Source organism: Bradyrhizobium zhengyangense (assembly GCF_022012555.1).
GTDB lineage: Bacteria > Pseudomonadota > Alphaproteobacteria > Rhizobiales > Xanthobacteraceae > Bradyrhizobium > Bradyrhizobium zhengyangense.
On the sequence record NZ_JAKLTZ010000006.1, the window covers coordinates 343,309 to 455,541 of the forward strand.

Sequence of the window (112,233 nt, forward strand, 5' to 3'; positions counted from 1 at the left end):
CTGCCATAGCGGCGCAGCGCGCCCTCCTCGCCGACCGCGTTGGGGCGCTGGAAGATCCAGTTCTGCCAGGCGGTGAGGCGCGCGAAGATCTTTGATTCCATGGTCTCGGGGCCGACGAAGCGCAGGCTCGCTTCCATGCCGGTGAGACTGTCGGGCGAGAAGCTGGCGCGTTCCTCCAGGAACACGCGAACCTCGTCGTCCCAATCGATGTCGTCGAGCGCGAAGGTAACGAGGCCGAGCTCTTCGGCCTGTTCCGCGTCGAGGCTGGTGCCGAGCGTGGCTTCCGCGCGCTCGACATCAGCGGGATCGGCCTGGAAGCGCGATTCAAGCCGCGTCAGGCCGTGGCTCATCGGATAGGGGCCGAAGTTCATCGCCGACAGTTCGATCGAGGGCGGCGGCTGATTGTCGCCCTGGCGGGTGCCGATCAGCATGTAGGAGCGGTCGGCGGCGAAGACGAGCTCGGCCAGCGTGCCGGCAAAGCACGAGCCCGGCTCGACCAGCGTCACCAGCGTGCGCGAGGTGACGTCGATGCGCTTGAGCACGCGCTTCCAGTAATGCCTGATCTCGTTGACCAGCCAGTGTGCCTTGTTGGCTTCGAGGAACGCGTCGGACGCGAGCACATGGGCGCGGTCGCCATGGCTCTTGAAGACGAGCATCGCGATCTCGAGCTCGTTGATGCGCAGATGCAGGATGGCGTCGTCAAGCTCGCGCGCCACCTGCAGCGGCCAGAATGATGCGCCCTGCGCCATCATGCCGTCGATGTCGGCGGGCGGTGCCGCTTCCGGCGCCTTGATCGAGATGGTGGCGATGCGCGCGGCGCGATCGATATCGACGGTGACAAAACCGTAGCGAATGCTGGTCTCGTCGATCACGCGCTTGAGCGGAGAGAGCGCGATGCCCTTGCCGCTGCCGGCGCGCTTTGATTTGCCGGCGAACTCCTTGGCGCGCTCGACGATCCTGGCTTCCAGCTTGGAGTTCGGCGCGATCTCGTCGACGAGGCGCCATTGCACGGCGCGCTTGCCCTTCACGCCTTCCTCGATGGTGCAGAAAAAGTCAGCGTGGTCGCGGCGCACCTTGCGCTTGTCGACGACGCGGGTGAGGCCACCGGTGCCGGGCAGCACTGCGAGCAGCGGCACTTCGGGCAGCGCCACGGCCGAGGCGCCGTCGTCGGCGAGGATGATGTGGTCGGTCGCGAGCGCCAGCTCATAGCCGCCGCCAGCGGCCGAGCCGTTCACCACCGTGATGAAACGCTGGCCGGAATTCTCGGACGAATCTTCCATGCCGTTGCGGGTCTCGTTGGTGAATTTGCAGAAGTTCACCTTGTGCGCATGGGTCGAGCCCGCGAGCATGCGGATGTTGGCGCCGGCGCAGAACACGCGGTTCTTGGCCGAGCGCATCACCACGACCTTCACTTCAGGGTGCTCGAAGCGCAGCCGCTGCACAACGTCCGCAAGCTCGATGTCGACGCCGAGATCGTAGGAATTGAGCTTGAGCAGATAGCCTTCGAACAGGCCGCCATTCTCGTCGACGTCCATGGTCAGCGTCGCAACGTCACCGTCGACCGCAAGCTTCCAGTGCTTGTAGCGGGACGGTTCGGTCTGGAAATCGATGAATGTCGCGCCGCCTGCGAGGCGTCGATCTTCGCCGGCCATGGGCCACCCTTGAGCTCGTCTTGGTTTCTAACGTTAGATGCACAATAGTGCACATTTAGGTGCGCGTCTAGCCCTTATTGGTCAAGATATGCACTTTGCTTCATGAAGGCGCCTAAGATCGCACGACAGCGCCCAGCGCGATCCAGTCGGCCTTGGTGAGCTCGGTGCGGCCGAGCTTGGCCTGGAGCAGCGCCGTCAGCGCCGGCACCGGAAAGCTCTCGACAAAGCCGTCGCCACTAGCCGCCACCTTGCGCGCGCTCAGCGTCCGCAGCTCGGCGAGCGCCTCGCCGAACAGGCGCGCGGCCGAATGCGCCTTTTGCATGCGCAGCCGTAAGTTGGCGTTGGCGACATGGACACAGGCCCGCAGCAGGATGCGCTCGCGGCCGCCTTGCGGAGCCGCCGCCCACAGCGCTTCCAGCACCTCCTGGGATTCCCAGAAATAGCCGCGGTCGTTCAGCGCGAGCCCATAGCGGAGCGCCGGATGGCGTGCCGGCACATAGCCGCGGAAGGCCGAGGGCACCAGCGCCTTGGCCAAATCAAGCGTCTCGTAATCCGCATCGACCGCGCCGGTCTCGCCCGGCACATAGGCCCATCGCGGCCATGGCAGCGGGCTGCCCGCATGTGAAGGCACATTCATGGATGTGCCTTCGCATGGTCATGCAGCGTGTCCCCGAAGTCCCTGATCGTCGCGCAGGGCCGCTCTTGCAAATTGCTCAATCGCGTCAAGCGTCACCCCTGGCGCTTCACGATGCGGGGAATGGCCCGCGTCTGAAATAATTTTCAAATCTACCGGACAGTAGCACTCTTCCTGCGCGATTTCGACCTGACGCAATGTCCCATATTGGTCATCGCTTCCCTGCACGACCAGGACGGGAACGCGGATATAGGCCAGATATTCCGAGATGTCCCAGTCGCGGAATTTCGGGTCGAGCCAGGCGCCGTTCCAGCCGTAGAAGGCGTTGTCGACGTCCTTGTGCCAGCGCGCGAGCTTGGCCTTGAGGTCAGTGGTCTCATAAGTGGACTTGATCGCGGCGATTGACTTCACCGAGATGTCCTCGACGATGAAATGCGGCGCAATCAGCGCGATGCCCTGCAGGCGATGATCCTGATGTGACCCCGCGTAAATCGCCGCGATCGAGCCGCCGTCGGAATGGCCGAGCAGCAGGCCGCGCTTGAAAGGAATGGCGTCGAGCACCTTCGGCAGCACCTCCAGCGCCTCGCGGTGCATGTAATCGAGCGGCCGCGGCAACGCGACCGGACTCGACTGGCCGTAGCCCGCGCGCGAATAGGCGAAGATACCGGCGCCGGTCGCTTGCTGAAGCTTTTCGGGGAAATCGTTCCAGAGGCCAACAGAGCCGAGGCCTTCGTGCAGCATGACGATGGTGGGCACATCGGCGACCTGTGGTGCCAGCCAGATGTATTCGAGGCTGGCGCCGTTGATGCTGAGGAAGCCGGTAGGGGTGAGATTGGTCATGCCCTGTATCCATTCACTCCCGTCATTCCGGACAACTCGCAAAACGAGTTGATCCGGAATCTGGAGATTGCAGTTCATCGCTCGAGATTCTCAGGTGCGCAAGTGCGCACCGTAGTTCGCGCTTCGCGCGCCCCGGAATGACGTAACTGCTCAATTCGTGCCTTCCCGCAGCTTGAACCGCTGGATCTTGCCCGTCGCGGTCTTCGGCAGCGAATCCACCACGTCGATCCAGCGCGGATATTTCCACGGGCCGATCTTCTGCTTGACGTGCTCCTTCAGCATCTCCTGCAAATCCGTCGTCTTTGCGCCCGGGCGCAGCACGACGAACGCTTTCGGCTTCAAAAGGCCTTCCGGATCGGCTTCGGGCACGACGGCGGCTTCCAGCACCGCGGGATGCGTGATCAGCGCGCTCTCGACCTCGAACGGCGAGACCCAGATGCCGGAGACCTTGAACATGTCGTCGGCGCGGCCGCAGAAGGTGTAGCGGCCCTCGGCGTCGCGGACATATTTGTCGCCGGTGCGGGTCCAGGGGCCTTCAAACGTGCGCCGGCTCTTGTGACGCTGATTCCAGTAGCCCTCGCCGGCGGAGGGCGCATCGACCAGGAGCTCGCCGACCTCGCCGTCGGCAACGTCCTGTCCAGACTCGTTGACGAGCCGCACTGCATAGCCCGGCACCGGCTTGCCTGATGAGCCGTATTTGATGTCGCCGGGCGCGTTCGAGAGGAAGATGTGCAACAGCTCAGTCGAGCCGACGCCATCGAGAATGTCGACGCCGAAGCGCGATTTCCAGCTGTTGCCGACGGACTCGGGAAGCGCCTCGCCGGCGGAGGTGCAGATGCGCAGAGCCTTGCTGCCGCGCTCGCTCTTCATCGTCTCGTCGTTGAGCATGGCCGCAAACAAGGTCGGCACACCGTAGAAGATCGACGGGTTGAACCTGTTCATCAGGTCGAACATGCGCGCCGGCGTTGGACGCTCGCTGTTGAGGATCACGCTGGCGCCAACAGACATCGGGAACGTCAGCGCATTGCCGAGGCCATAGGCGAAGAACAGTTTTGCCGCCGACAGGCAAACGTCGCTCTCGCGGATGCCGAGCACCTGCTTGGCGTAGGTGTCTGCGGTCGCCTGCAGGTTCGAATGGATGTGGCGCACGCCCTTTGGCATGCCGGTCGAGCCGGACGAATAGAGCCAGAACGCGGGCTCGTCCGGATGCGTTGCAGCGGTGGCAAACTGATCGCTCTCGCCTGCGATCTCTTCTGCGAGTTGCTTGTGGCCGTTCTGCTTGGCGCCGGAGACCACGACATGCTCGAGATCAGGCATGCGGCCGACGACGTCGTTGATGACGGGATAGAGCGCTTCGGAGACGAACAGCACGCGCGCGCGGCAGTCGGCGAGGATGTAGGCGTATTGATCCGCGGTCAGCAGCGTGTTGAGCGGCACCGGCACGATGCCGGCGCGGATCGCGCCCAGGAACACGATCGGGAAATCGACCGTATCCAACATGATCATCGCGACGCGCTCCTCGCGGCGGACGCCGAGCCGGCGTAGCATGTTGGCAGTGCGACAGGTCTGTTGCTGGAGCTCGCCATAGGTGAGCCGCGAGACGGTGTCGTCGAAGGCGAGCTTGCCTCCCCTGCCTTCCTCGACGTTACGGTCGAGCAGCCAGGTCACCGCGTTGTAGGATCCCTCGCTCACGGTCGTCTCCCCCGAATTTAGAATTATAATTCATAGAAAGACACTGTGACGGCTTGCTGTCAATGGCAGCAGGCACTATGTTTCATTAAAGCGCGCCGCAGGACCTCCTGTAAAGAAGCCCCATGACCGACAGTCCCGACGCCGAATCCCGCTTTCTCGAACAACTCGGCCAGCGCGTGCGCACCATGCGCGCGCTGCGCGGCATGTCGCGAAAAGTGCTCGCCAAGGTATCAGGAATTTCGGAGCGCTACATCGCGCAGCTCGAGAGCGGCAAGGGCAATGTCTCTATCGTGCTCTTGCGACGCGTCTCCGATGCGATGGGCGCCCATCTCGAAGACCTGCTGCCCTCGGCCGATCCGACGCCGGACTGGCAGATGTTTCGCGACCTCCTGCGCAAGGCGACGCCGGCGCAGATTGCGCAAGCAAAAGATCTGCTCACTGGGGGCAGCGCAACTGCGCCGCGACGCGCGCCGTTCTGCGGCATCGCGCTGATTGGCCTGCGCGGGGCCGGCAAATCGACGCTCGGGCGGATGCTGGCGAGGAAAATCGGCTGGAGCTTTGTCGAGCTCAACAAGGAGGTCGAGCAGCAGAACGGCCTCTCGGTCGCCGAGATCATTGCGCTGTACGGCCAGGAAGGCTTTCGCCGCATGGAGCAAGCAGCCTTGCAGCAGCTGCTTGCCCGCAACGAGCTGATGGTGCTGGCGACCGGCGGCGGCATTGTCTCCGAGCCGCTGACCTTCGACCAGATCCTGACGTCGTTCTACACGATCTGGCTGAAGGCCGAGCCGGAAGAGCACATGGCCCGCGTGCGCCGCCAAGGCGATCTGCGCCCGATGGCGGACGACCGCTCCGCGATGGCCGAACTGCGCAACATCCTGCTCAGCCGCGAGCCGCTCTATGCGCGCGCGACGGCGGTGGTGGATACGGCGGGATTGTCGGTCGATGCGGCAGCCGCACGTCTGATCGATGCGGTACGGCCGGTGCTGCAGAACGAAGCGCGCAGCTTTGGGCTGCGCAGCGTGGCGCTGTAGCGATGACTGACAGCGACGTCACCACCTCCATGTTCGAGCGCATCGGTGGCAGTGCCACGATCGACCGGCTGGTCGACCGCTTCTACGACCGCATGGATACGCTGCCGGAGGCGACAATCATCCGCGCGATGCATGCGGACGATCTCGGGCTGATCAGGGACGTGCTGAAGCGCTATCTCACCGAATGGACCGGCGGTCCCAAACTCTATACTCCTGAGAAGGGCCATCCGCGGCTCCGCCAGCGCCACATTGGCTTTGCCATTGGCGACGCCGAGCGCGACGCGTGGCTGCTCTGCATGCGCGGTGCGATGGAGGAGACCGTCACTGACGCCGCTGCGCGGCAGGACCTCGATCGCGCGATATCGGGCCTCGCCGACTGGATGCGCAACCGGACGTGAGGCCGCTCACCGGGCGAAGCCTTACTTCGGACGCGGCTAGATCGACCAGTAGTTCGGATGCTGGTAGGACCGCGAGCGGTCGCCCCAGTCGAACTCCTCGCCATCGAACTCGCAGGGGCCGCTGCTCAATTGCTCCGGCGTCAGCTCGACCTGGAAGGCCTGACGGCCCGGATCGTATTTAAGTGCGCTCCATTGCACCGGGTAATGGTGATGCGTCCCGAGCAGGCCGCCGGTCTTGATCACGGCGTAGGCGACCGTTCCGCTCACCTTGTCGAGCATCAACCGCTCGATCGTGCCGAGCCTGGTGCCGTCGCAGCCGTAGACGGCGACGTGCTGCACGCGATCACTGGGAACCATGGTGTGTTGCATGGCGTGCTCCCTGGTCTTGGATGGGCGCATCATAGCACAGACACCGGACGGTGGGTGGATTGCCGTCAACTAAAGCAATCGCGAGCGCACCGATTCCGCGCCCTCGCGCAGCAGCGGCAGGAAGCGGTCGATCAATTCCTGCGCCGGCACGCGGTCGACATGGGCGCCCATGTTGATGGCCGCAACGATCACACCGTCGTAACGGCGCACGGGCACCGAGATCGAGCGAAAATGCGGCTCGGCCTCGCGGTCGACCAGCGAATAGCCCTGCGCGCGGTCGGCGGCGATGCGCTCGCGCAGCGCCTTGGGATCAGTGACCGTTTGCGGCGTCAGCGCTTCGCGCTTCATCGCCTTGAGGCGCACTAGCAGATCTGCGTCGTCGATCTGGCCCAGCATGGCGCGGCCGACCGAGGTGCAGAACGCCGGCAGGCGGTAGCCGATCTCCAAGCCGCCGGAGAACATCCGCGCTGGGCTGCTGCGAGCAATGAACACGACGTCGTCGCCATCGAGCACTGCGAGCGAGGAGATCTCGTTGGCTGCGGTCGCAACGCGATCGAGCACCGGTTGCAGCACCGCGACCAGCTGATTGGAGCGCAAGTAGGACGCTGCCAGCGTCAGCACATGTGGCGTCAGCGAGAACAGCTTTCCATCGCCGCTGACAAAGCCGCCGCGCTGAAGCGTGAACAGCATGCGCCGCGCGGTGGCGCGCGGCAGCTCGGCAGCCCGGGCGAGATCGCTCAGCGTCATCGGACCGGCATTGGTGCCAAAGCACTGCAAGAGACGCAGGCCGCGATCGAGGGCTTCAACGAAATCCGTCGCGCGCTCGTCGGTGTCGCTCCGTTTCAGCTTGGGCATCGGGTCCGGCTCATCTGCAAAATAGTGCTTGCTGCCGGTTCAAGGCATGTCATAATTCGCCCATTCGTTCAATAGGCGAACAAAACGCCCCTCCCGCAAAAGGACGCGACCGCCATGATGAGCCAGGAGCAGAACGACCTGATCACCCGCACCGGGCCGAAAGACCCTTGCGGCAAGCTGATGCGGAGCTACTGGCAGCCGGCGGCGCTGGTCGATGAGCTCGAAGGCGCGCGGCCGATTCGTCCCGTCAAACTGCTCGGCGAGAACCTGGTGCTGTTTCGCGATGAAACCGGGCGCTACGGCCTGATCGACCGTCACTGCGCGCATCGCGGCGCCGACCTCGCCTTCGGGCGACTCGAGCATGGCGGGCTGCGCTGCGCCTTCCACGGCTGGCTGTTCGACGCATCAGGCCAGTGCATCGAGACGCCGGCCGAGCCGAAGGATTCAAAGCTCTGCCAGAATATCCGCCAACGCTCTTATCCCGTGGTGGAGAAGAGCGGCATCCTCTGGGCCTATCTCGGTGAAGGCGAGCCGCCGGCCTTTCCGGAGATCGATTGCTTCGTCGCGCCCGGCACGCACACCTTTGCTTTCAAAGGTCACATGGCCTGCAACTGGTTGCAGGCGCTCGAGGTCGGCATCGATCCCGCGCACGCCTCCTATCTGCATCGCTTCTTCGAGGACGAGGACACCTCGACGGCCTACGGCAAGCAATTCCGCGGCGCTTCGGCCGGCTCGGACATGCCGATGACGAAAATCCTGCGCGAATACGATCGCCCGATCATCAATGTCGAGCACACCGAATATGGCCTGCGCCTGATCGCCCTGCGTGAGATCGACGAGGAGCGCACGCATGTGCGCGTCACCAACCAGCTGTTCCCGCACGGCTTCGTCATACCTATGAGCACGGAGATGACGATCACGCAGTGGCACGTGCCGGTCGATGACGAGAACTGCTACTGGTACGCGATCTTCACCAGCTATACGAACCCGGTCGACAAACAGAAGATGCGCGACCAGCGGCTCGAGCTCTATGAGCTGCCCGACTACGTCTCGCGCAAGAACCACAGCAACGATTACGGCTTCGACCCGCACGAGCAGCAGACCGCGACCTATACGGGGATGGGCACTGACATCAACGTTCACGACCAGTGGGCGGTGGAATCGATGGGCGCGATCCAGGACCGCACCAAGGAGCATCTCGGCACGAGCGACAAAGCGATCGTGCAATATCGCCGCCTGCTGCGGCAGGAGATCGAAAAGGTTTCAGGCGGCGAGAAGCCGATGCTGTTCCTGGATGAGGCCAATGCGCGCAGCATCCAAGGGCCGGCCACGATGGACGGCATCGGGCCGACCCGCGGGTGGGAGACTTACTGGATGGAAGTCGACGTCAGGCGCCGCCGCGGCGCGCCGTGGACCGCGCCTGTGCCAAAGGACATCGCGGACAATGTGCATCGGCTGACGGCGGCGGAGTGAATTTAGGGCACCGTCGTTCCGGGGCGATGCAATAGCATCGAACCCGGAACCTCGAGATTCCGGGTTCTCGCTTCGCGAGCCCCTGGAATGACAGGGTAGCAAGGAGTAACCAAAGTGACTTTCGTCGCGCGTCATGCGCTGTGGTCGGATGAGCAGAAGGACGCCGCGACGCGCATGCGGCGCATTGTCGAGGACAAGAACCTCGAGGTCATCCGCCTTGCCTTCCCGGACCAGCACGGCATCTTGCGCGGCAAGACCATCATCGCCACTGAGGCGATCGCCTCGCTGGAGAGCGGCTGCTCCATCACGACGACCATGCTCGCCAAGGACACCTCGCACCGCACGGTGTTTCCGGTGTTCACATCAGGCGGCGGTTTCGGCATGAAGGAGATGGAGGGTGCGGCCGACGTGCTGATGGTTGCCGACCCCACCACGTTTCGCATGCTGCCGTGGGCGCCGACGACGGGCTGGGTGTTGTGCGATCTCTATTTTGGGGATGGCCGCCCCGTGCCGTTCGCCACGCGCGGGCTCTACCGCAAGGTCGTCGACGAGCTCGGCAGAAGCGGCCACGATTTCGTCGCGGGACTCGAGGTCGAATTCCACATCTTCAAGCTCGATGATCCACACATGCGTGCGGAAGACGCGGGCCAGCCGGGTACGCCGCCGTCCGTCAGCCTGCTCAGTCATGGCTATCAATACCTCACCGAGCAGCGCTTCGATCAGATGGAGCCCGTGCTGGAGATTTTGCGGCGAGACATCGTCGCCCTCGGGCTGCCGTTGCGCTCTGTCGAGGTCGAGTTCGGACCGAGCCAGTGCGAGTTCACCTTCGCACCGAAGAAGGGCATGGAGCCCGCCGACAACATGGTGCTGTTTCGCTCTGCCGTGAAGCAGATCGCGCGCCGCCATGGCTATCACGCCACCTTCATGTGCCGGCCGAAACTGCCAAACCTGTTCGCCAGCGGCTGGCACCTGCATCAATCGATCGTCTCGCGCGCGAGCGGCGAGAACCTGTTCATGCCCAGGGAGGCCGGTCAGCCGCTCAGCGAGTTCGGCCGTTTCTATCTCGCCGGCCTGCTCGATCACGCCCGGGCGGCCACCGTGTTCACCACGCCGACGATCAACGGCTACAAGCGCTACCGGTCCTATTCGCTGGCGCCTGACCGCGCGATCTGGGGTCGCGACAATCGGGGCGTGATGATCCGCGTGCTCGGCGGCCCGAACAACGACGCCACGCGGCTGGAAAACCGCGTCGGAGAGCCCGCCGCCAATCCCTATCTCTATATGTCAGCGCAGATCCTCGCGGGCCTCGACGGTGTGGACCGCAGGCTCGATCCCGGTCCGTCGGCCGACACGCCCTACGAGACCAAGGCGCCGCTGTTGCCGAAGTCCTTGCGCGATGCGGTCTCGGCGCTGAAGGACGATCCGTTCTTCCGCGAAAAGTTCGGCGCGGAATTCGTCGACTACTACACCCACATCAAAAACGCCGAGATTGACCGCTTCCTGGCCGAAGTGACCGACTGGGAGCATCGCGAATATTTCGAGATGTTTTGAGGGAGAACCGCCTCACGACCCTGTGAGGCGACTTCATCCCGGCTGTTCCGACGACACCACTCGGCGCCCCGACGAAGCCGTTTTCCAGCCCCCGCGAAAATCGCTGGAAAAGTGCGAGGGCTATCCTTGCCCCTCATGATCAACAATGGAGTTCGATCATGTTGAGTCAATTGTTCAGTCTGATCTATCGCCTGTCTTGCCGGACCACCCTGATCGAGATCGGGACGCACCGCCTCGCCCGCTAATAGGCTCGCGAGTCAGGTCAGACGGATTGACCAAATGAAGGGGGTTTCCATGCGCAAGCTAATCCTCATTGCGACACTGTCGCTGTTGGCGAGCCAAGCTTATGCCGGCGGTTCGCGCAGCCTGAGCCTGGCGGCGACCAATGCGAACCAGGCGACTGAGCAGCCGGCAACGACCGCTCCGCCGCAGACCACACAGGCTCCGACGGCGACGCCGCCCGCAAATGTGCAGACGGCGACCACGACACCGGCTCCGCCGCCACCGGCCGCACCAGTGCAAACCGCGACCGCGCCGGCCGCGACGGCTTCGCAGCCGATTGCCGAAACCGCCAAGCCGAAGCACCGCGAGCCATCGACCGAGGCACGTGTGATCCGCGAGCTGCATCGCCACGGGATTTATTGGTAGTTGGTTGCCCCAGCTCTCTCCCCAACGTCGTCCCGGCGAAGGCCGGGACGCACAGCCCTACGGAGAAGTTTGAGGAAGACCAGTCGCCCGGTACCGATACCGACTGCAATCGAGAGATTCCGCCGTATGGGTGCCGGCCTTCGCCGGGACGACAGTGGAGCGTGAGGTGCGAACGTCGCGCCTCAGCGCTCTAACTCAATCGCTACGCGTACCGGCCGTGGCAGTGCTTGAACTTCTTGCCGGAGCCGCAGGGGCAATCCTCGTTGCGGCCGACCTTGCCCCAGCTTGCGGGGTTCTTCGGGTCGCGCAGCGCGGCGTCGGTGGCCTGCGGGGCCAGCGAGACGCTGGCGATGGCCATCTCGTCTTCGCCGGTATCCGGATTGAGCTTGTGCGCTTCCATCTGCGGCAGCGCGGGGGCTTCCTGCTCGGGCGGCACGATCTCCACCCGCATCAGCTGCGCCGTGACTGCCTCACGCAAATGGGCACTCATCTCCTGGAAGAGGTTGAAGGCCTCGGTCTTGTACTCCTGCAGCGGATCGCGCTGGCCGTAGCCGCGCAGGCCGATGACCTGGCGCAGATGGTCGAGCATGATCAGATGCTCGCGCCAGAGATGGTCGAGCGTCTGCAGCAGGATGGTCTTCTCGACGTAACGCATCACGTCGGGACCCCACTGCCCCACCTTGGCCGCCATGTGCTCGTCGGCCTTGGTCTCGATGCGGTTGAGCAACTCCTCGTCGGCGATGCCTTCTTCCTTGGCCCAGTCATCGACGGGCAGGTCGAGATCGAGCACGCGCTTCAATTCTTCCTTCAGGCCGGCGACGTCCCACTGCTCGGCATAGGCGTGCTCGGGCACGTGCTTGGCGACGAGATCTTCGATGAAGGCGTGACGCATGTCGGCGACGGTCTCGGCGACGCTCTCGTCCTTCATCAGGTCGACGCGCTGGTCGAAGATCACCTTGCGCTGGTCGTTCTGGACGTTGTCGAACTTGAGCAGGTTCTTACGGATGTCGAAGTTGCGGGCCTCGACCTTTTGCTGCGCCTTCTCCAGCGCCTTGTTGATCCAGGGATGGATGATCGCCTCGCCCTCTTGCAGGCCGAGACGCTGCAACATGCTGTCGAGGCGGTCCGAGCCGAAGATGCGCATCAGATCGTCTTCCAGCGACAGGAAGAATTTTGAGCGGCCGGGGTCGCCCTGACGGCCGGAACGGCCGCGCAGCTGGTTGTCGATGCGGCGGGATTCGTGACGCTCGGAACCGATGATGTAGAGGCCGCCCGGCTTCTTGACGGTCTTGGCCGGCTTCGAACCCTTGGCCGGTTCGATCTCGACTGTTTCTTCAGCCTTCAGCACGATGTCGCGGAAGTGCTCGATATCGGCCTTGATCTGCTCGATCTTCTTGGCCTTCTCGGCCTCGTCCGCGATATCAGCAGTCTCCTGCTGGATGCGCATTTCGAGCGAGCCGCCGAGCTTGATGTCGGTGCCGCGGCCGGCCATGTTGGTCGCGATCGTGATCGCGCCGGGAACGCCGGCCTCGGCGACGATATAGGCTTCCTGCTCGTGGAAGCGCGCGTTCAGCACCGCGAACAGCTTGGCCGGCTTGTTGGCACGCGCCGCGGCGTACAGCTTCTGCATCGAGTTCTCGTTGCCGAAATCGATCTGCCGGTAGCCGTGCTTCTTGAGATATTCGGCAATCACTTCCGACTTCTCGATCGAAGCCGTGCCGACCAGCACCGGCTGCAACCGCGCATTGGCGCGCTCGATCTCGGCCAGGATCGCGGCGTATTTCTCGTTCTGGGTGCGATAGACCTCGTCGTCCTCATCGAGACGGGCGACCGCCAGATTGGTCGGGATTTCCACGACCTCGAGCTTGTAGATGTCGAACAGCTCGTCGGCTTCGGTGAGCGCCGTGCCGGTCATGCCGGCGAGCTTTTCGTACATGCGGAAGTAGTTCTGGAACGTGATCGAGGCCAGCGTCTGGTTCTCGGGCTGAACCGTAACGTGCTCCTTGGCCTCCAGCGCCTGGTGCAGGCCTTCGGAATAGCGGCGACCCTGCATCATACGGCCGGTGAACTCGTCGATGATCACGACCTCGTCGTCGCGGACGATGTAATCCTTGTCGCGCGTGAACAGCGTGTGGGCGCGCAAGGCCTGGTTGATGTGGTGCACGACCGAGACGTTCTCGACGTCGTAGAGCGACTCGCCCTTGAGCTGGCCGGCATCGCGCAGAAGACCCTCGATCTTCTCCATGCCAGCTTCGGTGAGGGTCACCGTGCGCTGCTTCTCGTCGACCTCGTAATCGGTCTTGTCGAGCCTGGGCAGGAAGCTGTCGATGGTGTTGTAGAAATCGGAACGGTCGTCGAGCGGACCGGAGATGATCAGCGGCGTGCGCGCTTCGTCGATCAGGATGGAGTCGACTTCGTCGACGATGGCATAGAAGTGCGGTCGCTGGACCATGTCCTCGAGCCGGTACTTCATGTTGTCGCGGAGATAGTCGAAGCCGTATTCGTTGTTGGTGCCGTAGGTGATGTCGCAGGCGTAGGCCGCCTTGCGCTCGGCATCGTCGAGGCCATGAACGATGACGCCGGTGGTCAGGCCGAGGAAACCGTAGATCTGGCCCATCCAGCCGGAGTCGCGGCGGGCGAGGTAGTCGTTGACGGTGACGACGTGGACGCCCTTGCCGGCGAGCGCGTTCAGGTACACCGCGAGCGTCGCCACCAGCGTCTTGCCTTCGCCGGTCTTCATCTCGGCGATGTCGCCCTCATGCAGCACGATGCCGCCGATCAGCTGAACGTCGAAATGACGCTGGCCGAGCGTGCGTTTGGCGGCCTCGCGCACGGTGGCGAAGGCGGGCACCAAGAGGTCGTCGAGCGTCTTACCCTCGGCAAGCTGCTTCTTGAACTCGGCGGTGCGAGCCTTGAGCGCCTCGTCGGAGAGTTTCGAGACCTCCGCCTCCAGCGCGTTGATCGCGTTGACGCGGGATTGATATCCCTTCACCCGCCGGTCGTTGGCGGAGCCGAAAAACTTGCGGGCGAGCGCGCCGATCATGCCTAGTTCCTGTGTTCGCGAATTAACCGCGTTGCAGCCAAGAAGTTGTCACCCTCCGGCCTATCAACTCACCGTGACGCCTTATGGCGCCAGAGCCCGGACTGCGGGGGTTCATCCGCCATATGGGTGGGAATTGGGCTAGTCTGGGTTCAACGGCCAAAAACGCAGCAAAATAAACGCCATCGCCATGGTCGCGACCGCGCAGAGATATGGCCCGGTCAGGGCCTTGTCAACGGCGGGCGCATTGCGGCTAATTCATCATTTTGACAGACTTTTCGCGTTGCCAAGCCCCCCTGAATTGGGCGAGTGTCCGCCCCGCTCGAGCAGCCCCCTGCTTCAACAAAAGGATTTTCCATGACCACCTCGTTCCCGGTAACCACCGGCCTGCGTTTCCGCCCTGCGTCCGCCCTGGCTGGCAGCCTCGCCCTGGCGCTGACCCTGGCCTTCGCAGGCCCGCTCCGGGCGGCCGACGATCCGGTCCTGGCCAAGGTCAATGGTGCTGAAATCAAGAAGAGCGACGTCACCATGGCCGAGGAAGAGCTCGGACCGAGCCTTGCCCAGATGGATCCGGCGACCAAGGACGAAAACGTCCTGTCGTTCCTGATCGACATGAAGATCGTGGCCAAGGCCGCCGAGGACAAGAAGGTCGCTGACGGCGACGAGTTCAAGAAGCGCATGGCGTTCGCCCGCAACCGCCTGCTGATGGACAGCCTGCTGGCCCAGGAAGGCAAGGCGGCGACAAACGACGACGCCATGAAGAAGGTCTATGAGGAGGCCTCCAAGCAGATCACCGGCGAGCAGGAAGTGCGCGCCCGCCACATCCTGGTCGAGACCGAGGACGAGGCCAAGGCGGTGAAGGCCGAGCTCGACAAGGGCGCCGATTTCGCCGAACTCGCCAAGAAGAAGTCCAAGGATCCGGGCTCTGCCGACGGCGGCGACCTCGGCTTCTTCACCAAGGAACAGATGGTGCCGGAATTCTCGGCCGTGGCCTTCGCGCTGGAGCCGGGCAAGATCTCCGACCCCGTGAAGTCGCAGTTCGGCTGGCACGTCATCAAGGTCGAGGAAAAGCGCAATCGCAAGGCGCCGGAGTTCGACCAGGTCAAGCCCCAGATCGAGCAGTACGTCACCCGCAAGGCCCAGGCCGACTACGTGGCAAAACTCCGCGCCGAGGCCAAGGTCGAGCGGCTGGACCAGCCGGCGGCGGACGCGTCCAAGGACGCCAAGCCGGCCGATGCGGCCAAGGACGCGAAGCCCTCCGACAGCAAGATGGCCCCTCCGGCCAAGAAGTAAGAATTTGCTGTCACTTCGGTGACGCGAAGAGTATCTAAGCCTTCCTGATGCCCGGCCCCGCAACGAGGGGCCGGGCATCTGCATATCCAGACCTCACCAAGGCCCCCCGCGATGTCCTCCTCCGTCTCTCCCCTTGCCCCCAAGAATGTTCCTGATATGCCCGTGATCGCGGGCGTCCGTCTTGCGACGGCCGAGGCCGGCATCCGCTACAAGAACCGCACCGACGTGCTGCTCGCCATCATGGACAAGGGCACCGCGGTCGCCGGTGTCTTCACCAAGTCGAAGTGCCCGTCTGCGCCGGTTGAATGGTGCCGTACGAAACTGAAGGGCGGCAAGGCGCGCGCGCTGGTCGTCAATTCCGGCAATGCCAATGCCTTCACCGGCAAGACCGGCCGCGCCTCCACCGCGCTGACCGCGAAGATTGCGGCCAAGGCTGTCGGCTGCAGCGAGAGCGAGATTTTCCTGGCCTCGACCGGCGTGATCGGCGAGCCGCTGGACGCGACCAAGTTCGACGGCGTGCTCGGCCGCCTCGCCGAGACCGCCGAGCCAGGTGACTACCTTGCCGCCGCCAAGGCGATCATGACCACCGACACCTTCCCCAAGGTCGCGACCGCGACGGTGAAGCTCGGCAAGGCCAAGGTCACCATCAACGGCATGGCCAAGGGCGCCGGCATGATCGCCCCCGATATGGCGACGATGCTGTCCTTCATCTTCACCGACGCCCCGATCGCACCCGCCGCGCTGCAGGCGCTGCTCAAGGCTGGTGTCGAGGACACCTTCAACGCGGTGACGATCGATGGCGACACCTCGACCTCGGATACGCTGCTCGCGTTCGCGACCGGCGCTGCGGCCGAGCATGGCGCACCCAAGATCAGCCGCGCCAGCGATCCGCGCCTGAAGGCCTTCGTGAAAGCCTTCAATCAGATCCTTGCCAATCTGTCCGAGCAAGTCGCCCGCGACGGCGAAGGCGCCCGCAAGCTGGTCGAGATCACGGTCGAGGGCGCCAAGACCAAGGCCTCCGCCCGCAAGATCGCGATGTCGATCGCCAACTCGCCGCTGGTGAAGACCGCGATCGCCGGCGAGGACGCCAATTGGGGCCGCGTGGTGATGGCGGTCGGCAAGGCCGGCGAGCCGGCCGATCGCGACAAGCTGTCGATCTCCTTCAACGGCATCCGCGTCGCCAAGAGCGGCGCACGCGATCCTGATTACGACGAGACCCAGGTATCGGAAGCAATGAAGGCGCCGGAGATCGCGATCAAGGTCTCGCTTGGCCTCGGCAAGGGCCGCGACCGGGTGCTGACCTGCGACCTCACGAAGGAATATGTCGCGATCAACGGGGATTACCGGTCCTAGGATCATGGCCGAGCTGAAGCTGACACTGGTGGTGGCCTGCGCGCTGGTCGACGCCGACAAGCGTGTTCTGATCGCGCAGCGCCCGGAGGGCAAGACGCTGGCGGGCTTGTGGGAGTTTCCCGGCGGCAAGTGTGAACCCGGCGAACGGCCCGAGCAGAGCCTGATCCGCGAGCTGAACGAGGAGCTCGGCATCACCGTCGCCGAGCCGTGCCTCGCGCCACTGACCTTTGCAAGCCACGGCTACGAGACGTTTCATCTGCTGATGCCGCTCTACATCTGCCGGCGCTGGGAAGGGATTGTCCAAGCTCGCGAAGGCCAGACCCTAGCCTGGGTGCGCGCCAACAAGCTGCGCGACTATCCGATGCCGCCGGCGGATATTCCGCTGATCCCGCATTTGATCGACTTGCTGATGTGACGACGCATCGTCATTCCGGGGCGATGCGGAGCATCGAACCCGGAATGGCAGCGGCGCCGGGATCACGTCTCTCCCGCCTTCTTCACCGCCTCCGCCAAGCTCGCCTTCGCCGAGCCCGGCTTTAGCGGCTGCTGCTGGCTCGCATGTGGCGCCCAGCCGGACAGCCAGATGATGTCGAAGGTCGCACGGATGCGGCCGTCGGCATCGGCAAAACGCTCGGCATAGATTTCGGCCATGCGGAGCAGCGTCGCGCGTCGCGTCGGCGTGCGCCGCCGCTCGATCAGCACATTGGCCGCGCCCATGCGGCGGAGATCCTGCATCAACGTGAACGCGTTGCCATAGCGCACCACGACGCGATCAACGTCGGTAACCGGCAGTGCAAAGCCCGCCCGCTGCAACAACGCACCGATGTCGCGCAGGTCAGCAAAGGGTGCAACGCGCGGAGAGACACCGCCTTCGCATTCGGCTTCCGCCTCTGCAAAAGCCTGCCGCAGCTCGGTCAGGCTATCTCCGCCGATCATCGCGGCGAGCAGCAGCCCGTCCGGCTTCAGCGCACGGCGAACCTGCGCGAACACGCCCGGCAGGTCGTTGACGAATTGCAACGCTAGAGCCGAGACGACGAGATCGAGGCTCTCGGGCACCACGGGCAATTTCTCGGAGCCCGCAGCGTCGAGCGCGATCCCTTGGATCGAAGGTAACCGGCCGCGCAGACCCGCGAGCCCTTCACCAGGCGTCCAGAGATCGGCCGGTACGTGAAACTCGCGCATCACCGCGGCGAGCCGGTCGGACATGTCCTCGGCAACCCGGTCGAGCAGGAAGCTCTCGACACCCAGCGCCATTGCACGCCGCTGCCGCGTGTGCAGCAGGGAGCGATCGAACAAGGCGGGTGGGGTCTGCGGTGTCTGAGCCATGCCGCTGGTTACGCCGATCACGACGGTTCTGGCAATCCGGCGAATGCGGCGCTAGCCTCCTTTCATGGAAGCTGATGCCACCCCATCCCGTTCCATTGCCGCACCTTTGCGTGCTGCGTGGACGGCTGGCCGCTATGTGCTGACACGGACGGCAAAGCTCGCGCTCGACATCGCGCTGCCGACGCTGTGCGTGTCCTGTCGCGAGCCGGTCGATGGCGAGGGCGTATGCGCGGCGTGCTGGTCGCGGCTGTCGTTCATTGAGCGGCCCTATTGCCCGCGGCTCGGCATTCCCTTCGTCTATGACCCCGGCCCCGACATGCTGTCGATGGAGGCGATCGCGAGCCCGCCGGCTTACATGCGGGCACGCGCGGCGGTTCGCTATGACGACGTCGCGCGCACGCTGGTGCATGCGCTGAAATACCAGGATCGCACCGATCTCGCGCCCGCCATGGGCCGCTGGATGGCGCGCGCGGGCGGCGAGTTGCTCAACGGCGCCGACATGCTGGTGCCGGTGCCCCTGCATTGGCGGCGGGCCTGGCGCCGCCGCTACAACCAATCCGGCGCGCTGGCGCAGATCATCGCACGGCAGAGCGGAGTGAAGGTGAGAGCTGAGGTGCTGCGCCGGGTGCGCGCCACGGAGCAGCAGATCGGCCTGTCGCGGGCTCAGCGCGCCACCAATGTGCAGGGCGCGTTCCAGGTATCCCCCGACCGTCAGGCCGAGGTCCAGGGCCGGCGCATCATCCTGGTCGACGATGTCCTGACATCAGGTGCAACATTGGACGCCTGCGCCCGCGCCCTGCTGCGCGCCAAGGCGGCCCAGGTCGATGTGCTGGTGTTCGCCCGGGTTGTCGAGATCAGGTAAACCCCCATATAATTCAATAAATTCATGACATGAGAGCGTTTGATCCCATGACCGCTGCTGTCGAGATCTATACCAGGCCGGGATGCGGCTATTGTTCCGCCGCCAGGTCGCTTCTGACCCGCAAGAAGGCGACCTTCACGGAATTCGATGTCGCCAAGAACCCGTCCTGGCGCGAGGAAATGTACGACCGCGCCGGCGCGGGCTCGACCTTCCCGCAGATCTGGATCGGCGGAACTCATATCGGCGGTTGCGACGACCTCTACGCGCTCGACCGCGAAGGCAAGCTCGACGGCCTGCTCGAAAACGTCAAGGCGGTCTCATGAGCGAGGACAGGACCTTCACCGCCGCCATGGTGCAGATGCGCACCGGCCTGATGCCGGGGCCGAGCCTCGCTCAGGCGACGAAACTCATCCGGGAAGCGGCGGCCAAGGGCGCGGACTACGTGCAGACGCCCGAAGTCAGCAACATGATGCAGCTCAACCGCAAGGCGCTGTTCGAACACCTGCAGAGCGAGGAGGACGATACCTCGCTGAAGGCGTATCGCGCGCTCGCGGCCGAGTTGAAGATTCACATCCATGTCGGCTCGCTGGCGCTGCGGTTCTCGCCCGAAAAGGCGGTCAACCGTTCGTTTCTGATCGGGCCCGAGGGCAATGTGCTCGCGAGCTACGACAAGATCCACATGTTCGACATCGAGCTGCCGGACGGCGAGAGCTATCGCGAATCCGCCAATTACCAGCCCGGCGAAACCGCCGTGATCTCCGACCTGCCCTGGGGCCGCGTCGGCCTCACGATCTGCTACGACGTGCGCTTCCCCGCGCTCTATCGCGCACTGGCTGAAAGCGGCGCTTATTTCATCACCGTTCCCTCCGCCTTCACCCGCAAGACCGGCGAGGCGCACTGGCACATCCTGCTGCGCGCGCGTGCGATCGAGACCGGCTGCTTCATCTTCGCCGCGGCCCAGGCAGGCACCCATGAGAACAAGCGCGAGACCTATGGCCACTCTCTGATCATCGACCCCTGGGGCGAGATCCTCGCCGAGGGCGATGTCGAGCCCGGCATCATCATGGCCAAGATCGACCCGGCCAAGGTCGAGACTGCGCGCCGCGCGATCCCATCGCTCCAGCACGGCCGCCGCTTCGGCGTCTCCGATCCCAAGGCCGGGCCGGATCATCTGCATCTGGTGCGGGGATCGGCATGATTCGCTACGCGCTGCATTGCGACCGCAACCATGAGTTCGAGAGCTGGTTCCAGAGCTCGTCGGCCTATGATTCGCAGGTAAAGCGCAAGCTGGTGACCTGTCCGATCTGCGGCTCGGCCAAGGTCGACAAGGCGATCATGGCACCGCGTATCGTCGCCAAGAAGGGCCGCGGCCCTGCGACGCCGCCGCCGGAGCCTGTTGCAACCACCGCTCCCGAGGCCGCCCCGTCAGGACCGACCTCGCTGATGATGGCGCAGGAGCGCGAGCTGCGCGCCAAACTGAAAGAGCTGCGCGACCACATCGTGAAGAATGCCGACAATGTCGGCGAGCGCTTTGCGAACGAAGCCCGTGCGATGCATTACGGCGACAAGGAGCACCGCCCGATCTATGGCGAGGCCTCGCCTGATGAAGCGAAGTCGCTGATCGATGAGGGCATCGAGGTGTCACCGCTGCCGACCCTGCCGGAAGACCGGAACTGACGCGCAAACCGCGTCAGAAGCCCACCAGCAGCGCCACGCCCACAACGATCAGCACGATGCCAAGAATCTCGCGCGGCGCGATCGGCTGCTTGAACGAGTAATACGCCACGGCCTGCGCGAACAGCACCTCGATCAAAGCGAGCGTGCGGACATTGGCGGCGGCCGTCAGCGCAAACGCCAGGAACCAGAACTGGGAGGCGAAGGCACCCATGAAGCCCGCCAGCAGCGACGGCTTCCATAATCCCAGGATCGACTGAAGCACTTTTGGCGCGCGCCAGAACAGATAGATCGTCAGGATCAGCGTCTGCACGAACAGGCCGAGCACCAGCGTGAACGACGACGCCGTCACGAACGACACGTTCGGTACGGTGATGATGGCACCGCGGAAGCCGACCGCAGACAGCGCGAACGCCGCAGCCGCGACGAGGCCGGTGATGGTCGGCTTCAGCTCCGCAAAACTCTTCTCGCCGCCGGGGCGCAGCGCGGTGATGACGACGCCAACGGTCGCGATCACGATCGCCAGCACCTTCAGCCAGGTCAGGTGATCGCCGAGGAAGACGAAACCGAAGACCGCGGTCTGGATCGCCTCGGTCTTGAGATACGCCGTCGTCACCACGAAGGAGCGGTCGTTCATCGCGAGCAGCATCAGCCCGGTGGCGACGATCTGGCTGAGCGCGCCCAGCAGCAGCCACGGCCAGAACATCGATGGCGGCATGCCGATATGGTCACCGGTTGCGACCAGCACCACGCCGAGAAACAGCAGCGAGAACGGGAAGCCGAACAGGAAGCGGATGTTGGTCGCGCCCCATGTCCCCAGCGGCTTGGTCAGCGACCGCTGCATCGCATTGCGCGCGACCTGGCCGAGCGCAGCGACGACGGTGAAGGGAATCCAGAGGCTGGTGACGGTGAACATGGGGTGGGTGGCTGGGACAGGAGGGTTGTTGCAGCCAACCTGCCGTCAGCTATTCAACGGGTCAACCACACGAACGTCATGGGAGCGATGCTCTCGCAACAAGCACACTGTCGTCCCTGCGAACGCAGGGACCCATAACCCCAGGGAGCAGTTTTGCGGAGGCTGCTAACACGCGCCTCCAACACCGCGCCCTCACCGACAGATTCCGCAGTATGGGTCCCTGCGTGCGCAGGGACGACAGCTTTTGCTTGGTTGCTTAATACCAAATCAAACCAGGAGATCGCTCAGATCGCGCCACTCCAGGTTTTCGCGCTCAATCAGCTCGATCTTCCAGTCGCGCTTCCAGCGCTTCAGCTGCTTTTCGCGAGCAATCGCTTCGTCTGCCCGCTCATAGGCTTCGGTGTAGACGAGCCGATATACCCCGTAGCGTTTGACGAATTTCGAGCCCTTGCCACTTCGGTGCTCTTCCAGCCGCTTCTGGAGCGAGTTGGTGATCCCGATATAGAGCGTTCCGTGATGGCCGCTGGCGAGAATGTAGACGTAGTACATGCTCGAAACGCCCATCTCGGCTAACGACTGGGGCCTGTGGTTATGGGTCCCTGCGTTCGCAGGGACGACACAGTTCGGGTTGTGAGAGCTCGCATCTCTCTCATGCCACCCTCACACCATCCCTTCCGCCACCACCATGTAGTTCACGTCCATGTCGGACGAGAGCGTCCATTTGTCGGCGAAGGGGGAGTAGACGACGCCGGTCTGCTCGGTGATGACGAGGCGGTTGTCGAGGAGATACTTGGTCAGCTCGTCCGGGGTGACGAACTTGTTCCACTCGTGGGTGCCGCGCGGCAGCCAGCGCAACACGTATTCGGCGCCGACGATGGCGAGCGCAAAGCTCTTCCAATTGCGGTTGAGGGTGGAGACCACCATCAGCCCGTTCGGCTTCAGCATCGAGGCGCAGCGCTTGAGGAATACGCCGACGTCGACAACGTGCTCGACCACTTCCATCGCCAGCACGATGTCAAAGCGCTCGCGCGGGTCGATCTCCTCCACAGTGGTGCAGCGGTAGTCGATCGACAGATGGCTCTTGTCGGCATGCAGCTTCGCGGCGGCAATGTTGCTCTGCGATGGATCGACGCCAATCACCTGCGCGCCGAGCCGCGACAGCGGCTCGCACAAGAGGCCGGCGCCGCAGCCGATGTCGAGTACGCGCAGGCCGCCGAGACAGTTGAGGCTGCGCACATTGCGCTCGAACTTGCGGCAGGCGGCGTCGCGGATGTAGCCGAGCCGCAGCGGATTGATCCGGTGCAGCGGCGCCATCTTGCCCTTGGGGTCCCACCACTCGGCCGAGAGTTTTGAGAATTTCGCGATCTCGGCGGCGTCGACGGTCGAGCCCGGCGGTACGGTGGCAGTTGCGGAACTATCTTGCTGCATGCTCATGGTTACGCGCGGTCCTACCGCGTGGTGATCGAACTACGGAAGGCCAGCGGAGAGGCGATGGTCTTGATCGTCTCGCGTCCTTCGCCGACGCCATTGATGGTCACGTCGCCGTAGTTGAGAATACGCCCAAGGATGGTCTGGTTGACGTCGACACTCTCCACCTTGTCCAGCGCCATTTCAAAGGTGCGGCGCTTGATGAAGCCGATCTTGTGCACAACCCTGAGATTGGTGACGTCGGTTTCAGTGGTGAGGCGATGGAACCAGCCCTTCACCGTCCAGTACAGGGCGGCCAAGGCCACCAGGCCGGAGCCGAACAGGCAGAGGATCATGATGCTGTAGACGTCGCTCTGGCGGGAGACCGCGAACAGGATGATTGCCACGATCCAGGCCAGAATGGCCGGGACATAGAAGATCCAGTGCGCATTGGTCGAATACAGCACCCGCTCGCCGGGCTGCAGGATTTCGTCAATATAGCGCGCCATAACCTCTGATAACCCATTGCCAGGATTGGCCGTGCAGGAACCCGCTTGCCCCCGGCCCCGCCCCTCTGTATACGCGCGGTCGGTATCCCCCTGGGCATCCGTCCGGCGCGGGTCACCATACTGATCCTCAAGAGGGAATGCACGCGTCGTCATGAGCCGTCTCGTGATGAAATTCGGCGGCACGTCCGTCGCCAATATCGAACGTATCCGCAACGTCGCACGCCATGTGAAGCGTGAGGTCGATGCCGGCCATGAAGTGGCTGTGGTCGTCTCGGCGATGTCGGGCAAGACCAACGAGCTGGTGGCCTGGTGCACCGAGGCCTCGCCGATGCACGACGCGCGCGAATACGACGCAGTCGTCGCCTCCGGCGAACAGGTCACCTCGGGCCTGCTGGCCATCGTTCTCCAGGGTATGGGCATCCAGGCCCGCTCCTGGCAGGGCTGGCAGATCCCGATCAAAACCAGCGACGCGCATGCCTCGGCCCGGATCGAGGACATCGACGGCAGCGAGATCATCTCCCGTTTCAAGGATCGCAAGGAGGTCGCTGTCATCGCCGGCTTCCAGGGTATCGATCCCAGGACCAACCGCATCACCACACTGGGCCGAGGCGGCTCCGATACCTCGGCCGTGGCCGTCGCCGCCGCCGTCAAGGCCGACCGCTGCGACATCTACACCGATGTCGACGGCGTCTACACCACCGACCCGCGAATCGTGCCGAAGGCCAAGCGGCTCGACAAGATCGCATTCGAAGACATGCTGGAATTGGCCTCCCAGGGCGCCAAGGTGCTCCAGGTGCGCTCGGTGGAACTCGGCATGGTCCACAACATGCCGATCTTCGTCCGCTCGAGCTTCGACAAGCCCGAGGATATCGACCCGCATGCCAACCAGCCGCCCGGCACCCTGATCTGCGGCGAGGAGGAGATCATGGAAAACCACGTCGTCACCGGTATCGCCTTTTCGAAGGACGAGGCGCAGATCTCGGTGCGCCAGATCGAGGACAAGCCTGGCGTTGCCGCATCGATCTTCGGCCCGCTCGCGGATGCCAATATCAACGTCGACATGATCGTTCAGAACGTGTCCGAAGACGGCAAGACCACCGACCTGACCTTCACGGTGCCGGCCGCCGACCACGTCAGGGCAAAGGACACGATTACCGCCGCCAAGGCCAAGATCGGGTATGCACGGCTGGATACCGCAACCGACGTCGCCAAGATCTCGGTGATCGGCAGCGGCATGCGCAGCCATGCCGGCGTCGCGGCCCAGGCGTTTTCGGCCCTCGCAGGACGGAATATCAACATCCGGGCCATTACAACCTCCGAGATCAAATTCTCGGTTTTGATCGACACCGCCTATACCGAGCTTGCGGTGCGCACGCTGCATACGCTTTACGGCCTCGATCAGGCCTGAGGCGCTACCCGTCTTTCCGGAAAACCGCTTCGCACTTTTCCGGACCATGCCAAGGCTAATTTTCTCTTAGCGGTCGCAGCAAACGCGAAGGTGTACACACCTTCGCGTTTGGCAGGCGTTTTGCTTGGCAAAACAAGCCTCAATTCGCTATACGGCGGACAGGGTGGGCTGCCGCAGACTGTGTCCCAGTTCAGGCGGCGCTGATTCGGCGCAAGCGGTTGTTTGCGCCTGCGCCGGACAAACAAATTGATTGTTTTTCTGGAATTTTGGGCCAGCCGCCGGCCAATATCGCCGGGCCAGGCAGACGGAGGAGATTGACGGTTCATGCGGAGCGCGTCGGGAGGTCCCCGCGTCTTGTTGAGACGGCTCCGCGAAACCATGGCGGAGCAGGTCTCGGCCCAGGAGCGGCTGGACAAGATCGTGGTGCTGATCGCCGCCAACATGGTGGCCGAGGTGTGCTCGGTCTATGTGCTGCGCATCGACAACACCCTCGAGCTCTACGCTACAGAAGGCCTCAACCGTGAGGCCGTGCACCATACCGTGCTCAGTGCCCATGAGGGCCTTGTCGGCCTCGTCGCCAGTGAGGCGACGCCGCTCAATTTGAACGACGCCCAGAGCCACCCCGCCTTCTCGTTCCGCCCGGAGACCGGCGAAGAGATCTATCACTCCTTCCTTGGCGTGCCGATCCTGCGCGCCGGCAACACGCTCGGCGTGCTGGTGGTGCAGAACCGCGCCAAGCGCACCTATGTCGAGGAGGAGCTCGAGGCGCTGCAGACCACCGCCATGGTGCTGGCGGAGCTGATCGCGTCAGGCGAATTGTCCGCGCTCGCCCAGCCCGGCCTGGAGCCGGCCGCGCGCCATTCGACGCAGAAGGCCGGCGCGATCCTTTCGGAAGGCATCGCGCTCGGCCACGTCGTGCTGCACGAGCCGCGCGTCGTCATCAAGGACTACATCGCCGAGGACCTGCCGAAGGAAATCAAGCGGCTCGACACCGCGCTGGCCAAGCTGCGTTCGGATCTCGACCGCATGCTGGAGCGCGGCGACGTCGCCGAGGGCGGCGAGCACCGCGACGTGCTCGAAGCCTACCGCATGTTCGCCAACGACCAGGGCTGGTCGCACAAGCTGCACGAGGCGGTGGCGACGGGCCTCACCGCGGAAGCCGCCGTCGAGCGCGTGCAATCCGACACACGCGCCCGCATGCTGCGCGTGACCGATCCCTATTTGCGCGACCGGCTGCACGATCTCGAGGATCTCGGCTACCGCCTGATGCGGCAGCTGGTCGGCCAGGATCATGCGCCCTCGCGCGAGCAGATGCCCGACAACGCCATCGTCATCGCGCGTGCGATGGGACCGGCGGCGCTGCTCGACTACGACCGCAAGCGCTTGCGCGGCATCGTGCTGGAGGAAGGCACCGCCAACTCCCACGTCTCGATCGTGGCCCGCGCGCTCGGCATTCCCGCGGTCGGCGAGGTGCCCAACGCGCCCGGCATTGCCGATCCAGGCGATGCCATCATCGTCGATGGCACCTCGGGCGCGATCTATGTGCGCCCGTCGCAGGAGATCGAAGCAGCCTATGCCGAACGGGTGCGCTTCCGCGCCCGCCGCCAGGCGCAATATCTGGCGCTGCGCGACCGGCCCTGCGTCACCAAGGACGGCGAGAAGGTCGAGCTGTTGATCAATGCGGGCCTCGCCATCGACCTGCCGCATATCGACGACACCGGCAGCGCCGGCATCGGCCTGTTCCGCACCGAGCTGCAGTTCATGGTCGGCCAGAGCCTGCCGCGCACCAGCGACCAGCTCGCGCTCTACCGCGCCGTGCTGGATGCCGCGGGCCCCAAGCCCGTGACCTTCCGCACCCTCGACATCGGCGGCGATAAGGCGCTGCCCTATATGGAGACGGTGATCGAGGAGAATCCCGCGCTCGGCTGGCGTGCGATCCGGCTCGGGCTCGACCGTCCGGGCCTCTTACGCGGCCAGATCCGCGCGTTGCTCCGCGCCGGCGGCGGCCGCGCACTGCGCATCATGTTCCCGATGATCTCGGAGGTTGCCGAGTTCGATGCCGCGAAGGCGCTGGTCGAGCGCGAGCTGACTTATTTGCGCCAGCATGGCCACACCCTGCCGGAGCGCATCGATATCGGCACCATGGTCGAGGTGCCGGCGCTGCTCTACCAGCTCGACGAATTGCTGAAGAAGGTCGACTTTATCTCGGTCGGCTCCAACGATCTGTTCCAGTTCCTGTTCGCGGTCGACCGCGGCAATGCCAAGGTCTCCGAGCGCTTCGACACCATGTCGACGCCGATCCTGCGCGCACTGCGCGACATCGCACGGAAATCGCAGGCCGCGAAGAAATCGCTTTCGCTCTGCGGCGAGATGGCCTCGAAGCCGATCGGCGCGCTGGCGCTGCTGGCGATGGGCTACCGCTCGCTGTCGCTGTCGGCGACCGCGCTCGGCCCGGTCAAGGCGATGGTGATCGATCTCGACGTCAAGAAGGCCGCAGCGATGCTGGGGCCCCTGCTGGATGCGCCGACCGGCAGCGTCTCGATCCGGCAGAAGCTGACGGAATTTGCCGAGGCCGAGGGCCTGGCGTTGTAGCGGGCCTGCCGCTGGCCCTCGCTACCTCGCCTCCCTCCGCCATTTGAGACTGAACCATGTCGTCACTTCCCGAAGCCAAACTGGACGTCCTGCTCGCGCATCACGCCTCGCTCGAAGCCGAATCGCTGGGGCAACTATCGTCTGAGCGCTATGTGCAGGTCACGCGCGAGCTCGCCGAGATCGCCCCGCTGGTCGAAGCGGTGAAGACGTATCGGTCTGCGGTCAAGGAGCTCGCCGACACCGAGGCGCTGATCGCCGATCCCACAACCGACGCCGAGATGCGCAGCATGGCGGAGGCCGAGCGAGACGAGCTCAATCCGAAGATCGAGGATCTGGTCCAGAAGATCCGCATCGCGCTGCTGCCGAAGGACGCCATGGACGACCGCAACGTGGTGCTGGAAATCCGCGCCGGCACCGGCGGCGACGAGGCCTCGCTGTTCGCCGGCGATCTGTTCCGGATGTACGAGCGTTTTGCCAGCTTGCAGGGCTGGAAGGTCGAGGTGATCTCGGCGAGCGAAGGCACTGTCGGCGGCTACAAGGAAATCATCGCGGAGGTGCAGGGCCGCGGTGCGTTCTCCAAGCTGAAGTTCGAATCCGGCGTGCACCGGGTGCAGCGCGTGCCGGACACTGAGACGCAGGGGCGCATCCATACGTCGGCCGCCACGGTCGCCGTATTGCCCGAGGTCGAGGATGTCGACGTCGAGATCAAGAACGACGACCTGCGCATCGAGACCATGCGCGCGCAAGGCGCCGGCGGCCAGCACGTCAACAAGACCGAATCGGCGATCCGCATCACTCACATTCCGACCGGCATCGTCGTGATGATGCAGGACAGCCGCTCGCAGCATAAGAACCGCGCCTCCGCCATGAACATCCTGCGCTCGCGCATCTACGATGCCGAGCGGCAGCGCGTCGACGCTGCACGCTCGGCCGAGCGCAAGGAGAAGGTCGGCTCCGGCGATCGTTCCGAGCGCATTCGCACCTATAATTTCCCGCAAGGCCGCGTCACCGACCACCGCATCAACCTGACGCTCTACAAGCTGCCGCAGGTGATCGCCGGCGAAGCGCTCGGCGAATTGACCGATGCGCTGACCACAGAGCACCAGGCCGCACAGCTCGCGGCACAGGGCGCAGCGGCCTAACAGGCCGCGGGGCGTTCAGGCCTCGCCGGGCTCTCCGAAGGATTTCAACAGACGGCTCAGCGCCGGGCTTGCGGCGCGGCGGAGCTCCTCGAGGTTCTTGCGCGAGAGCGCCTGCAGCTTCTGTTCGCCTTTTTTCGTCAGCTTGAGATGCACGCGCCTGGCATCCTCGGGATCAGCGGCGCGACTGACCAGCCCTTGCTTTTCGAGGCGATTGATCAGCTCGACAGCGGAGTGATGCCGGATCAGCAGAAACTTCGCGACATCGCCGACAGTTGCGGGGCCCGGACGGACAAAGCCCTTGATGCCGAGCAGGGCCTGGTGTTGCGTCGGCGTCAATCCCTGTTCGGCGGCCGCCGCCTCGCTGAAGGCCAGAAAGCTGCGGATCTGGTAGCGAAACTGCGCCAGCGCCGCGTAATCGGAGTCACGCATCGTGCTGCGCCTCGCCGAGATCACCACTTTCGACCGCTGCGCTTTCTTCGCTTGAGCCATGCCTGCCTCGACCATGCCGCCCGCCGTCGCGGAAGACTTAGCCTAAAGTAGCAAACGGCCGCAGCCGGACCAACCGGCCGATGTCACGGATGCACAGCTATCCGATGGCCTATTCGAAGCTGGACAGCAGGATTTTCACCAGGATGACCTGAAATGCGATCGGGATGCGGACGCTCTTGCGCCGGATGGAGCGCTGCAGCGCGCCCGCGATCTCTGCGGCGGTCAGGCCGCCTGCCGACGCATTGGCAATCAAATCCGCCCACATCTGCGACAGCGAGCCGCCTGCTGTGATCACCGGCTTGATGGTGACGCCGCAGCCCTGCGCCCAGTCGACGATCTCCCGCATCGTATGGGGTCCGCAATTGCGCGCAGTCGTGAGGCGCTCGGCTGTCAGCGCAAGCAACAGCTCGCGCGAGGGCGACCAATTGCCCTTCGGCGGCTGCTCGCCGGTCAGCTCGACTGCGAGTTCCTTCAGGACGTTCTGGGCTCGGACGCTGAGCCGCTTCATCGGCGCAGGCGCACGTTTGGCCTGAACGGCGCCCACAGCCGGCCCTCGCTCGCCGCCCGGGCGATTGCGCGACTCGGACGCGCGAGCGGCATCTCCGCCCTCCGAAGGCCACGCGGCCTCCTGCCGCTCCGTTTCCTGCGGCCAGGATTGTTGCTTCCGGCTACCCGCCACTGTCGTCTGCCGCACCATGTCTCTCGCCGAACCCGCCATAGCCGTACTCACAAAGACTAATATATATCGTTATCCGATATGTATTCACGACATAATTTTCGTCGTTCGACCAAAGGCGAAATTGACAGAAGGCCTTCACAAGCAATGCTTGCGTCCAAGAACTACACGCGGATGTGACGTGCCCGGCACGGCAGGCCGATGAGGTCGGTCGCCGCCGGACAGGTCGTGTTTTGCCTGCAAACAAGAACGATGTTCGGAGGAACCACCATGACTGACGATCTCATCCGCCGCGGCCTTTCGCGCCGTGGCCTGCTCCAGACCACCGCAGGCCTCATCGGCGGCTCGATGCTGCCGGCAATGCCGGCATTCGCCGAGGACAAGCCGGCGATCGGCTCCTATCCCGCGGGCGTGTCGGGTTCCACCGCCTTCATCGGCATATCGGTGCCGCGCACCGGAACCTACGCCGTGCAGGGCGAGGACGAGCTCAAGGGCTATCAGCTCGCGATCGATCACATCAACGAAGGCCACGAGCTGATCAAGAAGATTTCACCCAAGACCAGCAAGGGCGTGCTCGGCAAGGAGCTGAAATTCGGCGTCGCGGATTCGGCGGCGAAGCCCAACGAAGCGGTGCAGGCGCAGCAGCGCTTCATCAGCGAGAACAAGGCGATCATGATCACGGGCGGCACCTCGAGCGCCGTTGCGGTCGCGCTGAACAAGCTCGCCCAGCGCGAGCACGTGCTGTTCGTCTGCGGCATCTCCGGCTCGAACGACACCACCGGCAAGGACTGCGTGCGCTACGGCGTCCGCCAGAACTTCTTCGGCCAGACCGCTGCGGCGGCTATCGGCCCGGTGATGGTGCGGGAGTTCGGCAAGGGCAAGAAGGCCGCGTATCTCACGCCTGACTACACCTACGGCCACACCGTCACCAAGTCGATGCAGGACTTCCTCGCGACCGCCGGCTGGACCACCGTCACCAACCAGGTCGCCCCGCTCGGCGCGCCCGACTATTCGTCCTATCTGCTGAACGTCGCGAATTCCGGCGCCGATGTGCTCATCAACGTCAACTGGGGCCACGACGCGGTGCTGTCGACCCAGCAGGCCAAGCAGTTCGGCGTGCTCGACAAGATGAAGCTGGTCGTCCCTTACCAGGTGCCGTTCATCGCGCGCGAGACCGGCGGCCTGATGCAGGGCGTCTACGCCGCGACCGATTATTGGTGGACGATCGAAGACAAGTTCCCGCTCGCCAAGATGTTCAACGAGGCCTTCGAGAAGAAGTACGGCTACAAGCCGGAATGGGGCGCCGAGAACGCCTATGTCAGCTTCGCCCACTGGGCCCGCATGTGTGAGGAAGCCGGCAGCTTCAACCCGCCCGACGTGATCAAGGCCTATGAGAAGGGCGAGACCATCCCCTCGCTGGTCGGCGATGTGCATTACCGCCCGGAGGATCATCAGTGCGTCCGCCCTGTCATCATCGTCAAGGGCAAGCAGCAGAAGGACATGAAGAACAAGGAAGACTGGTACGACGTCGTCGAGATCGTCCCGGGTGAAGGCCTGATGCAGAAGCCGGATGCCTTCGGCTGCCATCTCGGCGACTACACCTGATCCCGAGCCAACCCCTGTGACGCCGTAGGCCGACCTCTGGACCTGCGGCGTCGCCTTTTTTGGCGCAGCGCCGCGTCACGACAGCGATTATTGCATGATCAGTTGGCCCAATCTCGTTTCGCAGCTTTTCAACGGACTGGCGCTCGGCGCCTTGCTCGCGCTGATCAGCTCCGGCCTGACCATCATCTACGGCACGCTCGGCGTGCTCAACCTTGCGCATGGCGCGATGTTCATGATCGGCGGCTATGCCGGCTTCGTCACCTACCAGTACACGGAATCGTTCATCCTCGCCGTCATCGCCGGCTCGCTGTTCGTGATGCTGCTCGGCGTCTTGATGGAGCGCGCCATTATCAGGCACTTCTATCACCGCCCGCATGAAGATCAGTTGCTGGTGACCTTCGGGCTCGGCATCTGTTTCGTCGAGCTCGTGCGCCTGGTCTTTTCGAGCCAGTCGCAGATCGTGCCGCCGCCGGCGTTGTTCCAGGGCATCACCAATCTCGGCTTCATGTTCTATCCGACCTACCGCCTCGCCGTGGTCGGCATCGTCGCGATCGCGCTCGGCGCGCTGTTCATCGTGCTCTACCGCACCCGGCTCGGCATGATCGTGCGCGCCGGCATCGAGGATTCGGTGATGGTCGATTCGCTCGGCATCAACGTCTACCGCGTCTTCATGATCGTGTTCGGCATCGGCGCCATGGCCGCCGGCTTTGCCGGCATCGTCAATGCGCCGGTGGTGTCGCTGACCCCGGGCATCGGTGACGACATCCTGGTCCAGACCTTCGTGGTGGTGGTGATCGGCGGCGTCGGCTCGTTCCCCGGCGCGATTCTCGGCGGCCTGATCGCCGGCGAGATCATCAGCGTCACCTCCATGTTCAACCCCGGCTACGCCTATGTGATGCTGTTTGCGGCGATGACGCTCGTGCTTGTGGTGCGACCGCATGGCCTGCTCGGCGTGCAGGGCCGCGAATAAGTGATCCGCTGATGCTCAAGCAACGCCCGCTCCTGATCGAGACACTGACGGCCGTCGGCCTGATCGTGGCTCCCTTCGTGCTGCCTCATCTCGGCTTCGCGCCGAACACGGTGAACCGGATCCTGGTCTGGGGCCTGTTCGGCCTCGGCTTCGACATCCTGTTCGGCTTCACCGGCCTGTTGTCGTTCGGCCAGTCCGCCTTTTACGGCACCGGTGGCTTCGTCGCCGCCTATCTGCTGACCCGCGCCGGCTTCAGCAATGTGCTGGGCGCGCTGGTCTTTGGCATGATCGCGGCGGCGGCGACCGGCTATCTGATCGGCCTGATCGCGCTGCGCCGCACCGGCATCTACTTCGCCATGATCACGGTGGCGATCGCGGAAGTGTTCTTCTTCGTCGAGTTCAATCCGCTCTCCGACTTCACCGGCGGCGAGAACGGCCTGCCGGGCGTGCCGACGCCGAGCTTCAATCTCGGCTTCACCACCATCCATTTCACCAATGGCTGGTCGCTCTATCAGTTCATCGCGCTGTGCTACTTCATCGGCGTCATCATTGCGCTCAGGATCGTGCGCTCGCCGGTCGGGGCCATCTTCAGCGCCATCAGGGACAATCCGCTGCGCGCCACCGCGGTCGGCCACAACATCCATAGCTACAAGCTGACGGCCTTCGTGATCGCCGCGGCCTATGCGGGCTTTGCCGGCGGCCTGCTCGGCGTGCTCCAGGCCTTCATGCCCCCCGACGCTTTCACCTTTGACACCTCCGGCCAGCTTGTGATGCAGACCGCCATCGGCGGCCGGGGCACGTTGTTCGGCCCGTTGGTCGGCGCCACCGTCTGGCTGTTCCTTCAGGATTTCCTTCAGTCCGCGCTGGGTCTGGGAGCAGCCTGGAAACTGGTGCTCGGCGTCGTGTTCGTGCTGCTGGTTTGCTTCCTGCGTGGCGGGATCGTGGGCGGCCTCATCGATCTCTACGGCCTCGTCTCGGGCAAGCGAGCCCGGAAGGCCTCGGAGACGGAGGAAGCTGAGGTCGAGCCGCCACTGCAAGCTCCGCCCGCGCCGATGCAGGCCAAGGAGGTGGCACACCCCGCCTATTCCGGCCCGATCCTGAAAGCCACCGGTCTCACCAAGCGCTATGGCGGACTCGTTGCCAACAGCGATATCGATTTCAGCGTGAACCAAGGCGAGCTGCGCGGCATCATCGGCCCCAACGGCGCGGGCAAATCAACCTTCTTCAAGATGCTGACCTGCGAGATCGCACCGACGTCGGGGCAGATCGTGTTCGAGGGCCGCGATATCACGGGACTGAAGGTCACGGACGTCTGCCAGCTCGGGCTTACCAAGAGCTACCAGGTCAACCAGCTCTTCACGGGCCTGACCGTGCGGCAGAACCTGACGATCGCAGCCCTCGCCGAGCTGCGCGGAAAATTCCGGCTCGACCTGTTCCGCACGCTCGCCGGCGTCAAGGGTCTCACGGAGCAGGTGGAGCACACCCTCGCGCTGGTCAACCTGACCCGCCGCGCCGACACGCCCGTATCCGCGCTCGCCTATGGCGAGAAGCGCAGGCTGGAGATCGGGCTCGCGCTCGCGACGTCACCGCGCCTCTTGCTGCTCGACGAGCCACTCGCGGGCATGAGCCCGCGCGAGCGAATCGAGACCGTCAGGCTGCTCAAATCGATCGCGCGCGGCCGCACCATGATCATCATCGATCACGACATGGATTCGCTGTTCGAGCTGGTCGAGCGCGTGACCGTGCTGCAGGAGGGCCGCGTGCTGGTCTCCGGCACGCCCGAGGAAATCAAGACCAACGCCGCGGTGCAGGAAGCCTATCTCGGCGGCGTGCACGGAGAGATCGCCGCATGAGCCTGATCGAGGTCGTTGGCCTGAACAGCTATTACGGGGACTCGCACATTCTGTTCGACATCGCCATGCATGTCGAACGTCACGAGGTCGTGGCGCTGCTCGGCCGTAACGGCGCCGGCAAGAGCACAACGCTGAAGAGCCTAATGGGCGTGGTGGCCCCACGCAGCGGCAGCGTGAAGTTCGATGGCATCGATATCGCCGGCCGCCGGAGCCACAAGATCGCGCAAGCCGGCATGCAGCTGGTGCACGAGGAGCGCCGCATCTTCGGCAGCCTGTCGGTGGAGGAGAACATCCTCCTTGCGGGCATCACCGCGCCAAAACGCTGGCCGCTCGGCCGCATCTACGAGATGTTCCCGCGGCTGAAGGAGCGACGCAGCAACCGCGGCACCGAGCTTTCCGGCGGCGAACAGCAGATGCTGGCGATCGCGCGTGCGCTGGTGCGCGATCCCAAGATCGTGCTGCTGGACGAGCCGTTCGAGGGCCTCGCCCCCGTGATCGTCCACGATCTCGTCAAGGCCTGCCGCGAGCTCGCGGCCGCCGGTCAGACCATCGTGCTGGTCGAGCAGAACCTGGCGGCGACGCTGGCACTGGCGAGCAGGATCTACATCATCAACAACGGCCATATCGTGCATGAGGGGCCGGCGCAGGAGCTCAAGGCCCAGCCGGAGCTGCTCCAGCGTTATCTCGGCGTTTAATCGCGAAGATCAGCGACCAAGCGCCGCGATCATCCGCTTGGCGTGACCGGCGAGCACGGCCATGTCTTCCTTGCGCGTCTGCGCCGGCAGCAGCTCGACGCCGGCCCGGACCGGCATGACATGCATATGCAGGTGAAACACCACCTGCCCGCTGGCCGGCTCGCTGAACTGCTGGAGGATAATCCCTTCCGCATCGAACGCCTTCATGGCCGCGACCGCGATCCGCTTGGCGGTCCGGGCGACCGCGGCGAGATCGTCATCGGCAATGTCGAGAATACCTCGCGCCGGCGCCCGTGGAATCACCAGCGTATGCCCTGGCGAGCGCGGCATGACGTCCAGGAAGGCGAAGCTGCGCTCGTCCCTGAACACCTCGAAGCAGGGAATCTCGCCGCGCAGGATCTTTGCGAAGACATTCTGATCGTCATAGGCCGTCATGGATGTCCTCCTTCGCTGCGCGGTGCGATCAAACGCGCTCCTTTCCGTTGACGCAAGCAAGGCAGCCGATCTATCCACGATGCCAGGCAGGATGGTTCCCTTGGCGACAGGCTTTGATCCCGGACAGAGCATCGAGAGCGCGCGACGCACGCTGTCGGCGCTGCTGCAATCGGCCGGCATCGAGGAGCCGTCCCTCGATGCGCGCCTGCTGGTCGGTGCCGCGCTGGGACTCGATTTGACGGGCCTGATCACGCAGGCGACGAGACCGCTCACGCCAGAGGAGGCGACGCGGCTCGAAGGGTACGCGCAGCGGAGGCTCGCACATGAACCGATCGCCCGCATTCTCGGCGCCAGGGAATTCTGGGGCCTGCCGTTTCGCTTATCGGAAGCAACCCTGGTCCCTCGCCCTGATACCGAGACGGTGGTCGAGCGTGCACTCGAGCATTTTCGCGAGTTCGGTCTCTCTCATCCGCCTGTTATCGCCGATATCGGCACCGGATCGGGCGCGATCCTGCTTGCGCTGCTGCACGAGCTTCCCGAGGCTTTTGGTGTCGGCACCGATCTCAGCCTGACCGCGCTTCATACCGCCAGGGGCAATGCCGCCGCCCTTGGCCTTGCCGACCGCGCCGACTTCGTCGCCTGCTCCTACGCGGCGGCCCTTCGCGGCCCGTTCGATCTGATCGTGTCGAACCCGCCCTACATTCCCGCAGGGGAGATTCCGAAATTGAGCATCGAGGTTCGCGAGCACGATCCGCATCTGGCGCTCGATGGCGGCAATGACGGATACGATGCCTACCGGGCCTTGATTCCCCAGGCAGCCGGCCTACTCACCCCCGGCGGGGCGCTGATCGTCGAGGCCGGACAGGGCCAAGCCGGGAATATTGAAACCTTGATGGCAGCCGCCGCGTTATTGATCGACAGGCCCCCTAAGGCTGACCTGGCGGGCATTCCCCGGGCCGTCTCGGCCCGAAAAATGCCCCCATAAAAGCCGGATTGGGCTCGAAAAAACCTCTTGGAATATCCCGTGGGAACGACTACGTTCCGATCAACACATCGGTGCCGGCCCCGTAGACCTACGGGCGAAAGCCGGGCTCTCGGGCGAGAGCTTTACTGATTATAGGTTCCAAGCCGCAGGTCCTGTTGAGCGCGATGGCCATTGGAGCTGCGCTGCTCTCCGACCGCAACGTGAACGAAAGCCTGATATTGCGCTTGAAGACTTACGCAACAAAGCTGGGCTTGTTTCGGCAGGCGATATGAATGGGTTCGCTGGCAATCAATGCTGGCGGGTGGGGAACGCGTCTTTGTTGAGCGCGACGGTCGACGAACATTGGCAGGGTTCAAGCCGCCCTTGCGCGCGGTGCGCGCGAGGCCTGTGAACCGCTGTCATCAGGTCACTCCTAGCAATCAGTAATGCGTGCAACCTTTAGGGCTGGAATTAAAGGCAGGACATGAGAAACGGTCAGAACAAGCAGCGGATGCGCAACCGCAACAACAACAACAACAATAACAACAACCGACGCGGCCAGAACCCGATGACCCGGGTCTACGAATCGAACGGCCCCGACATCAAGATCCGCGGCACCGCCTCCCACATCGCCGAAAAATATCTTCAGCTTGCACGTGACGCGCGCTCCTCGGGCGATCCGGTTGCCGCCGAAAACTACTACCAGCATGCCGAGCACTATTTCCGCCTGATCGCGGCGGCCCAGGAACAGTTCCGCCAGAACCAGCAGCCGCGCGGCGACGAACCCGTCAGCACCAGCAGCGACGACGGCGAGGACGACGGCGAGAATTTTTCGGCCTTCGGCCAGGAGCCGGGTTTCGTTCCGCAGCCGCCGCAGCAGCAGCCATTCACGCGCGACCGCGACGGCCAGCGCGACCACCAGCGTGACTACCAGCAGCGCGACAACCGCGACAACCAGCAGCAGCCCTATCAGCGCGATCAGCAGCAGCCGCGCGAGCATCGCGAACGCGACCATCGTCCGCAGCCGCAATATCATCAGCAGCCGCAACCGCCGAACCAGCCGCAGCCTGTCGTCGGCGATGCTGGCAGCGTCGATCGCCTGCCGTCCTTCATCACCGGCGCGCAGCCGCAGGCGAACGCCGCTCCGGGCGGCTTCGAAGGTGGCAATGGCGGCGGTGGCGAGCGCTATCCGCGGCGACGTCGCCGGCCGCATAACGGCCCGCGTCCTGAGCGCGAGGCAGCTCCTGCCGCGACCAGCGACGATCTCGCCCCGGGCGAGTAGGTCACACTTCCGATCTTGATGGATTGCAATCGTCCCGGCCTCGCCGGGACGATTTGTTTTCAGCCCCGCGTCACCGTGGTCGAGGACGGCACCAGCACCGGCTTTGCAAGGGAGGGAATCAACCGCGCCCGTTCGCGCTTGGCCGGGATCGCGCGATAGACCTGCTTGGTCGCCTCGACGATGTGGACGCCTGCGAAGGGCAGCGACAGTGCTGCGCCGGCACGCTCCCACATCTGCGCCGATTTCAGCACCCAGCGGCCCGCATAGGGCGGCATGAACAGCGCCTCGCCCCAGCCGGTCGGCGTGAACCAGGCCTGCCGCAACAGGTCCGTGATCTGCGAGCGCGAATAGGGACGGCCATGGCCGAACGGCGTGTTGTCGCTGCGCGTCCACACGCCACGCCGGTTCGGAATCACCGCAATGACCCGCCCCGAGGGCGACAGCACGCGCCAGACCTCGCGCAACAGCGCGGCCGGATCGTCCGACATCTCCAACGCATGGACCAGCAGGATGCGGTCCACCGCGGCATCGGGAAGCGGCAGCGAGAACTCGTCGACCAGCGCGGCCAGCGCGGGCCGCCCGGTCGGCCATTTGAGCACGCCCTGGGCTGCCGGCATGAAGGCGATGCAACGCTCCGCGTCCTCGCGGAACAGCCCGAGATAGGGTGTCGGGTAGCCGATGCCGAGCACGCGCTGGCCTCCGGCGCCCGGCCAGCGTTCCCTGATGCCGCGATTGATCATCTGCCGCGCCACGATGCCGAGGCGGCGGGAATAAAATTCGCGAAGGTCGACAACGTCGATGGTCATGACGGCAATGTAACATGCGCCGGGGCGCGGTCGCGCGCCCAATATTGCATTGCCTGCGCAACGTTAACGCCATATTTGTCTGGCGGGGCTGAGCGCGATGGAGATGTCATGGCCGCCGAAATTCGTACTTTCACCTGTTTAAACGACAATTTCGGTTATCTGATCCACGATGTGGAAACCAAGGCAACCGCGTCGATCGACGCCCCCGAAGCTGGCCCCATCATCAGGGCGCTGGAGCGGGAGGGCTGGCAGCTCACCGACATCCTGATCACCCACCATCACGGCGATCACGTCGGCGGCGTTGCCGAGCTCAAGCAGAAATACGATTGCCGCGTCGTCGCGCCGTATGACAAGACGACGAAAATTGCGGACGTCGATTTGCGCGTTGCCAATGGCGACGTGGTCAAGGTCGGCACGCTGCTCGCGCGCGTGCTGGAGACGCCCGGCCATACGCTCGACCACATCTCTTACGTGTTCGACACCGAAAAGACGCTGTTCGCCGCCGACACGCTGTTCTCGATCGGCTGCGGCCGCGTGTTCGAAGGCAACTATCCGATGATGTGGGACTCGCTGTTGAAGCTGCGCGCCCTGCCCGACGACTTCAAGCTCTATTGCGGCCACGAATACACGGCATCCAACGTCAAGTTCGCGCTCACGGTCGAGCCCGACAATGCGGCGCTTCAGGCACGAGCGGCGGAGGTTGCGAGGCTGCGGGCAGAGAACAAGCCGACGATTCCCTCACTGCTTGGTGATGAGAAGCGAGCAAACGTGTTCCTGCGCGCCGATGAACCGGCGGTCGCAGCCAGGCTACACATGAAGGGCGCGGATGCCGCCGCAGTGTTCGGCGAGCTGCGCGAGCGCAAGAACAAGTCCTGAAGAACAAATCCTAAAGCAAAGTCCTGAAGACTAACTCCTGACGGGGATCGATGCCGACCGCAGCCGAGATCATCGCGCGCCTCGAACTCCGCCCGCATCCCGAGGGCGGCCATTACCGCGAGACCTTTCGCGACCAGACCACCGACGTTAATGGCCGCTCGCGCTCGACCCTGATCTACTTCCTGCTTGCGCGCGGCGAGCGCTCGCACTGGCACCGGATCGATGCGGTCGAGACCTGGCACTACTACGCCGGTAGCCCCTTGATACTGCGCATCGCCCATGAGGGCTGCTCCCAACACGAGGTGCGGCTCGGCACCGATCTTGTGGGCGGCGAGCGGCCGCAGGCGATCGTGCCGGCGGACGCCTGGCAAATGGCGAAGACCACCGGTGAGTGGACGCTGGTCGGCTGCACAGTGGCGCCGGCGTTCGAGTTCGCAAAGTTCGAGCTCGCGCCGAAGGGCTGGGAGCCGTAGCGCCGCAATCTGGAATCGGGTGGGTTCGGTCCATCGCGCATCGTAGGACGGCGCTATCAATAAGCAGGAGCGCAAGATGCACGGTACATTCGATCCCCCGACGGTTCAGATCGACCCGGCCATTCTCTATTTCGGAACACCCGTCGTCCTGATCGGGTCGACCAATGAGGACGGCTCACACAATCTCGCACCGATGTCCTCGGCGTGGTGGGTGGGGTGGCGCTGCATGCTCGGACTCGCCCGCAATTCCAAGACCACCGAGAACATGATTCGCACCGGCGAATGCGTGCTCAATCTGCCGTCGGCCGACCTCGTCGCGACGGTCGACCGCCTCGCCCGCACTACGGGCTCGGATCCAGTCCCGCTCGGAAAACTCTATCGCGGCTACAGGCACGAGAAGGACAAGTTCGGCCTCAGCGGCTTGACGGCGCTACAGGGCGAAACGGTCAGCGCGCCGCGCGCGGTTGAATGTCCAGTGCAGATGGAGGCCAAGGTCGCCCATCTACACGACATGGCACAGGATGACGCGGTCTGGCGCGGCAATCTCGCAGCAATCGAGGTCCGCATCACCCGCGTGCATGCGCATCCCGGAATCATGATGAGCGGAACCAGCAACCGCATCGATCCCGACAAATGGCGGCCGCTGATCCTTAGCTTCCAGGAATTTTATGGCCTGACACCAGAGCGCTTGCAGCGCTCCGAACTCGGACAGATTCCGGAAGCGATGTATCGACCGCCGGGCTGGCAGCCGGCGCCTTGATGCGCGCTCATCAATCCAGATCGGCTGGCGCGGGAGCCCGGACAGGCAGTCGACGAATAATCCTCGTCGGAAGCTTTTCGTAGGCCGGTCGATAACCACCGATTCGATATTCTTCGACTGTCAATTGGATGAAGGATTTTCCATCGGTGATCGTAACCGTCTCGGGTCGGCTATTCCCGCGCTCGCTCCGATGAATACCCGTGAACGTCTCGGGCGTCGCACTGACTTGCGCCGTCGCGCCCGGAGCAGCGAGCACGGAGATCAGGATCGGTAAAACGGCGATCAAGCGAATCATCGCTTCCTCCACACCATGTCCTTCGCCGCAATCAAGCCGCCGCCGGCGATCAGGATCGCGGCAATCGCAATGTTGGCGCTGGCCTTGGCAAAGCCGGCGGCGATGAGGAAGCCGGTCGAGAGCAGCGGCGTCGCGTAGGAAGCGGCGCCAAGCACGCGGATGTCACCGCGCTTCATGCCGATGTCCCACGCATAGAAGGCCGCACCGACGGGACCGATGCCGAGCGCGATCACGGCGAGCCATTGCAAAATGGTCTCCGGCCATACCGTGGTCTCGAGCAGACCATGCATCAGCGCGGCGAGCAGCGATGTGGCGAGGCAGAAGCCGGCGACCGCATCGGTCGGCACTGCCTTCAATCGCCGCGACAGCACCGAATAGGTCGCCCAGACGAAGGCGGCGATGAAGGCCGCGATCAATCCCGGCACCGCACCCGGCGCGAAGCCTGACGTATTGCCGGCGAACAGCAGCACTGTGCCGACGAGACCTAGGACAGCACCAATGATGTGATGCACGGCCAACCGCTCGCCAGGCAGGAAGGACGAGAACAGCACGATCAGCAGCGGCCACATGTAGTTCAGAAGGCCGGCTTCGGCGGGCGGCGCAAAGCGCAGCGCGAGGAAATAGAGCGCGTGGTAGCCGAACAAGCCGCCAACGCCGACGACCCACACGACCAGTGGCTGACGCAGGCTGTTCGCGGCGTCACCGCGGCCGATCCAGGTGAGGAGCCCGACGAGACCGCCGATCGCAAACGTCATGGCGGCGAGCTGGAACGCCGGAATCTTGCCGGTCGCGACCGTCATCACTGACAGCAGCGACCACATCAGGATCGCGGTCAATCCGATCAGTGTGGCGGTGCGCGGGGTCATCGATCAAAAGGCTCTGAGGACGCTTATGCCCGGCACGAGGCCGGGCATTTGCGTTTTCACTATCGCCTTGTCGCGTCCAACGCTACAGGCTTGATGTCCTATCAGGCCTGATACTGACCACCATTGATGGTCATCGTCGAGCCCGTGATGAAGCCGGCGTCGTCGGCCGCGAGGAACACGACCGCGCGCGCGATCTCCTCGGGCTCGCCGAGCCGGGCGACGGGAATCTGCGGAATCACGTTCTTCTCCAGGACGTCCTTCGGCACCGCCTGCACCATTTCGGTGTTGATGTAGCCGGGGCAGATCGCGTTCACGGTGATGCCGCCCTTGGCGTTCTCGAGCGCGAGCGCCTTGGTGAAGCCGATGTCGCCGGCCTTCGCCGCGGAATAGTTGACCTGGCCGAACTGACCCTTCTGGCCGTTGATCGACGAGATCGAGATGATGCGCCCGAATTTTCGCGAACGCATGCCCTCGATCACCTGGCGCGTCATGTTGAACAGCGATCCGAGATTGGTGTTGATGACGGCGTTCCACTGCTCGAGCGTCATCTTGTGGAAGGCGGTGTCGCGGGTGATGCCGGCATTGTTGACGAGCACCTCGACCGGCCCGAGATCGGCCTCGACCTTCTTCACGCCCTCGGCGCAGGCATCGAAGCTGCTGACGTCCCATTTGTAGACGGCAATACCGGTCTCGGCCTTGAACTTCTCAGCCGCCGCGTCGTTGCCGGCGTAGCTCGCGGCGACCTTGTAGCCGGCCGCCTTCAACGCCTTGCTGATCGCAGCTCCGATGCCCCGCGTACCACCCGTCACCAATGCAACTCGTGCCATATCGTATTCCTTCCCTTGGACTCTTCGGACGTTCTGAGTGATCGTTTTTAGTGATGGATTATGCGGTTGGTTTGACGGACATCAAGAACAAAACGCCCGGCGTTGAGCCGGGCGTTTGTATTTAGTTGAGGCTTGCGCGGTTGCGAAGAATATTTGATTTGCAACCGCTGCCTTTTTAATCGCGTGCAACGCACTCACTGACGTGTGCAGCGCACCCGTCAGTCAAGTGTCAGCTTCAGTCGCGCGCGAGACACATCGCGATACCCATGCCGCCGCCGATGCACAGCGTGGCAAGGCCCTTCTTCGCATCACGCTTCTGCATTTCGTGCAGCAGCGTCACCAGCACGCGCGCGCCGGACGCGCCGACCGGATGACCGATCGCGATCGCACCGCCGTTGACGTTGACCTTGGAGGTGTCCCAACCAAGGTCCTTGTTGACGGCGCAGGCCTGCGCCGCGAAGGCCTCGTTGGCCTCGATCAGGTCGAGATCGCCGACGCTCCAGCCGGCCTTCTTCAGCGCGGCGCGCGAGGCCGGGATCGGGCCCGAGCCCATGATCTTCGGATCGACGCCGGCCTGCGCCCAGGACACGATGCGCGCGAGCGGCTTCTTGCCTTCCTTGGCGGCCTGCTTGGCCGTCATCAGCACCACGGCGGCGGCGCCGTCATTGATGCCGGAGGCAGAGCCGGCGGTGACCGTGCCGTCCTTCTCGAAGGCAGGCTTGAGCTTGGCCATCGCATCGATCGTGGCGCCATGGCGCGGATATTCGTCAGCGCTGACGACGATATCGCCCTTGCGGGTCTTGATGGTGACGGGGACGATCTCATCCGTGAACTTGCCGGCCTTCTGCGCAGCTTCAGCCTTCTGCTGCGAGGCGACTGCGAACTCGTCCTGCTGGGCGCGGGTGATCTGCCACTGCCGCGCGACGTTCTCGGCGGTGTTGCCCATGTGGTAGCCGTTGAAGGCATCCCACAGACCGTCCTTGATCATGGTGTCGACGAACTCGACCGCGCCCATCTTGACGCCGCCGCGAAGGTACTGGGCGTGCGGAGCCATGCTCATGGATTCCTGGCCGCCAGCGACCACGATCTCGGAATCACCATTGAGCAGCGCCTGGTAGCCGAGCGCGACCGTGCGAAGACCCGAGCCGCAGAGCTGGTTGACGCCCCAGGCCGGGCTCTCCACGGGGATGCCGGCTATGATCGAGGCCTGGCGGGCCGGATTCTGGCCTTGGGCAGCGGTCAGGATCTGGCCCATGATGACTTCCGAGACCCGGCCGGGCTCGATGCCACCGCGCTCCAGCGCGGCCTTGATGGCGACGGCGCCGAGGTCATGTGCGGGAAGGGTCGCGAAGGCTCCGTTGAAGCTTCCGACCGGGGTGCGGGCGGCGCTGACGATGACGACATCGTCTGACATGGGCATCTCCTGAGGCTTGAGGTTCTGTGTAGAGGGGGCGGCGGGGCTGGAAAAGCGTTCGCCAGTCTCGTGAGCCATCCTGTTAACGTCGTTGAGGCATGTCAATCGGCCGGCGACCGAATTCATGCCGCAGCGCATTCAAAATAGCGTTCTTGGCGCTTTCGCAAGCAAGATTTTGCACCGCGATTAACCGTGCCGCACAAAACGGTAGCGTGAGCCCTTTGAAAATGCTTATTTTGTTGCGTTGCGTACTCTTCCCGCCCTGCGGCATAGCCCTGCAGGTTCCTGTTCTCCGCGTTTGCAAGTGAGAGCCCATGGCGAAATCAGACCAACCCACCACGATCAAGAAATACGCGAACCGCCGGCTCTACAACACCGGAACGAGCACCTACGTGACGCTCGAAGACCTCGCCGCCATGGTCAAGGACGGCGAAGATTTCCTGGTCTACGACGCCAAGACCGGTGACGACATCACCCGCTCCGTGCTCGCCCAGATCATCTTCGAGCAGGAGAACAAGGCCGGCCAGAATCTCCTGCCGACCACCTTCCTGCGCCAGCTGATCCGCTTCTATGGCGATAGCATGCAGATGGTGGTGCCGAAATATCTGGAGCAGTCGATCGCGACGCTGACCCAGGAGCAGGAGAAGTTCCGCAAGCAGATCGCCAACACGCTGTCCGGCACGCCCTTCGCGCCGCTGGAAGAACAGGTCCGCCGCAACATGGAGCTGTTCCAGCAGACCTTCTCGATGTTCAAGCCGTTTGTCCCCACGCCGGGCCGCCCGGCGGGCACGCCGGAGCCAGAACCCGACGCCAGCGCGGAGCCGGCCAAGGACACCAATATCGACGACCTGCGCCAGCAGATGAAGGACATGCAGGAACGCCTCGAGCGGATGTCGAAGAAGGACGAGTAAGTCCCTTCACAACGGCGGGCGCGTCCGACTGCGGCGGGCGCGCGAATTCCCGATTGATTGCGGCATCGCCGTTGGCGGCGCCGCCCTCCCCGGCCAGGGCCGGAGCCGCCATGTCTGACCGAACTACGCACTGGCAGAATGTCTACGCCACCAAGGGCGAGACCGAGGTCAGCTGGTTTCAGGACAACCCGGCGATCTCGCTCGAGATGATCCGAGCGGCCAGTCCGGATCATACCGTCGGCATCATCGACATCGGTGGCGGCGCATCGCGGCTGGTCGATGCGCTGCTACAAGATGGATATCGCGACATTGCGGTGCTGGACCTCTCCGCCAACGCGCTCGACGCCGCAAAGACGCGAATCGGTACGGCCGCCTCAGCGGTCGACTGGATCGTTGCCGACGCCACGTCATGGCGCCCGGCGAGGACGTGGGATGTCTGGCACGATCGCGCCGCGTTTCACTTCCTAACCGATCCGCACGACCGGGCTGCCTATGTCGAGCGACTGCGGTCGGCGGTTGCGCCGAGCGGACACGTGATCATCGCAACGTTCGCGCCTGACGGCCCGGAGAAATGCAGCGGGCTGCCGGTGCAACGGCATGACAGCGCGAGCCTCTCAAGCGAGCTTGGGCCCGGGTTCGAGCTGGTCGAGACGCGCAGCGAGACACATCAAACGCCGTGGCAATCGACACAGGCGTTTCAGTTCAGCCGGTTTCGGCGGCGGGGCTAGCTTTCGTCAGGCCGCCAGCTTCACCGCATGGGCAAAGTCCCAATAGAGCTTGCGCGCCTTGGTGTAGAACGGACCCGGCTGCAGCTCCCGCTCGTCGATACGAATCACGGGCGCGACCTTGGCAAAATTGCCGGTGGAGAAAATCTCGTCGGCGGCGAGAAAGTCCTGATAGCGCAGCGTCTTCTCGACCACGGTGACGCCGTCGCCGCGGAGCAGGTTGATCACGCGCTGGCGCGTGATCCCATTGAGGAAGGTGCCGTTCGGCGCCGGCGTGAAGACAACACCGTCCTTGGCCATGAACACATTGGAATTGCCGAACTCGGCGACATTGCCGAGCAGGTCGAGCATCAGCGCGTTCTGGAAGCCGCGCGATGCTGCTTCGGCGAGAGCGCGCGAATTGTTCGGGTAGAGGCAGGCGGCTTTCGCATCGACCGGCGCACATTCGGCGGTAGGCCTGCGGAACGGCGACAGCGTGATCGCATTGCCGGTTGGTTTTGGCATCGGCGCCTCGTAGATGCACAGGCACCAATTGGTGGTCTCGGGGTCGAACAGCACGCCGCCGCCGGCGCCATTCTGTGCCCAATACATCGGACGGATATAGAGCTCGGCGTTCGGTGCGAAGCGCGCGATGCCGTCATTGGCGAGCGCCAACCAGGTATCGGCATCGACCACCGGCTTCAGGCCGAAATTGATCGCGGATTGATTGGCGCGGGCAACGTGACGGTCGAGATCGGGCGCGACGCCTTCGAAGGCCCGCGCTCCGTCGAACACCACCGAGCCGAGCCAGGCGCCATGCGTACGCGGCCCCATGATCGGCACATTGCCCTCGTGCCATTTGCCTTCGAAGAAGGTCCAGCTCGGCGAATAGTCAATCGGCTTCTTGATCTCGGCCACGACAGGCCTCCCTCGAAAAATATCCGGGCACTATTGTCCCAATTTCTAAACGATTTGCTGCGGCGAAGCATCAACTCTCGCCCCGAACGGAGGTTGAGACAACATCGCGAGCAAACCGGCTATAATGTCCGGCACGTCACTGGAGTTTCCCATGCCGCTCGATCCACTCGCGAAGCGCTTGCTGACCATGATGGCCGCAGCTGCGCCGCAGGCGCGGACCCGGCCGAGCGTCGAGGCGCGTCGGCAATCGCTGGCGAAGCTGATGCAGTTTGCCCGAGCCGAGGCGCCTGATGTGACTGCCTCCGACGGCGTATTGCCCGGCCCCGGCGGAGAGCTGCCCTATCGGCTCTATTCGCCAACGTCTGCCGGCGCCCGCTCGTCAGGCTTCGTTTTCTTTCATGGCGGCGGGCTGGTGGCAGGCAGCATTGCGACGCATGACCGTATCGCGGCGGCGCTGGCGCATGCGACCGGGTGCCGTCTCGTGTCGGTCGACTACCGCCTCGCGCCCGAGCACCGATATCCCGCTGCCGTCGACGACGCGATCGCGGCCACCGAATGGGTGGCACGCGAAGCTGAAACACTCGGCATCGATGCCGAGCGGCTGGTTGTCGGCGGCGATTCTGCTGGCGCCACGCTTGCGGCGATCGTCTGTCAGGAGGCGGCACAGATCGCCGGCCTCTCTATCGCCGCACAATGCCTGATCTGTCCGGTGCTGGATTTCGAGGAGATCTCCCCCTCGCGCGAGGCGTTCGCGGAAGGGCATCTGATCGACCGCGTCACCATCGAGGCCGATCTGTCCGACTATCTGCCCGAGGGGCTGGATGCCGCCGATCCCCGCATCTCCCCGCTGCGCGCGACGCGGCTCGCAGGCCTGCCGACGACGATCATCCACACCGCCGAGTTCGACCCGATGCGCGACGAGGGCAATGCCTATGCGCGCAAGCTGCTCGCCGCGGGCGTCTCGGTCGAGCACGTCTGCCATGACGGCATGGTCCACAATTTCCACGCCATGGGCGCGATCCTGCCGCAGGCGCAGCTCGTACTGTCGCAGATCGGCGAGCAGGTCAGACGCGCGGTGGAGAAGTAGGCACGCGAGTCACGCTCTCGCGTCGAGCACGGCCTTCGCAGCGGCAACATATTCCGGCCAATGCGCATCCGCATAGCGTCCGGCCTGCCGCACGCAGGTGACGTCGGGTGCATGGGCTGCGGCAATCATGCGCGCGAAGCGCTCTTCGGCGACGGTGGTGTCACCAACAGCCGGAATCGGCGCGGCGGTCACGGCGGTCGGAGCCACGGCAAGCCCAGCCAGACCAGCGAGCAGAATGCGGCGTGACGTGTTCATGGCTGTCGTCCTCTATTGGCCTGCCGGCACTGTGGTGGGCAAGTGTGTCTGCGCGATCACGGCAAGGTAACCGGGCACGTCCGCATCGTCCACGGCGCACGGATAGACCTTGACCCCACGGACGATCACGTTCCATCTAGCGAGCCATTCCGTCACCTGAGTGCCACGCGTCGGATAGTCACGTGCTCCACCGCAGCCCACCATATCGTCCGGCTTGGCGCGCCGTCGCGATGGGACTGCTTTGCCTGACGGCCTCGGCGGGCGCCGCCTACGCCGCCGATGAGGAGGACACGCCGGCAAAGCCTGCTGTCCCGAACATCTATCTCGATCTCCGCACGACCTATGCAACGATCCCCGCGGGCACGTTCGGACTTGGGTTCGGCAACACCTCACTCTCAGCCGCGTTCGAGGCGCTGGCGACGCTGCGCGGCGGGACACTGCCGAACGGCTTGCCGGCCGCGAAATCGATCGCCGTCGACCTGCCGCTGACCGTGGATGTCAGCGATCGCGTGTCCCTCTATGGCGGCGTCTCCGGCTCGTCGACGGATATCGGTGGCGGCTGGTCGTCCTTCGACATCACCAGCTGGAATATCGGCGTGCAGGCCGATCTCCACCAGCAGAACGGAGGCACGATCCCGACCATCACGCTGCAATCCACCCTGACGCAGTCGGTGCCGAACGAACAGGGCATGACGAATTCGTTCAACCACGTTCTGGAATTCGACTACGCGCTTGACGAGGACGAGACGCGGGGCTGGCTCGCCGGCGTGCAATACACCCACACCGACATCGCCAGTCAGCTCGCCCGGATCAAGCCGAACACGATCCTCTATGCCGGCGGCTATTACCAATGGCCAAGCAATTGGAAGTTCACCGGACGCCTGGGCGTGCAATCATTCGGCGGCGCGCAGCTCGCGGGCCGGACGCTGGCCGAGGCCTTCACCCAGCCCATCCTGCGGCTCGACCTCGACCGCATGGATGACAATGACAACCGTCTGTTCGGCATCACCGCGCAGATCGCGTGGATGCCGAAGCCGTCCTATCAGGTGACCCTGCGCACGCCGCTTTACGCCGTGCGCAATTGACCGCGAGCCATGGTGGATATTTTGCAAACACCGCGTCAACCGCTCGTTAATCCTCTTCCGAAAACGTCGAGCGCGTTACATTGCCGCAAGTAACCTAGCGCGACACTGAGGCGACCTTTCACTTCGTTTTCGCACTGGAGTCTGCGAATGTCCCGCTTGGTCACGGAACGGACGTTCCTTGCTGGGAAGATCTTTTTCAATTTCGGCCAGTCGTCGATCGACTGCGTCGTGCGCCGGCTTTCCGAGGAAGCCGCGACGCTCGAAATGGAGAGCGGCCTCGGTGTTCCCGACCGGTTCCAGCTCAGGCTTCAGGGACGCGATATCCTGAGCTGCCGGGTGATCTGGCGGTCGGACCGTCAGGTCGGGGTTGCCTTCGAGCAGCCGGACGCCATCGATCGCCCGGCCGGCGACGGACAGGGACGCTCGACCGATGCGCTGATGCGCGCCCAGATGCTGGCGCTGCGCGCGGCCCTCGATCACGTGCCGACCGGAATCGTGCTGCTCGATGCCAATCTCAGGGCGCGCCTCATCAACCGGTCGTTTCGCCAGATGTGGCACTTGCCTGACCAGGTCGCCGACAGCAATCCGTCCATTCTCACGCTGCTTCATCACGGGCGCGACATCGGAGCCTATGAGGTGCCAGACCCCGTCCTCGAGGCCCACGTGATTGAGCGCGTCCGCGTGATTGAGGCTGGCGATCCGACCCCCATCGATGTGCGCCAAACCAATGGCGACGTCGTGCGCGTCCAATGCACGCCATTGCCGGACGGCGGGCGCATGCTGACCTATACGCCGGTCACCGACATTGTGCGTACCTCGGACGAGCTGAAGCTGCTGCGGGACGCCCTGGAGAATGTTCAGGACGGCGTTCTCCTGCTCGACTCCGACTTGAACGCGAGCTTCATGAATCTGCGGATGCGCCGGTTCTGGGAGGTGAGCGAGGAGGAGGCCGCGGTCCGCCCGGCCTACGCTTCACTTGTGAGCCGCATGCAGCGCGCCAGCGCACCCGACCTGGCGGCGAACGAGCTGGCAAAATTCCCGGGCAAGCGCGTTGCCGAGGTCATGGCCGGCGATCACGTGCGCGACCTTCAAACGCCCGACGGGCGGCGGATCAGGGCTCATTGCACCACGATGTCGAATGGCGGCCGGATGCTGACCTATGTCGACATCACTGATCTCACCAACAAGGCCGCCATGCTGGAGCGACTGGCGACCACCGATTCGCTCACGGGCCTGTACAACCGTCGGCATTTCCTGGGGGCGCTCGATGCGGAATGGAGCCGCTTCCAGCGCTATTACCGCTCCGTCTCGGTTCTGATGCTCGACATCGACCATTTCAAGTCGGTCAATGACCGGTACGGTCATGCGGTCGGTGACGAAGCGATCAAGGCCGTTGCAGCCGCATGCAACGAGGGCAAGCGCAAGTCCGATCTCGTCGGTCGTATCGGCGGCGAGGAGTTCGCGGTTCTGCTGCCCGAGACCAGCCTGTCACGCGCCAAACTCGTCGCAGAGCGAATCCGCAAACGCGCGATGGCGATCCGGCTGAACGCCCATCAGGTGCAGTTCGGCGTCACCGTCAGCATTGGAATTGCCGAGGCCACCGTCAGCATGTCCGGCATCGACGCGCTGATGGGCGCGGCCGATGAGGCGCTCTACCAGGCCAAGAACGAGGGCCGCAATCGCTGCATCGCCTGGAATCCTCCGCCGCCTGCAAACAGGGCGGCGGAGTGATCGTCCGCAGCCGATTTAATCCGGCACAGGTACATCGAAAGTGTTCAGCGTCACCGAGACCATGCAATAGACCCCGACGAGATAGGACAGCTCGGCCGCGCCGTGCTCGCCGAACTCCTTCACCGCGGCCCGATAGGTCAGCTCAGGCAGAACGCCACCGCTCACCAGCGCAGACGCCATGTCATAGGCAACGGCCTCCTGCTTGGTGAGATCGACCGGCCGCTGTCCGGCGACGATGGTCGCGAGCTTCTCGTCGGAGAGGCCGCGCTGCTCGGCCACCAGCACATGGGCGTAGAGCTCGTAGCCCGAGCGGAAATGCGAACCGGTGACGAGGATCGCGACCTCGCGCACGGGCGCCGGAAGCAGTGGGTTCGACGCAATCGCCTTGACCAGCTCCCATACCGGCTTGCCGAAGCGCGGTTCGCTGATCCAGGGATTCCAGGGACCAAGCAGTGCGCCGTCCTCGCGCATGTTCACAAAGCCCTTGAAGTGATCCTTGATGCCCGCTTGCATGTCGGCATAGAGCGGCTTCTGTTCGTCGCTCAGCTCTTTCGGATCGAGAATGGGAAGGCGCACGGCAGGATCTCCTCGTTGAGAAGGGGCGACCGTCGCCCGCGTGCGCGTACATGACAAGTGAAGTTGCTGTGACGACCGTGCAAATTCACAAAATGGCAGCACGAAGCCTACAAGGCTCACGGCCTCTGTGGGTTGACGACGTCGTCGATTGCGAGCTCCAGCGGCTGTCCGGTCTCGAGGAATGACGACAACGCCGCCTCGACGGGCGCGGGATCGAGACCGCGCGCGGCGAGCCAGGCCGGCTCATAATAGGTCTGCCGATAACGCTCGCCGGAATCGCAGATCAGCGTCACCAGCGATCCCGTCTGACCTGCCTTTCGCATCTCGGATGCGAGCCGGCACAGCGCCAGGAAATTCGTGCCGGTGGAGCCGCCGACCGCGCGGCGCAGGCGGCGCGACAGCACGTTCATCGCGGCGATCGTCGCCGCATCCGGGATCTTTATCATGCGATCGACCACGCCAGGCACGAAGGATGGCTCGCAGCGCGGCCGGCCGACGCCTTCGATCAGCGAGGGGCGTTCGCAAACACGGGAGCGGTCTTGCGAGCGGAAGCAGTCGAAGAAAGCGGAATGCTCCACATCGGCGACGCAGAGCCGCGTCGAATATTGGCGATAACGCAAATAGCGGCCGATGGTGGCCGACGTGCCGCCGGTGCCCGCCCCCATCACGATCCAGTCCGGAAGGGGATGCGGCTCGCCCTTCAACTGCGTGAAGATCGATTCGGCGATGTTGTTGTTGCCGCGCCAGTCGGTGGCTCGCTCGGCGAAGGTGAACTGGTCCATGTAGTGGCCGTTCAACCGGGTCGCGAGCGCGGCGGCTTCCGCATAGAGCGCGCGGCCATCGTCGATCAGATGGCAATTGCCGCCATAATGCTCGATCGCAGCGATCTTCTCCGCCGAAGTCGTGCGGGGCATCACGGCGTAGAAGGGTACACCGATCATCTCTGCGAAATAGGCTTCCGACACCGCGGTCGAGCCCGACGACGCTTCCACCACAGGCGTGCCTTCGCGGATGTGGCCATTGCAGAGCGCGTAGAGGAACAGCGAGCGCGCCAGCCGGTGCTTCAGGCTGCCAGTCGGATGCGTGGATTCGTCCTTCAGGTAGAGATCGATGCCTGACAGCGCCGGCACGATCAGCCGGATCAGATGAGTGTCGGCCGTGCGACACTGATCGGCTTCGATCGCGGCCACGGCCTCGTCGACCCAGCCGCGCCGGTAGCTAGGGGCGGCGGGATCATGCGGACGAAAGGGAAGCGGCGGCATTGGGTGAATCTCTCACGATGCGCATCGCGCATCAATAGCTCTGGACTGTCGTTTGACGCGTTTTCATGGCGCGAACCGGTTTCCACTTCGCTGGAAAACGCTATCGCTCAGAACTCCAGCGGCGCGTTGTCGACGACTTCCTTCATCACGAAGAAGGTGCGGGTCTGGCGCACGCCGGGCAGCGCGATGAGCTGCTCGCCATGGATGCGGTTGAAATCCTCCATGTCGCCGACTCGGATCTTGAGGAAGTAGTCGAAATCGCCGGCGACGAGATGGCAGTCGAGCACGAATTTGAGCTTGGCAATCGCCTGCTCGAAGGTGGCAAAGCTCTCCGGTGTCGAACGGTCGAGCACGACGCCGACCATCACAAGCGTGCCCTTGGCCACCTTCTTCGGCGCCACCATGGCGCGAACCGTGGCGATAAAGCCGTCCTCGAACAGGCGCTGGGTGCGGCGATGGCAGGTGGCTGGGCTGATCGCGACTGACACAGCCAGCTCGGCGTTGCTGAGCCGGCCGTTATTCTGCAGCAATCTCAACATCTTGAGGTCGATACGGTCGAGCCGCGCTGACATGGAAGAAGCTTCCAAATATTTGGACTTACTAGGAAGAAATCTTAGCCCATATGGATATTTCTGCAAGAAAACGCGCAATGTTGGCGCAAAATTCGAGAGCACCTTCTCATTCTGCAATGATAGCCACATCCCAGACACAACGCCATCAGGGATGATCCCATGAATCTGGACAAATTCGCGCGCTATCCGCTGACCTTCGGTCCGACGCCCATCGAGAAGCTGGAGCGGCTGTCAAAACATCTCGGCGGCAATGTCGAGATCTACGCCAAGCGCGAAGACTGCAATTCCGGCCTCGCCTATGGCGGCAACAAGCTGCGCAAACTCGAATACATCATTCCCGATGCGATCGCCTCGAACGCCGATACGCTGGTCTCGATCGGCGGCGTGCAGTCCAACCACACCCGCATGATCGCGGCCGTCGCGGCCAAGATCGGCATGAAGTGCCGGCTCGTGCAGGAAGCCTGGGTGCCGCACGAGGACGCCGTCTATGACCGCGTCGGCAACATCATGCTCTCGCGCATCATGGGCGCCGACGTGCGCCTGGTCGACGACGGCTTCGACATCGGCATCCGCAAGAGCTGGGAGCAGGCGGTCGAGGAAGTGAAGGCTGCGGGCGGCAAGCCTTACGCTATTCCCGCCGGCGCGTCCGTGCATAAGTTCGGCGGTCTCGGCTATGTCGGCTTCGCCGAGGAAGTGCGTAAGCAGGAGAAAGAGCTCGGCTTCAAGTTCGACTACATTGTCGTCTGCACCGTTACCGGCTCGACTCATGCCGGCATGCTGGTCGGCTTCGCCGACGACGGCCGCGCGCGAAAGGTGATCGGCATCGATGGTTCGTTCACCCCTGATCAGACCAAGGCGCAGGTGCTCTCGATCGCCCAGAACACGGCCAAGCTCGTCGAACTCGGCAAGGACATCGTTGCAGACGACGTCGTGCTGATCGAGGACTACGCCTATCCCGCCTATGGCGTGCCGTCGGAAGAGACCAAGGAAGCGATCCGCCTCACCGCACGGTTAGAAGCGATGATCACCGACCCTGTCTATGAAGGCAAATCGATGCAAGGCCTGATCGACCTCACCAAGAAGGGCTATTTCGAGAAGGGCGCGAAGGTCCTCTACGCCCATCTCGGCGGCGCGCCGGCACTGAACGGCTACGGTTACGCGTTCCGGAACGGTTAAGAGGCTCTGCTCGCGCCGAACACAACTGGTGTCGTCCTGGGCAAGCGCAAGCGCAGACCCGGGACCTATACCCCCAGGGAGATGTTTGGCGAAGACTTGCAGTTTGAGACTTCTGCCGATCACAATCGATCAATCACGCGGTATGGATCCTGGATCTTCGCGCGCTTCAGGCGCGCTTGTCCGGGATGACGATATGGAAAGATCGGCGCGCCCCTACCGCGTCCTGACGATCTGCAACAGCTCCTCGCCGTAATGCTCGAGCTTCTTGTCGCCGATGCCGGGGACATTGCGCAGCTCGTCGAGCGTGGTCGGCCAGGCCCGCACGATGCCGTCGATGGTGGCATCGTGCAGCACGACATAGGCCGGCACGCCGCGCTCGCGCGCCACATCCGAGCGCCACGACCGTAGTCGCGCGCGCAATTCGGGATCGATATCGCCCTGCGGCGTGTTCGCTGCGGGCGCAAGGTCGCCGCGGCGGACCTTGGCACGACTTGCGCGGACGCGGGTTCCAGGTGCTTCCTCGCGCAGCCAAACTTCGGTCTCACCGCGCAGCACGCCCCGCGCAGTCTCCGTCAGCTTCATTGCGCCGTAGGCTTCGCTGTCGGCCTGTAAATGCCCCATCGCGACCAGCTGCCGCAGCACGGTCCGCCATTGCTTTTCGTTGAGCTCGCGCCCGATGCCGAACACCGACAGCTTGTCGTGGCCGAACTGCGTCACCTTGTCGGTCAGGCGCCCGATCAGCACGTCGATCAGGTGCATCGCGCCGAAACGTTGTCCCGTCCGATAAACACAGGACAGCAGTTTCTGCGCCAGCACCTTACCGTCACGCATTTTTGGCGGCGTCAGGCAGTTGTCGCAATTGCCGCAATTCTCGGTGCCTACCGTCTCGCCGAAATAGGCGAGCAGCCGCCTGCGCCGGCACTGCGCGGTCTCGGCGAGGCCGACCAGTGCATCCAGCTTGCCGATCGACACGCGCTTGAAATCGTCGGAGCCGCTGGATTCGTCGATCATCCGGCGCTGCTGCACGATGTCGGAGAGGCCATAGGCCATCCAGGCGACCGACGGCTTGCCGTCGCGCCCGGCGCGTCCGGTTTCCTGGTAATAGGCCTCGATGCTCTTGGGCAGGTCGAGATGGGCGACGAAGCGCACGTCGGGCTTGTCGATGCCCATGCCGAAAGCGATGGTCGCGACGATGACGATGCCGTCCTCGTTGAGGAAACGGTCCTGGTTGCGCGAGCGCACGCTGCTGTCGAGGCCGGCGTGATAGGGCAGCGCCGAAATGCCGGCCTCGTCGAGTGCGGCCGCGACCTCCTCGACACGATTGCGCGATAGGCAATAGACCACGCCGGCGTCGCCAGCATGCCGTTCCCGGATGAAATCCTTCAGCTGCGACACCGCGTTGCGCTTGTCGACGATCTCGTAACGGATGTTGGGCCGGTCGAAGCTGGAGACAAATTGCGGGCTGTCGGCCAGCTGGAGCCGCTGGACGATCTCTTTCCGCGTCAGCTCATCCGCGGTCGCGGTCAGCGCGATGCGGGGCACGTCGGGAAAGCGCTCGGCGATGATGGAGAGGCCGACATATTCAGGCCGGAAATCGTGCCCCCATTGCGAGACGCAATGCGCCTCGTCGATCGCGAACAGCGCCACCTTGGCCTGCGCCAGCATCGACAGGCAGCGCGGCGTCACCAGCCGTTCGGGCGCGACATAGAGCAGGTCGAGATCGCCTGCGATCAGGCGCCGCTCGATCTCGGAGGCCTCCTGGAACGACAGCGACGAGTTCAGCGCGGCGGCGTTGACGCCGGCCTCGATCAGGCCCGCGACCTGGTCACGCATCAGCGCGATCAGCGGCGAGACCACGATGCCGCAGCCTTCGCGCAACAGCGACGGCAATTGATAGCACAACGATTTGCCGCCGCCGGTCGGCATCAGCACCAGGCAATTGCCGCCATCAGTCACATGACGGATGATCTCACCCTGCGCGCCGCGAAAGCCCGGCAGGCCGAACACCGAACGCAACACCGACAGCGCATCGCGGCCATCGGCCGGCGCGGGCAGCGGAGCGGTGGAAGGGACGGACATGGGGGTGTCGAGGGTCTAAGAGATTCGCCACAACGCCAGTCGCATGACCGCGCGGGCGTGGCAAGCCCATCTTCACCTTCCACTTGCCGCAAGAGTTGAAAAGCTACGCCCCGATCCGGCGCAAGGCTTCGGCGACTGTCACAATCGGCATGTTGCGCGATGCCGCCGCCATCAGCGCGTGGCGCAGCAGGGCCGGCGTGCAGCCATAGGGGCTCGGCGCATCGACAACGTCATGGCCGTAGAAGATCAGCCAGCCGCCGCTTGCCACCGCCTCGTCGAAATAGCGATCGACACCATCCGTATCGATCTCGCAATTGACCAGCGGCGAAGCGCGCAGGAACTGGAGATCGATCACGTCGTTGTTGACGCCGGGAAGGATCCCCCGCGCCGAACGAAAGATTTTGGCGAGCTGCGGTTTGCGCCAGACCGAGGCGAGGCCGTACGGATAGGCAAAATTCTCAAGCCGGATCGAGCTATCGATGCCGCGAAAATGGCTGCGGTTCCGCTCGATCTCGCGCGCCATCGCACTCTCGTCGAGATCGACCGCGCGCGAATGCGAGAAAGTATGGCAGCCGATCTCGTGACCGGCGCGATGCAGCCGAACGATCGCCTCGTTCGACAGACCGTGCCAGTGGTCTCCGGGCTGATTGATCAGGCTGCCTGCGATATAGAACGTGCCGCGCCCATCATGCGATTCCAGCAGCGCAGCGCCCTCGCCTGCTGCGCTATCGGGTGCATCATCGAAGGTGAAGCTCACCATCGGCGCGTGCGCCGGCAGGCGGTGCGGAGCGGCGCGGAAATGCCGCGCCAGCCGATTGCTCAAGCGTCCGTTGAGGCCCGACAGCACGAGTGCATTCCCTGTGAGTCTGTGTTTCTGTACTGAAACATTTGCGCGGGGTGTGAGGCAAGCTTAACGCTTGGGTAATCCTAATGCGGAGCCACCAGCCTCGGACTAACGCGCAAGCAGCGGAGCATCGGCGTCCGCACCGAGATATTGCAGCCAATTGCTGAAAAGCACCGCTGCGGCGGTGCCAGCCGCGATATCTGTGCGCAAAGTCAGCGCTGGCAGCTCGTTGGTCAGCGCCGGATGACGCTGGTGCTTCGCCCGTTTCTCGAAGCGCGCGAGCTTGTCCTCCGTCGTTGCGTCAAAATAACTCACCGGGAGGGCGGGATAGACCTCCCGCTCACGCGCGAGATAACGACCGATGTCGCGCAGATATTCGCGCTGCAGCGACAATGCGTCATACTCGGGATGGCCCTGGAAGAACACGAAGCGGCTGGCATACTGCCGGATGAAGACGTCGACGCCAGCCTGGGCCGACCGGCTCAGCACCTGATAACCGGCCTGCGCTAGATCGCGTTCGGTCACTTCATTCAGGCGCGAATGCGAGACCTTGAGCGGTGCCGGCGCATTGCGGGTCAGCGGGTCGCCGGTCACGGCCTCGCAGTCGAATATCCCATGGCATTTCGACGACAGCCGCTGTCGTTCGATGCGATCAAGATGCAGCACCGCCGCATGGGCGGCAAGGCACGACCAGATCGTCGAGCGCGTATTGACCCTGGCCCAGTCGATCAGCTCGGTAAGATCGCGCCAGTACGGCTCCTGGTCGAGCTCGGGCGCGACCGGCTCCGCGCCCGTCACGATCAGGCCATCGAATTTTTGGTGCTTGAGATCCGCGAGGTCGGAATATTCGCTCTCGACATGCCACTTCGCTTCCGGCGAGCGCTTAACCGACGGCAGCGAGAAGCAATGGAAGCGGATGCGGCGCGGCCCTGCAGCGGCCTGGAGCAGCTTCATGAACTGCCGCTCGGTCGCCTTTAGCGCCGTATCCGGCATGTTGTTGATCAACCCAATGGTGAGCTCAGGAACCGCATGAACGCGCGCGAGGTCGCCTTCGGCTGGAACCAGCGCCGGGCTCGCGATACCTTGATCCCTGGCGATCAAGACGCTCATCGGTCCGACTGCCTACTCCGCGGCCTGAAGACGCGCGGCCGGACAGGCCTTTTCCAGCGCCTGATCGATGTCCTCGATGATGTCTGAGGCGTGCTCGATGCCAATCGAGAGGCGGATCGTCTCCGGCAGAACACCTGCAGTGCGCTGTTGCTCCGCCGACATCTGGCGGTGCGTGGTCGAGGCCGGATGGCAGGCCAGCGACTTGGCGTCGCCAATGTTGACGAGCCGCGTAATCAGCTTCAGCGCATCATAGAAGGCCTTGCCGGCTTCCATGCCGCCCTTGATGCCGAAGGTGAACAGGGAGGAGGCGTTGCCGTCGAGATATTTCTGGACCAGCTGGTAATACGGGCTTTCCGGGAAGCCGGTGTAATTGATCCAGGCGACACGCGGGTCGTTGCGCAGGAATTCGGCGACCTTGCGGGCATTCTCGCAATGGCGCTCCATGCGCAGCGCCACGGTCTCGATGCCCTGGAGCAGCAGGAAGGCGTTGAACGGCGACAGCACCGAACCCATGGTGCGCTGATAGACACTGCGCGCACGCTCGATATAGGCGGTCTTGCCGAACCGCTCGGCATAGACGAGCCCGTGATAGGAGGCGTCGGGCTTGTTGTAGGCCGGGAAACGGTCGGCGTGCTCCGCCCAGGGGAAGTTGCCGGAATCGACGATGGCACCGCCGAGCGTGGTGCCGTGGCCGCCCAGGAACTTGGTCAGCGAGTGCACGGCGATGTCGGCGCCGTAGTCGAACGGCTTGAGCAGAATGGGCGTTGCGACGGTGTTGTCGACTATCAGCGGCACGCCATGAGCATGCGCAATTTTTGCCAGCGCCTCGATGTCGCAAACATTGCCGGCGGGATTGCCGATGGTCTCGGCGAACACGGCGCGGGTGTTCTCGTCGATCAGCCTTGCGATCGCGTCGGGCGCATCGCTCTCGGCAAAGCGGCCGGTGATGCCCTGCCGCGGCAGGATGTGGGAAAGCAGCGTATGCGTCGTGCCGTAGAGCTGCGGCACCGACACGATGTTGCCGCCGTGGTCGGCGACGTTGACGAAAGCGAAATGCAGCGCGGCCTGGCCAGTCGCAACCGCGAGCGCGCCGACGCCGCCTTCGAGCTGTGCGATGCGCTTCTCCAGCACGGCGCTGGTGGGATTGGCGATGCGGCTGTAGCGAAAGCCTTCGGCCTCGAGATTGAAGAGCGCTGCGCCATGGTCAGCGCTGTCGAAGGCGTAGGCGGCAGTCTGGTAGATCGGCACGGCGACCGCGTGCGTGGTGGCTTCGGGCTCGTAGCCGGCGTGAATAGCGATCGTCTCGTTGCGCATCGTACCACCTCCGCGTGGGACGCGGGCCGCACTTATTGGCCTGTATGAGGCATGTGCGTTGTCCGCCGTCCCTCTGTTAGAGGCGGGTGGTAAAGCGGACAATAATTCGCTTAGAGATCGAGGAAGTAACCCTAACGGTTGTTGGTGAATTGGCTAAAATTTGAGTCAATTTGGATTAACGACTGCGTCGGGCTCGCCAAAAGGTTCTCCCTCACACATGGAGAGGGAGAACCGGTCCTATCGCCCTACTCCATCATCTCCCAGAGCCGATGGGTCAGCACGCCCGCCCGCTTCTCGATCGCAGCGGCAGCGTCCAGCGCGAGATCCTCGCGGTAGCGGCCGGCGATGAGCTGCACGCCGATCGGCTTGCCGTCATGCACGGTCACCGGCACCACGGCGCCGGGCAGGCCCAGGACGTTCATGGCGGAGATGAAGCGGATCTCACCCCAGAAGATTTCCTGCACGCGCTCGGCGCTGATGGTGTCGTCGCGCGGGCCCGGCGTCGGCTTCACCGTGGTCGGCGCCAGCACTACTGGATACTGCTCGAAGAACAATTGCCAGGCGCGGATATGGCCGCTGCGCGCGGCTGTCGCCTGCATCCAGGCCTTGAGGTCGAGGACATTGGCCTTGGCCTTCATGCCACCCCAGGCCTTGTGGAAGTCTTCGGACGTCACCTTCAGCATACCGGCCTCCTGCATCACCACCGTCTCGTTGGTGATGATGTCGCACCAGATCTGCCAGACGCCGTTGATGTCGGGCACCTCGACCTCGCTGACGCGATAGCCGGAACGCTCCAGATGATCGGCGGCCTGCCGCAGCGCCGCGCTGACCGACGGATCAACCTTCATGTCTTCAGGGATTTTCGCCAGCGCGACCTTGATCGGTCCCTTCGGCTTCGGTCCGACCAGCGGCGCCGGCACCCACCAGGGGTCGCGCGGATCGCGCTGACTCATCGCTTCCAGCGCAAGACGAACGTCGGCAACATGGCGTGCGAGCGGCCCTTGCGCCGACATCAGATGCGCCAGCATCGGTCGCTCTGCGGTGGCACTCGCGTTGAAGGCGGGAATGCGCCCCTGCGTCGGCTTGATGGTCGCAACACCGTTGCAGTGTGCTGGCCAGCGCAGTGAACCGCCGATATCGTTGCCATGCGCGATGGTGCCGATGCCGGCGGCGACCGCCGATCCCGCGCCGCCCGAAGAGCCGCCGCAGGTGATATCGGAATCCCAGGGGTTGAGCGTCAATCCGTGCAGCGGATTGTCGGTGAAGCCGCGGAACGAGAATTCCGGCGTGTTGGTGAGGCCGATGACGATCGCGCCGGCCTTTTTCAGGTTGCGCACGACAGGCGAATCCGACGGCGCAACGAGATCCTTGTTGGCGGGAACGCCGTTGAAATTGGGCCTGCCTTCGTAGTCGACATTCTCCTTGATGGTCACGGGCACGCCGTGCAGGAGGCCGAGCTCGCCACCCTTGGCGCGCTGCTTGTCCGCCCCATGCGCCGCCTTCAGCGCTTCCTCTCCAAGATCGACCACGACCGCATTCAGCCTGGGATTGACCACATGCATCCGCCCCAGATGGGCCTCAACGGTCTCCACCGCGGAGATTGCGCCGGAGCGGATCGCGGCGGCGGTCTCGACCGCGGACCATTGCCAGGCCGGCCCCTTGGGGCGACGCGCCGTGGCCTTCTTGACCGCTGTCTTGGCGGTCGGTTTCGCGACAGCCCTTTTACGGAAAGAGGTCTTCTTACTCGCGATCTTCTTTGCTTTCTTTGAAGCACTTTTCTTCTTGGTCGCCGTCTTCTTCGCCACGCCGCATCTCCCGAAATTTGCGGCCCGGAGGTTACGGACGGCGGCGGCCTCTGTACAGCGGCGTTTGTGCATGACGCATTGGCAGCGGTCGCCAATGCGACGAACCGTCAGGGTACGGGTGAGCGATCCCGTGCTGAAGCGCGCGGGAGACGGGAGATGGCGGGTGACGGGAGGCGGCTAGGCCCTGAGGTCACCGGCGCTGCGCCTCCGGTGTCGGCGAGGCGGACGCAACCACACCGACGGAGGTCGATCCCCGAACCGGGGCCCGTCCGAGTTCGGCGTCATAGGCGTAGCTCAGCGAGCGCTCGCTGACGCCGTCCCGCAGCTCGCGAAAATCGGCGATCCGGAGCCCGATCTCCAAAGCTGCCAACGTCACGGCCGTCATGATGAGATTGCGACGAGCGAATGGAGCAAGTGACGAAGCATTTTATCTTTGCGAGCAGCCTCGTCATCCCTGACCATCAGTCGAGCTCGAAGCGGTTCTTGTAGTCGAGCTTCAGCGTCGGCGACTGGTCTTCCTTCTTCAGGAAGCAATTGCCGACCACCAGGACCTCGATATCGCTGCCCATGAAGCAGCGGAAGGCATCTTCCGGCGTGCACACGATCGGCTCGCCGCGCACGTTGAAGCTGGTGTTGACCAGCACCGGACACCCCGTCGCGGCCTTGAAGGCCGTGAGCAGGTCATGAAATCGCTGGTTGGTATCGGCATGCACGGTCTGGACGCGCGCCGAATAGTCGACGTGGGTCACGGCCGGGATGTCCGATCGGGCGATATTGAGGCGCTCGATACCGAACAGCGTCTCGTTGCGTGGATCGGCCGGTAGCCGCCGCTTCCCCAAGACGTCCGCGACAAGCAGCATATAGGGACTATCCTCGTCGAGCTCGAACCAGTCGGCGACATCCTCACGGAGCACCGCCGGCGCAAATGGACGGAAGCTTTCTCGAAACTTGACGCGCAGATTGAGCGAGCTCTGCATGGTGGGGGACCGGGGGTCACCGAGAATGGAGCGCGCCCCCAACGCGCGTGGACCGAACTCCATTCGCCCCTGGAACCATCCGACCGCCTTCTCCGCGATCAGGGCCTCGACGGTGTCGCTGATGATGGCGTCATCATCGAGCTCGGTGAACACGGCACCGGCTGCTCGCAGCCGGCTTTCGATCTCCGATGGCGCGAAGGCCGGCCCAAGATAGCTCCCCGCCATGGCGTCGCCCGCGGCGGGGATGCGGGGTTTGCCTGCGAATTGATGATACGCCGCCAGCGCGGCGCCGACCGCGCCACCGGCATCGCCTGCGGCCGGCTGGATCCAGATCTTCTCGAATTGCCCGTCACGCAGGACCTTGCCGTTGGCGACGCAATTCAGCGCGACGCCACCGGCGAGACAGAGATTTTTCGATAGACCCTCGCGCGCCAGGCTGCGGGTGAGACGCAGCACGATCTCCTCGGTCACATGCTGGACAGACGCCGCCAGATCCATGTGACGCTGCTCCAATAGCTCCGATGGATCGCGCGGCCTGCCGCCGAACAGGTCGTCGAAACGGCTATTGGTCATGGTGAGACCGGTGCAATAATCGAAATAGCCGAGATCGAGCCTGAAGCTGCCGTCGTCCTTGAGATCGACGAGATGCTCGAGGATCAGCTTCGCATATTTCGGCTCGCCATAGGGGGCGAGCCCCATCACCTTGTACTCACCGGAATTGACCTTGAAGCCGGTGTAATAGGTGAAAGCTGAATAGAGCAGCCCGATCGAATGCGGGAAGTTGATCTCGCGCCGCAAATCGAGCGTGTTGTCACGGCCAAAGCCAGCCGACGTCGTCGTCCACTCGCCGACACCATCGAGCGTGAGGATCGCGGATTCCGTGAACGGAGAGGCGAAAAAGGCCGAGGCCGCGTGGCTTTGATGATGATCGGCAAACAGAAGCCTTGCCTCCCAATCGACGGCGTCATCAATCGCACGCAGATGATTACGGAGAACGCTCTTCTGGAACAGCTTTTCCTTGAGCCAGACCGGAATGGCCGTCCGGAACGACCGAAAGCCACGCGGCGCAAAGGCAAGATAGGTCTCGAGCAGGCGCTCGAACTTGAGAAATGGCTTTTCGTAGAACACGACATGATCGAGCGCGCTCGCGCCAATGCCGGCTTCCTCAAGGCAATAACGAATCGCGGAGCCGGGAAAGCCGGGATCGTGCTTCCTGCGCGTGAAGCGTTCTTCTTGCGCCGCCGCGACGATCTTGCCATCGATCACAAGCGCCGCGGCACTGTCATGGTAGAAGGCCGAGATCCCCAGGATGCGCATCGCGACCACTCAGAAAAGCGTATAGATGAACGGCGCCAGCGCCGATCCCTTGGTGACGATCAACAGCCCTCCCAGAACCAGCATTACTGCCAAAATCGGAATGAGCCAAAATTTGCGGCGGGCTCGAATGAACGCGAATAACTCCTGCAGGAATGACATGTGCTGTGCCTAAAATTGCTGGCGCATCGATTCGGATATGTCTCTTGGGTCGGAACGGGGAAGCCAATAGGTCGGTGATGCACGATCGCGCCCGAGCCGAAGAAAATCCGTGCCGGACAATCGCATGATCCATCCGATCGGCAGGATGACGCCGAAGAACAGGATCGCCATGATGACCGGATTGACGACGCGATACATCAAGAGACCGAGCTTCAGCCAGGCCCGGTTGGCTAATCCTAGCGTTTGCGGCCGCCAGAGCGTCAGACCAGCGAAGGCGACCGCGGCGCCAAGCCAGAGCGGCGCATGAGACGAATGCTTATAGAGACCGACAAGACCAATCAGCGCAAACACTGACGCCATCGTGAATCCGAAATTGCGATTGCTTGGTCCGGCGACGATTTCGTCATCGGACGGTTCCAGAAACTGCATCAGCCCCCCACGCCCCGTCTGGCCAAAGCACCTTCGCCTGGCATCAGACGCTGCCAGCTTATCCGTTCGAGGCGTCAAAACTCAAGGCAAGGGAGTGGCGGATTCAATCTGGTGCTCGTTTTTGTTGCACCACAATAAGCACTGCGAAGAGCGCCGGGCTTTGACCTCCGGCGACGAGCATCGCTAAAAGAAGACGTGGCGCCGCGAGCGCAAAGCGCCGATTCATGACGGGTGCAAATTGTCGTCAATGTGATCAATATTCCAGGGCATATTTTCACGCGACGGAGCCGCCTTGAATCTCAAATCGCTTGGGTCGACGCTCGTCACCATCCTCTTGTCGCTACTCGCCGTGGAAGCCGCGCTACGGCTTGCCGACTTTCGGGTGCTGCGCCAGGATGCGAGCGAGCGCTCACTATCCTATGACTACGATGCCGAACTCGGCTGGATCCCGGTCCCCTATTCCGAAGCCGTCGTCACGACCGCGCGAACGATCCACGCCAAACACAACAGCCTCGGACTGCGCGACATCGAGTTCCTACCGAATGGCAGGCCAACCATCCTGTTTCTCGGCGACTCGTTCGTGTGGGGTGTTGATGCCGAGGCCAATGAACGCTTCACCGATCTGCTGAGGGAGCGGCTCCCGCGCTTCTCGATCCTCAATGCGGGCGTCTCCGGATACGGGACGGATCAAGAGCTGCTCTGGCTGAAGTGACTCTGGCCTACAATCAAGCCCGCCGTCGTCGTACTGCTGTTTTGCACCGACAACGATCGCTTGGACAACGGAACCAATGTCAGATACGGCGGCTACCGCAAGCCCTATTTCGAGATGACGGCTGACGGGTCACTGATTGCCAGGGGGCAGCCGGTCCCGAAATCGCTAAAGCTGATGATCCGCGATGAATGGCTGCCGCGCCATGCGTGGCTGGCGCGTCTCGCCTCTTTCACTTATGTCGAGGTCCACGCGCCGCAGATCTTCGTCCCCGATCCCACCGACAGACTGGTGGGCGCGATCGACGATTTCGTCACTGGCAACAGCAGCCGGCTGCTCGTCGCCCTGCAGCACAAGGACGACCAGATCATCTCTTCTTTGCAGCAGCGTCGAATTCCATTCGTGACCCTGGATGGAGCAGCTGCCTACGGCGCGGAGCACGGGGCGCATTTTACTCCTGAAGGCAACCAGTTTGTCAGCCGCATCCTGGAGACATTTCTGAACGAACAGGTCTCTCAGTCCAGTCGGACGGCGGGGGAGCGAAACTGACGCTGGGCTTCATGAAGGCGTCGCAGAGAGCGTCCGTCAACATCCGTTGATCGATGGAACGGTTTCGACTGTTCCTGGATCAAAGCTCACCGTTGTCATGCATCATACTCACATTCATCCTCCGTATATTTGCGATTTCTCGCCGCGTGCCCGGCAGCGCGATTCAGTCGCCGAGCGGGCCATTTGAATTCCCGTCCGTCCCCTTCAGCAACTCGTACTTAATCCGACGCATCCGTGTCTGGCCTTCGAGCGGCTTGCAATAGGCCGTCGAAGCGGCGAGCAGATCGATGGCAGCGAGAAAGGCATAGCGCGACGCGGTCGGCTTGAGCGCATCGGGCGCTTCGGGCACGTGCACGCCGAGCGCAATATCGGCGATCGAGGCCAGCCTGCTTTGCGGCTTGGTAATCGCGACAACCAGCGCACCGTATTGCTTGGCGATCCCAGCTGCCTCGATCACCTCCTTCGCCATGCCGGTGGTCGAGATGGCGACCACGACATCACCCCGGCCAAAGGTCGCGGCGACCATGCGCATCAGGATCGGGTCGGAGGTGTGCGAGACGGCGATCCCAAGACGAAAGAAGCGATTTTGAACCTCCATCGCCGCAAGGGTCGAGCCGCCGCCCACGCCGAACGCTGCAAGTTTCGAACAGCGGGAGATGGCTTCGGCAGCCCTCTCGATGTCCTCTCTCCGTAATCCCTCCTCGGCGGCGGCAATTGCGCGACGAATTTCCTGGAACACCGACCGCCAGAGCGCGGGGCGCGCCAGATCCGTGCCGACATGTGGGGGTAGTTCAAGGTAGATCCGTCCAACCGCCATGGCTTGAGCCAGCCTCACCTTGAGGTCACGGACGCCGCGACAGCCGACGGAACGGCTAAACCTGGTCACTGTCGGTTCGCTGACACGCGCGCGGCGCGCCAGTTCGGCATTGCTCGCGTGAATGGAAAACTCGACGTCGGCCAGCAGCGCCATGGCAACGCGTTGCTCCGAAGGACTGAGGCTCGGAGCACTTTGTCTGATAACAGAGACGATGTCGCCGGCCACGAAAGCGTCGCGGCGCGATGGTGTCGAGACTGCTGTCGCAGCGGCTTTCGCCGTTTGAATTCGCTTCGCACGCGGCATGCGCGCCCTTCCTCAGGTCGGATTAACCTGCGCCCTGGCCCGAAGATCGCCGTAAGAAACCTTCAGCCTTGGCTGGACCACGTATCGGCAGATGGGCAATCTATTGCAATTTTGCGCTTGAAACTTAGCATAATCTGCATGTAACTTTCAAACAAACGATAACGTTCCGCCGGGGTCTAAACCGGAAGGGCATATCCCCTGCCGTCAAGGCAGGCGGCCGAAACAAGATGGGAGGGGCGATCATGAGATGCGATCTCAGTGCCTTGATGCGTGGCGCCGTTGGAATCGCCACCGCATTGTTTCTGAATGCGCAGGCCAGCGCAGCCACCCTGCTTCGCGAAGCCACCATCGGCGAACCGCCGCCACTCGACGTCATGCTGACGACAGCCGACGTCGCATCGGTTATCGGCCGCCACATCTTCGAAACGCTGTATGCGCTGGACTCGACCTATACGCCACGCCCGCTGCTGGCCGAGAGTGAACGCGAGGAAGACGGTGGCAAGACCATCGTCATCAAGCTCCGCGAGGGTGTCCCCTTCCACAACGGCAAGGAGATGACCGCCAAGGATGTGGTCGCTTCGATGACGCGGTGGGGCAATGTCGGCGCGCGCGGCAAGCTCCTGATGGCCGCAGCCACATCGGTCGAGGCAACTGGAAAATATGAGGTCACGCTAAAACTATCGGCGCCCAACGGCGCCTGGAAAACGCTCATCGCGGATGTGAATGGTGGCCTTGCGATCTATCCGGAAGAGATCGCAGCCAACGCAGGCAACAAGCCGATCGAGCAGAAGGACTATATCGGAACCGGTCCTTACAAGTTCGTCGAGTGGCGGCCGAACCGCTATGTCGAGGTGGAGAAATTCGATGGCTACAAACCGGTAAAGGAGAAGGGCGACGGCTTCGCCGGCGCCCGCACCGCCATCTTCGACAAGATCCGGTTCATTCCGGTGCCTGACGTCGGCACCCGCGTCAGCGGCGTTCAGGCCGGGGACTACGACTATGCGGAAATGATCTCTGGCGATCTGTACGAATCCCTGAGCAAGGACCCATCGGTTCAGGTGCAGCGCACGAACGCGCCGATCTTCGGCCTTTTCTTCATGAACTCGAAGCAGGGAATCCTGAAGGACAATTACAAGCTCCGCCGTGCCATCCAGACCGCGCTGGACAAGTCGCAGGCCCTGCGCGTCGCCTTCGGCTCGAAGGAGCTGTGGAACGCCGAGGGATCGATCTTTCCCAAGGGTACGCCCTGGTACTCGGCGGAAGGTGTGTCCAGCTACAGCCCCCACGATCCGAAGAAGGCCAAGGAGCTCGCCAAGGAGGCTGATTATACGGGGACTCCGATCCGCCTCCTGGTCTCGACAAACTATCAGGCGCACTATGATGAAGCCGCTGTCTTCACGCGCCAACTGGCCGACGCCGGGATCAATGTTCAGATGATGGTCGTCGATTGGGCGACGCTTCTGAAGATGCGAGGCCAGCCGGAACAGTGGGACATCTTTGTCACCCACCATTCCTTCTCGCCCGATCCACTGCTCCTCACGTTCCTTAATGCGAGCTACCCGGGATGGTGGGACAGCCCCGAGATCAGCTCGCTTCGAGCCGAGTTGATCAAATCGACCGATCCGGTCGCACGAAAGGCGACATGGGACAAGATCCAGTCGCTGATCTACGACCAGGTTCCGGTGATGAAAGTGGGGGATGCCTACACCTATGACATCGCTTCTCCCAAGCTGAAGGGACTGAACCCGAATGGTCCCGCGTTCTGGAATGTGTCCACGAAATAAGGACGGGCGATGAGACCACCCGAAATGTCCCGCGCGCATCGTCGCCGCTGATCAGCCGCGCAATCGCATGTGGTCTTACTCACTCAAGCGCGCGGCGACGACGACGGTGACGCTTCTGGCGGCGTCCGTCATTATCTTTGCCTTCATCCATATCGTTCCGGGCGATCCCATCTATGTTCTGCTCGGAGACACCGCGACCCCCGATCAGATCGACGCCCTGCGACACCAGCTCGGTCTCGATCAACCGATCATCCTGCAATATCTGACCTGGATCGGCCACGTGACCGAGGGCAACCTCGGACGGTCGATCTTTTTCCAGGCACCGGTGTTGTCGGTCATTGCCGATGGTGCTGAGACCAGCGCCTTGCTCGCCACCATGACGATGATCTGGGTTACGCTCATCGGCGTGCCGATCGGCATGATCGCGGCGGTTCGGCACGGCACCTGGCTCGACCAGGGACTATCAGGCGCGGCCATGCTGATGGCATCGATTCCGACGTTCTGGGTCGGGCTTTATTTGATCCTGATCTTTGCCGCGTGGCTGGGTTGGTTTCCGAGTTCGGGCTACCCATCGATCTTCGAAGGCGGCATCGTCAATCTCCGCTACCTCGTCCTCCCGAGCCTGGCGCTTGCTGCGCCGAATGCCGCGTTGATTCTGCGGCTGACACGCGCCAGCATGCTCGACGTCTCCCGCGAGGATTACGTGCGCACAGCGCGTGCAAAGGGTATCCGGCCCTGGCAGGTCGTGAGCCGGCATATTCTGCGCAACGCGCTCCTGGCGGTGGTCTCGGCATTCGGCTTCACGTTCGCCGCGCTGCTGTCCGAAGCCGTGGTGACCGAAACCGTGTTTGCATTGCCGGGTATCGGCCGCCTCGTCGTTCAGTCGATCCTCCGCCGAGACTATCCGGTGATCCAGGGCGTCATTCTGGTCATCGTGGTCGTATATCTCCTGATCAACCTGATCGTCGATCTGAGTTATCGCCTGCTCGACCCCAGGGTCGAACTCCAATGAGCCGTGACGACGCAATGTTTTGGCTGAAGCCGTTCATCGCGCGGCCGATCGCACTGATGGGGCTCGGCATCCTTCTGGGGACCTTGCTCGCCGCGATTTTCGCGCCCTGGCTCGCACCTTACGATCCCTTCGCCATCGATCCGTCGATCCGTCTGACGCCTCCAAACGCGCTTCATTGGTTCGGTACCGACCAGTTTGGCCGGGACACCTTGTCACGCGCCATCCAGTCAGCGCGCATGGCGCTCCTGATCGGTTCGGGCGTGGTCGCGTTCGCACTTGGGACAGGCGTACCGATCGGCGTGCTATCCGCCTTGTTCCCCCGGCTCGGTCATGTGCTGATGCGCATGGTCGATGTGCTCATGGCGTTCCCGAGCCTGCTGCTCGCACTTGGGCTGATCGTGATCCTCGGTCCGAGCGTGGTGAACGCCATTCTGGCGATCGGACTCGGCTACATGACGACGACGACGCGGATCGTTTACGGCCTGACGCTGCGCTTGCGCACGGAGACCTATGTCGAGGCGTCCCGCAGCATGGGCGCCGGAACGGCTTGGCTCGTCGGCAAGCATATTTTGCCGAACCTGGTCTCACCGCTTCTTGTGCAGGCCAGCTTCGTCTTCGCGTTCGCGCAACTTGGCGCGGCATCGCTGGATTTCCTCGGCCTCGGCGCTCCGCCGGAGATTCCGAGCTGGGGCAACATGCTGGCGGAATCGCACACCTTCATCACCCGCGCGCCATGGCTGCTGTTCTTTCCGGGCATGATGATCGTGGCGACCGCATTTTCGCTCAACCTGGTCGGCGATGCACTGCGCGATCGTCTCGATCCCCGATTCCGCCAGCTCTTTGGCGAGAAGGGCTAGATCGTGCTGTCCGTTCAAGATCTTACCGTGTCATTGGGGCCGGCGACTGCACCGGTTGACGTCGTCGCCGGTGTGTCCTTCGAACTTGCCAAGGGTGAAATCCTTGGCCTCGTCGGCGAGTCCGGCTGCGGCAAGAGCATGACCTCGCTTGCGGTGATGGGATTGCTGCCGCAGCCAGGCCCGCGGATCCGGGCCGGCCGAGTCCTGTTGGAGGGCTGCGACGTGACACAGCTGCAGCCCTGGCAGCGCGTCGAAGCAGGCCACGGCCGTATGGCCATGATCTTTCAGGAGCCGATGACTTCGCTTAACCCGGTTCGCCGGATCGGCGATCAGATCGCCGAAGCCGTGCGCGTGCATGATCGCGTTTCCGGCCCGCCGGCTATGGCCCGAGCCCGCGAGCTGCTCGAACTTGTGCGCATGCCGGATCCTGCAATGCAGCTGTCCGCGTATCCGCATCAACTGTCCGGCGGCCAGCGCCAGCGGATCATGATCGCGATCGCGCTGGCCTGCAGGCCTCAAGTTCTGATTGCCGATGAGCCGACCACGGCACTGGATGTCACCATCCAGGTGCAGGTCCTCGGTCTGCTGCGCGAGCTCTGCAACCGCTTGGACATGGCGATGTTGTTCATCACCCACGACATGGGGGTGATCGCGCAGCTGGCAGATCGCGTTTCGGTCATGTATGCGGGCCGGATCGTGGAGACCGCGGGCGTCGAGGCGTTGTTCGGCAGGCCGCGCCACCATTACACACGCGGGCTGATGGACTGCATGCCGTCGCGGAATTCCGGCGCGCGCCGCCTGCCAACCATAGCGGGCCAGCCGCCGGCGCCCGGCACAGTCCGTGCCGGTTGCGTCTTTGCCTCACGATGCGCGGCCGTGCGCGAGCCGTGCCGCACGGCAGCCCCACCGCGCGCGGAAGTCTCGCGAGGACACGAGGTGCTCTGCACTTTCCCCTTGGACGATGGGGGACCGCGATGAACGGAAACGCTGTCCTCGACATTCGGGACCTGAAGGTCTCCTTCAAGGTCAGGCGATCCGGCCGAAAATATCAGGTGCGGGCGGTGGATGGCGTGTCGCTGTCGCTGGCAGAGGGCGAAGTGCTCGGCATCGTCGGCGAGTCGGGCTGTGGCAAGACCACGGTGGGCCGGTCCATCGTGGGGCTGGTCCGGCCCGACAGCGGCACGATCGGCTTCAAGGGAAGGGACATGACGGGCGCCGGCCTTCGCGACATGCGCCTGAACATCAGGATGGTTTTCCAGGATCCCTATGCATCGCTCAATCCGCGGCGCGCGATCGGAGACTCGGTCGCGGAGGCTGGCGATATCAATGGCTTCTTCACCAGTCGCGCCGAGCGCAGCGCCGCGATCGCCGCCGCACTGACGGCGGTCGGCCTGGATCCATCTTTTGCCGCTCGCTATCCGTACGAACTGAGCGGCGGACAGCGGCAACGGGCCGGCATCGCACGAACAATTCTTCCCTCACCGTCCATCGTGATTGCCGACGAGCCGGTCTCGGCCCTCGACGTATCAGTGCAGGCTCAGGTGCTCAACCTGATGATGGACCTGCGGGAGCAGCTTGGATTGTCGATGCTGTTCATCTCCCACGACCTCGGCGTCATCGGACAAATCAGCAATCGTGTTGCCGTGATGTATATGGGCCGGATCGTGGAGCAGGCCGCAACGCGGACAGTTCTGGATGATCCGCGCCATCCCTATACGCGATCGCTGGTGGCGGCGATTCCGAAGCCGGACCCATCCAAGCGAATTCTCGGTGCGATCGAAACAGGTGAACCGCCAAGCCTGTTCAAGCGGCCAAGCGGCTGCGCCTACGCGCCACGTTGTCCGCTGGCCAGCCAACGCTGCCTGGTCGAGGTTCCCGAACTTCGGTCCGTGGGTGATCGAGCGCTCGCCTGCCACAACGTATAGCTGGCGAGCCCATCTACCCTCATGATCCTCATTGGGTACGCCGAGCCGGACCAAAAACCTCGGCAGTGTGTATTATGATCGCCGGCAATGTGGAGGAGCAGCGGAGCATGCTATCTTTTCTTGCATTCATCGGGACGTCGATCATCGTCATCGTCACGCCGGGGCCCGATACGGCCACGACGATCCGCAGCACTCTATTGGCCGGGCGGACTGGCGGGATTTGCACGGCGGCTGGCATAGCCCTTGGACAGACGGTCTGGGCCCTGGCGACCAGCGTCGGCCTTGCTGCTCTCCTGGTGGCCTCGGCGCCACTGTTTCTCACGATCAAGTATTTGGGGGCCGCTTATCTTATCTATCTGGGCATCTACGCGTTGTACGAAGCCCTTTGGCCGCCGGAACAAGGTTCGGGAATCGCGGTCGAAAACCACTCGCATAGCCGCGTAAGCCCTTGGATCGCCTTCAGGCAGGGACTCATCAGCGATCTCAGCAATCCCAAGATGGCCGTTTTCTTCACCAGCCTGCTTCCCCAATTTGCACCGATGGGCGGCTCGACCTTTGCGACACTTCTCGCTCTTGGAATTGTTTTTGCAGTCATGACCTTCCTCTGGCTCGCATTTTATGCCGCAGCAATTCACAAGGTACGGGGCGCACTTCAACGCCCCACCGTGCGGCGCCTTGTGGAGGGCGTGACCGGAATAGTCCTGATTGCTTTGGGTCTGCGCATCGCCACCGAGCAGCGGTAGGGGGTCCTTGGAAGCGTAGTCTCATCGATGTCCGGTCCGTCCCGACAGCGACCGCCTTTGTTGCGCCGGGTCTTTCGAACCGAAGAGCCCTACGGCTGTAAGCGCTCGCGCCGAAGGCGAAGCGCTGGACGCGATGCAGGCGTAGAAATCTCGGGAGATCGCGTGCGAAATCGCGCAAAAGGCGGAGAGAGTGTCAGTCAATCCCGTTGAAAGATCAGGCATTTTCAATTTCGACGCACCCAAACCCACCATTTCAGCTACGCCTCTTTTCGGCGGATTGGGCCGCAGCTCTCTGGTCGTGAAGGCAAATCCAGCTCGGCCAAACAATGAAGAGCCGAGAAGAGTGGCCGTTAGCCACGCGAAGGTCCGCGACGTTGCGTGCGATATCGTACCGACAATTCCACTTGCATCCCATAAACGCTGTGCCTGGCAATCGCGCCGAAACCATTCATGCGTTACTAACTTGCAATGGGCACATCGGTCAGCGACGTTGGTTCCGCCTCATGAGAACTGTCTTGATTTCCGGCGCGGGCATTGCGGGCCCTACCCTTGCATATTGGTTGAAGGCGGCGGACTTCGAGGCGACGATCGTTGAGCAGGCCCCCGCCTTGCGACATGGTGGTTATGTTATCGACTTTTGGGGACTCGGCTATGATCTCGCGGAGCGGATGGATCTGCTCGGCGATATAAATCGCGTCGGCTATCATGCGCGGGCAATGCGCATCGTAAATGGCACGGGGCAGCCGGTTGCCGGATTCGGCACAGAGATATTCTCGGAATTGACGGCCGGGCGCTACGTGACACTCCAACGAAGCGACCTCTCCCGCTTGCTTTTTGACAAATCGCAGGGGCAGGTCGAGACCATATTTGGTGACACGATCGTCTCCATGGAAGAGCAGCCGGATTGTGTTCGAGTCCAATTCGAGCGCGAACGCGAACGACGGTTCGATCTGGTGATTGGAGCCGACGGCCTGCATTCGCGTACGCGCAAGCTCGCCTTCGGGCCGCAATCCAGGTTCGAAAAGCACCTAGGCTATGCCGTCGCGGCGTTTGAGGCGCGTGGCTATCGCCCTCGCGACGAGGACATTTATATGATGTACGGACGACCGGGCCGGATGCTCGGTCGTTTCACGTTACGCGACGATCGCACGCTGTTCCTGTTTGTTTTCGTTGCAAGACAGGAGGAACTACCTATCACGATTGATGCTCAGAAAGCGCTACTCCGAGATCTCTACCGTCATGATGGCTGGGAATGTCGCAAGGTTCTCGGCGAGCTTGAGCAAACGCAGTCACTCTATTTCGACAGCGTCAGTCAGATCCGGATGCAAAGCTGGTCTTGCGGCCGCACCGCGCTGGTGGGCGACGCCGCCTTCTGCGTCTCGCTGCTGGCCGGACAAGGCTCGGCGCTCGCGATGATTTCGGCCTACGTGCTTGCCGGCGAACTCGGCGCTGCGGCCGGGCAATATCGACTTGCATTCAACAGATACGAGGCATTGCTGCGACGCTACATCAATGGGAAGCAGCGCGGGGCCGAGCGCTTTGCCGGTGCCTTTGCGCCGAAGACCCAACTCGGGCTGCTGTTCCGCAACCTGGTGGTCAAGGCCTTTGCATTTCCCGGCCTGGCCAGGCTCGCCGTAGGCCGGGATATTGCAGATTCGATGCAATTTCCGGAGTACAATTGGCCATCACTTGATAAACGGGCGATTGCCTAGTGGTTTTCCGGACTCTCGATCAGAGGCCGTCCGGGGTCGCCGTCAACCGTCCGCTCGCCGAGAGCCTCCGGAAGGCTTTCTGGCAGGTGGGTCTGTATCTCGCTATTTTGATCTCGATCCAACCATTGTGACCCGAGTACCCGTGGTGCTGACTCCCGACAATATCAAAGCCATCGCAGCCGACAGCCGCAAATCGCTGCCAGAGGAACGGCGAGTGAGCCTGCTCGTTCTTTGTGGCCTCGCGTTGGTTATCGGGGTGATGACTGGGCTAGGCGCGGTTGCGTTCCGCGCCCTGATCGGCTTCGTGCACAACGTCTCTTACAATGGCAGAATCAGTTTCGTTTACGATGCTAATATCAGCGAGGGTCCCAGCCACTTTGGCGACTTCATTCTGTTTTCGCCGATCGTCGGGGGCCTGATTGTCGTTTTTCTCGTGAGGCGCTTTGCTCCCGAGGCAAAGGGGCACGGCGTCCCCGAGGTGATGGACGCGATCTTCTACAAGCGAGGCAACATCCGCGGCACGGTGGCGCTGATCAAGGCTCTGGCTTCCGCAATATCGATAGGCAGCGGCGCCGCTGTCGGGCGCGAGGGGCCGATCATCCAGATCGGGTCGGCGCTCGGCTCGGCCTTCTCTCAATTCATCGGACTCTCCACGCGGCAGAAGATAACGCTACTGTCCGCCGGCGCCGGCGCGGGTATTGCCGCGACGTTCAACACGCCGCTTGGCGGCGTGCTGTTTGCTCTCGAAATTCTCCTACCGGAAGTGTCGAACCGCACCTTCCTTCCCGTCGTCGTGGCGACTGGCGCTGCGACGACGATCGGGCGAATTCTGATCGGCCCAGATCCTGCCTTTGCGGTGCCTGACATTCAGTTTCCCTTGGTTGCGTCGTTCAATCCGCAGGAGGCGATTGCGTTCGTCCTGCTTGGACTGCTGTGCGGCGTCGCAGCCTGGTTGTTTATCCGACTGCTCGTTTTCATGGAGGATGGGTTTCCGAAGCTGTCGGCAAACGAATACGTCCAGAACATCGTGGGCATGGCGGTGATCGGCCTGATGATGGTGGGACTTAGTCGCGCGTTCGGACATTCCTACATTGATGGGGTCGGCTATTCGGTCATTCAGGATATCCTGGACCACAAGATGGCTGCGGCGGGTCTTCTTGCGCTGCTCTTTGCGCTGAAGCTGGTTGCCACGACCGTCAGCCTCGGCTGTGGGGCCTCGGGTGGGATCTTCTCTCCTTCGCTCTATCTTGGCGCCACTTTGGGTGCCGCCTTTGCGGCCGCGACCAGTTCTATTTTGCCTCATTCCGGACTGACGCCTTCCTCGGCCGCGATCGTTGGAATGGCGGCCATGGTCGGCGCGGGAACGGGCGGCGTGATGACGGCCATCGTCATGGTGTTCGAAATGACCCGTGACTACGCGGTCATTGTGCCGGTGATCGTTGCGGTGGCGCTGGCTGCAGGCGTAAGGCGCGCGCTCATCAATGAGACGATCTACACGATCAAGCTGCGCCATCGCGGCCACCGTATCCCCAAGGAGCGACATATCAATCTATATCTGGTTAGGCAGGCCCAAGACATCATGGAGCAGCGCTTTATCGTGGCCAGGGCAGGCACCACGCTGAAACAAGCGTTGCCTGCGGAAGATACTAATGACGCACGAGCGATCGTCGTCGAGCGGGACGGCCGGATCGTAGGGCTAATTCCGCCGCGTTCGGGTCTGTGGATGGAATCTCAAATCAACTCTGACCTTTTCGTCGAAAGATTTGCCGAACGGCGGATCGTCATTTGTCGCGATCAGGACCTCCTGAGCCTGGTGCTTGCGAGACTCAAGCGCCACCGCGCCGGTGCCGCAATCGTTTTCCAAGGCAGCTCCCGCCCACGCGTGAACGACATAGTCGGCATCGTCACCAAGCGTGCGATCGCTGACGCAGTCATCGACAGCTTCGAGAACTGATCCGCGCGGGTATCCGAAGCACTGGCGACTGCGGTTTGCTCACCCTCAACAGGCGATGGCCATTCAGTCAGGCCGTCCTGCGCTGGCTCGCGGGCAGCATGGCTTGCGAGCCGGCCCGACCGGCATGGGGCGCGTTGGACCAGACGATCCGCTGACGCCGACGAAGGCGAGCTGCATCGAGCAGCATCTGCGCCGCCCACCGATAGACGTTCCGCTCGCGCACGAGATCGCGCATCAGCCGCATGCGGTCGCGTTGCTCCGCGGGCGGCATCTGCAACGCCCGGACGAACGCCTCAGCCATTCCGTGCGTGTCATATGGATTGACAATCAACGCCTCCGACAGTTCGCGTGAGGCTCCGGCGAAGCTCGAAAGGATCAGCACGCCATGCTCGTCGTCGCGCGCGGCCACAAATTCCTTGGCAACCAGATTCATGCCGTCATGCAAGCTGGAAACAATGCACATATCCGAGGCTCTAAAAAGTTCGAGAACCTCGTCAGGCTCGTGATGTCGCACGACAAGACGAATCGGCTGAAAATCTCCCTTGCCGTGTCGCGCGTTCACGTCCGCGACCAGTCGTTCGGCCTCACCCTGCAGAGAGCTATAGGTAGCGAGCTTACTGCGAGTGGGGGCCGCTGCCTGAATGAAGACGAGCCGCCCGATCCACTCGGGATGGCACCTTAGCAGATCGTCGATCGCGCGAATGCGATCAAGAATACCCTTGGTATAGTCGAACCGCTCTATGCCGACAGCGATGCGGGCATCAGCAGGCAGCGAGAAGCGCCTTCGGACCGCGTCGCGACACTCCCGAACAGGTGCCTGGTCGACGAGCGCCGCCGGCGGCCATTCGATTGAGATCGGATAGGGCCTGATCAGCGTCTCCTGCCCACGGAAAGTGACAGAGGCATGTTCCCGATCGATGCGACTTTCCATGAAACGATCAGCCGCTTCGAGAAAATTGTTGCAATGGAACTGTGTATGAAAGCCAAGGATGGTGCTCCCGAGTAGCCCGTCGATGATTTCGCGTCGCCAAGGACAAATCCCGAACGTTTCGGCGTTGGGCCAGGGGATGTGCCAGAAAGCGATGACCGTTGCCTTTGGCAGCCGATCGCGGATCATCCGGGGCAGCAGGGCGAAATGATAATCCTGGACCAGAACGATCGGATCGTCGCAGGTCGCCTCCTCGACGATTACGTCGGCGAACTGCTCGTTCACCTTCCGGTACTGAACCCAATCCTCCTCCCGAAAGGTCGGGCGTACAAATGCGATGTGACAAAGCGGCCATAGCCCTTCGTTGGCCAGCCCGTAGTAGTAGCCGCTCTGTTCCTTCTCCGAGAGCCATACCCGCCGCAGCAGGTATGTCGGCTCGCCGGGAGGCACGCGCAATCTGTCGGCGGCATCGACCGTGTCGCGGTCGGCGGAGCCCGAGCCGTGCGCAATCCATGTTCCGCCACAAGCTCGCATCACCGGCTCGAGGGCAGCCACCAGGCCGCTCGCCGGAATCTGCAACGTGATCTCGCCGGCGGAGCGGTTGTGAATGTAGGGCTCGCGATTGGACACGACGAGGACTTGGGCATCCGGCAGTTCCTCGAGCAACAGGCGATGCAGGGTCTTCGGCGACCATTCGACGTGAATGCCATTCGCGAAACGACGCTCCATTCTTAGCTCCGAGAGAGCCGCGTGGACCTCACGGCTGATCGGAAAGGGGCTATGCACCAGAGCTTCGTCGGCGGCCCCGTGTCGCACCTCGGTGAGAGCGCCCCGAATCGAACGGGTCCAGGCTCGCATAAGTGCGAGCACGATGGCTGTGGCGAGCAGCCCCAGGCCTGATGTCACGCCGACCAGAGCAAGCATCGTGTAAAGGCGAGCCTCGTTCGTACGCGTCTCTATATAAGCCAGATCGTGCAGCACCAGCAAATGGCCCGTCGACTCTGCGACGGTGATCGGAAAGGAACTGATGTGGATGTGGCGGCCGGAATCCGCGATCGCAGCGAAGGCGTTGGACCTGGCTCGCTTCAGGCTGTCGCAAGTGACGGACTTCGGAAACTCCTTGGTCGCGTATCGCAGCTGGCCCTGCGCGGAGCAGAAGCCGAGGGCCAGTATCCGTTCATCCTCGGTAATCCGCTCGAACACCTGAGCAAGATCAGTGTCCGGCTTTGCCGTCATCGCCGTAGCGACCTGGTCTCGGATCGATCGGAATACGAGGCGCGAACGCAGGTCGATATCACGCTGGGACCAGTCCTCGACCATGACGGCGGCCAGCAAGGTCAACGCCGCAATCACAACGCCGGCAGCGAGGAGACCGAGCAGCGTGTAGCGAGCGAGCGGATCGCGGAGCGGCCGTTGAGCCACGCGCCGAATCCAGTCGCGGCCGCGCCGCTCGAATTTACCTTCGCTACGGTCCATTCGGTGCTCCATCGATCTCCTGCAACCCACTGCCGTGTCGCGTGGAATGTTTCGAGACCCGCTAGTATTCCGGTCCCGATGCATGCGCTTGCGGATGTGCCTGATCGCTGTGCTTCTCGCCGACCTCCCGCAGGTAGGCAATGATATCGTGTCGAGACAGAGCATCGAGCACCCGAACCGGCATTCTTGCTCCAGGCACCAACTTCTGCGGACCGGCCAGCCACTCGTCGAGCTTGTCGGTAGACCAGGTGAGATGGGCGCTCCTCAAGGCTGGCGAGTAGTTGAAGCCAGCAGCGGAGCCAGCCGGGTGACCGACCACACCCCCCAGCATGGGACCGGTCATGTTCTGGTCCAGCCCATGGCAAGCACTGCAACGCTGGTTAAACAGTTCTAGACCGTGAACGGCATCCGGAGCAGCATTGGCGAGAAAACGCGACAAATTCTTTGCGTCGGTCGGACTCGCCGAACGGCCAAACGTGTAACTGAGCGTGATGGCATCGACGTGGTCCATGTCGGAGTCCTTGGCGAATGCCGGATCGACATAGAAGACGACGGGCATGTCCACCTTCTGGTGCGGATCGAGACGCTCTTCATTGAAGCAGAAGCACTGAATCTTGTTGAAGTAGATCCCGCTCGTCGGCGGCGTGACGTTGAATGTCGCATGCCCGACAGTCGCCTTGTCACTGAGATTCTCGGCACTGAAGAATACCAGCTTCTGCTCGCCGAGATGAACGGTAACCGAGCGCTGTTCCGGTTCAAAGCGCCACGGCAGCCCGGGCGCGACATTGCTGTCAAAGTCGATCGTCACGGTTCGCTGCGACGTGGTGGTTGGATCGGCATAGGCTCTTTGTGTCGTTCCGCCATATCCCGTTGCGCCACAGAATGCACGGTAGAGTTCGGGCGAATAGGCTACCAGTCCGCACATGATGGCGAGGCCGACAAAGCAGGGCACGAGAACATTCAGATTTCGATAGCGCACGTTCATTTTTCTCTCAGGTGGCCGCTCAAGCCTTTGCGCAGTACACCAAGCGCGCCGGGCAGGAGACCAAAGAAGCTCCAATGCTGCTTGACAAGGCCGTGATCTTGGAAGCGCTTTCGAAGCGCAATTGGTTTGGCGAGACGGATGATCGCCGGCGCCATTCACGGACGTCAGGCATGAAACACGCGAAGGCCCGTTGGATCCTTAACCTGAAGCCGTGTGGGAACCCTACCCGGAAGGACGTTTCGGCTCTCGGCCCACCAGTGCCGGCTCGCCCGTGCCGACCGGAGCCAGCAGCGAAACAGGCGACCGCTGGCGAGAGCCCGTATCAAGCGCGGGTAACAGATGACGGCGGTATTCGCGTTCGATCAGCCTGAAGCAATCACAAGAGAGCTTCGATAACTCGGCGGCATCCTGTATCTTCACGGAACCGCGTCTGGTCACTACCGTTCCATCCCTTTGCAGGACCTCCAGACATTCCGTAACGCTAGCGCGCCGGACGCCGAGCAATTCCGCCAGAACTCCATGCGTGAGCGAAACCTCGTCTTCGCCCGTGGCATTTTGGGCAATCAGCAACCAGCGCGCCAATCGCTGCTTTAGACTATGATAGGAGTTGCAGGCACCCGATTGGGAGGTCTGGGCCAATACGACGGCCAGATATCTCTCAACGACTGAGCGCAAGTGCGGAAGGGATTCCAATAGTTCGCAAAATTCCGCGGTCCTGATCCGCCAGGCATCGCCTGTCAACTGGACTGTTCTTCTGTGCAGCGGCACTCCTCTGGCCGCAAGAATCACCGGAGCGCCGACCAGTCCTTCGGATCCGATCAGCCAGACCTCAACGAATTTCTCGCGGCCCACTTTCGCGGCCACCGACACCAACCCGCTTTCGACAAAGTACACGTGCTCCATCGGCAGCATGTAGTGATGAAGAACCTGACGTGGCGCGAGTCTAACCTGCTCGCAGACGTCCATAACGCGCGAGAGCTCGTCATCCGGGATCAGGCGCAACAGACCGTTTCTAACCTTGGGCGTCATCGCTTTCTGTACACTGCGCAACTCTGGCCGGGGAAGCGTATGGCGGGTTGAACACCTGCACAAGACGCTGTGGAACAGGTCTCAGTAGCATCTTGCCGCACGTCGACATCTATTCCGGTGAGCGGGAGCCGTACCTTCAACTTAGGTATGATCCGCCCTTCAAACGTCCCGCGACAGCGCGTGGTCGGCTGCCTATGTACGCTACCGTACCTTCTCTGGCGACGATCTAGCTAATGGGAGAAAATCCGCTTCGTGTCATAGTCGAACGTCCGAAGCGCAGGTGCATGATGTCAGACAATGAATCCGTGATCGCCGCAATCGAGGAAGCCCAGCGACTTCTGACCGTGTACGATCAGGCGACTTCCAGAAAAAATCAGGAAGACCTGATTGCGATGCTCCAGTTCATTCTGTGTGATCCATCGGTTTCCCTTGCGGTGAGACGATTGAAAGGCCGATCGCGCCTGAGCCTGGTTGAGTCATCCAGGAGGTATGCGGGTTGAAAGTGCGCGAACTCGATCGCTTCCGCTCAATCCAATCTTGAATTCTTGATATGCGGTCGAGCTGATGCTCGCCCGAGGTCGCTGAATGTCCAAAGCACCAATACCAGAAGAGGTTCTGGATTTGATCGTGAGACACATCGATTCCGTGGCTCAACTCGAAGCGCTTCTGTTCCTGCACGCGCGTTCAAGCGAACAATGGGACGCTGCTTCCGTGGCCAAGCGGCTCTATGCGCCCACCTCCGATATGGCAGTGGCCTTGGCCGGGCTCGCCGATGATGGGTTTCTCGTGCGAGATGGCGGGCGATATCGCTATGCCCGGCGTTCGGATCGAGACGCCGCCGTCGAGGCTCTTGCAGAGGCCTATGCGCACTACCTAATTCCCATTACGAATCTGATCCATGCAAAACCCCGCCATATCCGGTCATTCTCGGATGCGTTCAAGTTCCGGAAGGATTAGGAAGCTATGGCCGCGGTGATATACAGCTTGTGTGCGATCACCGGGGCGTTGTGTGCTTGGTTGCTGATTCGCGCGTATCTGCGGACGCGCTCCAGGCTTCTGCTGTGGAGTTCGATCTGCTTCGGGGGTCTTGCACTGAACAACATGGCACTGTGGGCGGACAAGCTGATATTTCCCACGACTGATCTTTCAGTCCTCAGGATATCGATCGGCCTGCTGGCAACGCTCATCCTGCTGTATGGGTTGATCTGGGAGGAGCGTTGATGACACACCTCGCCGGCGTTCTCTCAGGCGCCGCCTCGATGGCCTCTCTGGCTGTCGCTCTGTTCTTTCTGAAGTTTTGGCGACGGACGCGGGATAGGTTCTTTCTGATTTTCGCGGCGGCTTTTACCATCGATGCCATATCGCGCTTCGCGCTGGGAACGAGCCAGGTTTCCGATACGACGGAGCCCATGTACTTCTTGCCGCGTCTGGTGATGTTCGGACTTATTGTGACAGCCATCATCGGAAAGAACGCGGAGCGCAACGGTCCATGAAGCAGACGCGCTGGCTGCCGGATCGCTTGGCGTCGTCGACATGCCGGGTACCGATTTTCAGTATCGTGCCGATCGATTCTTCCAGACGGGACGCGTCCGGTCACACTGGCCGCTCGCCTGGTCTTGCCGCAGCAAGCGTCCGTGCTTTGCGTTGCCGAACGACCGTCGCGTACAAACTCGGTACGAAAACGTACGGCCCCGCGAATCGGCCGTCTTTCAAAGTTGCCCTGAGTGTGAGCGAAGTGAATTGTTATGCGCGGGGGCGATTCTTGGACACTTCAAGAGAAATTGCATTGCGGTTGCCGCGCGCATATTGCGAGTTCTGTACGACGAGGACTCCGCACGTCCACGAACGCTTAGCCATCAACGGAGTTCAGGTAACACGCTCGGTCTGCTTCATATGCAAGAGAGAGCGGCCAAAGGGACAACCGCACGAGCCGCGGTCGTAGTTTGCAAATGTACGAATGAGCTGGCGCCGATAATTTTCGGTGCGCATCATCTGCAGTAATTCGTCAGGTAGAACGGGGAGAGGCGCTCATGGCCGCGAATGTTTTCGACGAGCATGATGGTCGCGTGAGGTTAATCACCGCGATCGCCATGGAAGTGAAGGCACTTACTTTGAGCGAATCCGGTGACGAGACTGTCTCGATGAGCGATCCGGATGCCGAAAAGCTGGTTTATGCCCGGGCCTACCAAGCCTGGGCCGATTGCAAGATCGAAGGGACGGCGGACGACATATATGAAGCAATCCAAGAGGCGCTGGACGTCTGATCAAGATGCGCCGGCAAACGACATCTCATGAGGACTGTTCGTCATCGGCGTGAAAACAGAGCAGCAAGGACCGCAACGGAGATCATCACATAAAATTCGTATGATAACCATTAGCACGCACTCAGCACAGTTAGCCGAGCGCGAGAAATCGTCGTTTGGCGCATAAGATCGAGCAAATGGCGGAGAGAGTGGGAACCTCCACCAGAAGCACCTGAAGACCAATAATCCCTTGTTTATTAGGCTTTAGCTGGATAGCAAGGTGTGGTTTTCGGGTATGGTTTTATGGCAGACACCAAATATCTTCAGAAGAAGGGCAACACGTGGCGGGTGGTCGTAGAGATACCCAAGCCCCTTCGACAAGCCGCCAACGGCAAGCCTCGCTTTGTGAAGTCGCTGGGCACCGAAAGCCTCACGGAGGCGAACCGGCTTAAGCACAGCCACGTTGCTGAGTTTAAGCGCCGCATCAAGATGTATGAGAAGGGGCAAGCTGACCCGCTTGCCGCCGCGATTGGCGCAGCCATAGCTTTCCGTGAAGCGTTTGCGACCTCCGATAACGAGTATTTGGAACACGGGGATCACGAGAGCCGTGCAGCCAGCGAACTGCTCGACGTGGTGAACCAAGAGGCTGAAGCGCTCTTGGAGGCTCAAGGCCCCGAAGCTGAGCGGCTGTTCCGAAGTCTCGCGACCGGCAAAGCGACGCTCATCCGCGACCACTACCCGACGTGGCTGACCATCTGCGAAGGCACGGAGCAGACCAAGGGGCAGCACGAGGCGGCCATTAAGCGCTATCTTGCTTGGGCCGGTGAATACACGTCTATCCAAGCCACCGACCGGCGCAAGGCAGGCGAATACGTTCAACTGCTCAGAGATGAGAAGTTAGCTCCCAAGACAATCTCAAGGCATCTCTCGACCCTCTCGACCTTCTGGCGATGGCTGATGAGCAGCGGGCTCACCGACCCGAACAGCCGTGACAACCCGTGGCGTGAGCATGGCGTCAGCAGGAAGTCTCGCAAAGGCAAGACGGCCACTCGGAAGGGTCTCCCCAATGAGAAGCTACTGAAGCTCCTAAAGGGCCGGTATCGTACCCCTCGCTACGCGAACGTGCTTGCAGACCTCATACGGCTCGCCCTGTTGCACGGAGCCCGGCTTGATGAGCTTTGCTCCCTCAAGAGGGCCGACGTTCACAAGCGCGCCGATGGCTATTGGTTTGTCATCAACGAAGGCAAGACAGATGCCGCTGCACGTGAAGTGCCCCTTCACGAGCTTGCTGAGCCAATCGTGAAGCGCCGTTTGAGGGGTAAAGATGAATATCTATTTCCCGGACTGGTGCCGGGTGGTCCCGACGACAAGCGCTCTTGGAACGTCAGCAAAGCCTATGGGCGCTTCCGCAAGCAGAAGGACGTTGGCGTTAGCGCGCGCTTTGAAGACTTTCACGCCCTTCGCAAGACATTTGTGGACCTGATGGAGGGCTTAGAGGTCCCCGAGAGCACAGTGAAGCTCATCATAGGCCACGACCGTGGGGAGGATATCACCTACGGTGTGTACTCGACTGGCCAGCGCTTGGACCTCCGAAAGATCATCGACAAAGTCGATTATGGCTCTGAAGTGATGGCGGCGATAGCGTCAGCTACAGGTCCCGCCGATTGAAAGGGCACTCAGGGTGGCAGCACCGAGCGTCGTACCCGGCCACGTCAAAGCCGTCTTCGGCGGGACCGAACGCAGATAAGGGATTCATGCCTTCAGCCAAATGAAGGACGCGAACTGCATCAGGCCATAGGGACACTCCTCGTTTGGCTCCTCGCTCCCATGCCGCGAGGACACCCGTGATGCGGATTAGGGAGCCACCACGGATGGTGATGCCAACCGAAAGAGTGTTGCCCTTAGCGTCCGTAAGGATCGGCTGCTTCTTGGGCGATTTGAAGATGAAGGCAGTTTCGCCCTCATTCGTCTCTTTCCATGGGACATGGATGTTCTTCTTGCCAGCGAAGTGTTGGTCAATGACGGCCTGAATTTCCGCAGTGAACCGCTCTGTGTAATTCTGGTCAGCCGTCGCTTCGGTCTTGTATTTGCCGTCCGCGTATTCGCCCTCGGTGTCGGGCTCAGACAGCTTTGGATGGCGCGCCATCATGATTTCAGTCACGAACGGGACGGACTTAAAATTCTTGTCAGTCATCACGACGCCGCCCTGTGAATGATATGCTGCAAATCATCTCACCACGATTCGAGAGTTTGACCTAATGCATGTTATTGCCGTTGAATTGCAAGCGTGGCTGAGCGCTTACAGGGAAGGAAGCGAATGAGTGATGACGTATCAGACGATGCCCTCCTGTTGATGGTGGTGAAGGCTGATGAGGATCTGTTCGCCGCTGGAGAGGACATAAGGCAGCGCCAATTCAACGTACCAAGAGTTGTGATGCGGCAACTCGGATACGCATCCTTCGTCATGTTCGGCCCCAACACTCCGTTACCCGATCGCATCCGGGCGCAATTCGCGCGGCTCTATAGTGCTCATGACCTCGCCCTGGGTGGTCATATCGGCGTCTTCATGTTCCGAGATGTTTTCGCGCGCGTGGGAGTTCCGCATATCTACGGGCGCGCAGCGATAGTGCCCATGGAGCACGTTGAACTGACTGACATCCAGAAACGAATTTTGGCGAATGAGCCTGATACGTTCGACGCGTATCACGACCAATTCGCGGACCTGTTCGATCTTGAATACGGCATTCGTGAGCTTCGAGCGCCCTACGCTCAGATTGAACTGGTAGAGAGGTTTCTCAACCTATCCCGCTTACACCTCCATGGTGCTGCTGCTGTGCTCACGGGCGGATACGATTTCAGAGGTGCCGTACAAAGTGCGCTGCTCGCCACCGAGCTTGCGCTAAAGGCTTTGGCCGCTGCCACTGGGTTGGACGAGGACGATATCAAAGACGAATATGGACACCGCATCGACCGCCTCATCAACTACCTGGAATCAAAGTGGCCCGCGTTCGATGCTGCACGAGCGCGCAGAGTTACGGAGGCCCAGCCGCGCTATGTTGGCAACCGCTACGCCAAGGATCAGCCTAAGCGCGTGGAAGTCGGTCACACAGTGATGGGAGCGCAATACCTAGCCGGAGAGGTCACGCGCCAATTGTCCGATCGGGACTTTAAGAAGGGCGTAGGAGAGCCATGGCCGCGTAAGTATCCTGTGTGACCCCTATGGAGCTTGACGACACCTGACCGCCAGATTGTGTGCGAACGTAAACACGTTGGTAGCTAAGCCTTCAAAAGTGCCGCCACTCAACACAGCTAAGAGTTCTACGCACGCGCCGGGGCTTCCTTCGTTGGGCTGAGGACGCCCATGCAGTGCACCTTCGATAATGTCCTGAGAGCGCTTCTGTTGCGCCGTTGGAGGACGAGTTTTGGCCCACTCATCGGCATGGCGGAAGCCATTTGCCCCTGCTTCAACTATAGCCCCTATGGAGTGACCATTGATGGATGGCCCGACCGTGGACCAGCAGCGCTTTCCCTCGATATCGTCCCGGAGCCGGAGAAGAACAGTGCTGAGCATGAGCATCAGCGAACCAGCATAAATGCCCGCTCCGAAGACCGCCGCCGCCTGTTGATCCAGCACATCGTGGAGCGCTTCGCCAAATGCCCTAGACGGGATACACTGCCCTCTCATGATCTCCTCGTGCGCTTTCTCCCCCACAGCGTTTAAATCATCATCGAGTGCGGCATGTTGCGACATCTGATCGTTTACGGTCGCATACAAGTAGCGAAGGTGCGGCTCGCTGTAGCGCCACATCCGCACGAGCCGGAATAGCCCGTTGTACGCAAGGTCTCCGTGTTGAAGGTCGCCATCCTTGGTCATAACAAGGTCGCCAGTGGCGTCCAGTGACCAATCGCCCGCCTCGGTCAGAATCGATAAGTTGTAGGTTTCGACCATTTCGTCATACGGCCTCGCCTTGATGTCACCGGATTTCATTTCGATCCTCCGTTAGCCTCCGCGAAGCCATCGAGAAGGTCGCCTGCGGTCCGAAGTTCATGGAGGCGCGCCAGGCATAGCTTGATACGTCCGAGCCCGTCACCGCCTCTGGCCTACCGCCCTTGAACGCTAGTTAATGTAGTGATGACGCGCTCGAACGCCTCCTCACACCGCGCACAAAGGGAACGAAAATGAGCGGCGAACGACCCATGCTCTGTAATGGCGCTCGCTTCCAGCTTCGCGCGCTCCCCTGTGTGATGCCCCGGGACCTTGCTTCTGAGATGATGTAGTTCCCTGAGCGGTTCCGCGATTTGATCTGCTGTTAGGCTATCCTCAGACCGTAGTATTTCCTGAATTAGTTTGAGACTTTGCCATGTCGGCTCGAACTTGACGCCAGAAGCTGTTGCGAGCTTGCGAAGCTCTGTCGCCACAAAGCCCTCCACGAGCATTTGATCCAAGGCCAGCAACTCGTCGGCCCATTCCTTTGAGGACGTCGTGACAGGATAATGCACTCTATCGCGCACCTGCGAACCTCTCGCGCGCCACCATGGCGGGGGATCACGATCTAGCTCGGAAACGGCATATCGTACCGATTGCAGTGGATCACTCTCGGTCGTCCACTCTCCCTTGAAGTCCGTTTGGAAAGCTCGCTTCGAGATAGCGGCCTTGGGCCACTCGTTGTGGAGTTTCCAATGCTGCTGCTCCTTGAACGGTAAGTTCTGGAGATATCCTATGTAGGTATGAACTTGACCGGCTTCATTGATGTCAAAGGTCTTCAAGTGCCAAGAGTTGCGACAGGTTATAGAGCGGTCTGCCAAATCGTATTTGTCCGGGTCTGCCTTATATTTGGTCAAGACCTCTGGACTAAAAAAGGCGGGAGATATCTCGAACGGTTTATCCGACTTTGTGAAATAGTTACTTAGCTCAGAAGGTGCGCACGACCATTCCACGAGCCGCTTGTTTTTCCAGTCGTGGATTTTGAAGTTTTCATATTGACGAGCACTTGGGTCACCTTCCCGCTTCCACTCCTCAATCAACTCGTCAACCGTGACATTTGGTCGAATGATTTGCCCGCCGTGAATGTAGCTCGCATTTTCACCTGAGAGCGCTGAGTTGTAGAAAAGGTCGGGGTCGTCGAAGTGGCGTTCCGCATTTTCCCAATGGCTAAATGATCCCGGCTGGAACCTCGTCAGGTCGAATTTCCGATAAAGAGCGTATCCACCCACTGCCATAAATTCTGCCAGTGGTTTGGCCTTGATCAGCACGAGTGTCCTACTGCGGTCAAAGTCACCGGTGCCAGCGTCGCGAAACACTTTGATGACCTCTTCTAGGTCACCCTCCGAATTTAGACGACAGTACGCGTTCCGCTCGGCCATGAAGTGCAAGCCAAGTGAGTGAACAAGCTGTTGACTGAGCTCGATCGGCGGGTCGTAATTCGACATGCCCTCAAAGGACCGACGAAATACGATTGGTTCTGCCCCATGAAGCGGATGCTCCTCAGGTAGATCGAATGGAGGCTCAAGGTACATCTGATGTCCCTGTCCGCCGCCCCACGCCTTCTGAATGCACCAAGCATTATCGACGTAAAAGCTGGTACCGTACAGCTTGTCCTTGTCAGGATTGGTGAGGTTAGCCGCGCGCGCGAATATTGAGATGATCAGCAAGCTTTGGAAGCTCGCGTAGAGGATCACGGATTCATCCTCCTCCTCTCTCAATAGGCGCAAGCCATCTCGTTCTGCCCCGAGAAGCCGACCCTTGTCGGCTCCTGAAGGAATCACGTGGGCCGAGCTAATCCGATCAAAGAATTTTCGCTCTTGCATGCCATACGTCCGATGAATTCACTGAATCTTCCGCCGATCGCTTTGACAATGGGCTTCCTGCCCCGATGGGGAGCGACGCTCGGACCGTGTCCGCAAAATCGAGCCAATGCCTCTTTTGCTCGCTCCACCATTGCGTACCCCACCTGGACGACGTGGTTGGCAAGATGAAGATGTCGGTTGCTTGATGTGCCTGCTGGCGTCCATATTGAGCAGAATTCCCGCAAATCACTCGACCAGCGGTTCTGCTGGTAAAGGCGAGGTAGCGCGGCCTGTGTGTGCTCAACGCTTCGAGAAGGCGATCAGGCGAGAAGGCGCTTTTGGGCAACTCGTCATCGTTTCCGGAAACTCGCTTGCAAAGGTCGGTCAGGCCAATACCAAATCCTTTGAGCTGCCCATATTCACTCGCCTCTAGCTTATGGTCGGTGAAGCCGCACTCATGAAGTATGCTCCAGAACCGATTTCGTTTGTGAGCATAGTAGGCCCCTTGCCGCGCTGAGGTGCGTCCTGGCGCGGTACCGCAAAAAACAACAGTGAGGTTGGGGCCTAGAAGATCGGGAAGGATGTCAGTCATCTCGCCGGTCGTATGGACCATCAAAGCTCCTCCAGCAATTCACCTAACCGCTACGTGACCTAGACTAATGTCGCCAAGAATCTGTAGATTTCGCCCACCTTGATGATATGGAATCGATCCTTGCCGCCGGTCACGATGAGCCCGGCGAAATAAGCGCGAAACTCCCCTGCCACGACCTGAACGACAAATGCCGATCCGCCACTCATGCCATCTGGATCGAAGTCTAGGGGCTCGTCTGCACGGAGACAGAGGAGCGCAGGATCGTATGAGGATGGATCCGGGTGACACACAACAATTCGTTTCACTTTGCCAATGTGGTTCTTTTCCTCAAGTTCGTATTGCTGGTCCCTGGATGGAAAACCGGCAACGACCGCAAACACGATGTCTGTGGCTGGGGTGTCAGGAGGAACTTCCCGTAGCGTAAAGAACCTCTCCTTCAGGTCCTCATGCGCTTCGCACGGCTCAGTGAAGTCGAACGCTGCAAGGTCGAGATAGCGCGGATTACTCTCGTCATTGAAATGGCGCAGTCCTGAGGAGGTAATGAGCATTTTTCCGTCTCGCCCCAGCAGCGAGACGTTCTCTGGCTGGCACCCGCGCAATTGGTGATTGGTGCAAAGCAAGAAATATCGTTGAGCAAATTTGATGGGGACGGCCGACCCGACTAGTGAAACCTTGTAGGTTTCATGATCGTTCCAGACCAAGAGGTTCTCAACGTAGCGTGCAAGCGCCATAGGCAAAGTTGAGGCAGGGACCAGAAGGCTATTGAGGGCTACGCTTGTCCCGGCCATGCGCTCAAGCACGCTTCGTGCGGGTTGCCGACGCTTTGTTATCACGAGGGGCCCTCAAGTAAGCTCATCTTGTTCACTTATCATAGGGTCAGTCACGCGCCTCAATATCGTATCGCTCCCCGGCCCACAGAAGGAGCTTAAACAGTCGAGCGCTGAGCCTCGTGCTCAGTTGCTTCCAGTCATTGCTGCCAGTGGCCTCCGTCAAAGGGTTCTTTCGCGTGAGACGTATCGACAACGGCGGCTCGTCGGGAGCATGACTTGGCAAGATGCTCGCTGTTTGCTTGTGTCGAAAATGATTGAGCAGCACCAAGCACAGATATTGATGCTCGAACTGTTCGCCCAGCGGCACGTCCTCAGATCGGCGGAAGACTGCGTTGGCAATCTCCCTCCCACGCAGCGTTAACGCGTAGTGACTGTGCAACTCGGCAGGAAGCGATCCGGTGCGTTTGATCGCTTCAAAGGAGAAGTCTTCAAAACTGTATGTTCCCTCATAGAGGGTGTTGTCGATCAGACCTAGATCGTGAAGCATACCTAGGTTGATACCTTGAGGATCATGCTGCCCCTGTTCGGGCTCGGGCACAAAGCCGAGCCTCGCCACCACAGCTACAAAATCTCTGAAGCTTTCGGCGACCTGCCTGTCAAATAATCCGAGCGTCTGTAGCGCGGCCGCAGACAGCTTAGGGGCTCCCCGTATGGCGGCGGAGGAGAGAGCGCGCGCCCATAACGCTTGAACGTCGCTGTCTGAGACCTTCTGCGCTAGGTCTGCGAACTTGAACAGCCAGTCTTCGTCGATTTCGCGGGCATTGCCGTTCTCAGGGTCGCGCTCAACATATTCCAGCGAACGCCGCTCAATGGCCTCCCAGTTCAACTGTTCACGGGCCAATTCGATTCGAAGCCTCTCCGCACGCCGTTGAAGAGCGGCGCTATGCTCCAGGTCCGCGAGCGCTTGTTCGCGGCCTGCGGCGGCTACAGCCTTAGCCGCATTGATCTTTGCTTCGGTTTCTATGGCAAGCCGAGCGGCCTCTGCCTTTGCTTCTTTCTTGGCGACCCACTCGCCGATTGCTGCATTGCCTAGCCTTCCAAAGCCCCGCACCAATGCTTTCCCCGCGTCGCTGCCGACCTCAGCAAGAGCCTCTTCGGTGGGTTGGCCGGGCAGGGAAAATCCACCGCCCGCTTCGGCCGGCTGCTCAGTTTTGGCTGCGGTCATTACATCCTCCTGATTGCCGCCAAATAATTGCTCTCACCTGCAAGCACAACCTTATTGACTTGTACACAAATTCATCTAACGTCCGTTAGAGCAAAACGTGTATGGGGGCTTTTGGCGGTGGCACAGGGAAAATTCATCTCCTATCTGCGGGTCTCGACCGACAAGCAGGGGCGAAGCGGCCTTGGTATCGAAGCGCAGCGGGAGGCCGTCACGAGCTATCTCAACGGCGGCCGGTGGACCTTGGTGGCGGAGTATGTCGAGACGGAGAGCGGCCGGAAGTCCGATCGGCCAAAGCTCGCGGCCGCTCTGTCTCACGCTAAGGCCATCGGCGCGAAGATGGTCTTCGCCAAACTGGACCGCCTCACCCGTAACGTGGACCTCCTGCGCTCCCTCGTGGCGAGCGACGTTGACCTTGTGTTCTGTGACCTCCCAAGCGTCCCTCCCGGCCCAATGGGCAAGTTCCTCCTGACGCAGATGGCCTCCGTGGCAGAGCTTGAAGCTGGCCTGGTTGGAGAGCGCACCAAGAAGGCGTTGGCAGCAGCCAAAGCGCGCGGAGTGAAGCTAGGCAACCCGAACGGCGCTCGTGCCCTGCGTGGTAAACAGACGGGCAATGCCGAAGCGGTCGCAAGGCTCAAGGAGAAGGCCGCACAGCGCGCCATGAATCTTCAAGGCATAATTGAGGGCATCAAGCGCTCAGGCATCACGAGCGTCCGTGCCGTCACTGAAGAACTCAACCGCCAAGGCATTAGCGCGCCGCGTGGTGGCGAATGGCATCCAACCGCCGTTGCAAGGCTCCTCAATCGCCTCCCCAAAGCCGCCTAAGCCCTGCGAGGAACACGCCCATGCTGATCCAGCTCGCCATCGCCGCCTTCATTCTCTCTGCCCTTGCGCAGGAGCGCATCATGATCCTTGGGAGCTTGGTTGGGCTTGGTGCGGCTCTCTACGTTGGTTAGACGCCCCGCGTGAGGCGAGTGGCATCCTACAGCCGTTGCAAGGCTGCTCAATCGCCTTCCGAAGGCCGCATAGCGCTGCTACACAGATTCACATGAAGTGCATCAGTTTGTTGAGTGCCGTCTTTGCTGCGTTGGCAGCAGGCTTGTGGGCGTGGTCAGCCGTCGTCAATCTGCCTGTGGTGCGCTCCACCTATGAAGGCATTGAGGGGCTAGAAGCGTTCACAGTAGCGCTTCGCAAGGTCTCACGCTTGAACATGCTCGCCGCAGGATGCGCGTTCATCTCAGCGCTCCTCCAAGCAATCGTTGTTTATCTCACTCCGTCATGACCGATAGCATCGGGGCATCTGTGTGCCCCATTGTCGGGAAGCGTTGACCCAATTTGGGATGGCACTAACGAGGGCATGAAGTCTCGTGCGCTCTCTCGCGCCGCTTGCTTCTCTCGCCTTCCTTCGCTGCCTTGGCGGCTCCCTTGGTTTGTAGGGTCCCTGCCAGCCCAATGAATTGGCACACTTCTTGAGAAATCGATTTCAAAATTGGGGTCTAAAGTCGCCGTTGTTGTTCGACCAAAGCGGCAAGTGAAGCTCCGGGTCCCTCTGAGCCCCCGCAGATGGCAACGGGTCCCTCGACATTGTACAACGGGCGAAGGGGTCCCTCCGCACCAACAGCCCTCAAGGATTGACATGCACGATCAGCAATCGCAGCGCGATAGAGACCAGCGTGGCGCAGCATTCCATGAGGCAGGACACATAGTCGTGGCGTGGAGCTTAGGTCTCGCAGTCGGGGACGCTGAAATAGCTATCGGCGGCGATGATGCGAAGGGAACTGCTGAAGTCCAAACCCCCGACCACCTGGACCTTCTGGACCAGCTTGCAATCTGCGCGGCTGGCTTAGAGGCTCAAGAGCTTTTCGACGCCCCTACGCACGAAGGAGCAGGCTGGGGTGACTACGGAAAGATGGTGGAGTTACTAGGAGACCTCGAAGAAGATGAGCAGGTGAGGATGATGCATCAAGGGCACGGCCGCGCCTCTGAGCTAGTTTCCGCACACCGCGCTTTGGTCGAGCGCCTTGCTGCGGCGCTAATCGAAAAGAAGCGACTTGATGCCGATGAGGTCGCAAGGCTCCTTGTGGGCTGACCTTACGCCCCATTCGCTCCGTCGCGTTGTTTCTCTGCCTCGACCTCCGCAACCTTATCCAAGATTGTCTTCACGAAGAACAGGTCAGGCCGGTCGCTAACGATCTCTCCTTTGCTCTCGTTATGGTCCGAAAGTTCATCTCGAAGACGCTTTCCCAATCGGCCACGAGATACCTGTGCAGTCCCGGCTCCTTGTGTCGGAATAGGAGCGCATAGCGCGGAGATATCGGAAGCGTTACTTCACAGCCGGGAGACCCAAGCCCGCGAGGAAAGAGGCGAAAGCGCTCGCTCAAGGGAGGGTGATAAGTGACAGCGGGGGCGTCACTGGTCAGAAACGGATGCTCAGATTGGTTCACGAGGAGATCGATACCGAACCGCGTCCCCAACACCTCAATGCTGGATGCAAGGTTATCCCTGAACCAAGTACCCATCGGATCATCGCCAAATCGCTGGGCCTCATCAAGGCTGAGCGAAGGTCCTGAGTTTAACGATGGCATTGGCTTGGCATTTGGATTGATCTTGATGGTTCGCGCCTTCGTCACAATGTCCCGCCACTGGCCCGCAAAATGTTCGATGTAGTGTGGAGGGCGCACCATTAGCGCCCCTGTGAACACATAGAGGCTTACAACATCGTCCTCCGTAAGGTCCGCATCTGCTTCGAGCTTCTTGCGCACCTTTACGAAAGCATCTTCCCACTGACCAAACGTGTGCTCGATACTCAGGTCACGCGTGGCCCCATCAAAGATGGTGTAGAGGTCGGGCATACGCAGGACTTTCGCAGGGCTCTTCTTCTTGTGCTCGTTTCCGGTGCGGTCGAAGAGATGCACGTAAGGTTCGTAGTTGTCCGGCGTCTCAGGATCAACCCAAGCCTCCAAGTATGATCTGGGCACCCAATGCTGATCTTTATGCTTGACCATCCATCCCACCGAAGGACGCGAGAGGCGCACAAATCATCCCCCCGCACGCATACGGCGAAAATGAAGTATTCCGCTATCGGCATCAACCGCTTAGCGATTTATTTGACTACCTATACAGGGAGGCGTGTCCCTCTAAGCCAATGGGTCCCGCCAACGCGTGCGATCCAGCATCGACCACAGGAGTTGACTTCAAAACGAGGGTCTAAAGTCTCTCGCTGTTGTTCGATTCGAGCCGCGCGGAATGCACTCCAGAGAGCATTAGGGCCGTGGAAGCAGTGGGTTAGGCGATCCAGCACGTACCTATACACGGGGCGCTGGTTAGGTGGCAGCAACATCGCCCGGAACGTCCCCGCAGACGCCTTTAGCGCTGACTTTCCAGCGTGATAGCCAATCCAGTGACTACCTATACACGGAGGCGGCTTTGAGGGCTCTGAAAAGGGCCAAAGCTCTGTCAGCGCAGCAAGTTAGCCAATCCAACGGCCACCTATACAGGGAAGCTGCGCCCAACCAGCAGGGAGACCAACACGCCATCAACTTCACCAAGCCTCACGACTACTTCGGAGCGTTCTTCCACGCCTGCATGACGCCCATCGAGCTTTCCAAGCTCAACACGGTGCTTCAGCAAGGATGGTCCGAAGACGACCTTGCCGAGTTCACCAGATGGCATACCGGCAGACCCTTCTTCGCTGTGAGCAGACGCATGCTCATGGCAGCGATTAACTCGGCATTGCAGAGAGACCGCTTCGCTAAACGGTTCCTCAAGGAACGCAAGCAGCGTCCCATCGCCCTGCATGCCTCCCGCCCCTACGCCCAACATACGAAGAAATGACCACCGCACCACAACCCGGCGCACGAGAGGCGTTCAAACTCCTCCGTTCCGTGTGCAAGAACTTCCAAGAGCGCTTGATGCTCGGTGAAGCCATCCGCCAAGGGTGGACAGCCTCCGGCATCGAAGCCGAAGCCAGACGATACTCAGGCAAAGGCGACCTCAAGTATCGCATAGCCATTCAAGATGCTTCAAAGCGTCGCTACTACAGCCCTGATGAGCAAGCCGCCGATCAAGCGCGATTGAAAGAGCTTGAGGACGCCGAAGCCGCACGAGCTGCAATAAAGGCTACTCGCGCCACCAGACCGAACGTGCCTCCAGAGTTCAACGTGATCCGCGCGGCCTGCCGCAGCATGCTCGACTGCGACCGCTTATCGGCGGCCCTTGAAGCTGAATGGTCCGCAGCGGATATCAACTATCTCGCACGCCAATTCAGTGAAGTGGCTTGCGGCGTGGAGATGAAGGAAACCCCTTCGGCTATCCGCTTCACACTGGAGATGATCCAAGGAAAGCCGGGAGGTCAGTTGTCGCCCTACCTGCCACGCCGGAACAAGGCGCCATGAAGAGCGGCCGCATCAGGTCTGCCCCCAATAGCGGAATCGCAACAAAGGCGGCCCTGCTCAGCTAAGGGCCACAAGCCGACGTTTAGCGACCACGTCGCCGGGATCAATTCTCCGGTTCCGACTTCCCGACCAACCTTATTTGGCCCGGATAATCGATCGGCTCGGGATCGTGTATTCCGGCTTCCTTTCGGCGAAACTGCTTGCCAGCCTCTGTCCATCGCCCAAAACGCGTGTTGACGACCTCCATCAAGCCGAAGTCCGCAAGCGCTTCGATTGCGTGTTCTCCGGCAGACATTGAGCGGCTGTCAACTTCATCACCGTACTCGTCCAGATATTGGTTGACGATTAGGACGAGCGCGATCAAGAGCTTCTGCTCACCGGCAGTCATGCCTTACATCCTATCAACCTTGTTTTTCTTCATCGTAGTTTCGCGGCGTGCCGTCAGCATAAACGCACTGCAACTGCGATGCCCGAAAAGTGCCAAACTTTTTGATCCCATTCTCGACCCACGCGCATTGGTGGTGGGGATCATCATAGCTACCCCACATTCCTTCGATCGACACCTGATCGTCGATCATCATAATGGGACCGCCGCTCTTGTGCCGGACGAGGTTGCCGGGTCTGAGAAACATGGGCCGCACCTTGCTTTCGTGGTTCGAACTGCGTGGTAGCACGATGGCGATGCAACGTTAATGATTTGTGCTCGCGTTCGGCCCATGCAGGCTGATGTCGGCTTCGGGTCAAAATGCAAAGAACTCAGGTCGAGCAAATCCGGTCTGCTCTATCGCGACGAGCTGACCTCCGACAGACGGGGCGCAACTTCGCAGATGGGCCAGTTGCAGACCAAAGGTCAATGTCGATATTGTATGCGCCGATAGGAATGGATCGTGAGCATGCCAAAGTCGAAGTGCAACGTCTCCACTTCTGTGAGACAGATGATCTCGTGCGCCTTCCCCCTTCTGTTTCTATTCGCAGTCGCCGCATCAGGCGAAACTTCAGCGACACCCAAACGCCTCGGCATCTTGGCGGGGGTAGTTTGTCCCACTTCGGATGCACCAGCTTACTGGGGGCCAATGCTCCAGAGATTAGCTGATCGGGGCTGGGTAGAAGGGCACAATCTGGTGGTAGATTGCGTCACCGCTGGAGGGCACCTCGAACAAGCTGCCGCCCTCGCCCGTGAGCTTGTCGCGCGACGGCCTGATGTGCTGCTAGGAGCGAGCACTCCCACTGTTCGCGCACTTAAGGAAGCGACCTCGACGATACCCATCGTCACCGCCGGCTCAGATGCGTTGCGCAACCATATTGTCAACGACCTTGCACACCCTGATGCCAACATCACGGGCGTGGAACCGATGATATTTGATCTCACGGCCAAGCGCATGGAGCTTCTGAAAGATATTCTGCCTCGGTTATCCAAAGTGGCAATAATCCTGTTCAAGGGAATCAGAACTGATCAAGAACTGATCGAAACTGATATTAGCGCCGCGGCGCAGAAGATCGGCTTCACCTCGCAAGTGTTTTATCCTGATCCTGCGGACGTGCATGACCTTGATAAGATATTCGCCCAACTTGCCACCGACCGTTTCGATGCGGCCTACATTTTTTCAACTCCTTTCACCTTCGGAAACCGGAAACGAATTGCGGAAGTGGCGAAGCAATATCGCGTGCCGACGGTCTCCGACAACACGGACTTCGCGAGAGCGGGTGTTCTTGTCACCTACGGCCTGGATCTAGGTAATCTCGTCGGAGACACAGCGGAATATATCGACAAGTTACTGCGTGGTGCCAAGCCAGCGGACTTGCCTCTGCAGGAGCCGACCAAGTTCGAACTGGCGATTAACCTGAAGACGGCGAAGGCACTCGGCGTCGACGTTCCCCAAGACATCATGGTTCGCGCTAACGAAGTGATCGAATGAGCCGATGTGCGCTACGGGTCAATAGCACCAATTAGGGCGCCAACAGCCAGCGTCGTCTTTATGCCCTCAAGCGGACATTTGGCTAAGCATCGTCGCTCTATCACCGGCACCCAAGAGTACAGGTCACGTTGACGTTCACTTCCTGCGGCGGTGGGTTGATGCTCTGGAGGGACCGGCTCATTTCCATCAGTCCCTCCGAGACCCTACGGGAGCGCTCCGCTGCCTGCTGGTCTTGGATGGCTGCTTGCTGCCGATAGTAGATGAGGTTCTTGCGGCACTGAGTGTAGGCATCAGCGCCCTTGCCAGTGGATAGCTGCCTGCATGAGGCGTCGTCCTGAGCCTCCATCTTGGCTGCTCTCACGCCAGCATCTTCCTGCGTCACGCAACCAGCCAGCACCAGCGCCAGCACGATAACCAAATTCCTCACGAGCCCCCTCCAAGTTAAATAGGGCGTAAAGACCTCAAGGGGGGCTCGGAGGCAAGCACGACCATCGGCGATGAAGCAGCATCCTGTGGTGTTCCTGCTGTTGCTCAAGCGCATCGCCTTCCAAGCTCTTGAAGGGCACCAAGGATGATGACCATGGCCGTCATCGGGAACGCCTCTCAGGATTCCAGCGGGCCGCGCTGGTGCGTCTATGGGCTGGAGGGCTTGGCAGGTAGCCTGAAAGCTCAAAACGGCTCCGTGGAATCCGTAGAGGCTCCTGAAGGCATGTCGTCTATGACTAAATAAACACCCCCTCGAAAGCCCCCTAAGAAGACTTCATACTTCTCTCTTTAGGGGATTATCGGGGGGTGTTTCTCAAGCCGTGGTCACGCCCAAGGGGCGTTCGGACACCAACACGGCATCTCCAACATCAACCTCAAAGGTTACTCTATGCAAACCCCCATCGGTCTGCACGGGCATCGCTATGCCTTCGTGCCACCGCAAGAGTTCTCCATGCGAATGAAGGACCATTGGACCAATAAGCACGGTCTGTGCTCCTCGAAGCCCTTAGAGCGGCTTTGGGCGATTATGGCTGAGACTTTCAACCACGCCATTGTTGATGCTGCCAATGGCTTGAGTGCCCCTTGGCGCATCCTCCAGCCGCCTACCGGGTCTGGAAAGACCACGGGCGCCTGTCTGTTCGCTGCCATGCAAGCTGAGTGCAATAGAGCGTCTGAGGCCGCGCTGGAGCCAGTAGGCATCATCATCGTCACGCGGCTCATTGATGACGCCGACAGCCTTGCCTCAACGATCAATGAGCATGCCGGGCGTGCCGTGGCGATATCCCACCACTCCGCTGATCCAAAGCCCTTAGAGGCGCTGTCTGCGCATGACACCCTCGTAGTCACCCATCAGGCTTACCTCAACGCCTCTGCATCTCACGGAGACCGCTGGGAGCGCCTAACGACTTGGAAGGGCGGCAAGCGTCTCCTGACCATCGTGGACGAAGCCCTTGCGAATGTAGTTGAGAGCGCCAAGGTTACGTCTACCCACATTGCTCAGGTACTCAGCTACATAGATGCAGACTTGGACGATCGCTTTTTCACGGAGTGCGTTGCCCTGAGAATGCTGAAGCGGCAAGTGGAGAGGCACGCCAAGGCAGCAGAAGCAGGGAACGGCTTCACGAGGGGCAACTGGTCAGAGGGCGTTAATGAAACTGGTGCGCCTCCGCTGGTGGACTTCATGCAGTTGAGGAAAGCACTGAAGGCCGTCCCATTCGACAAGCTCGGAGCAATGATGGAGGATACCGCTACGCGGCTCCGAATTGGTCGGAAGGTGGACCAGACCCTTGAGCACGCTCAGACCCTCTACGATCATTGGTCCTACTACGCCAAGTCAGGCGATGAGCATGCCCTACATTCATCGGCGCTATCCGTGCCTCTGGATGCTCCTGGCCCTGTTGTGCTTGATGCAACAGCACGAGCAGACTTCCTTTGGGACCTCTTCGAGGACCGGGCCTTGCGTGTCCCGACGCCAAGCCATGTGCGTGACTACAGCAACGTCACCCTTCATGTTGCCCGTGCCTCTGGCGTCGGCAAGCGAAACATGAAGGAGAACTTCGGCAGGCGTTTCCCTCGATTGATTGCTGACCTCGAAGGACGCCTCTCGCCTGATCGGTCCGTCTTCGTTTGTCTGCACAAGGACAACCGACCCTTGGCCCTCGATTACGCTCCGACGTTTGCCGAGTTCTCAATCGGTCATTGGGGCAAGGTAGACGGAAGCAACGCGTGGAAGGACTACGATACGGCTGTCATCTTCGGCCTGCCATACCGCGATCAGGTTTGGTCCAATGATACCTTCTTTGCCCTACAGGGCTTCCAACAAGACGAATGGTTCAACGAACCGCGGTGGAAGCACCATCGCGACGTTCGGAGCGTGATGAGGCAGAGGCAGCTATCGGTATCCATCATTCAGGCCATTGGCCGCATCCGCCTGCGGCGCGTTGTGGATGAGCACGGCAAGTGCCCTCCTGCCGATGTCTTCATTGTCCTGCCGAAGGGCAAAGAGGGCGATGAGGTCTTGCAGGATATCATCACGGACCTTCCGGGGCTCCGGGTTGCTGATTGGGATTTCTCGATGGACGGCCCAAAGGTGCGGAAGCCTCGCAAGGGCTCCTCACATGAAGCGCTCATCGCTTACATGGATCAGCGCTTGCCGGGTGCGGTCTCGATGTCGAGGCTGGCATCTGACCTCAACCTCGATAAGGGCAAGCGGGAGAAGGTTAGAGAGCAGTTGAGCAAGCCCACCAGCGGGCTCTCTGCGGCTCTTAGGGCGATTGGTGTTGAGTATCGAGTGGTGGGCAAGGGAAGAGGAGCAAGAAGCTCCCTCGTGAAGCTCCAAGCTGCCTAACGGCTGTTTGATCAGACCTAATCCGGTGAGGTCCCATCGTGGGGCTTCATCGGTTCTTTTCGGTCAAACAATAACGTCACAATGAAGCGCGAGGGATGCAATATCTGAGCAGGCACGCGGCAGAACCTATCAGAACAGAGAAAGGCCCCATGGCGAAACCATGAGGCCCCTCGGTCCTTCGCGGCTTCTGAGCGGCGAAGTGGTGGTGGATGGTGATCAGCGCGGCGACGCTGGCTCACGCACCTTCTTGGTCGTCATAGCCTTCGGCTTCCGCTTGGCCCGCTGTTGGTCCGCGAAGGTCTGATGGACCTCGAAGAACGGCACTCCAAACCGCTCCGCAATCGTCTCCAGAGATCCACCAACTTGGTTGGCGAGCGTGTCGAGGTCTTGGCTAAGCTTGGAGGCCGCCTGCATCAGGCCGAGCAGCGTGGCGAGGTCGGCAAGCTGTTGCGCGCTGCGGGTGTGGTTGGCGGGTGTGGTTTGAGATTTCTTGCTCATCGTGAAGTCCTTGTTCTATAAGGGTTTATAGGACTTCAGAAGCACTGGCGGAGAGAGTGGGATTCGAACCCACGGTACGGTTTCCCGCACACACGCTTTCCAAGCGTGCGCCTTAAGCCACTCGGCCATCTCTCCGGAGCGCCCTCTCTTGAAGGGGCGCCGGTGATTTTGCAAGAGATCGCGGGGCAATCGGAGGATTTTTCCGCAACTTATTGTTTTTGCGAGAGAATATATCGCGCCGCGCGATCGCCTGGAACCTCCTCAGGTTGAACCAGGCGCGGGTTTGGTGCGACGATTCCCTTGAAACCGCCAAACACACCCGGGGACCCCATGACCATCCGCAAAACCATCGCCATGCTCGGCCTGATTTCGGCCCTTGGCGTCGCCTTCTCCGGGTCCGCCAAGGCGCAGGCCTGCAGCAGGCAGGGCGTCGATGTGACCTGCGACGACGGGCGGCGCGGTGTGCTCTCTGGAGATACCATCCTCTGGCCGGACGGAACCCGCTCCAGCTCGACGCCCCACCAGAGCGTTATCATCGGCAACAGGAGCTCAGTACATGTCGGGCCCGGCGTGTTTGTCGGCCAGGGCAAGGGCGTGGTGCCGATGGATGATCCGAACGCGCCTAACAAGCGGCAATGCGCGATCCTGGACGGCGTGTCGTATTGCTATTGAGGCCCGCTTGCCCTCCCCGCGCGCGGGCGGCGGCAAGATCGATCAAGCTCTCTTAGATCAACCGCACACCCGAGATCGCAGATTTCAGCCAACGTAGCGCTTGCGGCGGTTGCGCCGCGAGCGGCGCGGCTGCCACCTTCTCGGTGCGGCACTTCTCCAACTCGGCAACGAAATCGGACGACCATTGCTGGATGGTGTGGCCACGCAATTTCTTCATCATCGCATCCCAGCGCATCTTGCGCTCGGTAAGCGGCATCGCCGCGGCGACCGCGATCGCACGCGCCATGCCGTCAATGTCGTGAGGATTGACCAGCAGCGCGGTCTCGAGCTCGTTGGCGGCACCGGCGAATTTCGACAGCACCAGCACGCCGGGATCGGCCGGATTCTGCGCGGCGACATATTCCTTGGCGACAAGATTCATGCCGTCATGCAGCGGCGTCACCACGCCGACCTGCGCGGTACGGTAGAGGCCGGCAAGCACGGCCTGGCTAAAGCCCTTGTTGAGATAGCGGATCGGCGTCCAGTCGACCTCGCCATGGCGACCATTGACGTCGGTGACAAGGCGGGCGACCTCGTTCTGGAGATTGCCATACGCTTCAATGCCGCCGCGCGATGGATTGGCGATCTGGAGCAGCGAGATGCTGCGCGCAAACTGCGGCTGCTCCGTCCAGAGCCGGTCGAACGCGCTGATGCGGTTGACCAGCCCCTTGGAATAGTCGAGCCGGTCGACGCCAATCGCGAGCCGCTCGCCGTTGAGGCTGCGGCGCAGACGCGAGACGTCAGGATGCGAGGCCGATTTCGCGGCATAGGCTGCGAATTTCTCCGCATCGATGCCGATCGGAAACACCTCGCAGCGTGTGCGGCCGTACTGCGAGAGCACGACGCCGTCCTCGATGATGAGGCCGAGCTCGCCGCCAGCATAGCCGAGAAAATTCTGGCAATCACCCTCGGTCTGAAAGCCGAGCAGATCATACGCCAGCATCGCCGTGATCAGTTCGCGATGATTGGGCACGCCTTGCATTACCGCAACGACCGGCCACGGCGTGTGCAGGAAGAAGCCGATGGGATCATCGACGCCGAGATCGCGCAACTCCGCGCCGAGCGCGAGGAAATGATAGTCCTGCACCCAGAACGCCGTCTTGTTCTTGCGAAAGCGCATCAGGGCCCGCGCCATGAACGCGTTGACCTCGCGATAGCTGACATAGTCGTCGCGCGAGACGCGGATCAGATCGCTGCGCGAATGCAGCGCCGGCCACAAGGCCGAATTGGCGAAGCCTTCGTAATAGCCGCCATAATGCGCCGCCGGCAGGTCCAGCGTTGCGATCGCGCCCGAGCCCAGCGCCTCAATCTCTGCGAAGGGCTCTTTCTGATGGCCGTCTCGCACGCGGCCGGAGGAGCCAACCCAGATAGCGCCCGAATGCTCGACAACGGGAAGCAATGCCGCTGCGAGGCCGCCCGTCATGGGCTCGTTGGGTTTGCCGCGCGCAACTCGATTTGAAACGACAACTAAGTTCACAGGTCGTCCCCTCCTGTTCATTCCACCCCGTTTAACTGCCGTTCATCAATATGGTTCCTGTCATCATTTCTACGAAATGAAACCAAAGTCAGGCGTGCGCGTTGGAACCCGTTTACTTCGAGGGAACCCGGCGTTTTCATTTGGGAAAGGGCGATTTTCGTCAGCAGAAGCAGCGCGCGCTATGGAACAGCGCGCGCGACAATACGGCTCTCGCGTGACGCTGCCTTACTCCAGCCTTGTGTCGTCGAGCAGACGCGCAAGGAATGCCCGCACGTCGTTCGGCGCATCGAAGTGACCGTTGACGCCGATGGCACGACGACCCACCGAGAAAGAGAGTCCGTTCATGTCCGGCATGATTGCGAACACGGTTTCGTCGGTGACATCGTCGCCGATGAAGATCGGGCGGCGTCCCCTGAACGGTTCATGCTTCATCAGTTCGCGCACGCCGGTCGCCTTGGTGAAGCCGGAATGCTTGATTTCGCAGACGAACTTGCCGGGCAGCACCTCGATCGGCGCATTAGGCAGATCGGCGCGGATCAGCGAGACGGCTTCATAGATCGCCTTCTCCGCATGCGGCGCGAGGCGATAATGCAGCGCCAGCGAATAGCCCTTGTCCTCGAGCAGGATACCGGGGCTCAGCTTTGCGATCGCAGCCAGGCGCCGCTTCAGCTCCTTGTCCATCGGCGGCGCGTGCACATCGTCGGCCTCGTTGTCCACCGACAGCCGCATCTCCGCGCCGTGGCCGGCCACGGCGCGAAACACGTCGGGCGCGAAGATCAGGTCGATGTCGTTGAGCGAGCGGCCGCTGACCATAGCCAGTGCGCCGGATGTGCGTTCCGTCAGGCGATTCAGCGTCTCCGACAGGCCTGGCGGCACCCACACCTCACGCGGCGTCGGCATCAGATCCAGCAGCGTGCCGTCGATGTCGAGCAGGATCGCGGTCTCGCCGAGATGCGGCACGAGCGCATGCGGCACAGGTACGGCGTCGGGCGCTTCTTCGTCAGGCATGGCGCGCTTCTGGTCCAGTTCAGCAAGTTCAGATGTCATAGTCTACTCCATGGAAGCGAGCGGCCGCGCGATTTGTTCGAGCGATTTGCGCTCCGCGGAAATGGCGTAGCGCCATGCCACGATCGCGGCCGCGATCATCAGGAATGCCCCCAGCAAATAGCCGGCGAACACGCTGTTGCGTGATCCCGTATCGATCAGCGCGCCGAACAGCGCGGGACCGATGACACCGCCGATGCCGGTGCCCACCGCATAAAACACTGCAATCGCCAGTGCGCGGACTTCCAGCGGAAAAGTCTCGCTGACGGTGAGATAGGCCGCGCTCGCCGCGGGCGAGGCAAAGAAGAATATCACCATCCAGGCGATGGTCTGTCCCTGCGCGCTCAACGCGCCGATCGAGAACAAATAGCCCGAAACCGCCAGCAGCAGGCCGGAGACGCCATAGGTGAACATGATCATGGCTCGGCGGCCGAGCGTGTCGAACAGACGACCGAGCAGGAGCGGGCCGAGGAAATTGCCGGCCGCGAACGGCAGCAGGTACCAGCCGACGTGATCGGCGCGGATGTCGTAGAAATCAGTCAACACGAGCGCGAAAGTGAAGAAGATCGCATTGTAGAAGAACGCCTGCGCAACCATCAGCATCAGGCCAACCAGCGCGCGCTGGCGATAGGTGCCGAACAGGGTCTGCGCGACTTCGCTGATCGGGGTGTGATCGCGCATCTTCAGTCGCAGCTTGGGGAAACTCTCGCGGCTCGCCTCCTGATCATGCCCGATCACCGAGCGCTCGATGCCGTCGACGATCTCGTGCGCATGGTCGGGGCGGCCATGGATCATCAGCCAGCGCGGGCTTTCCGGGATCCACATCCGCATCAGCAGCACGACGAGGCCAATGGTGGCGCCAATGAGATAGGCGAGACGCCAGCCGAGATCGGGACCGATCACCGCGGGGTCAAGCAGCACGATGGCTGCCACGGCACCCATCGCCGCGCCGATCCAGAAGCTGCCGTTGATGACCAGATCAGTCCAGCCGCGATAGCGCGCGGGCACCAGTTCCTGGATGGTTGAATTGATCGCGGTGTATTCGCCGCCGATGCCGGCACCGGTCAGAAAGCGAAACAGCGCGTAGCTTGCGATATTCCACGATAGCGCGGTCGCGGCCGTCGCGGAAAGATAGAGTGCGAGCGTAATGAAGAACAGCTTCTTGCGGCCGATGCGGTCAGTTAGCCAACCAAACCCGAGCGCGCCGAGCACGGCGCCGGCGAGATAAGCGGAGTTGGCGACGCCGAGATCGAGATTGGAGAAGCGCAGCGTCGGGCTCTGTTTCAGCGCGCCCGACAGCGCCCCTGCGAGTGTCACCTCGAGCCCGTCGAGAATCCAGGTGATGCCGAGTGCCAGCACGACACGCGTGTGAAAGCCGCTCCAGGGAAGCGCATCGAGCCGCGCAGGAATGCTGGTCTCGACGATGCGATCAGTTGCGGCCGCCGCCGAGACTGCAGGTCCATCATTCAGCGCTGCGCTTTGCTGCAAGTCCATGGGGCTGCTGGGTCTTGGGGGTGCGGCATTCTGCCTGCCACCCGCGACAACGTCTGCGGCATCTGCCGGTTCCCTTAGGAACGCCGTCGAATGCCGGCCGTTTTCGCTGCAGCCGCAAGGAGTTGATGCATGGCTAATGTCAGAAAGACGACACATTCGCGCAAAACGACGGCACGCAAGAACACCAGCGCGAGGCGCAGCGCCGCCCGCAAGAGCACAAAGCGCGCCTCGCCAAAGCGGTGGTCGCAGCGGGTGACGAAAGAGAGTGATGCGCTCGACCTTAAGCGCGGCGTGTTCAAACTCACAAGTCCGAGGAAGATCGCAGCGTCGCTGAAGCGCTCGGCCGAGCACAGCGCGCGCCGCAAGACCGGCGCTTATCGCTCCGCACTGTCGATGCTGAGTTTCTACATCAATCGCGCCGGCAAGACCTTGCCTAAGACTCAGCGTGAGCGGCTGGAGAGGGCGAAGGTGGAGCTGAAGCGGGCGTTCGGGAGGGAATGAAGCGCCGATCCGGGAACCACACTCCGCAGCAATGGTTTCGCGACGACTCGGAGTTGTCAGCTCGTGCAACAGTGCAGTTCGGTGGTTATGGGTCCCGGATCGGCGCGCGCTTGAGGCGCGCTTGTCCGGGACGATAGCGGAGGGTGATGCAACGGCGCGGACTTCAGATGTAGCGAAGTTACGCCGCCCTGATATTCGCCATGAAGCGGTCGAGCTCGGCGCGCAGGCGGGTGCTTTCGGACGACAGCGTCTTTGCCGAGTTCAGCACCTCTTCCGAGGCTGAACCGGTTTCGGCGGCGCCACGGTTGACCTGGCCGATGTCGGTCGCCGCCGTCTGTGTGCCCTGGGCGACGTTCTGAACGCTACGGGCGATCTCCTGGGTCGCGGCACCTTGCTGCTCGACGGCGCTGGCAATCGAGGTCGAGATCGACGAGATCTTGCCGATGGTCGCACCGATCTCCTTGATCGCGGCGACCGACTCGGCCGTCGCGCCCTGCATGCCCGTGATGTGCGAGGAAATTTCATCAGTCGCCTTGGCCGTCTGGCTCGCCAGGGACTTCACCTCGCTCGCGACGACCGCAAAGCCGCGGCCGGCTTCACCGGCACGCGCCGCCTCGATGGTCGCATTCAGCGCCAGAAGATTGGTCTGCTCGGCAATCGCAGTGATCAGCTTGACCACCTCGCCGATCTGCTGGGCCGCGTGCGAGAGTTTTCCGATCCGGCCATCGGTTTCCTTGGCCTGGACCACGGCCGCCTCGGCAATGCGGCTGGAATCGCGAACCTGGCGACCGATCTCCTCAACCGAAGCCGACAGCTCTTCCGTCGCGGTCGCAACCGACTGCATGTTGCTCGAAGCCTGCTCGGAAACGCCGGCGACCTGGCTCGACAGGGTCTGCGTGGTCTCCGCGGTGCGCGTCAGCGTGGACGCCGACGATTCAAGCTGCACGGCTGAGGCCGAGACGTTGGACACGATCGCACCGACCGCGCTCTCGAAATCATCGGCAAAGCGGATCAGCTCGCCGCGGCGGCTCGCTGCCTGCTCCCTGTTCTGGGCTTCGCTGGCGGCGGCATCGCGCTCGGCCTTGGCGACGGCTTGGACCTTAAACTCTTCGACCGCCCCGGCCATCTCGCCAATCTCGTCCTTGCGCCCGAGGCCGGGGAGCACGACGTCGAAATTGCCCGAGGCGAGCTCACGCATCGCCTTGCACATCGCGATCATCGGCCGCGAGATGCCATTGCCGAGCATCAGCGCCAGCGCGGCACCGACGGCAAGACCACCCAACGCCAGCATCAAAATCAGCTGCTCGGTTTCCCCGATCGTCGTATTCGCACCCGCCTCGATGCGCTGCTGATCGGCCGACAGGTCCGACCGCAATTCGCCCGAGAGCTTGAGGATGGACGCGGCCGTCTTGGTCATCTCGGCGTTCGACTTGACGATGACCTTCACGTTCTCCGACAGCTTTGCGAAGGATGCGCGGTATTGCTTCAGAAGATTGCCGATCTCGGTGACACGGTCGGTGATCTTCTGGTCATTGGCGTAGATCGAGACCAGCAGCGTCTCCAGGAACTTGATGCGGGCGACGACGCCGTCGGCGGTCTTCGGATCCGGCTTGGCAACGAAGGCGCTGACCGATGTGGACACCGCAAGATATTGCGAGGTGATGTCCTTGGCCGTGGTCTGGACCGACGCGAGCCCGGCCAGCGCCGCGGTATCGGCTAGATCGTCGAACTTGAAGCGGATCTTGTTGCCGACAGCATTCAACTCATCGGCCGCGATCTTGTTGTTGGCCCGGGTCAGCGTGATGATCTCGCCGAAGACCTTTGTGAAGCGCTGGAATTCGGCTTCGAGCTTGCCGATCTCCTCACGGCGCGCCGCGCCTGACGTGGCCGACATCGACTTGGCGATCGCCGCCTTCAGATTCTCTTCGGCCGCCTTCGCCGCTGTTTCGTCATCCGCCGCCCCGGTCAGCGTGTAAGCCCGGGTCAGGCCCTGATAGCTGATCAACTCGCGGTCGATGGTCCGTGCCAGGTCTGCTTCGGCCACGCTGGTCCGGTAGGAGGCGACGGCGCCAGCGATGCGCTCGAAGCCGAAATAGGCGAACGCCATGCTGACGGCGAGGATGGCCAGCACCGCCACGAAGCCGAGGATGATCTTTGCACGAAAACGCAAGGTGAAGAGCCTCAAAGAGCTCGGCTTCGACTTGACGGACATCCCCACCCCATTCCATTCGCGGAAAACCAGGCGCAGCCCGGCAGCAGTCCGCTCCCCGACTCAACGGTAAATGGCAAAGGATAAGCCGCGGTAAATTTGCCACACCGCAACTTGCGGTGAGGTGTCGCGGGGCGGCCTGGCTCTACGCCGCCCTGATATTCGCCATGAAGCGGTCGAGCTCGGCGCGCAGGCGGGTGCTTTCGGACGACAGCGTCTTTGCCGAGTTCAGCACCTCTTCCGAGGCTGAACCGGTTTCGGCGGCGCCGCGGTTGACCTGGCCGATATCGGTCGCGGCGGTCTGGGTGCCCTGGGCGACGTTCTGAACGCTGCGGGCGATCTCCTGGGTCGCGGCACCTTGCTGCTCGACGGCGCTGGCAATCGAGGTCGAGATCGACGAGATCTTGCCGATGGTCGCACCGATCTCCTTGATCGCGGCGACCGACTCGGCCGTCGCACCCTGCATGCCCGTGATGTGCGACGAAATTTCATCAGTCGCCTTGGCCGTCTGGCTCGCCAGGGACTTCACCTCGCTCGCGACGACCGCAAAGCCGCGGCCGGCTTCACCGGCACGCGCCGCCTCGATGGTCGCATTCAACGCCAGAAGATTGGTCTGCTCGGCAATCGCAGTGATCAGCTTAACCACCTCGCCAATCTGCTGGGCCGCGTGTGAGAGTTTTCCGATCCGGCCATCGGTTTCCTTGGCCTGGACCACAGCGGCTTCGGCAATGCGGCTGGAATCGCGGACCTGGCGGCCGATCTCCTCGACCGAAGCCGACAGCTCTTCCGTCGCGGTCGCAACCGACTGCATGTTGCTCGAAGCCTGCTCGGACACGCCGGCGACCTGGCTCGACAGGGCCTGCGTGGTCTCGGCGGTGCGGGTCAGCGTGGACGCGGATGATTCAAGCTGCACGGCTGAGGCCGAGACGTTGGACACGATGGCTCCGACCGCAGCTTCGAAATCATCGGCAAAGCGGATCAGCTCGGCGCGGCGGCTCGCTGCCTGCTCCCTGTTCTGGGTTTCACTGGCGGCGGCATCGCGCTCGGCCTTGGCGACGGCTTGAACCTTGAACTCCTCGACCGCCCCGGCCATCTCGCCGATCTCGTCCTTGCGCCCGAGGCCGGGCAGCACGACGTCGAAATTGCCCGAGGCAAGCTCACGCATCGCCTTGCACATCGCGATCATCGGACGCGAGATGCCGGTGCCGAGCAGGAAGGCAAGGACCGCGCCCAACAGCGTGCCGCCGATGGCAAGCATCAGCACCAGTTGCTCGGTCTTTCCGATGGTCGCTTCCGACTCCGCATCCAGCCGCTGCTGTTCGGCGACCAGATCCGCCTTCAGGGCGGAGGCGCCGCGCAAGATCGCACCCGCCGAGCCGCTCATCTCGGTGACGAGATCGTCGACCAGCTTGGCGTTGGCAATCAGCTTCTCCAGCGCTTCGCGATAGGCAACGAGGATGGTCTTGGCATCCTTCAGGCCGGCGACGATCTTGTCGTCCATGGAATAGACCGCGCCGAGCGAGTTCTCGACGAATTTCAGCCGCGCCAATGCACTGCTTGCGATTGACTGGTCGGACGTTAGGACGAAATTGGTCGCCGCGGAGCTCGCAGTCTGGAACTGGGCGTTGACCTGCTTGGTGCCGAATTCGATCGCCTGCGCTTCGGAATCTGAGGCGTTGTTGCCGATATCATCGAGCTTGTATTTCAGCAGATTGGCCTGGCGCGAGAGCTGGTTCTGCACCAGCAGCGCGCTGTCGCGCTTGGCGCGGAGGACCTTGGCGAAGGTCGCGGAAAAATTCGCGAATTCCTTGGCGAGCTTGTCGACGCTGTCCTGCCGCGCCGGTGTCTTGGCACTCTTGACGGCCTGGTCGATGGCGTTCTTTAGACTGGCTTCGGCGTCCAGCGCCGCCTTGGCGTCGTCTTCCTTGCCGGTGACGACGAAATATTTGACGGCCGAACGGTAGCCGAGCAGCTCGCGGTCGATGTTGCGCGCGAGATCGGCCTCCGAGACGCTGCTGCGATAGGAGCCGACGCCGGATGAAACCCGCTCGAAGCCGAAATAGGCGAATGCCATGCTGCCGGCAGAGATCACCAGCACCGCGGCAAAGCCGAGGATGATCTTGGCGCGGAATCGGAGGGTGGGAAATATGCTGCGCTTCGACGGCGACACGGTACGCCCGGACATTCCAACCCCCATTTCGTCTATTCAACCGCGATCCGGGGGCGCCCCGCCCCCAGACCCGGATGCGCAAAACTAAGGCAGAAACGATAAAGGGCGGTAAATTCGGCACGGCGGCGAGGCCGATCGCTTCGGGCCCGACCGATGCCCGCGCAGTCCCGGTCGCCGAGTTGCGGCAGGGCCGAAAAGACCTTACTGTCCGGACACTTGTCAGGTACTCGGCGCGAGACCGAGGTGAGCCTCGAGGGAGAAGCGGAGTGGGGCAAACCGACTTTCGGTTTAGCGACGCATCCGGCGTTGCCGTTGCGAAATCGAAGGCTGCGACCGTCGATGGAGCTGTAGCCGAGCTTGCGGCCCAGCTGCCGCCGGACGGCCTGGCTCTGATCCTGGTCTTCCTCTCACCTCACTACGACCCCCACCATTTCATCGCCGAGATCAGCCGGCAATTCGACACCACCCCGGTTTGCGGCTGCACGACCGCCGGCGAACTCGCACCTGACGGCTGGGACGAAAACAGCGTGGTGGCGCTGGCATTCAGCCGTGCCGATTTTACCGCGGTAGTCCGGCCGATCCTCAATCTCGACAGCTTCCGGGTCGAAGACGGGCGGCGGATCGGCGGTGAGCTATGTCACGAGCTCTTGCGCGTAAGCCCACAGGTCGACCGGGGCAATTCCTTCGGCCTGGTCCTGATCGACGGGCTCTGCCGCCGGGAAGAGGCGGTGATGTCCGCCATCTACGCCTCGCTCGACGATATCCCGATCGTCGGAGGGTCCGCAGGCGACGGGTTGCGCTTCGAGAAGACGTGGGTGTTCTTCGAAGGCCACGCCTATACGAATGCCGCCCTCCTGATCCTCCTGAACACGTCGCTGCCCTTCAAGGTGTTCAAGTGCGACAATTTCGAGCCGATGCCGCAGAAGATGGTGGTCACTGAAGCCGACATTGAGAGCCGCACGGTGAAGGAGCTGAACGCGGAGCCCGCCGCCGAGGAATATTCCCGAATGGTCGGGATCATGGAGGATGCCAAGCTCGACCCCTTCTCTTTTGCGTCCCACCCGGTGCTGGTCCGTGTCGGCGGCTCCTACTTTGCGCGGTCGATCCAGCGCGTCGAGCCCGACGGTTCGCTGCATTTCTTCTGCGCCATCGACGAGGGCATGGTACTCACCGCCGCCACCTCGCGAAGTCTCGTCGGCTCGACGCAGGACCTCTTCGCGCAAATGCAGGATCAGATTGGCGAGGTGTCGCTCTATATCGGCTTCGAGTGCCTGCTACGCCGGCTCGATGCCGAGCAGCACCAGCTCGCCCGAGACATGTCCGAGCT

111 protein-coding genes and 1 tRNA gene (2 of these 112 cut by a window edge) are annotated in these 112,233 nt (G+C 62.1%); 56 read left to right on the top strand and 56 right to left on the bottom strand.

All coding sequences use genetic code 11. The features are described 5' to 3' along the window. The 4 genes from boxC to L6639_RS24475 form a co-directional block, all read right to left on the bottom strand. Positions 1-1,652: the 5' portion of a 2,3-epoxybenzoyl-CoA dihydrolase gene (gene boxC, locus L6639_RS24460; RefSeq protein WP_237864183.1), read on the bottom strand. It extends 37 nt beyond the left edge of the window; the window shows 1,652 of its 1,689 coding nt (coding positions 1-1,652); its start codon is at positions 1,650-1,652; its stop codon lies beyond the left edge, outside the window. Between the two features lie 112 nt (positions 1,653-1,764). Next, a complete protein-coding gene (locus L6639_RS24465; RefSeq protein ID WP_237864184.1) occupies positions 1,765-2,289 on the bottom strand; it encodes a DUF309 domain-containing protein in 525 nt (174 codons plus the stop codon). An 18-nt stretch (positions 2,290-2,307) separates the two neighbouring features. Continuing rightward, a complete protein-coding gene (locus L6639_RS24470) occupies positions 2,308-3,126 on the bottom strand; it encodes an alpha/beta fold hydrolase (RefSeq protein ID WP_237864185.1) in 819 nt (272 codons plus the stop codon). Between the two features lie 150 nt (positions 3,127-3,276). After that, the gene (locus L6639_RS24475; RefSeq protein WP_237864186.1) at positions 3,277-4,818 is read right to left on the bottom strand and encodes a benzoate-CoA ligase family protein; all 1,542 of its coding nucleotides are present in this window, start codon (positions 4,816-4,818) and stop codon (positions 3,277-3,279) included. A gap of 122 nt (positions 4,819-4,940) precedes the next feature. Between L6639_RS24475 and L6639_RS24480 the strand changes: the two genes are divergently transcribed. Further along, positions 4,941-5,849 carry a helix-turn-helix transcriptional regulator gene (locus tag L6639_RS24480; RefSeq protein ID WP_237864187.1) on the top strand — a complete coding sequence of 303 codons (909 nt, stop codon included), beginning with the start codon at positions 4,941-4,943 and terminating at the stop codon, positions 5,847-5,849. A 2-nt stretch (positions 5,850-5,851) separates the two neighbouring features. Continuing rightward, entirely contained in the window at positions 5,852-6,247 is a 396-nt protein-coding gene (locus tag L6639_RS24485; RefSeq protein ID WP_237864188.1) for a group II truncated hemoglobin, read from the top strand. Positions 6,248-6,283: 36 nt separating this feature from the next. Here L6639_RS24485 and L6639_RS24490 read toward each other — a convergent pair whose 3' ends face one another. Both L6639_RS24490 and L6639_RS24495 read right to left on the bottom strand, forming a co-directional pair. Then, positions 6,284-6,616 (bottom strand): PRC-barrel domain-containing protein, encoded by a 333-nt coding sequence (locus L6639_RS24490; RefSeq protein WP_237864189.1) that lies wholly within the window; start codon positions 6,614-6,616, stop codon positions 6,284-6,286. A gap of 69 nt (positions 6,617-6,685) precedes the next feature. Next, entirely contained in the window at positions 6,686-7,471 is a 786-nt protein-coding gene (locus tag L6639_RS24495) for an IclR family transcriptional regulator domain-containing protein (RefSeq protein ID WP_237864190.1), read from the bottom strand. Between the two features lie 114 nt (positions 7,472-7,585). On the opposite strand from L6639_RS24495, the gene L6639_RS24500 reads away from it, so the two are divergent. From L6639_RS24500 to L6639_RS24510, 3 genes are all read left to right on the top strand, one after another. After that, positions 7,586-8,944 carry an aromatic ring-hydroxylating dioxygenase subunit alpha gene (locus L6639_RS24500; protein ID WP_237864191.1) on the top strand — a complete coding sequence of 453 codons (1,359 nt, stop codon included), beginning with the start codon at positions 7,586-7,588 and terminating at the stop codon, positions 8,942-8,944. Between the two features lie 114 nt (positions 8,945-9,058). Beyond that, on the top strand, positions 9,059-10,495 hold the full coding sequence (locus L6639_RS24505) for a glutamine synthetase family protein (RefSeq protein ID WP_237864192.1): 1,437 nt from the start codon (positions 9,059-9,061) through the stop codon (positions 10,493-10,495). A gap of 294 nt (positions 10,496-10,789) precedes the next feature. Beyond that, positions 10,790-11,143, top strand: a complete 354-nt coding sequence (locus L6639_RS24510) for a hypothetical protein (RefSeq protein ID WP_237864193.1) — start codon at positions 10,790-10,792, stop codon at positions 11,141-11,143. Positions 11,144-11,345: 202 nt separating this feature from the next. Here the strand turns inward: L6639_RS24510 and secA are convergent, their stop codons facing one another. Beyond that, positions 11,346-14,186: a preprotein translocase subunit SecA gene (gene secA, locus L6639_RS24515; protein WP_237864194.1), complete on the bottom strand. Its 2,841-nt coding sequence runs from the start codon at positions 14,184-14,186 to the stop codon at positions 11,346-11,348. Between the two features lie 354 nt (positions 14,187-14,540). On the opposite strand from secA, the gene L6639_RS24520 reads away from it, so the two are divergent. The 3 genes from L6639_RS24520 (at position 14,541) to L6639_RS24530 (ending at position 17,244) form a co-directional block, all read left to right on the top strand. Next, complete coding sequence (locus L6639_RS24520) at positions 14,541-15,476, top strand: peptidylprolyl isomerase (RefSeq protein ID WP_237864195.1); 936 nt, start codon at positions 14,541-14,543, stop codon at positions 15,474-15,476. Positions 15,477-15,587: 111 nt separating this feature from the next. Further along, a complete protein-coding gene (gene argJ / locus L6639_RS24525; RefSeq protein ID WP_237864196.1) occupies positions 15,588-16,829 on the top strand; it encodes a bifunctional glutamate N-acetyltransferase/amino-acid acetyltransferase ArgJ in 1,242 nt (413 codons plus the stop codon). Positions 16,830-16,833: 4 nt separating this feature from the next. Further along, positions 16,834-17,244 (top strand): (deoxy)nucleoside triphosphate pyrophosphohydrolase, encoded by a 411-nt coding sequence (locus L6639_RS24530; protein ID WP_237864197.1) that lies wholly within the window; start codon positions 16,834-16,836, stop codon positions 17,242-17,244. Between the two features lie 62 nt (positions 17,245-17,306). On the opposite strand, the gene L6639_RS24535 is transcribed toward L6639_RS24530, so the two are convergent. After that, positions 17,307-18,155 (bottom strand): methyltransferase domain-containing protein, encoded by an 849-nt coding sequence (locus L6639_RS24535; RefSeq protein WP_237864198.1) that lies wholly within the window; start codon positions 18,153-18,155, stop codon positions 17,307-17,309. Positions 18,156-18,219: 64 nt separating this feature from the next. Here L6639_RS24535 and L6639_RS24540 point away from each other — a divergent pair, with 64 nt between their 5' ends. The 4 genes from L6639_RS24540 to L6639_RS24555 are packed head-to-tail and all read left to right on the top strand — an operon-like array spanning position 18,220 to position 20,694. Then, positions 18,220-19,017, top strand: a complete 798-nt coding sequence (locus tag L6639_RS24540; protein WP_237864199.1) for a ComF family protein — start codon at positions 18,220-18,222, stop codon at positions 19,015-19,017. Positions 19,018-19,064: 47 nt separating this feature from the next. Further along, positions 19,065-19,340, top strand: coding sequence for a glutaredoxin 3 (gene grxC / locus L6639_RS24545; RefSeq protein ID WP_237864200.1), 276 nt, complete (start codon positions 19,065-19,067; stop codon positions 19,338-19,340). Next, on the top strand, positions 19,337-20,215 hold the full coding sequence (locus tag L6639_RS24550) for a carbon-nitrogen hydrolase family protein (protein WP_237864201.1): 879 nt from the start codon (positions 19,337-19,339) through the stop codon (positions 20,213-20,215). The genes grxC and L6639_RS24550 overlap by 4 nt, the downstream gene beginning before the upstream one ends. Next, positions 20,212-20,694: a DUF1178 family protein gene (locus L6639_RS24555; protein ID WP_237864202.1), complete on the top strand. Its 483-nt coding sequence runs from the start codon at positions 20,212-20,214 to the stop codon at positions 20,692-20,694. Before L6639_RS24550 ends, L6639_RS24555 begins: the two co-directional genes overlap by 4 nt. A 13-nt stretch (positions 20,695-20,707) precedes the next feature. Here the strand turns inward: L6639_RS24555 and L6639_RS24560 are convergent, their stop codons facing one another. From L6639_RS24560 to L6639_RS24575, 4 genes are all read right to left on the bottom strand, one after another. After that, entirely contained in the window at positions 20,708-21,607 is a 900-nt protein-coding gene (locus L6639_RS24560; RefSeq protein ID WP_237864203.1) for an EamA family transporter, read from the bottom strand. Between the two features lie 267 nt (positions 21,608-21,874). After that, positions 21,875-22,156, bottom strand: coding sequence for a GIY-YIG nuclease family protein (locus tag L6639_RS24565; protein ID WP_237864204.1), 282 nt, complete (start codon positions 22,154-22,156; stop codon positions 21,875-21,877). Between the two features lie 111 nt (positions 22,157-22,267). Then, a complete protein-coding gene (gene ubiG, locus L6639_RS24570) occupies positions 22,268-23,041 on the bottom strand; it encodes a bifunctional 2-polyprenyl-6-hydroxyphenol methylase/3-demethylubiquinol 3-O-methyltransferase UbiG (RefSeq protein ID WP_237864205.1) in 774 nt (257 codons plus the stop codon). A gap of 14 nt (positions 23,042-23,055) precedes the next feature. Beyond that, positions 23,056-23,523, bottom strand: a complete 468-nt coding sequence (locus tag L6639_RS24575; RefSeq protein ID WP_237864370.1) for a PH domain-containing protein — start codon at positions 23,521-23,523, stop codon at positions 23,056-23,058. A 151-nt stretch (positions 23,524-23,674) separates the two neighbouring features. Here L6639_RS24575 and L6639_RS24580 point away from each other — a divergent pair, with 151 nt between their 5' ends. The 3 genes from L6639_RS24580 (at position 23,675) to prfA (ending at position 28,665) form a co-directional block, all read left to right on the top strand. Next, positions 23,675-24,931 (top strand): aspartate kinase, encoded by a 1,257-nt coding sequence (locus L6639_RS24580; RefSeq protein WP_237864206.1) that lies wholly within the window; start codon positions 23,675-23,677, stop codon positions 24,929-24,931. A gap of 324 nt (positions 24,932-25,255) precedes the next feature. Next, positions 25,256-27,523, top strand: coding sequence for a phosphoenolpyruvate--protein phosphotransferase (ptsP, locus tag L6639_RS24585; protein WP_237864207.1), 2,268 nt, complete (start codon positions 25,256-25,258; stop codon positions 27,521-27,523). Between the two features lie 56 nt (positions 27,524-27,579). Continuing rightward, entirely contained in the window at positions 27,580-28,665 is a 1,086-nt protein-coding gene (prfA, locus tag L6639_RS24590) for a peptide chain release factor 1 (RefSeq protein WP_237864208.1), read from the top strand. Between the two features lie 15 nt (positions 28,666-28,680). Here the strand turns inward: prfA and L6639_RS24595 are convergent, their stop codons facing one another. Together L6639_RS24595 and L6639_RS24600 are read right to left on the bottom strand one after the other, a co-directional pair. Next, complete coding sequence (locus tag L6639_RS24595; RefSeq protein ID WP_237864209.1) at positions 28,681-29,154, bottom strand: MarR family winged helix-turn-helix transcriptional regulator; 474 nt, start codon at positions 29,152-29,154, stop codon at positions 28,681-28,683. A 109-nt stretch (positions 29,155-29,263) separates the two neighbouring features. Further along, positions 29,264-29,698, bottom strand: a complete 435-nt coding sequence (locus L6639_RS24600; RefSeq protein WP_237864210.1) for a hypothetical protein — start codon at positions 29,696-29,698, stop codon at positions 29,264-29,266. Positions 29,699-30,100: 402 nt separating this feature from the next. On the opposite strand from L6639_RS24600, the gene L6639_RS24605 reads away from it, so the two are divergent. The 4 genes from L6639_RS24605 (at position 30,101) to L6639_RS24620 (ending at position 34,953) form a co-directional block, all read left to right on the top strand. After that, positions 30,101-31,435: a substrate-binding protein gene (locus L6639_RS24605; protein WP_237864211.1), complete on the top strand. Its 1,335-nt coding sequence runs from the start codon at positions 30,101-30,103 to the stop codon at positions 31,433-31,435. Between the two features lie 94 nt (positions 31,436-31,529). After that, a complete protein-coding gene (locus tag L6639_RS24610) occupies positions 31,530-32,405 on the top strand; it encodes a branched-chain amino acid ABC transporter permease (protein ID WP_237864212.1) in 876 nt (291 codons plus the stop codon). An 11-nt stretch (positions 32,406-32,416) separates the two neighbouring features. After that, positions 32,417-34,258, top strand: a complete 1,842-nt coding sequence (locus L6639_RS24615) for a branched-chain amino acid ABC transporter ATP-binding protein/permease (protein ID WP_237864213.1) — start codon at positions 32,417-32,419, stop codon at positions 34,256-34,258. Continuing rightward, complete coding sequence (locus L6639_RS24620) at positions 34,255-34,953, top strand: ABC transporter ATP-binding protein (RefSeq protein WP_237864214.1); 699 nt, start codon at positions 34,255-34,257, stop codon at positions 34,951-34,953. The genes L6639_RS24615 and L6639_RS24620 overlap by 4 nt, the downstream gene beginning before the upstream one ends. Before the next feature lie 9 nt (positions 34,954-34,962). Here L6639_RS24620 and L6639_RS24625 read toward each other — a convergent pair whose 3' ends face one another. Beyond that, positions 34,963-35,388 carry an HIT family protein gene (locus L6639_RS24625; RefSeq protein WP_237864215.1) on the bottom strand — a complete coding sequence of 142 codons (426 nt, stop codon included), beginning with the start codon at positions 35,386-35,388 and terminating at the stop codon, positions 34,963-34,965. 91 nt (positions 35,389-35,479) lie between these two features. On the opposite strand from L6639_RS24625, the gene prmC reads away from it, so the two are divergent. Both prmC and L6639_RS24635 read left to right on the top strand, forming a co-directional pair. After that, on the top strand, positions 35,480-36,373 hold the full coding sequence (gene prmC / locus L6639_RS24630) for a peptide chain release factor N(5)-glutamine methyltransferase (RefSeq protein WP_237864371.1): 894 nt from the start codon (positions 35,480-35,482) through the stop codon (positions 36,371-36,373). Positions 36,374-36,836: 463 nt separating this feature from the next. Beyond that, entirely contained in the window at positions 36,837-37,634 is a 798-nt protein-coding gene (locus tag L6639_RS24635) for a DUF4167 domain-containing protein (RefSeq protein WP_237864216.1), read from the top strand. A gap of 59 nt (positions 37,635-37,693) precedes the next feature. Here L6639_RS24635 and L6639_RS24640 read toward each other — a convergent pair whose 3' ends face one another. Next, complete coding sequence (locus L6639_RS24640; protein WP_237864217.1) at positions 37,694-38,440, bottom strand: methyltransferase domain-containing protein; 747 nt, start codon at positions 38,438-38,440, stop codon at positions 37,694-37,696. Between the two features lie 108 nt (positions 38,441-38,548). Here L6639_RS24640 and gloB point away from each other — a divergent pair, with 108 nt between their 5' ends. The 3 genes from gloB (at position 38,549) to L6639_RS24655 (ending at position 40,549) form a co-directional block, all read left to right on the top strand. After that, complete coding sequence (gene gloB, locus L6639_RS24645; RefSeq protein WP_237864218.1) at positions 38,549-39,316, top strand: hydroxyacylglutathione hydrolase; 768 nt, start codon at positions 38,549-38,551, stop codon at positions 39,314-39,316. A 50-nt stretch (positions 39,317-39,366) separates the two neighbouring features. Beyond that, a complete protein-coding gene (locus L6639_RS24650; RefSeq protein ID WP_237864219.1) occupies positions 39,367-39,789 on the top strand; it encodes a cupin domain-containing protein in 423 nt (140 codons plus the stop codon). A 76-nt stretch (positions 39,790-39,865) separates the two neighbouring features. Further along, a complete protein-coding gene (locus L6639_RS24655; RefSeq protein WP_237864220.1) occupies positions 39,866-40,549 on the top strand; it encodes a flavin reductase family protein in 684 nt (227 codons plus the stop codon). A gap of 10 nt (positions 40,550-40,559) precedes the next feature. Here the strand turns inward: L6639_RS24655 and L6639_RS24660 are convergent, their stop codons facing one another. From L6639_RS24660 to L6639_RS24675, 4 genes are all read right to left on the bottom strand, one after another. Further along, positions 40,560-40,844, bottom strand: coding sequence for a hypothetical protein (locus L6639_RS24660; protein ID WP_237864221.1), 285 nt, complete (start codon positions 40,842-40,844; stop codon positions 40,560-40,562). Further along, entirely contained in the window at positions 40,841-41,710 is an 870-nt protein-coding gene (gene yddG / locus L6639_RS24665; protein ID WP_237864222.1) for an aromatic amino acid exporter YddG, read from the bottom strand. The genes L6639_RS24660 and yddG overlap by 4 nt, the downstream gene beginning before the upstream one ends. A gap of 101 nt (positions 41,711-41,811) precedes the next feature. Then, entirely contained in the window at positions 41,812-42,537 is a 726-nt protein-coding gene (phbB, locus tag L6639_RS24670; RefSeq protein WP_237864223.1) for an acetoacetyl-CoA reductase, read from the bottom strand. Between the two features lie 235 nt (positions 42,538-42,772). Continuing rightward, positions 42,773-43,951 (bottom strand): acetyl-CoA C-acetyltransferase, encoded by a 1,179-nt coding sequence (locus L6639_RS24675; protein ID WP_237864224.1) that lies wholly within the window; start codon positions 43,949-43,951, stop codon positions 42,773-42,775. A gap of 314 nt (positions 43,952-44,265) precedes the next feature. Here L6639_RS24675 and phaR point away from each other — a divergent pair, with 314 nt between their 5' ends. Both phaR and L6639_RS24685 read left to right on the top strand, forming a co-directional pair. Then, positions 44,266-44,862 carry a polyhydroxyalkanoate synthesis repressor PhaR gene (gene phaR, locus L6639_RS24680; RefSeq protein ID WP_237864225.1) on the top strand — a complete coding sequence of 199 codons (597 nt, stop codon included), beginning with the start codon at positions 44,266-44,268 and terminating at the stop codon, positions 44,860-44,862. Positions 44,863-44,972: 110 nt separating this feature from the next. Beyond that, positions 44,973-45,590 carry a class I SAM-dependent methyltransferase gene (locus L6639_RS24685; RefSeq protein ID WP_237864226.1) on the top strand — a complete coding sequence of 206 codons (618 nt, stop codon included), beginning with the start codon at positions 44,973-44,975 and terminating at the stop codon, positions 45,588-45,590. A 6-nt stretch (positions 45,591-45,596) separates the two neighbouring features. Here the strand turns inward: L6639_RS24685 and L6639_RS24690 are convergent, their stop codons facing one another. After that, the gene (locus L6639_RS24690) at positions 45,597-46,484 is read right to left on the bottom strand and encodes a branched-chain amino acid aminotransferase (RefSeq protein WP_237864227.1); all 888 of its coding nucleotides are present in this window, start codon (positions 46,482-46,484) and stop codon (positions 45,597-45,599) included. Between the two features lie 151 nt (positions 46,485-46,635). Between L6639_RS24690 and L6639_RS24695 the strand changes: the two genes are divergently transcribed. Beyond that, the gene (locus tag L6639_RS24695; RefSeq protein ID WP_237864228.1) at positions 46,636-47,571 is read left to right on the top strand and encodes an alpha/beta hydrolase; all 936 of its coding nucleotides are present in this window, start codon (positions 46,636-46,638) and stop codon (positions 47,569-47,571) included. Between the two features lie 9 nt (positions 47,572-47,580). Here the strand turns inward: L6639_RS24695 and L6639_RS24700 are convergent, their stop codons facing one another. Further along, a complete protein-coding gene (locus tag L6639_RS24700; RefSeq protein ID WP_237864229.1) occupies positions 47,581-47,826 on the bottom strand; it encodes a hypothetical protein in 246 nt (81 codons plus the stop codon). A 230-nt stretch (positions 47,827-48,056) separates the two neighbouring features. On the opposite strand from L6639_RS24700, the gene L6639_RS24705 reads away from it, so the two are divergent. Next, the gene (locus L6639_RS24705) at positions 48,057-48,911 is read left to right on the top strand and encodes a hypothetical protein (protein ID WP_249798339.1); all 855 of its coding nucleotides are present in this window, start codon (positions 48,057-48,059) and stop codon (positions 48,909-48,911) included. A gap of 147 nt (positions 48,912-49,058) precedes the next feature. Then, positions 49,059-50,642 carry a sensor domain-containing diguanylate cyclase gene (locus tag L6639_RS24710; RefSeq protein ID WP_237864231.1) on the top strand — a complete coding sequence of 528 codons (1,584 nt, stop codon included), beginning with the start codon at positions 49,059-49,061 and terminating at the stop codon, positions 50,640-50,642. A gap of 15 nt (positions 50,643-50,657) precedes the next feature. On the opposite strand, the gene L6639_RS24715 is transcribed toward L6639_RS24710, so the two are convergent. The 3 genes from L6639_RS24715 to L6639_RS24725 form a co-directional block, all read right to left on the bottom strand. Then, the gene (locus L6639_RS24715) at positions 50,658-51,218 is read right to left on the bottom strand and encodes a carboxymuconolactone decarboxylase family protein (protein ID WP_237864232.1); all 561 of its coding nucleotides are present in this window, start codon (positions 51,216-51,218) and stop codon (positions 50,658-50,660) included. Positions 51,219-51,334: 116 nt separating this feature from the next. Continuing rightward, positions 51,335-52,480: a PLP-dependent cysteine synthase family protein gene (locus tag L6639_RS24720; RefSeq protein ID WP_237864233.1), complete on the bottom strand. Its 1,146-nt coding sequence runs from the start codon at positions 52,478-52,480 to the stop codon at positions 51,335-51,337. Positions 52,481-52,587: 107 nt separating this feature from the next. After that, positions 52,588-53,052, bottom strand: a complete 465-nt coding sequence (locus L6639_RS24725; protein WP_237864234.1) for an Lrp/AsnC family transcriptional regulator — start codon at positions 53,050-53,052, stop codon at positions 52,588-52,590. A 159-nt stretch (positions 53,053-53,211) separates the two neighbouring features. On the opposite strand from L6639_RS24725, the gene L6639_RS24730 reads away from it, so the two are divergent. Further along, positions 53,212-54,228, top strand: coding sequence for a 1-aminocyclopropane-1-carboxylate deaminase (locus L6639_RS24730; protein ID WP_237864235.1), 1,017 nt, complete (start codon positions 53,212-53,214; stop codon positions 54,226-54,228). A 213-nt stretch (positions 54,229-54,441) separates the two neighbouring features. Here the strand turns inward: L6639_RS24730 and recQ are convergent, their stop codons facing one another. The 9 genes from recQ to L6639_RS24775 all read right to left on the bottom strand — a co-directional run bounded on the left by recQ (position 54,442) and on the right by L6639_RS24775 (position 64,262). Then, a complete protein-coding gene (gene recQ, locus L6639_RS24735; protein WP_237864236.1) occupies positions 54,442-56,307 on the bottom strand; it encodes a DNA helicase RecQ in 1,866 nt (621 codons plus the stop codon). A gap of 103 nt (positions 56,308-56,410) precedes the next feature. Beyond that, positions 56,411-57,154, bottom strand: coding sequence for a polysaccharide deacetylase family protein (locus L6639_RS24740; RefSeq protein ID WP_237864237.1), 744 nt, complete (start codon positions 57,152-57,154; stop codon positions 56,411-56,413). 105 nt (positions 57,155-57,259) lie between these two features. Then, a complete protein-coding gene (gene metA, locus L6639_RS24745) occupies positions 57,260-58,261 on the bottom strand; it encodes a homoserine O-succinyltransferase MetA (RefSeq protein WP_237864238.1) in 1,002 nt (333 codons plus the stop codon). A 12-nt stretch (positions 58,262-58,273) separates the two neighbouring features. Then, positions 58,274-59,575, bottom strand: coding sequence for an O-acetylhomoserine aminocarboxypropyltransferase/cysteine synthase family protein (locus tag L6639_RS24750; RefSeq protein ID WP_237864239.1), 1,302 nt, complete (start codon positions 59,573-59,575; stop codon positions 58,274-58,276). A 245-nt stretch (positions 59,576-59,820) separates the two neighbouring features. Continuing rightward, on the bottom strand, positions 59,821-61,380 hold the full coding sequence (locus tag L6639_RS24755) for an amidase family protein (RefSeq protein ID WP_237864240.1): 1,560 nt from the start codon (positions 61,378-61,380) through the stop codon (positions 59,821-59,823). A gap of 190 nt (positions 61,381-61,570) precedes the next feature. Further along, positions 61,571-61,765, bottom strand: a complete 195-nt coding sequence (locus L6639_RS24760) for a hypothetical protein (RefSeq protein ID WP_237864241.1) — start codon at positions 61,763-61,765, stop codon at positions 61,571-61,573. Positions 61,766-61,841: 76 nt separating this feature from the next. Further along, a complete protein-coding gene (locus tag L6639_RS24765) occupies positions 61,842-63,674 on the bottom strand; it encodes a carbamoyltransferase family protein (RefSeq protein ID WP_237864242.1) in 1,833 nt (610 codons plus the stop codon). Between the two features lie 9 nt (positions 63,675-63,683). Beyond that, positions 63,684-63,833, bottom strand: coding sequence for a DUF5989 family protein (locus L6639_RS24770; protein WP_237864243.1), 150 nt, complete (start codon positions 63,831-63,833; stop codon positions 63,684-63,686). A 9-nt stretch (positions 63,834-63,842) separates the two neighbouring features. Further along, positions 63,843-64,262, bottom strand: a complete 420-nt coding sequence (locus L6639_RS24775; RefSeq protein ID WP_237870772.1) for an SxtJ family membrane protein — start codon at positions 64,260-64,262, stop codon at positions 63,843-63,845. Positions 64,263-64,554: 292 nt separating this feature from the next. Between L6639_RS24775 and L6639_RS24780 the strand changes: the two genes are divergently transcribed. Further along, on the top strand, positions 64,555-64,974 hold the full coding sequence (locus tag L6639_RS24780; protein WP_237864245.1) for an SGNH/GDSL hydrolase family protein: 420 nt from the start codon (positions 64,555-64,557) through the stop codon (positions 64,972-64,974). 60 nt (positions 64,975-65,034) lie between these two features. Continuing rightward, entirely contained in the window at positions 65,035-65,520 is a 486-nt protein-coding gene (locus L6639_RS24785) for a hypothetical protein (protein ID WP_237864246.1), read from the top strand. A gap of 163 nt (positions 65,521-65,683) precedes the next feature. Here L6639_RS24785 and L6639_RS24790 read toward each other — a convergent pair whose 3' ends face one another. Next, positions 65,684-66,640 (bottom strand): MurR/RpiR family transcriptional regulator, encoded by a 957-nt coding sequence (locus tag L6639_RS24790; protein WP_271606103.1) that lies wholly within the window; start codon positions 66,638-66,640, stop codon positions 65,684-65,686. 242 nt (positions 66,641-66,882) lie between these two features. Between L6639_RS24790 and L6639_RS24795 the strand changes: the two genes are divergently transcribed. The 8 genes from L6639_RS24795 to L6639_RS24830 all read left to right on the top strand — a co-directional run bounded on the left by L6639_RS24795 (position 66,883) and on the right by L6639_RS24830 (position 76,627). Further along, positions 66,883-68,424 (top strand): ABC transporter substrate-binding protein, encoded by a 1,542-nt coding sequence (locus tag L6639_RS24795; RefSeq protein ID WP_237864248.1) that lies wholly within the window; start codon positions 66,883-66,885, stop codon positions 68,422-68,424. Positions 68,425-68,491: 67 nt separating this feature from the next. Continuing rightward, positions 68,492-69,436, top strand: coding sequence for an ABC transporter permease (locus tag L6639_RS24800; protein ID WP_237864249.1), 945 nt, complete (start codon positions 68,492-68,494; stop codon positions 69,434-69,436). Beyond that, on the top strand, positions 69,433-70,293 hold the full coding sequence (locus tag L6639_RS24805) for an ABC transporter permease (protein ID WP_237864250.1): 861 nt from the start codon (positions 69,433-69,435) through the stop codon (positions 70,291-70,293). Before L6639_RS24800 ends, L6639_RS24805 begins: the two co-directional genes overlap by 4 nt. 3 nt (positions 70,294-70,296) lie before the next feature. Next, entirely contained in the window at positions 70,297-71,271 is a 975-nt protein-coding gene (locus L6639_RS24810; protein WP_377807904.1) for an ABC transporter ATP-binding protein, read from the top strand. Next, positions 71,268-72,218, top strand: a complete 951-nt coding sequence (locus L6639_RS24815) for an ABC transporter ATP-binding protein (protein ID WP_237864252.1) — start codon at positions 71,268-71,270, stop codon at positions 72,216-72,218. The genes L6639_RS24810 and L6639_RS24815 overlap by 4 nt, the downstream gene beginning before the upstream one ends. Before the next feature lie 74 nt (positions 72,219-72,292). Then, entirely contained in the window at positions 72,293-72,961 is a 669-nt protein-coding gene (locus tag L6639_RS24820; protein WP_237864253.1) for a LysE family translocator, read from the top strand. Positions 72,962-73,476: 515 nt separating this feature from the next. Next, on the top strand, positions 73,477-74,673 hold the full coding sequence (locus tag L6639_RS24825) for an FAD-binding domain (protein WP_237864254.1): 1,197 nt from the start codon (positions 73,477-73,479) through the stop codon (positions 74,671-74,673). Between the two features lie 142 nt (positions 74,674-74,815). Then, on the top strand, positions 74,816-76,627 hold the full coding sequence (locus L6639_RS24830; RefSeq protein WP_237864255.1) for a chloride channel protein: 1,812 nt from the start codon (positions 74,816-74,818) through the stop codon (positions 76,625-76,627). A gap of 67 nt (positions 76,628-76,694) precedes the next feature. Here the strand turns inward: L6639_RS24830 and L6639_RS24835 are convergent, their stop codons facing one another. The 4 genes from L6639_RS24835 to L6639_RS24850 form a co-directional block, all read right to left on the bottom strand. After that, the gene (locus tag L6639_RS24835; RefSeq protein WP_237864256.1) at positions 76,695-79,031 is read right to left on the bottom strand and encodes an alpha,alpha-trehalose-phosphate synthase (UDP-forming); all 2,337 of its coding nucleotides are present in this window, start codon (positions 79,029-79,031) and stop codon (positions 76,695-76,697) included. Between the two features lie 61 nt (positions 79,032-79,092). Then, a complete protein-coding gene (locus L6639_RS24840; RefSeq protein WP_237864257.1) occupies positions 79,093-80,016 on the bottom strand; it encodes a cytochrome c oxidase assembly protein in 924 nt (307 codons plus the stop codon). After that, positions 80,013-80,171 carry a hypothetical protein gene (locus L6639_RS24845; protein ID WP_237864258.1) on the bottom strand — a complete coding sequence of 53 codons (159 nt, stop codon included), beginning with the start codon at positions 80,169-80,171 and terminating at the stop codon, positions 80,013-80,015. The genes L6639_RS24840 and L6639_RS24845 overlap by 4 nt, the downstream gene beginning before the upstream one ends. A 67-nt stretch (positions 80,172-80,238) precedes the next feature. Next, positions 80,239-81,045 (bottom strand): Crp/Fnr family transcriptional regulator, encoded by an 807-nt coding sequence (locus L6639_RS24850; RefSeq protein ID WP_237864259.1) that lies wholly within the window; start codon positions 81,043-81,045, stop codon positions 80,239-80,241. Positions 81,046-81,329: 284 nt separating this feature from the next. Here L6639_RS24850 and L6639_RS24855 point away from each other — a divergent pair, with 284 nt between their 5' ends. The 6 genes from L6639_RS24855 to L6639_RS24880 all read left to right on the top strand — a co-directional run bounded on the left by L6639_RS24855 (position 81,330) and on the right by L6639_RS24880 (position 84,956). Beyond that, positions 81,330-81,545 (top strand): hypothetical protein, encoded by a 216-nt coding sequence (locus L6639_RS24855; protein WP_237864260.1) that lies wholly within the window; start codon positions 81,330-81,332, stop codon positions 81,543-81,545. A gap of 85 nt (positions 81,546-81,630) precedes the next feature. Further along, on the top strand, positions 81,631-82,002 hold the full coding sequence (locus L6639_RS24860) for a hypothetical protein (RefSeq protein WP_237864261.1): 372 nt from the start codon (positions 81,631-81,633) through the stop codon (positions 82,000-82,002). A gap of 6 nt (positions 82,003-82,008) precedes the next feature. Next, entirely contained in the window at positions 82,009-82,266 is a 258-nt protein-coding gene (locus L6639_RS24865; protein WP_237864262.1) for a DUF5985 family protein, read from the top strand. Beyond that, positions 82,266-82,538 carry a DUF5985 family protein gene (locus tag L6639_RS24870; protein WP_237864263.1) on the top strand — a complete coding sequence of 91 codons (273 nt, stop codon included), beginning with the start codon at positions 82,266-82,268 and terminating at the stop codon, positions 82,536-82,538. The genes L6639_RS24865 and L6639_RS24870 overlap by 1 nt, the downstream gene beginning before the upstream one ends. A 537-nt stretch (positions 82,539-83,075) precedes the next feature. Continuing rightward, complete coding sequence (locus L6639_RS24875) at positions 83,076-83,309, top strand: hypothetical protein (RefSeq protein WP_237864264.1); 234 nt, start codon at positions 83,076-83,078, stop codon at positions 83,307-83,309. 282 nt (positions 83,310-83,591) lie between these two features. Continuing rightward, positions 83,592-84,956 carry a DUF6538 domain-containing protein gene (locus L6639_RS24880; RefSeq protein ID WP_237864265.1) on the top strand — a complete coding sequence of 455 codons (1,365 nt, stop codon included), beginning with the start codon at positions 83,592-83,594 and terminating at the stop codon, positions 84,954-84,956. On the opposite strand, the gene L6639_RS24885 is transcribed toward L6639_RS24880, so the two are convergent. Then, positions 84,937-85,482, bottom strand: a complete 546-nt coding sequence (locus L6639_RS24885) for a hypothetical protein (RefSeq protein ID WP_237864266.1) — start codon at positions 85,480-85,482, stop codon at positions 84,937-84,939. The genes L6639_RS24880 and L6639_RS24885 overlap by 20 nt on opposite strands. 123 nt (positions 85,483-85,605) lie before the next feature. On the opposite strand from L6639_RS24885, the gene L6639_RS24890 reads away from it, so the two are divergent. Continuing rightward, positions 85,606-86,502: a hypothetical protein gene (locus L6639_RS24890; RefSeq protein ID WP_237864267.1), complete on the top strand. Its 897-nt coding sequence runs from the start codon at positions 85,606-85,608 to the stop codon at positions 86,500-86,502. A 3-nt stretch (positions 86,503-86,505) separates the two neighbouring features. Here L6639_RS24890 and L6639_RS24895 read toward each other — a convergent pair whose 3' ends face one another. From L6639_RS24895 to L6639_RS24915, 5 genes are all read right to left on the bottom strand, one after another. Continuing rightward, positions 86,506-87,276: a hypothetical protein gene (locus tag L6639_RS24895; RefSeq protein ID WP_237864268.1), complete on the bottom strand. Its 771-nt coding sequence runs from the start codon at positions 87,274-87,276 to the stop codon at positions 86,506-86,508. Positions 87,277-87,389: 113 nt separating this feature from the next. Beyond that, positions 87,390-89,096, bottom strand: a complete 1,707-nt coding sequence (locus L6639_RS24900; RefSeq protein WP_237864269.1) for a hypothetical protein — start codon at positions 89,094-89,096, stop codon at positions 87,390-87,392. Continuing rightward, positions 89,074-89,688, bottom strand: a complete 615-nt coding sequence (locus L6639_RS24905) for a mismatch-specific DNA-glycosylase (RefSeq protein WP_237864270.1) — start codon at positions 89,686-89,688, stop codon at positions 89,074-89,076. Before L6639_RS24905 ends, L6639_RS24900 begins: the two co-directional genes overlap by 23 nt. 38 nt (positions 89,689-89,726) lie before the next feature. After that, positions 89,727-90,368, bottom strand: coding sequence for a hypothetical protein (locus L6639_RS24910; protein ID WP_237864271.1), 642 nt, complete (start codon positions 90,366-90,368; stop codon positions 89,727-89,729). Between the two features lie 175 nt (positions 90,369-90,543). Next, the gene (locus L6639_RS24915; protein ID WP_237864272.1) at positions 90,544-91,662 is read right to left on the bottom strand and encodes a DUF2806 domain-containing protein; all 1,119 of its coding nucleotides are present in this window, start codon (positions 91,660-91,662) and stop codon (positions 90,544-90,546) included. A gap of 117 nt (positions 91,663-91,779) precedes the next feature. Between L6639_RS24915 and L6639_RS24920 the strand changes: the two genes are divergently transcribed. Continuing rightward, positions 91,780-92,484: a recombinase family protein gene (locus L6639_RS24920; protein ID WP_237864273.1), complete on the top strand. Its 705-nt coding sequence runs from the start codon at positions 91,780-91,782 to the stop codon at positions 92,482-92,484. 811 nt (positions 92,485-93,295) lie between these two features. After that, on the top strand, positions 93,296-93,748 hold the full coding sequence (locus L6639_RS24925) for a hypothetical protein (protein ID WP_237864274.1): 453 nt from the start codon (positions 93,296-93,298) through the stop codon (positions 93,746-93,748). A gap of 70 nt (positions 93,749-93,818) precedes the next feature. On the opposite strand, the gene L6639_RS24930 is transcribed toward L6639_RS24925, so the two are convergent. Then, positions 93,819-94,664 carry a DUF4238 domain-containing protein gene (locus tag L6639_RS24930; protein ID WP_237864275.1) on the bottom strand — a complete coding sequence of 282 codons (846 nt, stop codon included), beginning with the start codon at positions 94,662-94,664 and terminating at the stop codon, positions 93,819-93,821. A 322-nt stretch (positions 94,665-94,986) separates the two neighbouring features. Between L6639_RS24930 and L6639_RS24935 the strand changes: the two genes are divergently transcribed. Both L6639_RS24935 and L6639_RS24940 read left to right on the top strand, forming a co-directional pair. Continuing rightward, positions 94,987-95,493, top strand: a complete 507-nt coding sequence (locus L6639_RS24935; RefSeq protein ID WP_237864276.1) for a hypothetical protein — start codon at positions 94,987-94,989, stop codon at positions 95,491-95,493. Then, a complete protein-coding gene (locus L6639_RS24940; protein WP_237864277.1) occupies positions 95,490-96,053 on the top strand; it encodes a hypothetical protein in 564 nt (187 codons plus the stop codon). The genes L6639_RS24935 and L6639_RS24940 overlap by 4 nt, the downstream gene beginning before the upstream one ends. Positions 96,054-96,156: 103 nt before the next feature. Here the strand turns inward: L6639_RS24940 and L6639_RS24945 are convergent, their stop codons facing one another. Together L6639_RS24945 and L6639_RS24950 are read right to left on the bottom strand one after the other, a co-directional pair. Further along, the gene (locus L6639_RS24945; protein WP_237864278.1) at positions 96,157-96,441 is read right to left on the bottom strand and encodes a hypothetical protein; all 285 of its coding nucleotides are present in this window, start codon (positions 96,439-96,441) and stop codon (positions 96,157-96,159) included. Positions 96,442-96,454: 13 nt separating this feature from the next. Further along, positions 96,455-96,685: a hypothetical protein gene (locus L6639_RS24950; RefSeq protein WP_237864279.1), complete on the bottom strand. Its 231-nt coding sequence runs from the start codon at positions 96,683-96,685 to the stop codon at positions 96,455-96,457. Positions 96,686-96,946: 261 nt separating this feature from the next. On the opposite strand from L6639_RS24950, the gene L6639_RS24955 reads away from it, so the two are divergent. Continuing rightward, positions 96,947-97,969, top strand: a complete 1,023-nt coding sequence (locus L6639_RS24955) for an ABC transporter substrate-binding protein (protein ID WP_237864280.1) — start codon at positions 96,947-96,949, stop codon at positions 97,967-97,969. Between the two features lie 100 nt (positions 97,970-98,069). Here L6639_RS24955 and L6639_RS24960 read toward each other — a convergent pair whose 3' ends face one another. After that, positions 98,070-98,396, bottom strand: coding sequence for a hypothetical protein (locus tag L6639_RS24960; RefSeq protein ID WP_237864281.1), 327 nt, complete (start codon positions 98,394-98,396; stop codon positions 98,070-98,072). Between the two features lie 447 nt (positions 98,397-98,843). Here L6639_RS24960 and L6639_RS24965 point away from each other — a divergent pair, with 447 nt between their 5' ends. Then, positions 98,844-100,802 (top strand): DEAD/DEAH box helicase family protein, encoded by a 1,959-nt coding sequence (locus L6639_RS24965; protein ID WP_237864282.1) that lies wholly within the window; start codon positions 98,844-98,846, stop codon positions 100,800-100,802. A 216-nt stretch (positions 100,803-101,018) separates the two neighbouring features. Here the strand turns inward: L6639_RS24965 and L6639_RS24970 are convergent, their stop codons facing one another. Further along, entirely contained in the window at positions 101,019-101,300 is a 282-nt protein-coding gene (locus L6639_RS24970; RefSeq protein ID WP_237864283.1) for a hypothetical protein, read from the bottom strand. 45 nt (positions 101,301-101,345) lie between these two features. Beyond that, a tRNA-Ser gene (locus tag L6639_RS24975) sits at positions 101,346-101,435 on the bottom strand. A gap of 195 nt (positions 101,436-101,630) precedes the next feature. On the opposite strand from L6639_RS24975, the gene L6639_RS24980 reads away from it, so the two are divergent. Then, on the top strand, positions 101,631-101,972 hold the full coding sequence (locus L6639_RS24980) for a hypothetical protein (RefSeq protein ID WP_237864284.1): 342 nt from the start codon (positions 101,631-101,633) through the stop codon (positions 101,970-101,972). 52 nt (positions 101,973-102,024) lie between these two features. On the opposite strand, the gene L6639_RS24985 is transcribed toward L6639_RS24980, so the two are convergent. The 3 genes from L6639_RS24985 to L6639_RS24995 form a co-directional block, all read right to left on the bottom strand. Continuing rightward, the gene (locus tag L6639_RS24985; RefSeq protein WP_237864285.1) at positions 102,025-103,488 is read right to left on the bottom strand and encodes a trehalose-6-phosphate synthase; all 1,464 of its coding nucleotides are present in this window, start codon (positions 103,486-103,488) and stop codon (positions 102,025-102,027) included. 225 nt (positions 103,489-103,713) lie between these two features. After that, positions 103,714-104,535, bottom strand: a complete 822-nt coding sequence (gene otsB / locus L6639_RS24990; RefSeq protein WP_237864286.1) for a trehalose-phosphatase — start codon at positions 104,533-104,535, stop codon at positions 103,714-103,716. A gap of 3 nt (positions 104,536-104,538) precedes the next feature. Beyond that, on the bottom strand, positions 104,539-106,026 hold the full coding sequence (locus tag L6639_RS24995) for an MFS transporter (RefSeq protein WP_237864287.1): 1,488 nt from the start codon (positions 106,024-106,026) through the stop codon (positions 104,539-104,541). Between the two features lie 129 nt (positions 106,027-106,155). On the opposite strand from L6639_RS24995, the gene L6639_RS25000 reads away from it, so the two are divergent. Further along, a complete protein-coding gene (locus L6639_RS25000; protein WP_237864288.1) occupies positions 106,156-106,527 on the top strand; it encodes a DUF3175 domain-containing protein in 372 nt (123 codons plus the stop codon). Between the two features lie 178 nt (positions 106,528-106,705). On the opposite strand, the gene L6639_RS25005 is transcribed toward L6639_RS25000, so the two are convergent. Both L6639_RS25005 and L6639_RS25010 read right to left on the bottom strand, forming a co-directional pair. Continuing rightward, the gene (locus L6639_RS25005; protein WP_237864289.1) at positions 106,706-108,739 is read right to left on the bottom strand and encodes a methyl-accepting chemotaxis protein; all 2,034 of its coding nucleotides are present in this window, start codon (positions 108,737-108,739) and stop codon (positions 106,706-106,708) included. 142 nt (positions 108,740-108,881) lie between these two features. Beyond that, positions 108,882-110,921 carry a methyl-accepting chemotaxis protein gene (locus tag L6639_RS25010; RefSeq protein WP_237864290.1) on the bottom strand — a complete coding sequence of 680 codons (2,040 nt, stop codon included), beginning with the start codon at positions 110,919-110,921 and terminating at the stop codon, positions 108,882-108,884. A gap of 251 nt (positions 110,922-111,172) precedes the next feature. Here L6639_RS25010 and L6639_RS25015 point away from each other — a divergent pair, with 251 nt between their 5' ends. Further along, positions 111,173-112,233: the 5' portion of an FIST N-terminal domain-containing protein gene (locus tag L6639_RS25015; protein ID WP_237864291.1), read on the top strand. The gene runs 109 nt beyond the window's last position; the window shows 1,061 of its 1,170 coding nt (coding positions 1-1,061); its start codon is at positions 111,173-111,175; the stop codon falls past the right edge of the window.

Bases quoted from the DNA above. Each gene is read 5' to 3' on its own strand.
- yddG (WP_237864222.1), bottom strand. From the start codon at position 41,710: ATGACCCCGCGCACCGCCACACTGATCGGATTGACCGCGATCCTGATG.
- L6639_RS24950 (WP_237864279.1), bottom strand. From the start codon at position 96,685: ATGTTTCTCAGACCCGGCAACCTCGTCCGGCACAAGAGCGGCGGTCCC.
- L6639_RS24940 (WP_237864277.1), top strand. From the start codon at position 95,490: ATGACCACCGCACCACAACCCGGCGCACGAGAGGCGTTCAAACTCCTC.
- L6639_RS24540 (WP_237864199.1), top strand. From the start codon at position 18,220: ATGGAAGCTGATGCCACCCCATCCCGTTCCATTGCCGCACCTTTGCGT.
- L6639_RS24500 (WP_237864191.1), top strand. From the start codon at position 7,586: ATGATGAGCCAGGAGCAGAACGACCTGATCACCCGCACCGGGCCGAAA.
- L6639_RS24565 (WP_237864204.1), bottom strand. From the start codon at position 22,156: ATGTACTACGTCTACATTCTCGCCAGCGGCCATCACGGAACGCTCTAT.
- gloB (WP_237864218.1), top strand. From the start codon at position 38,549: ATGGCCGCCGAAATTCGTACTTTCACCTGTTTAAACGACAATTTCGGT.
- L6639_RS24850 (WP_237864259.1), bottom strand. From the start codon at position 81,045: ATGACGCCCAAGGTTAGAAACGGTCTGTTGCGCCTGATCCCGGATGAC.
- L6639_RS24865 (WP_237864262.1), top strand. From the start codon at position 82,009: ATGGCCGCGGTGATATACAGCTTGTGTGCGATCACCGGGGCGTTGTGT.
- L6639_RS24980 (WP_237864284.1), top strand. From the start codon at position 101,631: ATGACCATCCGCAAAACCATCGCCATGCTCGGCCTGATTTCGGCCCTT.
- L6639_RS24650 (WP_237864219.1), top strand. From the start codon at position 39,367: ATGCCGACCGCAGCCGAGATCATCGCGCGCCTCGAACTCCGCCCGCAT.
- L6639_RS24535 (WP_237864198.1), bottom strand. From the start codon at position 18,155: ATGGCTCAGACACCGCAGACCCCACCCGCCTTGTTCGATCGCTCCCTG.
- L6639_RS24890 (WP_237864267.1), top strand. From the start codon at position 85,606: ATGAGTGATGACGTATCAGACGATGCCCTCCTGTTGATGGTGGTGAAG.
- L6639_RS24875 (WP_237864264.1), top strand. From the start codon at position 83,076: ATGGCCGCGAATGTTTTCGACGAGCATGATGGTCGCGTGAGGTTAATC.
- L6639_RS24695 (WP_237864228.1), top strand. From the start codon at position 46,636: ATGCCGCTCGATCCACTCGCGAAGCGCTTGCTGACCATGATGGCCGCA.
- ubiG (WP_237864205.1), bottom strand. From the start codon at position 23,041: ATGAGCATGCAGCAAGATAGTTCCGCAACTGCCACCGTACCGCCGGGC.
- L6639_RS24760 (WP_237864241.1), bottom strand. From the start codon at position 61,765: ATGACGGCCGTGACGTTGGCAGCTTTGGAGATCGGGCTCCGGATCGCC.
- L6639_RS24860 (WP_237864261.1), top strand. From the start codon at position 81,631: ATGTCCAAAGCACCAATACCAGAAGAGGTTCTGGATTTGATCGTGAGA.
- L6639_RS24725 (WP_237864234.1), bottom strand. From the start codon at position 53,052: ATGTCAGCGCGGCTCGACCGTATCGACCTCAAGATGTTGAGATTGCTG.
- L6639_RS24510 (WP_237864193.1), top strand. From the start codon at position 10,790: ATGCGCAAGCTAATCCTCATTGCGACACTGTCGCTGTTGGCGAGCCAA.
- L6639_RS24530 (WP_237864197.1), top strand. From the start codon at position 16,834: ATGGCCGAGCTGAAGCTGACACTGGTGGTGGCCTGCGCGCTGGTCGAC.
- L6639_RS24845 (WP_237864258.1), bottom strand. From the start codon at position 80,171: ATGGCGCCGGCGATCATCCGTCTCGCCAAACCAATTGCGCTTCGAAAG.
- L6639_RS24800 (WP_237864249.1), top strand. From the start codon at position 68,492: ATGTGGTCTTACTCACTCAAGCGCGCGGCGACGACGACGGTGACGCTT.
- L6639_RS24900 (WP_237864269.1), bottom strand. From the start codon at position 89,096: ATGCAAGAGCGAAAATTCTTTGATCGGATTAGCTCGGCCCACGTGATT.
- L6639_RS24560 (WP_237864203.1), bottom strand. From the start codon at position 21,607: ATGTTCACCGTCACCAGCCTCTGGATTCCCTTCACCGTCGTCGCTGCG.
- L6639_RS24930 (WP_237864275.1), bottom strand. From the start codon at position 94,664: ATGGTCAAGCATAAAGATCAGCATTGGGTGCCCAGATCATACTTGGAG.
- L6639_RS24605 (WP_237864211.1), top strand. From the start codon at position 30,101: ATGACTGACGATCTCATCCGCCGCGGCCTTTCGCGCCGTGGCCTGCTC.
- L6639_RS24995 (WP_237864287.1), bottom strand. From the start codon at position 106,026: ATGGACTTGCAGCAAAGCGCAGCGCTGAATGATGGACCTGCAGTCTCG.
- L6639_RS24730 (WP_237864235.1), top strand. From the start codon at position 53,212: ATGAATCTGGACAAATTCGCGCGCTATCCGCTGACCTTCGGTCCGACG.
- L6639_RS24970 (WP_237864283.1), bottom strand. From the start codon at position 101,300: ATGAGCAAGAAATCTCAAACCACACCCGCCAACCACACCCGCAGCGCG.
- L6639_RS24575 (WP_237864370.1), bottom strand. From the start codon at position 23,523: ATGGCGCGCTATATTGACGAAATCCTGCAGCCCGGCGAGCGGGTGCTG.
- L6639_RS24840 (WP_237864257.1), bottom strand. From the start codon at position 80,016: ATGAACGTGCGCTATCGAAATCTGAATGTTCTCGTGCCCTGCTTTGTC.
- L6639_RS24700 (WP_237864229.1), bottom strand. From the start codon at position 47,826: ATGAACACGTCACGCCGCATTCTGCTCGCTGGTCTGGCTGGGCTTGCC.
- metA (WP_237864238.1), bottom strand. From the start codon at position 58,261: ATGAGCGTCTTGATCGCCAGGGATCAAGGTATCGCGAGCCCGGCGCTG.
- L6639_RS24655 (WP_237864220.1), top strand. From the start codon at position 39,866: ATGCACGGTACATTCGATCCCCCGACGGTTCAGATCGACCCGGCCATT.
- L6639_RS24685 (WP_237864226.1), top strand. From the start codon at position 44,973: ATGTCTGACCGAACTACGCACTGGCAGAATGTCTACGCCACCAAGGGC.
- L6639_RS24895 (WP_237864268.1), bottom strand. From the start codon at position 87,276: ATGAAATCCGGTGACATCAAGGCGAGGCCGTATGACGAAATGGTCGAA.
- otsB (WP_237864286.1), bottom strand. From the start codon at position 104,535: ATGACATCTGAACTTGCTGAACTGGACCAGAAGCGCGCCATGCCTGAC.
- prmC (WP_237864371.1), top strand. From the start codon at position 35,480: ATGGTTCCCTTGGCGACAGGCTTTGATCCCGGACAGAGCATCGAGAGC.
- L6639_RS24925 (WP_237864274.1), top strand. From the start codon at position 93,296: ATGCACGATCAGCAATCGCAGCGCGATAGAGACCAGCGTGGCGCAGCA.
- L6639_RS24765 (WP_237864242.1), bottom strand. From the start codon at position 63,674: ATGCGCATCCTGGGGATCTCGGCCTTCTACCATGACAGTGCCGCGGCG.
- L6639_RS24660 (WP_237864221.1), bottom strand. From the start codon at position 40,844: ATGATTCGCTTGATCGCCGTTTTACCGATCCTGATCTCCGTGCTCGCT.
- L6639_RS25005 (WP_237864289.1), bottom strand. From the start codon at position 108,739: ATGTCCGTCAAGTCGAAGCCGAGCTCTTTGAGGCTCTTCACCTTGCGT.
- L6639_RS24580 (WP_237864206.1), top strand. From the start codon at position 23,675: ATGAGCCGTCTCGTGATGAAATTCGGCGGCACGTCCGTCGCCAATATC.
- L6639_RS24620 (WP_237864214.1), top strand. From the start codon at position 34,255: ATGAGCCTGATCGAGGTCGTTGGCCTGAACAGCTATTACGGGGACTCG.
- L6639_RS24480 (WP_237864187.1), top strand. From the start codon at position 4,941: ATGACCGACAGTCCCGACGCCGAATCCCGCTTTCTCGAACAACTCGGC.
- L6639_RS24870 (WP_237864263.1), top strand. From the start codon at position 82,266: ATGACACACCTCGCCGGCGTTCTCTCAGGCGCCGCCTCGATGGCCTCT.
- grxC (WP_237864200.1), top strand. From the start codon at position 19,065: ATGACCGCTGCTGTCGAGATCTATACCAGGCCGGGATGCGGCTATTGT.
- L6639_RS24640 (WP_237864217.1), bottom strand. From the start codon at position 38,440: ATGACCATCGACGTTGTCGACCTTCGCGAATTTTATTCCCGCCGCCTC.
- L6639_RS24520 (WP_237864195.1), top strand. From the start codon at position 14,541: ATGACCACCTCGTTCCCGGTAACCACCGGCCTGCGTTTCCGCCCTGCG.
- L6639_RS24775 (WP_237870772.1), bottom strand. From the start codon at position 64,262: ATGCAGTTTCTGGAACCGTCCGATGACGAAATCGTCGCCGGACCAAGC.
- L6639_RS24790 (WP_271606103.1), bottom strand. From the start codon at position 66,640: ATGCCGCGTGCGAAGCGAATTCAAACGGCGAAAGCCGCTGCGACAGCA.
- L6639_RS24905 (WP_237864270.1), bottom strand. From the start codon at position 89,688: ATGGTCCATACGACCGGCGAGATGACTGACATCCTTCCCGATCTTCTA.
- L6639_RS24615 (WP_237864213.1), top strand. From the start codon at position 32,417: ATGCTCAAGCAACGCCCGCTCCTGATCGAGACACTGACGGCCGTCGGC.
- L6639_RS24635 (WP_237864216.1), top strand. From the start codon at position 36,837: ATGAGAAACGGTCAGAACAAGCAGCGGATGCGCAACCGCAACAACAAC.
- L6639_RS24465 (WP_237864184.1), bottom strand. From the start codon at position 2,289: ATGAATGTGCCTTCACATGCGGGCAGCCCGCTGCCATGGCCGCGATGG.
- L6639_RS24855 (WP_237864260.1), top strand. From the start codon at position 81,330: ATGATGTCAGACAATGAATCCGTGATCGCCGCAATCGAGGAAGCCCAG.
- L6639_RS24555 (WP_237864202.1), top strand. From the start codon at position 20,212: ATGATTCGCTACGCGCTGCATTGCGACCGCAACCATGAGTTCGAGAGC.
- L6639_RS24835 (WP_237864256.1), bottom strand. From the start codon at position 79,031: ATGGACCGTAGCGAAGGTAAATTCGAGCGGCGCGGCCGCGACTGGATT.
- L6639_RS24705 (WP_249798339.1), top strand. From the start codon at position 48,057: ATGGGACTGCTTTGCCTGACGGCCTCGGCGGGCGCCGCCTACGCCGCC.
- L6639_RS24820 (WP_237864253.1), top strand. From the start codon at position 72,293: ATGATCGCCGGCAATGTGGAGGAGCAGCGGAGCATGCTATCTTTTCTT.
- phaR (WP_237864225.1), top strand. From the start codon at position 44,266: ATGGCGAAATCAGACCAACCCACCACGATCAAGAAATACGCGAACCGC.
- L6639_RS24710 (WP_237864231.1), top strand. From the start codon at position 49,059: ATGTCCCGCTTGGTCACGGAACGGACGTTCCTTGCTGGGAAGATCTTT.
- L6639_RS24720 (WP_237864233.1), bottom strand. From the start codon at position 52,480: ATGCCGCCGCTTCCCTTTCGTCCGCATGATCCCGCCGCCCCTAGCTAC.
- L6639_RS24885 (WP_237864266.1), bottom strand. From the start codon at position 85,482: ATGACTGACAAGAATTTTAAGTCCGTCCCGTTCGTGACTGAAATCATG.
- prfA (WP_237864208.1), top strand. From the start codon at position 27,580: ATGTCGTCACTTCCCGAAGCCAAACTGGACGTCCTGCTCGCGCATCAC.
- L6639_RS24795 (WP_237864248.1), top strand. From the start codon at position 66,883: ATGAGATGCGATCTCAGTGCCTTGATGCGTGGCGCCGTTGGAATCGCC.
- L6639_RS24815 (WP_237864252.1), top strand. From the start codon at position 71,268: ATGAACGGAAACGCTGTCCTCGACATTCGGGACCTGAAGGTCTCCTTC.
- L6639_RS24495 (WP_237864190.1), bottom strand. From the start codon at position 7,471: ATGCCCAAGCTGAAACGGAGCGACACCGACGAGCGCGCGACGGATTTC.
- L6639_RS24915 (WP_237864272.1), bottom strand. From the start codon at position 91,662: ATGACCGCAGCCAAAACTGAGCAGCCGGCCGAAGCGGGCGGTGGATTT.
- L6639_RS24955 (WP_237864280.1), top strand. From the start codon at position 96,947: ATGCCAAAGTCGAAGTGCAACGTCTCCACTTCTGTGAGACAGATGATC.
- L6639_RS25000 (WP_237864288.1), top strand. From the start codon at position 106,156: ATGGCTAATGTCAGAAAGACGACACATTCGCGCAAAACGACGGCACGC.
- L6639_RS24675 (WP_237864224.1), bottom strand. From the start codon at position 43,951: ATGTCAGACGATGTCGTCATCGTCAGCGCCGCCCGCACCCCGGTCGGA.
- L6639_RS24945 (WP_237864278.1), bottom strand. From the start codon at position 96,441: ATGACTGCCGGTGAGCAGAAGCTCTTGATCGCGCTCGTCCTAATCGTC.
- L6639_RS24470 (WP_237864185.1), bottom strand. From the start codon at position 3,126: ATGACCAATCTCACCCCTACCGGCTTCCTCAGCATCAACGGCGCCAGC.
- secA (WP_237864194.1), bottom strand. From the start codon at position 14,186: ATGATCGGCGCGCTCGCCCGCAAGTTTTTCGGCTCCGCCAACGACCGG.
- L6639_RS24625 (WP_237864215.1), bottom strand. From the start codon at position 35,388: ATGACGGCCTATGACGATCAGAATGTCTTCGCAAAGATCCTGCGCGGC.
- L6639_RS24770 (WP_237864243.1), bottom strand. From the start codon at position 63,833: ATGTCATTCCTGCAGGAGTTATTCGCGTTCATTCGAGCCCGCCGCAAA.
- L6639_RS24490 (WP_237864189.1), bottom strand. From the start codon at position 6,616: ATGCAACACACCATGGTTCCCAGTGATCGCGTGCAGCACGTCGCCGTC.
- phbB (WP_237864223.1), bottom strand. From the start codon at position 42,537: ATGGCACGAGTTGCATTGGTGACGGGTGGTACGCGGGGCATCGGAGCT.
- L6639_RS24610 (WP_237864212.1), top strand. From the start codon at position 31,530: ATGATCAGTTGGCCCAATCTCGTTTCGCAGCTTTTCAACGGACTGGCG.
- recQ (WP_237864236.1), bottom strand. From the start codon at position 56,307: ATGTCCGTCCCTTCCACCGCTCCGCTGCCCGCGCCGGCCGATGGCCGC.
- L6639_RS24880 (WP_237864265.1), top strand. From the start codon at position 83,592: ATGGCAGACACCAAATATCTTCAGAAGAAGGGCAACACGTGGCGGGTG.
- L6639_RS24805 (WP_237864250.1), top strand. From the start codon at position 69,433: ATGAGCCGTGACGACGCAATGTTTTGGCTGAAGCCGTTCATCGCGCGG.
- ptsP (WP_237864207.1), top strand. From the start codon at position 25,256: ATGCGGAGCGCGTCGGGAGGTCCCCGCGTCTTGTTGAGACGGCTCCGC.
- L6639_RS24750 (WP_237864239.1), bottom strand. From the start codon at position 59,575: ATGCGCAACGAGACGATCGCTATTCACGCCGGCTACGAGCCCGAAGCC.
- L6639_RS24550 (WP_237864201.1), top strand. From the start codon at position 19,337: ATGAGCGAGGACAGGACCTTCACCGCCGCCATGGTGCAGATGCGCACC.
- L6639_RS25010 (WP_237864290.1), bottom strand. From the start codon at position 110,921: ATGTCCGGGCGTACCGTGTCGCCGTCGAAGCGCAGCATATTTCCCACC.
- L6639_RS24485 (WP_237864188.1), top strand. From the start codon at position 5,852: ATGACTGACAGCGACGTCACCACCTCCATGTTCGAGCGCATCGGTGGC.
- L6639_RS24965 (WP_237864282.1), top strand. From the start codon at position 98,844: ATGCAAACCCCCATCGGTCTGCACGGGCATCGCTATGCCTTCGTGCCA.
- L6639_RS24595 (WP_237864209.1), bottom strand. From the start codon at position 29,154: ATGGCTCAAGCGAAGAAAGCGCAGCGGTCGAAAGTGGTGATCTCGGCG.
- argJ (WP_237864196.1), top strand. From the start codon at position 15,588: ATGTCCTCCTCCGTCTCTCCCCTTGCCCCCAAGAATGTTCCTGATATG.